This window comes from Achromobacter sp. UMC71, assembly GCF_014170305.1.
Classification (GTDB): Bacteria; Pseudomonadota; Gammaproteobacteria; order Burkholderiales; family Burkholderiaceae_B; genus Achromobacter.
Map to the genome: position 1 here is coordinate 1 of NZ_LZZT01000018.1, position 115,343 is coordinate 115,343.

95 protein-coding genes and 1 other RNA gene (1 of these 96 running past the window's edge) are annotated in these 115,343 nt (G+C 65.9%); 57 read left to right on the plus strand and 39 right to left on the minus strand.

Features of this window, described 5'->3' with window-relative positions; translation table 11 throughout:
• Positions 1-14: 14 nt before the first annotated feature.
• The 6 genes from A9974_RS09260 to A9974_RS09285 all read right to left on the minus strand — a co-directional run bounded on the left by A9974_RS09260 (position 15) and on the right by A9974_RS09285 (position 7,514).
• Positions 15-1,802, minus strand: a complete 1,788-nt coding sequence (locus A9974_RS09260) for a THUMP domain-containing protein (protein ID WP_183003815.1) — start codon at positions 1,800-1,802, stop codon at positions 15-17.
• A gap of 35 nt (positions 1,803-1,837) precedes the next feature.
• Entirely contained in the window at positions 1,838-2,266 is a 429-nt protein-coding gene (locus A9974_RS09265) for a CopD family protein (protein ID WP_183003816.1), read from the minus strand.
• 328 nt (positions 2,267-2,594) lie between these two features.
• Positions 2,595-4,046 (minus strand): bifunctional 2-methylcitrate dehydratase/aconitate hydratase, encoded by a 1,452-nt coding sequence (locus A9974_RS09270; protein WP_183003817.1) that lies wholly within the window; start codon positions 4,044-4,046, stop codon positions 2,595-2,597.
• A 79-nt stretch (positions 4,047-4,125) separates the two neighbouring features.
• Positions 4,126-5,346 (minus strand): 2-methylcitrate synthase, encoded by a 1,221-nt coding sequence (prpC, locus tag A9974_RS09275; protein ID WP_183003818.1) that lies wholly within the window; start codon positions 5,344-5,346, stop codon positions 4,126-4,128.
• 99 nt (positions 5,347-5,445) lie between these two features.
• Positions 5,446-6,336 (minus strand): methylisocitrate lyase, encoded by an 891-nt coding sequence (prpB, locus tag A9974_RS09280; protein ID WP_183003819.1) that lies wholly within the window; start codon positions 6,334-6,336, stop codon positions 5,446-5,448.
• A gap of 188 nt (positions 6,337-6,524) precedes the next feature.
• Entirely contained in the window at positions 6,525-7,514 is a 990-nt protein-coding gene (locus A9974_RS09285; RefSeq protein ID WP_025141299.1) for a malate dehydrogenase, read from the minus strand.
• A 354-nt stretch (positions 7,515-7,868) separates the two neighbouring features.
• On the opposite strand from A9974_RS09285, the gene A9974_RS09290 reads away from it, so the two are divergent.
• The 8 genes from A9974_RS09290 (at position 7,869) to A9974_RS09325 (ending at position 14,924) form a co-directional block, all read left to right on the plus strand.
• The gene (locus A9974_RS09290; protein ID WP_183003820.1) at positions 7,869-8,648 is read left to right on the plus strand and encodes a GntR family transcriptional regulator; all 780 of its coding nucleotides are present in this window, start codon (positions 7,869-7,871) and stop codon (positions 8,646-8,648) included.
• Positions 8,649-8,769: 121 nt separating this feature from the next.
• Positions 8,770-9,186: a succinate dehydrogenase, cytochrome b556 subunit gene (gene sdhC / locus A9974_RS09295; protein WP_025141297.1), complete on the plus strand. Its 417-nt coding sequence runs from the start codon at positions 8,770-8,772 to the stop codon at positions 9,184-9,186.
• Complete coding sequence (gene sdhD, locus A9974_RS09300) at positions 9,187-9,570, plus strand: succinate dehydrogenase, hydrophobic membrane anchor protein (protein WP_183003821.1); 384 nt, start codon at positions 9,187-9,189, stop codon at positions 9,568-9,570.
• Positions 9,571-9,585: 15 nt separating this feature from the next.
• Positions 9,586-11,352 (plus strand): succinate dehydrogenase flavoprotein subunit, encoded by a 1,767-nt coding sequence (gene sdhA / locus A9974_RS09305; RefSeq protein ID WP_220805901.1) that lies wholly within the window; start codon positions 9,586-9,588, stop codon positions 11,350-11,352.
• Between the two features lie 18 nt (positions 11,353-11,370).
• Positions 11,371-12,087: a succinate dehydrogenase iron-sulfur subunit gene (locus A9974_RS09310; RefSeq protein WP_183003823.1), complete on the plus strand. Its 717-nt coding sequence runs from the start codon at positions 11,371-11,373 to the stop codon at positions 12,085-12,087.
• 25 nt (positions 12,088-12,112) lie between these two features.
• Positions 12,113-12,373, plus strand: a complete 261-nt coding sequence (locus A9974_RS09315; protein WP_006218128.1) for a succinate dehydrogenase assembly factor 2 — start codon at positions 12,113-12,115, stop codon at positions 12,371-12,373.
• Positions 12,374-12,392: 19 nt separating this feature from the next.
• Positions 12,393-13,703, plus strand: coding sequence for a citrate synthase (gene gltA / locus A9974_RS09320; protein ID WP_183003824.1), 1,311 nt, complete (start codon positions 12,393-12,395; stop codon positions 13,701-13,703).
• A 108-nt stretch (positions 13,704-13,811) separates the two neighbouring features.
• On the plus strand, positions 13,812-14,924 hold the full coding sequence (locus A9974_RS09325; protein ID WP_183003825.1) for a hypothetical protein: 1,113 nt from the start codon (positions 13,812-13,814) through the stop codon (positions 14,922-14,924).
• A 25-nt stretch (positions 14,925-14,949) separates the two neighbouring features.
• Here the strand turns inward: A9974_RS09325 and A9974_RS09330 are convergent, their stop codons facing one another.
• The 3 genes from A9974_RS09330 to mdeB form a co-directional block, all read right to left on the minus strand.
• Positions 14,950-15,402, minus strand: a complete 453-nt coding sequence (locus A9974_RS09330) for a DUF2214 family protein (RefSeq protein ID WP_183003826.1) — start codon at positions 15,400-15,402, stop codon at positions 14,950-14,952.
• A 135-nt stretch (positions 15,403-15,537) separates the two neighbouring features.
• On the minus strand, positions 15,538-17,835 hold the full coding sequence (locus A9974_RS09335) for an NADP-dependent malic enzyme (protein ID WP_183003827.1): 2,298 nt from the start codon (positions 17,833-17,835) through the stop codon (positions 15,538-15,540).
• A 243-nt stretch (positions 17,836-18,078) separates the two neighbouring features.
• Complete coding sequence (mdeB, locus tag A9974_RS09340) at positions 18,079-20,766, minus strand: alpha-ketoglutarate dehydrogenase (RefSeq protein ID WP_183003828.1); 2,688 nt, start codon at positions 20,764-20,766, stop codon at positions 18,079-18,081.
• Positions 20,767-21,059: 293 nt separating this feature from the next.
• On the opposite strand from mdeB, the gene A9974_RS09345 reads away from it, so the two are divergent.
• The gene (locus A9974_RS09345; RefSeq protein ID WP_183003829.1) at positions 21,060-23,111 is read left to right on the plus strand and encodes an OPT family oligopeptide transporter; all 2,052 of its coding nucleotides are present in this window, start codon (positions 21,060-21,062) and stop codon (positions 23,109-23,111) included.
• A gap of 78 nt (positions 23,112-23,189) precedes the next feature.
• Here A9974_RS09345 and A9974_RS09350 read toward each other — a convergent pair whose 3' ends face one another.
• The 4 genes from A9974_RS09350 to puuE form a co-directional block, all read right to left on the minus strand.
• Positions 23,190-24,683 (minus strand): nucleobase:cation symporter-2 family protein, encoded by a 1,494-nt coding sequence (locus tag A9974_RS09350; RefSeq protein WP_183003830.1) that lies wholly within the window; start codon positions 24,681-24,683, stop codon positions 23,190-23,192.
• A 288-nt stretch (positions 24,684-24,971) separates the two neighbouring features.
• Positions 24,972-26,201 carry a M20/M25/M40 family metallo-hydrolase gene (locus A9974_RS09355; protein WP_183003831.1) on the minus strand — a complete coding sequence of 410 codons (1,230 nt, stop codon included), beginning with the start codon at positions 26,199-26,201 and terminating at the stop codon, positions 24,972-24,974.
• Between the two features lie 7 nt (positions 26,202-26,208).
• Complete coding sequence (gene uraD, locus A9974_RS09360) at positions 26,209-27,990, minus strand: 2-oxo-4-hydroxy-4-carboxy-5-ureidoimidazoline decarboxylase (protein WP_183003832.1); 1,782 nt, start codon at positions 27,988-27,990, stop codon at positions 26,209-26,211.
• Positions 27,991-27,998: 8 nt separating this feature from the next.
• A complete protein-coding gene (gene puuE / locus A9974_RS09365) occupies positions 27,999-28,943 on the minus strand; it encodes an allantoinase PuuE (RefSeq protein ID WP_183004131.1) in 945 nt (314 codons plus the stop codon).
• A gap of 190 nt (positions 28,944-29,133) precedes the next feature.
• On the opposite strand from puuE, the gene uraH reads away from it, so the two are divergent.
• Positions 29,134-29,484 (plus strand): hydroxyisourate hydrolase, encoded by a 351-nt coding sequence (uraH, locus tag A9974_RS09370; RefSeq protein WP_183003833.1) that lies wholly within the window; start codon positions 29,134-29,136, stop codon positions 29,482-29,484.
• Positions 29,485-29,689: 205 nt separating this feature from the next.
• Entirely contained in the window at positions 29,690-30,895 is a 1,206-nt protein-coding gene (locus A9974_RS09375) for a urate hydroxylase PuuD (protein ID WP_183003834.1), read from the plus strand.
• Positions 30,896-31,026: 131 nt separating this feature from the next.
• Here A9974_RS09375 and A9974_RS09380 read toward each other — a convergent pair whose 3' ends face one another.
• Positions 31,027-32,043: a 1-aminocyclopropane-1-carboxylate deaminase gene (locus tag A9974_RS09380; RefSeq protein WP_183003835.1), complete on the minus strand. Its 1,017-nt coding sequence runs from the start codon at positions 32,041-32,043 to the stop codon at positions 31,027-31,029.
• Between the two features lie 190 nt (positions 32,044-32,233).
• Here A9974_RS09380 and A9974_RS09385 point away from each other — a divergent pair, with 190 nt between their 5' ends.
• The 13 genes from A9974_RS09385 to A9974_RS09445 all read left to right on the plus strand — a co-directional run bounded on the left by A9974_RS09385 (position 32,234) and on the right by A9974_RS09445 (position 48,745).
• Entirely contained in the window at positions 32,234-32,704 is a 471-nt protein-coding gene (locus A9974_RS09385) for an Lrp/AsnC family transcriptional regulator (RefSeq protein WP_183003836.1), read from the plus strand.
• Between the two features lie 327 nt (positions 32,705-33,031).
• Positions 33,032-35,899, plus strand: coding sequence for a 2-oxoglutarate dehydrogenase E1 component (locus A9974_RS09390; RefSeq protein ID WP_175191095.1), 2,868 nt, complete (start codon positions 33,032-33,034; stop codon positions 35,897-35,899).
• 102 nt (positions 35,900-36,001) lie between these two features.
• On the plus strand, positions 36,002-37,234 hold the full coding sequence (gene odhB / locus A9974_RS09395; RefSeq protein ID WP_183003837.1) for a 2-oxoglutarate dehydrogenase complex dihydrolipoyllysine-residue succinyltransferase: 1,233 nt from the start codon (positions 36,002-36,004) through the stop codon (positions 37,232-37,234).
• A gap of 120 nt (positions 37,235-37,354) precedes the next feature.
• Complete coding sequence (lpdA, locus tag A9974_RS09400) at positions 37,355-38,782, plus strand: dihydrolipoyl dehydrogenase (RefSeq protein WP_183003838.1); 1,428 nt, start codon at positions 37,355-37,357, stop codon at positions 38,780-38,782.
• Positions 38,783-38,863: 81 nt separating this feature from the next.
• On the plus strand, positions 38,864-39,955 hold the full coding sequence (gene zapE / locus A9974_RS09405) for a cell division protein ZapE (RefSeq protein ID WP_183003839.1): 1,092 nt from the start codon (positions 38,864-38,866) through the stop codon (positions 39,953-39,955).
• A 172-nt stretch (positions 39,956-40,127) separates the two neighbouring features.
• Positions 40,128-40,610 carry a sigma-70 family RNA polymerase sigma factor gene (locus A9974_RS09410; RefSeq protein ID WP_183004132.1) on the plus strand — a complete coding sequence of 161 codons (483 nt, stop codon included), beginning with the start codon at positions 40,128-40,130 and terminating at the stop codon, positions 40,608-40,610.
• Entirely contained in the window at positions 40,603-41,559 is a 957-nt protein-coding gene (locus tag A9974_RS09415) for a FecR domain-containing protein (protein WP_183003840.1), read from the plus strand. The genes A9974_RS09410 and A9974_RS09415 overlap by 8 nt, the downstream gene beginning before the upstream one ends.
• Before the next feature lie 140 nt (positions 41,560-41,699).
• The gene (locus A9974_RS09420; protein ID WP_183004133.1) at positions 41,700-44,159 is read left to right on the plus strand and encodes a TonB-dependent siderophore receptor; all 2,460 of its coding nucleotides are present in this window, start codon (positions 41,700-41,702) and stop codon (positions 44,157-44,159) included.
• Between the two features lie 159 nt (positions 44,160-44,318).
• Complete coding sequence (locus A9974_RS09425; RefSeq protein WP_183003841.1) at positions 44,319-44,951, plus strand: DUF4198 domain-containing protein; 633 nt, start codon at positions 44,319-44,321, stop codon at positions 44,949-44,951.
• A 23-nt stretch (positions 44,952-44,974) separates the two neighbouring features.
• Positions 44,975-45,256 (plus strand): DUF3649 domain-containing protein, encoded by a 282-nt coding sequence (locus tag A9974_RS09430; protein ID WP_183003842.1) that lies wholly within the window; start codon positions 44,975-44,977, stop codon positions 45,254-45,256.
• Positions 45,253-46,944, plus strand: a complete 1,692-nt coding sequence (locus A9974_RS09435; protein WP_183003843.1) for a PepSY domain-containing protein — start codon at positions 45,253-45,255, stop codon at positions 46,942-46,944. Before A9974_RS09430 ends, A9974_RS09435 begins: the two co-directional genes overlap by 4 nt.
• 6 nt (positions 46,945-46,950) lie before the next feature.
• The gene (locus A9974_RS09440; RefSeq protein WP_183003844.1) at positions 46,951-47,274 is read left to right on the plus strand and encodes a DUF3325 domain-containing protein; all 324 of its coding nucleotides are present in this window, start codon (positions 46,951-46,953) and stop codon (positions 47,272-47,274) included.
• Positions 47,275-47,392: 118 nt separating this feature from the next.
• Positions 47,393-48,745 carry a tryptophan--tRNA ligase gene (locus A9974_RS09445; protein WP_183003845.1) on the plus strand — a complete coding sequence of 451 codons (1,353 nt, stop codon included), beginning with the start codon at positions 47,393-47,395 and terminating at the stop codon, positions 48,743-48,745.
• Positions 48,746-48,864: 119 nt separating this feature from the next.
• Here the strand turns inward: A9974_RS09445 and A9974_RS09450 are convergent, their stop codons facing one another.
• Entirely contained in the window at positions 48,865-49,368 is a 504-nt protein-coding gene (locus A9974_RS09450) for a hypothetical protein (RefSeq protein WP_183003846.1), read from the minus strand.
• A 311-nt stretch (positions 49,369-49,679) separates the two neighbouring features.
• A complete protein-coding gene (tex, locus tag A9974_RS09455) occupies positions 49,680-52,055 on the minus strand; it encodes an RNA-binding transcriptional accessory protein Tex (protein ID WP_183003847.1) in 2,376 nt (791 codons plus the stop codon).
• 225 nt (positions 52,056-52,280) lie between these two features.
• On the opposite strand from tex, the gene A9974_RS09460 reads away from it, so the two are divergent.
• Positions 52,281-54,377: an ATP-dependent DNA helicase gene (locus tag A9974_RS09460; protein ID WP_183003848.1), complete on the plus strand. Its 2,097-nt coding sequence runs from the start codon at positions 52,281-52,283 to the stop codon at positions 54,375-54,377.
• 51 nt (positions 54,378-54,428) lie between these two features.
• Here the strand turns inward: A9974_RS09460 and A9974_RS09465 are convergent, their stop codons facing one another.
• Positions 54,429-55,217: an outer membrane protein assembly factor BamD gene (locus tag A9974_RS09465; RefSeq protein WP_025140122.1), complete on the minus strand. Its 789-nt coding sequence runs from the start codon at positions 55,215-55,217 to the stop codon at positions 54,429-54,431.
• A 107-nt stretch (positions 55,218-55,324) separates the two neighbouring features.
• Here A9974_RS09465 and A9974_RS09470 point away from each other — a divergent pair, with 107 nt between their 5' ends.
• The 10 genes from A9974_RS09470 (at position 55,325) to A9974_RS09515 (ending at position 64,714) form a co-directional block, all read left to right on the plus strand.
• Positions 55,325-56,335, plus strand: coding sequence for an RluA family pseudouridine synthase (locus tag A9974_RS09470; protein WP_183003849.1), 1,011 nt, complete (start codon positions 55,325-55,327; stop codon positions 56,333-56,335).
• Complete coding sequence (gene pgeF / locus A9974_RS09475) at positions 56,323-57,087, plus strand: peptidoglycan editing factor PgeF (protein WP_183003850.1); 765 nt, start codon at positions 56,323-56,325, stop codon at positions 57,085-57,087. Before A9974_RS09470 ends, pgeF begins: the two co-directional genes overlap by 13 nt.
• A 131-nt stretch (positions 57,088-57,218) precedes the next feature.
• A complete protein-coding gene (phaC, locus tag A9974_RS09480; protein WP_183003851.1) occupies positions 57,219-58,856 on the plus strand; it encodes a class I poly(R)-hydroxyalkanoic acid synthase in 1,638 nt (545 codons plus the stop codon).
• A gap of 75 nt (positions 58,857-58,931) precedes the next feature.
• Complete coding sequence (gene phbB / locus A9974_RS09485) at positions 58,932-59,669, plus strand: acetoacetyl-CoA reductase (RefSeq protein ID WP_183003852.1); 738 nt, start codon at positions 58,932-58,934, stop codon at positions 59,667-59,669.
• A 119-nt stretch (positions 59,670-59,788) separates the two neighbouring features.
• Positions 59,789-60,358 (plus strand): polyhydroxyalkanoate synthesis repressor PhaR, encoded by a 570-nt coding sequence (gene phaR, locus A9974_RS09490; RefSeq protein WP_183003853.1) that lies wholly within the window; start codon positions 59,789-59,791, stop codon positions 60,356-60,358.
• Between the two features lie 220 nt (positions 60,359-60,578).
• Entirely contained in the window at positions 60,579-61,115 is a 537-nt protein-coding gene (locus A9974_RS09495; protein ID WP_183003854.1) for an iron transporter, read from the plus strand.
• A gap of 20 nt (positions 61,116-61,135) precedes the next feature.
• On the plus strand, positions 61,136-61,471 hold the full coding sequence (locus A9974_RS09500; protein WP_183004134.1) for a cupredoxin domain-containing protein: 336 nt from the start codon (positions 61,136-61,138) through the stop codon (positions 61,469-61,471).
• Positions 61,472-61,485: 14 nt separating this feature from the next.
• Entirely contained in the window at positions 61,486-62,334 is an 849-nt protein-coding gene (locus A9974_RS09505; protein ID WP_183003855.1) for an FTR1 family protein, read from the plus strand.
• Between the two features lie 41 nt (positions 62,335-62,375).
• Entirely contained in the window at positions 62,376-63,773 is a 1,398-nt protein-coding gene (locus tag A9974_RS09510) for a 4Fe-4S binding protein (RefSeq protein ID WP_183003856.1), read from the plus strand.
• Positions 63,774-63,841: 68 nt separating this feature from the next.
• The gene (locus tag A9974_RS09515) at positions 63,842-64,714 is read left to right on the plus strand and encodes a PhzF family phenazine biosynthesis protein (RefSeq protein ID WP_183003857.1); all 873 of its coding nucleotides are present in this window, start codon (positions 63,842-63,844) and stop codon (positions 64,712-64,714) included.
• A gap of 68 nt (positions 64,715-64,782) precedes the next feature.
• On the opposite strand, the gene A9974_RS09520 is transcribed toward A9974_RS09515, so the two are convergent.
• From A9974_RS09520 to A9974_RS09530, 3 genes are all read right to left on the minus strand, one after another.
• Complete coding sequence (locus tag A9974_RS09520; RefSeq protein ID WP_183003858.1) at positions 64,783-65,121, minus strand: BON domain-containing protein; 339 nt, start codon at positions 65,119-65,121, stop codon at positions 64,783-64,785.
• A gap of 76 nt (positions 65,122-65,197) precedes the next feature.
• A complete protein-coding gene (locus A9974_RS09525; RefSeq protein ID WP_006389411.1) occupies positions 65,198-65,362 on the minus strand; it encodes a DUF1328 domain-containing protein in 165 nt (54 codons plus the stop codon).
• Positions 65,363-65,389: 27 nt separating this feature from the next.
• Positions 65,390-65,590 carry a CsbD family protein gene (locus A9974_RS09530; RefSeq protein WP_025140133.1) on the minus strand — a complete coding sequence of 67 codons (201 nt, stop codon included), beginning with the start codon at positions 65,588-65,590 and terminating at the stop codon, positions 65,390-65,392.
• 388 nt (positions 65,591-65,978) lie between these two features.
• Between A9974_RS09530 and A9974_RS29445 the strand changes: the two genes are divergently transcribed.
• On the plus strand, positions 65,979-66,104 hold the full coding sequence (locus A9974_RS29445) for a hypothetical protein (RefSeq protein WP_255468110.1): 126 nt from the start codon (positions 65,979-65,981) through the stop codon (positions 66,102-66,104).
• A gap of 104 nt (positions 66,105-66,208) precedes the next feature.
• Here A9974_RS29445 and cphA (A9974_RS09535) read toward each other — a convergent pair whose 3' ends face one another.
• Entirely contained in the window at positions 66,209-68,779 is a 2,571-nt protein-coding gene (gene cphA, locus A9974_RS09535) for a cyanophycin synthetase (protein ID WP_183003859.1), read from the minus strand.
• A 62-nt stretch (positions 68,780-68,841) separates the two neighbouring features.
• Positions 68,842-71,457 carry a cyanophycin synthetase gene (gene cphA / locus A9974_RS09540; protein WP_183003860.1) on the minus strand — a complete coding sequence of 872 codons (2,616 nt, stop codon included), beginning with the start codon at positions 71,455-71,457 and terminating at the stop codon, positions 68,842-68,844.
• A 259-nt stretch (positions 71,458-71,716) separates the two neighbouring features.
• On the opposite strand from cphA (A9974_RS09540), the gene A9974_RS09545 reads away from it, so the two are divergent.
• Together A9974_RS09545 and A9974_RS09550 are read left to right on the plus strand one after the other, a co-directional pair.
• On the plus strand, positions 71,717-74,002 hold the full coding sequence (locus tag A9974_RS09545) for an ABC transporter ATP-binding protein (protein ID WP_183003861.1): 2,286 nt from the start codon (positions 71,717-71,719) through the stop codon (positions 74,000-74,002).
• Positions 74,003-74,023: 21 nt separating this feature from the next.
• Positions 74,024-74,494 (plus strand): DUF1854 domain-containing protein, encoded by a 471-nt coding sequence (locus A9974_RS09550; protein ID WP_183003862.1) that lies wholly within the window; start codon positions 74,024-74,026, stop codon positions 74,492-74,494.
• Between the two features lie 52 nt (positions 74,495-74,546).
• Here the strand turns inward: A9974_RS09550 and A9974_RS09555 are convergent, their stop codons facing one another.
• The gene (locus tag A9974_RS09555; RefSeq protein WP_183003863.1) at positions 74,547-75,686 is read right to left on the minus strand and encodes a GNAT family N-acetyltransferase; all 1,140 of its coding nucleotides are present in this window, start codon (positions 75,684-75,686) and stop codon (positions 74,547-74,549) included.
• A gap of 86 nt (positions 75,687-75,772) precedes the next feature.
• Here A9974_RS09555 and A9974_RS09560 point away from each other — a divergent pair, with 86 nt between their 5' ends.
• The 5 genes from A9974_RS09560 to A9974_RS09580 all read left to right on the plus strand — a co-directional run bounded on the left by A9974_RS09560 (position 75,773) and on the right by A9974_RS09580 (position 80,059).
• Positions 75,773-76,609 carry a ferritin-like domain-containing protein gene (locus A9974_RS09560; RefSeq protein WP_183003864.1) on the plus strand — a complete coding sequence of 279 codons (837 nt, stop codon included), beginning with the start codon at positions 75,773-75,775 and terminating at the stop codon, positions 76,607-76,609.
• A gap of 5 nt (positions 76,610-76,614) precedes the next feature.
• Positions 76,615-77,331 carry an MOSC domain-containing protein gene (locus A9974_RS09565; protein WP_183003865.1) on the plus strand — a complete coding sequence of 239 codons (717 nt, stop codon included), beginning with the start codon at positions 76,615-76,617 and terminating at the stop codon, positions 77,329-77,331.
• Positions 77,328-78,524, plus strand: a complete 1,197-nt coding sequence (locus A9974_RS09570) for a lytic murein transglycosylase (protein ID WP_183003866.1) — start codon at positions 77,328-77,330, stop codon at positions 78,522-78,524. Before A9974_RS09565 ends, A9974_RS09570 begins: the two co-directional genes overlap by 4 nt.
• Before the next feature lie 111 nt (positions 78,525-78,635).
• Positions 78,636-79,049, plus strand: a complete 414-nt coding sequence (locus tag A9974_RS09575; RefSeq protein ID WP_183003867.1) for a YidB family protein — start codon at positions 78,636-78,638, stop codon at positions 79,047-79,049.
• Positions 79,050-79,081: 32 nt separating this feature from the next.
• Positions 79,082-80,059: a DUF4434 domain-containing protein gene (locus tag A9974_RS09580; RefSeq protein ID WP_255468111.1), complete on the plus strand. Its 978-nt coding sequence runs from the start codon at positions 79,082-79,084 to the stop codon at positions 80,057-80,059.
• A 19-nt stretch (positions 80,060-80,078) separates the two neighbouring features.
• On the opposite strand, the gene A9974_RS09585 is transcribed toward A9974_RS09580, so the two are convergent.
• Genes A9974_RS09585 through wecB form a run of 11 tightly spaced genes read right to left on the minus strand, consistent with a single transcriptional unit; the run spans position 80,079 to position 95,291 of the window.
• Positions 80,079-81,209, minus strand: coding sequence for an acyl-CoA dehydrogenase family protein (locus tag A9974_RS09585; protein WP_183003868.1), 1,131 nt, complete (start codon positions 81,207-81,209; stop codon positions 80,079-80,081).
• A 9-nt stretch (positions 81,210-81,218) separates the two neighbouring features.
• A complete protein-coding gene (locus A9974_RS09590) occupies positions 81,219-81,905 on the minus strand; it encodes an alginate O-acetyltransferase AlgF (RefSeq protein ID WP_183003869.1) in 687 nt (228 codons plus the stop codon).
• The gene (locus A9974_RS09595) at positions 81,902-83,377 is read right to left on the minus strand and encodes an AMP-binding protein (RefSeq protein ID WP_183003870.1); all 1,476 of its coding nucleotides are present in this window, start codon (positions 83,375-83,377) and stop codon (positions 81,902-81,904) included. Before A9974_RS09595 ends, A9974_RS09590 begins: the two co-directional genes overlap by 4 nt.
• Before the next feature lie 22 nt (positions 83,378-83,399).
• Complete coding sequence (locus A9974_RS09600; RefSeq protein ID WP_183003871.1) at positions 83,400-83,639, minus strand: acyl carrier protein; 240 nt, start codon at positions 83,637-83,639, stop codon at positions 83,400-83,402.
• Positions 83,640-83,664: 25 nt separating this feature from the next.
• On the minus strand, positions 83,665-85,245 hold the full coding sequence (locus A9974_RS09605; protein WP_183003872.1) for an MBOAT family protein: 1,581 nt from the start codon (positions 85,243-85,245) through the stop codon (positions 83,665-83,667).
• A gap of 6 nt (positions 85,246-85,251) precedes the next feature.
• Positions 85,252-86,358, minus strand: a complete 1,107-nt coding sequence (locus A9974_RS09610; RefSeq protein WP_183003873.1) for a cell division protein FtsQ — start codon at positions 86,356-86,358, stop codon at positions 85,252-85,254.
• A gap of 4 nt (positions 86,359-86,362) precedes the next feature.
• Positions 86,363-87,364: a twin-arginine translocation pathway signal gene (locus A9974_RS09615; RefSeq protein WP_183003874.1), complete on the minus strand. Its 1,002-nt coding sequence runs from the start codon at positions 87,362-87,364 to the stop codon at positions 86,363-86,365.
• Between the two features lie 33 nt (positions 87,365-87,397).
• Positions 87,398-90,139, minus strand: coding sequence for a hypothetical protein (locus A9974_RS09620; RefSeq protein ID WP_183003875.1), 2,742 nt, complete (start codon positions 90,137-90,139; stop codon positions 87,398-87,400).
• Positions 90,136-91,863, minus strand: coding sequence for a glycosyl transferase family protein (locus A9974_RS09625; protein WP_255468112.1), 1,728 nt, complete (start codon positions 91,861-91,863; stop codon positions 90,136-90,138). Before A9974_RS09625 ends, A9974_RS09620 begins: the two co-directional genes overlap by 4 nt.
• An 18-nt stretch (positions 91,864-91,881) precedes the next feature.
• Complete coding sequence (locus A9974_RS09630) at positions 91,882-94,095, minus strand: cellulose biosynthesis cyclic di-GMP-binding regulatory protein BcsB (protein ID WP_183003876.1); 2,214 nt, start codon at positions 94,093-94,095, stop codon at positions 91,882-91,884.
• Between the two features lie 35 nt (positions 94,096-94,130).
• Positions 94,131-95,291: a non-hydrolyzing UDP-N-acetylglucosamine 2-epimerase gene (wecB, locus tag A9974_RS09635; RefSeq protein WP_183003877.1), complete on the minus strand. Its 1,161-nt coding sequence runs from the start codon at positions 95,289-95,291 to the stop codon at positions 94,131-94,133.
• A 450-nt stretch (positions 95,292-95,741) separates the two neighbouring features.
• Between wecB and A9974_RS09640 the strand changes: the two genes are divergently transcribed.
• A complete protein-coding gene (locus A9974_RS09640; RefSeq protein ID WP_183003878.1) occupies positions 95,742-96,635 on the plus strand; it encodes a cation diffusion facilitator family transporter in 894 nt (297 codons plus the stop codon).
• Positions 96,636-96,696: 61 nt separating this feature from the next.
• Here A9974_RS09640 and ssrA read toward each other — a convergent pair.
• The 5 genes from ssrA to ompA form a co-directional block, all read right to left on the minus strand.
• Positions 96,697-97,086: a transfer-messenger RNA gene (ssrA, locus tag A9974_RS09645) on the minus strand.
• Positions 97,087-97,169: 83 nt separating this feature from the next.
• Entirely contained in the window at positions 97,170-98,348 is a 1,179-nt protein-coding gene (locus A9974_RS09650; protein ID WP_183003879.1) for an MFS transporter, read from the minus strand.
• Between the two features lie 336 nt (positions 98,349-98,684).
• Positions 98,685-99,359, minus strand: coding sequence for an HAD-IA family hydrolase (locus A9974_RS09655; protein ID WP_183003880.1), 675 nt, complete (start codon positions 99,357-99,359; stop codon positions 98,685-98,687).
• Positions 99,356-100,084 carry a bifunctional 2-polyprenyl-6-hydroxyphenol methylase/3-demethylubiquinol 3-O-methyltransferase UbiG gene (ubiG, locus tag A9974_RS09660; protein ID WP_183003881.1) on the minus strand — a complete coding sequence of 243 codons (729 nt, stop codon included), beginning with the start codon at positions 100,082-100,084 and terminating at the stop codon, positions 99,356-99,358. Before ubiG ends, A9974_RS09655 begins: the two co-directional genes overlap by 4 nt.
• Positions 100,085-100,236: 152 nt before the next feature.
• Complete coding sequence (gene ompA / locus A9974_RS09665) at positions 100,237-100,830, minus strand: outer membrane protein OmpA (RefSeq protein WP_183003882.1); 594 nt, start codon at positions 100,828-100,830, stop codon at positions 100,237-100,239.
• A gap of 414 nt (positions 100,831-101,244) precedes the next feature.
• Here ompA and gyrA point away from each other — a divergent pair, with 414 nt between their 5' ends.
• From gyrA to rfaD, 13 genes are all read left to right on the plus strand, one after another.
• On the plus strand, positions 101,245-103,902 hold the full coding sequence (gyrA, locus tag A9974_RS09670; protein ID WP_183003883.1) for a DNA gyrase subunit A: 2,658 nt from the start codon (positions 101,245-101,247) through the stop codon (positions 103,900-103,902).
• The gene (gene serC, locus A9974_RS09675; protein ID WP_183003884.1) at positions 103,902-105,032 is read left to right on the plus strand and encodes a 3-phosphoserine/phosphohydroxythreonine transaminase; all 1,131 of its coding nucleotides are present in this window, start codon (positions 103,902-103,904) and stop codon (positions 105,030-105,032) included. The genes gyrA and serC overlap by 1 nt, the downstream gene beginning before the upstream one ends.
• Positions 105,025-106,110 carry a prephenate dehydratase gene (pheA, locus tag A9974_RS09680; RefSeq protein WP_183003885.1) on the plus strand — a complete coding sequence of 362 codons (1,086 nt, stop codon included), beginning with the start codon at positions 105,025-105,027 and terminating at the stop codon, positions 106,108-106,110. Before serC ends, pheA begins: the two co-directional genes overlap by 8 nt.
• A 7-nt stretch (positions 106,111-106,117) precedes the next feature.
• Complete coding sequence (gene hisC / locus A9974_RS09685; protein ID WP_183003886.1) at positions 106,118-107,239, plus strand: histidinol-phosphate transaminase; 1,122 nt, start codon at positions 106,118-106,120, stop codon at positions 107,237-107,239.
• Positions 107,236-108,138, plus strand: coding sequence for a prephenate dehydrogenase/arogenate dehydrogenase family protein (locus A9974_RS09690; protein ID WP_183003887.1), 903 nt, complete (start codon positions 107,236-107,238; stop codon positions 108,136-108,138). Before hisC ends, A9974_RS09690 begins: the two co-directional genes overlap by 4 nt.
• A gap of 5 nt (positions 108,139-108,143) precedes the next feature.
• The gene (aroA, locus tag A9974_RS09695; protein ID WP_183003888.1) at positions 108,144-109,466 is read left to right on the plus strand and encodes a 3-phosphoshikimate 1-carboxyvinyltransferase; all 1,323 of its coding nucleotides are present in this window, start codon (positions 108,144-108,146) and stop codon (positions 109,464-109,466) included.
• A 42-nt stretch (positions 109,467-109,508) separates the two neighbouring features.
• Positions 109,509-110,189 (plus strand): (d)CMP kinase, encoded by a 681-nt coding sequence (gene cmk / locus A9974_RS09700; protein ID WP_183004136.1) that lies wholly within the window; start codon positions 109,509-109,511, stop codon positions 110,187-110,189.
• 257 nt (positions 110,190-110,446) lie between these two features.
• The gene (gene rpsA, locus A9974_RS09705; protein ID WP_025140166.1) at positions 110,447-112,159 is read left to right on the plus strand and encodes a 30S ribosomal protein S1; all 1,713 of its coding nucleotides are present in this window, start codon (positions 110,447-110,449) and stop codon (positions 112,157-112,159) included.
• A gap of 3 nt (positions 112,160-112,162) precedes the next feature.
• A complete protein-coding gene (locus tag A9974_RS09710) occupies positions 112,163-112,522 on the plus strand; it encodes an integration host factor subunit beta (RefSeq protein WP_049072346.1) in 360 nt (119 codons plus the stop codon).
• A gap of 146 nt (positions 112,523-112,668) precedes the next feature.
• Positions 112,669-112,983 (plus strand): lipopolysaccharide assembly protein LapA domain-containing protein, encoded by a 315-nt coding sequence (locus A9974_RS09715; RefSeq protein ID WP_183003889.1) that lies wholly within the window; start codon positions 112,669-112,671, stop codon positions 112,981-112,983.
• A 60-nt stretch (positions 112,984-113,043) separates the two neighbouring features.
• The gene (lapB, locus tag A9974_RS09720) at positions 113,044-114,261 is read left to right on the plus strand and encodes a lipopolysaccharide assembly protein LapB (RefSeq protein WP_183003890.1); all 1,218 of its coding nucleotides are present in this window, start codon (positions 113,044-113,046) and stop codon (positions 114,259-114,261) included.
• On the plus strand, positions 114,258-115,199 hold the full coding sequence (gene rfaE1, locus A9974_RS09725) for a D-glycero-beta-D-manno-heptose-7-phosphate kinase (protein WP_183003891.1): 942 nt from the start codon (positions 114,258-114,260) through the stop codon (positions 115,197-115,199). Before lapB ends, rfaE1 begins: the two co-directional genes overlap by 4 nt.
• Positions 115,196-115,343: the start of an ADP-glyceromanno-heptose 6-epimerase gene (gene rfaD / locus A9974_RS09730; protein ID WP_183003892.1), read on the plus strand. It continues 842 nt past the right edge of the window; 148 of the gene's 990 nt are visible here — the first part of the coding sequence; the start codon lies at positions 115,196-115,198; its stop codon lies beyond the right edge, outside the window. The genes rfaE1 and rfaD overlap by 4 nt, the downstream gene beginning before the upstream one ends.

Below are 115,343 nucleotides of genomic sequence, written 5' to 3' on the forward strand. Positions count from 1 at the left end.
GGGGGGGGGGGCGGTCAGGCGTCGCGGTAGCCGGCGGCGACCAGTTCAAAGCCGAACAGGCGGCAGTCCAGCGCGCCGTTGTGCAGGGGCACGCGGCGTTTGGGCTTCAGGCGCATCTGGTTGGGCAGGGTCATGTCGCTGGTGATGACATGCAGCTGCCAGCCCGCGAAATTGCGCTTCAGGCAGGCGGCCCAGTCGCGCCACAGGTCGGCGTCCGGCTCGGTCAGCATGCGCTCGCCATAGGGCGGGTTGGTGACGATCCAGCCGTGGTCGGCCGGGGCCTCCACCTGGCGGGCGTCGCCGACTTCGAAACGGATGGAATCGGCGGTCAGCCAGGCGCGTTCGGCGTTGTTGCGGGCGAATTCGATGGCCTGGGGATCCAGGTCATAGCCGACCAGCGGCGCGTCCAGCTGCGGCAGGATGCGCGAGCGGGCGTCTTCCTTCAGGTCGCGCCAGCGGTAGGCATCGTGGTCGCGCAGGCGTTCAAAGCCGAACGGACGCGAGATGCCGGGAGGCACGCCCAGGGCGATCCAGGCCGCTTCGATCAGGATGGTGCCAGAACCGCAGAAGGGGTCCAGCAGCGGCGCGGCCGGGTCCCAGCCCGCCAGCGCCAGCATGCCGGCGGCCAGGTTCTCGCGCAGCGGCGCTTCGCCCTTGTCCAGGCGCCAGCCGCGCTTGAACAGCGATTCGCCGGAGGTGTCCAGGTACAGGGTGGCAGTGTGGCCGGTCAGGAACAGGTGCACTCGTGCGTCGGGGCGTACCGTGTCGATGCTGGGGCGCTCGCCTTCCAGTTCGCGCAGGCGGTCGCAGATGCCGTCCTTGGCGCGCAGGTTGCAGTATTGCAGGCTTTGCACCGGGCTCTTGATGGCCGAGGTGTCGACCCGCAAGGTCTGCTCGGCGCCGAACCAGCGTTCCCAGGGGGTGTCGCGGGCCAGGTCCAGGATGTCGTCTTCGTGTGAGATCTCGGCATGGGCGACCTGCACCAGGATGCGGGTGGCCAGGCGCGAGTACAGGTTGGCGCGCTGCACGCCCGACCAGTCAGTGGTAAACGAACAGCCGGCGCGGCCGGCCTGGGCGTCTTCGTAGCCCAGCGCCTGCATTTCGGCGGTCAGGGCTTCTTCCAGTCCCTGGGGGCAGGGCGCGAATACTTTGAAGACTTCCGCCTGGCGGGTTTCGCGGGGGCGGCGGCTGCGCACTTCGACAACAGGTTCGCGCTCGCGGTGGTCGTGAGTGTCCTGGTGACGGCCGGCCGGGGCGTGGCCCGCGTCAGAGGCGTCATCGTAGTCGGGTTCGGGCGCGAATTCGGGCGCCGGGCCGTCGTCTTCGAAGGGATCGTAGAAGCGGCCGGCCGGGGTGGCCGGCGCGATGTACTGGTCATCCAGACGCGGCGCGCGCTGCGGCGGGCGGCCGGAGCGCGTGCCAGGGGCGGCGTCGCGGCGCGGGCTGTCGCCTCGGTTGCGGTCGGATGAGGGCGCGCGGCTGCCGGGGCCTCGCGCATCCTGACCGCGCGACGCCTGGCCGCGGGCGGACGGATTGCGGTCCGGGGCGCTGCGGTCCGCAGCACCGCGGCCGCCGGCAGCGGGCTTGCGCGCGTAGCGCGCGGCCTCTTCTGCCTGGCGGCGTTGATAGCCTTCCGGGTCTTTCTGGCGCTCAACGCTGTCCTTGGTGCGCTCGTTCTGCGCGACCAGGCGGGCCCGGGCGCCGGTGCGCACGCGCTTGGGTGCGGCTTCGGCGTGGGCGTCGCGAGCGGTTTTCTTGATCGTCAGCGTCTTGCGCGGGCGGTCCTGGTCATCAGCGGACATACGAATCCTGGCGAATGTGCAAAAGGTAGGGGGAATCAGAAGGGTTTGACGACGACCAGCGCCACCACCACCAAGAGCAGCAAGACGGGAACTTCGTTGAACCAGCGATAGAACTTGTGCGAACGGGTGTTCTTGCCCTGTTCGAATTTTCGCAGCATGACGCCACAGGCGTGATGGTAGCCGATGACGAGCAGGACGAAAAAGAGTTTGGCGTGCATCCAGCCGTTGCCGGGGCCGACGCCGATGCCGTAGCCGAGATAGAGCCACATGCCCAGAACGACGGCGACGATGGCAAGGATGGTGGTGAAGCGGTACAGGCGGCGGGCCATGCCCAGCAGGGTGACCTGGACGGCGGAATCCGATTGCTGGGCCAGGTTGACGAAGATTCTGGGCAGGTAGAACAGGCCGGCGAACCAGGACGCGATGAAGACGATGTGGAAAGTCTTTACCCAGAGCATTGCCATGGTTGGGGTCCGGTGTGGGTTTTTTGGGGGGAGTTGGCATTGTAATGCTGGGGGGATGTGTCAGTTCTTCGTAGGTCGCCCCTCGGGGCGGCGGCTTGCGGAGCGGGCGCCCCGAGGGGCTACGGGTTTCGATGATTGGGGCGCTGCTGCACCCGTTGGGGTGGGAGAGGTTTGCGGGGCCCGCCCAAAACGGCCGCGCGGGCGGCCTTTTTTGGTCTACGCGTTGTGGTGCGTCGGGAGGTGGCCGCTGCGCGCGGGTGGTGGGGTGTTGCTTGGGGCGCGCAGCGTGTGGGGACGGTTTGCTGGCTTTCTTTGAGAGTCAGTCAGCTTAGATCACGTAGAGGTCGACGTACTCGTTTACTGGCATCGCCTCCAGCTTGGCCTGATCCAGGGACACTTCCAGGATTTTGGCTTGTTGGCGGGCCGGGAACATGCGGGCCAGGTTGGTCTTGAACTTGGCTTCCAGCAGGGGGATGCCGTCGGCGCGGCGGCGTTTGTGGCCGATGGGGTATTCGCAGACGATTTCGTCCAGGGTCGAGCCGTCGGTGAATTCGACGGTCAGGGCGTTGGCGATGGAGCGTTTGTCGGGGTCGTGGTAGTCGCGGGTGTAGGCGGGGTCTTCGACGCAGATGATCTTGTCGCGCAGGGTGTCGATGCGCGGGTCTTGGGCGATGCTGTCTTCGTAGTCAGAGGCGGTCAGGCGGCCGAACAGGAGGGGGACAGCGACCATGTACTGGATGCAGTGGTCGCGGTCGGCCGGGTTGTTCAGGGGGCCTTTCTTGTCGATGATGCGGATGCACGCCTCGTGGGTGCGGATGGTGATCTTTGCGATGTCGTCCGGGGTCTTACCCAGGGTCTTCAGGCGGTCGTGGATCTGCATGGCGCATTCGACGGCGGTCTGCGAGTGGAACTCGGCCGGGAACGAGATCTTGAACAGCACGTTTTCCATGACGTAGCTGCCGTAGGGGCGCTGGAACTTGAAGGGCTGGCCCTTGAAGAGCACGTCGTAGAAGCCCCAGGTCTTGGCGGTCAGTACCGACGGGTACCCCATTTCGCCGGTGCGGGCGATCAGGGCCAGGCGCACGGCGCGGCTGGTGGCGTCGCCGGCGGCCCAGCTCTTGCGGCTGCCGGTGTTGGGGGCGTGGCGGTAGGTGCGCAGGCTCTGGCCGTCGACCCAGGCCAGCGACACGGCATTGATGACTTCGTCGCGGTCCAGGCCCAGCATCTGCGCGACGACGGCGGTCGAGGCCACCTTGACCAGCACCACGTGGTCCAGGCCGACCTTGTTGAAGGAGTTTTCCAGCGCGATGCAGCCCTGGATCTCATGCGCCTTGATCATGCCGGTGAGCACGTCGCGCATGGTCAGGGGCGGCTTGCCGGCGGCGATGGCGGTGCGCGAGAGCCAGTCGGCGGTGGCCAGGATGCCACCCAGGTTGTCGGACGGATGGCCCCATTCGGCGGCGAGCCAGGTGTCGTTGAAGTCCAGCCAGCGGATCATCGCGCCGATGTTGAAGGCAGCCTGCACGGGATCGAGCTGGAACTGGGTGCCGGGGACCTTGGCGCCATGGGGGACGATGGTGCCTGGCACGACCGGCCCCAGCAGCTTTCGGCATGCGGGGTATTCCAGCGCTTCCAGGCCGCAGCCCAGGGTGTCGATCAGGCAGTTGCGGGCGGTCTCGTAGGCCAGGCCGCTCTGGATTTCATAATTCAGTACGTAGTCGGCGATATCGACCAGGACCTGGTCGGGCTCGGGACGGACGTTGGAGATCGGGGCAGACATATCGGTACCTCTCCTGAGTGTGTACAGGCGGCCCGGGGCCTGCGCGGCGCGGGAAAAGGCGTCGGCAGGCCCATGGTCTTTACTTGCGCTTGTCGAGCGGCACGAACTTCTGGTCTTCCGGACCCACGTAGTTGGCGGTGGGGCGGATGATCTTGTTGTCGATGCGTTGCTCGATGATGTGGGCCGACCAGCCCGCGGTGCGCGCGATGACGAACAGCGGGGTGAACATGGCGGTGGGCACGCCCATCATGTGATAGCTGACGGCCGAGAACCAGTCCAGGTTGGGGAACATCTTCTTGATGTCCCACATGACCGTCTCAAGGCGTTCGGCGATATCGAACATCTTGGTGCTGCCGGCCTTCTTGGACAGCTTCTTGGCGACTTCCTTGATGACCTTGTTGCGCGGGTCGGACACGGTGTAGACCGGGTGGCCGAAGCCGATGATGACTTCCTTGGCTTCCACGCGCCGGCGGATGTCGGCCTCGGCTTCGTCAGGCGTTTCGTAGCGCTTTTGCACGTCGAACGCGACTTCGTTGGCGCCGCCGTGCTTGGGGCCGCGCAGCGCGCCGATGGCGCCGGTGATGGACGAGTACATGTCCGAACCGGTGCCGGCGATGACGCGGGCGGTGAAGGTGGACGCGTTGAATTCATGCTCGGCGTACAGGTTCAGCGAGATGTGCATCGCCTTGACCCAGTCTTCGCTGGGCTTTTCGCCGTGCAGCAGGTGCAGGAAGTGGCCGCCGATGCTGTCGTCGTCGGTTTGCACGTCGATGACGCGGCCGTTGTGGCTGTAGTGGTACCAGTACAGCAGGGCCGAACCCAGGTTGGCCATCAGGCGGTCGGCGATGTCGCGCGCGCCCGGGGTGTTGTGGTCGTCTTTTTCAGGCAGCACGCAGCCCAGCACCGAGACGGCCGTGCGCATGACGTCCATCGGGTGGCTGGCGGCGGGCAGCGCTTCCAGCGCGTCCTGCAGCGTGACGGGCAGGCCGCGCAGGCTGCGCAGCTTTTCCTTGTAAGCCTTCAGTTCGGCTTTGTTGGGCAGCTTGCCATGGACCAGCAAGTGGGCGATTTCCTCGAATTCGCTGGTGTGAGCGATGTCGAGGATGTCGTAGCCGCGGTAGTGCAGGTCGTTGCCGCTGCGGCCGACCGTGCACAGGGCGGTATTGCCCGCGACCACGCCGGACAGCGCGACCGACTTCTTGGGCTTGAAACCGGCCTTTTCTTCCGGCGCGGCCTGCGGCTTGGCTTCCTGCTTGGGGGCGTCCTGCTTGGCTGCTTGCTTCTTGGGAGCCGTGCTCATGTCTCTACTCCTTTCCTTTCGCGGTGGTCGATGCAATGGGGGGAAGCTGGGCGCCGTGGGATCGCCGTGGCGCCGGATACGGTGGCCTGGCGGCGCGATTTACGCCTTGCCCTTCTGGAAGAGGGCGTCCAGTTTCGATTCGAACTCGTGGTAGCCGATGCGTTCGTACAGTTCTTCGCGGGTCTGCATCAGGTCGACCACGTTTTTCTGGTGGCCGTCGCGGCGGATCGCGGTGTAGACGGCTTCGGCGGCCTTGTTCATGGCGCGGAAGGCCGACAGCGGGTAGAGCACCATGCCCACGCCCACGCTTTTCAGTTCTTCGACCGAGAACAGCGGCGTCTTGCCGAATTCGGTGATATTGGCGAGCACCGGCACCTTGACGGCCTGGGCGAAGCGGTCGTAGGTGGGCAGGTCGTAGGCGGCTTCGGCGAAGATGGCGTCGGCGCCGGCTTCGACGCAGGCCAGCGCGCGCTCGATGGCGGCGTCCACGCCGTGCGAGGCGATGGCGTCGGTGCGGGCGATCAGGTAGAAGTCGCTGTCGGTGCGGGCGTCAGCCGCGGCCTTGACGCGGTCGGCCATTTCCTCGGTGCTGACGATTTCCTTGCCCGGACGATGGCCGCAGCGCTTGGCGCCGACCTGGTCTTCGATGTGGCAGGCGGCGGCGCCGAACTTGATCAGGCTCTTGACCGTGCGGGCGATGTTGAAGGCCGACGGGCCGAAGCCGGTATCGATGTCCACCAGCAGCGGCACGTCGCACACGTCGGTGATGCGGCGCACGTCGGTCAGGACGTCGTCCATGGTGTTGATGCCCAGGTCGGGCAGCCCCAGCGAACCCGCCGCCACGCCGCCACCGGACAGGTAGATGGCGCGGTAGCCGGCGCGCTTGGCCAGCAGGGCATGGTTGGCGTTGATGGCGCCAATGATCTGCAGCGGGCTTTCTTCGGCAAGGGCACGGCGGAACAGGGCGCCGGCGGATTCGGGTCTGGACATGGAGGTCTCCGTTCTTTCTTGTGGTTAGCCCACGACCTTAGCGCGGGTCCGGAACATAAATCTGTCCCCTTCGCGACAATCGCCGGCGGCGGGGCAAAGGGACACGTGTATGTCTCGGTCTTGCAAAAGCAGTCTTGCTTAAGGATTGGGCCCGCATCAACGGGCCCAATCCTTTACTCAAGCGCTGCTTACTTCAGCAGGTCCTTGACGCCGTCGCGCTCTTCCAGGAGCTCTTTCAGCGTGAAGTCCAGGCGTTCGCGCGAGAAGGCGTCGATTTCCAGGCCTTCGACACGCTTGTATTCGCCGTTTTCGGTCGTGACCGGCACGCCGTAGATGATGCCTTCCGGGATGCCGTAGGAGCCGTCCGACGGGATGCCCATCGTGACCCACTTGCCGTTGCTGCCCAGGACCCAGTCACGGACGTGGTCGATGGCGGCGTTGGCGGCCGAAGCGGCCGAGGACAGGCCACGGGCTTCGATGATGGCGGCGCCGCGCTTGCCCACGGTGGGGATGAAGGTGTCGCGGTTCCAGGCGTCGTCGTTGATCAGCTTGGTCAGCGATTGGCCGTCGACAGTGGCGAAGCGGAAGTCGGGGTACATCGTGGGCGAGTGATTGCCCCAGACGACCAGCTTCTCGATCGCGGCGACCGGCTTGCCCGACTTGGCCGACAGCTGCGACAGGGCGCGGTTGTGGTCCAGGCGCAGCATGGCGGTGAAGTTCTTGGCGGGCAGGTCCGGCGCCGACTTCATGGCGATGTAGGCGTTGGTGTTGGCCGGGTTGCCGACGACCAGGACCTTGACGTTGCGGCTGGCGACGTCGTTCAGGGCCTTGCCCTGAGCCGTGAAGATCTGAGCGTTGACCGACAGCAGATCCTTGCGTTCCATGCCGGGGCCGCGCGGGCGGGCGCCAACCAGCAGGGCCACGTCCGCATCCTTGAATGCCGTGCGCGGATCGCTGTGGGCGGTGACTTCCTGCAGCAGCGGGAAGGCGCAGTCATCCAGTTCCATGATGACGCCCTTCAGGGCCTTTTGCGCTTTTTCGTCAGGGATTTCAAGCAGTTGCAGAATGACGGGCTGATCTTTGCCCAGCATTTCGCCGGAGGCGATGCGGAACAGCAGTGCGTAACCGATTTGGCCGGCGGCGCCGGTGACGGCGACACGCAAGGCAGGCTTAGACATGGACGTTCTCCGTAATGGTGTGGCGAGAAAAATCTCACCAATCAGTGTAATCCGTTGAGCGGCAAAGACAGCGCGGGCGCAAGGGGCGGGCGCGTCGCCGGACAGCCAGGAATCCTAGATCGAATTTACGTGTCCGTCAATTGATCTTATATCTTATATAAGACATAAGACGTTGGACAGCGCCGCGCCCGATATGCCACAATAGAGCGTTTGTTCGAATGCGCCGCAGCACCGCCGGCTGCGCGCCTGTATCAGGCCAGAACACCGGCACCGCAGCAGCGCATTGTGGATGGAACCGCATCCTTTGCGCTGCCTACCATTCTCCGGATGAACATGACACTTCCAAGACGATCCATGGCAGACCCCCGGCCCGAAACCTCCTTACGCACACGCGCCGCCCGTCCAACGGGCGAGGGGGCCGCTTTCAGTCCGCTGTATCGCCAGATCAAGGACCTGCTTGTCCAGAGCCTGGACCGCGGCGAATGGAAACCCGGCGAACTCATCCCCAGCGAAATCGATCTGGCTGCCCGCTTTCAGGTCAGCCAGGGCACGGTACGCAAGGCGGTCGATGAGCTAGCCGCCGAACACCTGCTGCTGCGCCGCCAGGGCAAGGGCACCTTCGTCGCCACCCACCACGAAGCCCGCGTGCGCTACCGCTTCCTGCGCCTGGCCCCCGACGAAGAGGGCGAGCCCGGCCGCGCGGAAAGCCGCATCCTCGAATGCCGCCGCCTGCGGGCGCCCGCCGAGATCGCGCGCGCGCTCGACCTGCGCGCTGGCGAAACCGTGGTTTCCATCCGCCGGCTGCTGTCCATGGGGCAGACACCCACCGTGCTGGACGACATCTGGCTGCCGGGGTCCATCTTCCGCGGCCTTACCCTCGAGCTGCTGACCGCCAACAAGGCGCCGCTCTATGGCCTGTTTGAATCCGAGTTCGGCGTCAGCATGGTGCGCGCGGACGAGAAGCTGCGCGCGGTCGCCGCGCCGGCCGAAGTCTGTACGCTGCTTAATGTTGCCGTCGGCGCGCCGTTGTTGCAGGTGGATCGCGTGTCTTACACGTATGGTGACCGCCCCATGGAAATTCGGCGCGGCTTGTACTTGACCGATCGATACCACTACCGCAATAGTCTGAATTGATGAGCTTTTTACCTACGATTTGATACCAACCCGATCTCTGGGCGAAAATACCGTGTTTGCCCGCAAGGGCCACGGCATTAGCGCCGTCACGATTCCCTAGTTCCGAAACACCGAGGCCGTCATGTCCGACACCGCTGCCAAGCCACGTCCGCAGTTTCGCAATATTGGGCTTGCCCAAGTTGCGTTCTCCTACCGCCTGCCCCTGGCCGGCAAGCTGTCCATCCTGCACCGCATCAGCGGCATTTTGCTGTTCCTCTGTTTGCCCTTGGTCATCGTGCCGCTGTTCGCAGCGAGCGTGGCCGCACCGCAATCGTTCGCCTGGATCGCGTCCTTCGCGGCCAACCCGATCGTCAAGCTCGTCTTCCTGGTCCTGATCTGGGGCTACCTGCACCACTTCTGTGCCGGCATCCGCTACCTGCTGCTGGACCTGCACATCGGTATCGACAAGCTGTCGGCCAAGAAAAGCGCCGGCGTGGTCTTCGGTGTCAGCCTGGCGCTGACGCTGGTGTTCGGTCTCAAACTGTTCGGAGTGCTGTAAATGGCCGCCGCTAAAAACTACGGACCCAAGCGCCTGGTCGTCGGCGCTCACTATGGCGTCATGGACTTCATCATCCAGCGCATCACCGCCGTCATCATGGCCGTGTACACGCTGGTGCTGCTTGTCGGCATCCTGCTGATGCCTGCCTTCACGTACGAACACTGGGTCAAGCTGTTCAATTTCTACGTGGGCTTCATTCCGGTTGGCCAGATCCTGGCCTCCCTTGCATTCTTTGCGTTGGCCTGGCACGCCTGGATCGGCGTGCGCGACATCTGGATGGACTACGTCAAGCCGGTGGGCCTGCGCCTGCTGCTGCAAGTGCTGACGATCCTCTGGTTGATCGGTACGGTCATTTACTTTGCGCAAATCCTCTGGAGCATCTAAGCCGTGGTCTCTGTCATGAAATCCTTGCCGCGCCGCCAGTTTGATGTGGTGGTCGTTGGCGCCGGTGGAGCCGGCATGCGTTGTTCGCTGCAACTGTCCCAAGCGGGCCTGTCGGTTGCCGTGCTGTCCAAAGTGTTCCCCACCCGTTCGCACACCGTTGCGGCGCAGGGCGGCGTGAGCGCCTCGCTGGGCAATATGAGCGAAGACAACTGGTACTGGCACATGTACGACACCGTCAAGGGGTCGGATTGGCTGGGCGACCAGGACGCCATCGAATTCATGTGCCGCGAAGCCCCGAACGCCGTGTACGAGCTCGAGCACTTCGGCATGCCCTTCGACCGCAACCCGGACGGCACCATCTACCAGCGTCCGTTCGGCGGCCACACCGCAAACTTCGGTGAAAAGCCGGTCCAGCGCGCCTGTGCCGCCGCGGACCGCACCGGCCACGCGCTGCTGCATACCCTCTACCAGCGCAACGTTGCCGCGCGCACCCAGTTCTTCGTCGAATGGATGGCGCTGGACCTGCTGCGCAACGAAGCCGGCGACGTCGTGGGCGTGACCGCCCTCGAAATGGAAACGGGCGAAATCTACATCCTGGAAGCCAAGACCACGGTGCTGGCCACCGGCGGCGCCGGCCGTATCTGGGCCGCTTCCACCAACGCCTTCATCAACACCGGTGACGGCCTGGGCATGGCCGCCCGCGCGGGCATCCCGCTGCAGGACATGGAATTCTGGCAATTCCACCCGACCGGCGTGGCCGGCGCCGGCGTGCTGATCACGGAAGGCGTGCGCGGCGAAGGCGGCATCCTGCTGAACAAGGATGGCGAACGCTTCATGGAGCGCTATGCGCCCACGCTGAAGGATCTGGCTCCGCGCGACTTCGTGTCCCGCTCGATGGACCAGGAAATCAAGGAAGGCCGCGGTTGCGGTCCGGATGGCAGCTACGTCGTGCTCAAGCTCGACCACCTGGGCGCCGACGTCATCAACAAGCGCCTGCCCTCGATCCGCGAAATCGCCATCAAGTTCGGCAACGTCGACCCGATCAAGGAACCGATCCCCGTCGTTCCGACCATCCACTACCAGATGGGCGGCATTCCGGCCAACTACCACGGCCAGGTGCTGTCGCGCGAAAACGGCGAGAACAAGATCGTCAACGGCCTGTACGCCATCGGCGAATGCGCCGCGGTGTCGGTGCACGGCGCCAACCGCCTGGGCACGAACTCGCTGCTGGACCTGATCGTGTTCGGCCGGGCCACCGGCAACCACATCGTCAATTCGCACCCGGAACGCCAGCACGCCCACCAGGATGTGCCCAAGCAAGCCGTCGAATTCTCGCTGGACCGCGTGAACAAGCTGGAAGCGCGCACCTCGGGTGAAAAAACGCAAGATATCGGCAACGCCATTCGCTTCTCGATGCAGCGCCACTGCGGCGTGTTCCGCACGCTGGAACTGCTGAACGAAGGCGTGACCCAGATCGAAGACCTGGCCAAGCAAGCCGACAACATCTATTTCAAGGACAAGTCCAAGGTGTTCAACACCGCGCGCGTCGAAGCGCTGGAACTGGCCAACATGACCGAAGTGGCCCGCGCCACGATCAAGTCGGCCGCCAACCGCACGGAAAGCCGCGGCGCGCATGCGCTGGACGACCACCCGACCCGCGACGACGAAAACTGGCTCAAGCACACGCTGTGGTACTCCGAAGGCAGCCGCCTGGATTACAAGCCCGTGCAGATGAAGCCGTTGACGGTCGAGTCCTTCCCGCCCAAGGCGCGTACCTTCTAAGTCCGGATAGAGCCTACTATGAGCACCAAGAGAATCGTCAAGTTCGAAATCTACCGCTACGATCCGGACAAGGACGAGCGCCCGTACATGCAGAAGCTGGAAGTCGAACTCCAGCCGACCGACAAGATGCTGCTTGATGCGCTGGTGCGCATCAAGAACGACGTCGACGACAGCCTGGCGCTGCGCCGCTCGTGCCGCGAAGGCGTGTGCGGTTCCGACGCCATGAACATCAACGGCAAGAACGGCCTTGCCTGCACGACCAACCTTCGCGAACTGAAGGAACCCATCGTGCTGCGCCCGCTGCCGGGCCTGCCCGTGATCCGCGACCTGATCGTGGACATGACGCACTTCTTCAACCAGTACCACTCGGTTCGTCCGTACCTCATCAACGACACGCCGCCGCCCGAAAAAGAGCGCCTGCAGTCGCCCGAGGCCCGCGAAGAGCTGGACGGCCTGTACGAGTGCATCCTGTGCGCGTGCTGTTCCACTTCCTGCCCGTCGTTCTGGTGGAATCCGGACAAGTTCGTCGGCCCGGCCGGCCTGCTGCAAGCCTACCGTTTCATCGCGGACAGCCGCGACGAAGCCACCGGCGAGCGTCTGGACAACCTGAATGACCCGTTCCGCCTGTTCCGTTGCCACACCATCATGAATTGCGTCGACGTCTGTCCCAAGGGACTGAACCCGACCAAGGCGATTGGCAAGATCAAGGAACTGATGGTCCGTCGCACGGTCTAGTCTTGAATGTATTGGTGGTGTAAAGATGAGCAGGCTTACTGAACTGGAACGGGCGCGTCTGCGTTGGCGGGCGCGCCGCGGCCTGCTCGAAAACGACTTGATCATTACCCGGTATCTGGACGCTTACGAGGCCGAACTTACCGACGATGATGTGGCCGCATTGACCCAGCTGTTCGAGATGGGAGACAACGACCTTCTCGACCTGCTGCTGGCCCGCAAGGAACTCGAAGGCGATCTGGACACCCCCAGGCTTCGGGGCATTATTGGCCAGATGCGCGCACTGTGATTAATTGAGAGGAAAAAACATGAACCTGTCTGACAAAAAAGCCACTCTATCCTTCTCGGATGGCAGCGCACCCATTGAGTTCCCTGTCTACAAGGGCACGGTCGGTCCGGATGTGATCGACATCCGCAAGCTGTACGGCCAGACGGGCATGTTTACGTTTGACCCCGGCTTCATGTCGACGGCCGCCTGCGAATCGGGCATCACGTACATCGACGGCGATAAGGGCGAATTGCTGTATCGCGGCTTCCCCATCGAGCAATTGGCCATCAACTGCGACTTCATGGACATCTGCTACCTGATCCTGAACGGCGAACTGCCGAACCAGGAACAGAAGGCCGACTTCGATTCGCAAGTGACCCATCACACGATGGTCAACGAGCAGCTGCATTTCTTCCTGCGTGGTTTCCGCCGCGACGCCCACCCGATGGCCGTCCTGACGGGCCTGGTGGGCGCGCTGTCCGCGTTCTACCACGACTCGACCGACATCACGAACCCGCAGCATCGCCACATCTCGGCCATCCGCCTGATCGCCAAGATGCCGACGCTGGTCGCGATGGCGTACAAGTACTCGCAAGGCCAACCGTTCATCTACCCGCAGAACGACCTGTCCTACACGGGCAACTTCCTGCGCATGATGTTCGCCACGCCGTGCGAAGACTACAAGGTCAACGAAGTCGTCGAACGCGCGCTCGACCGCATCTTCATCCTGCACGCCGACCACGAACAGAACGCATCGACCTCGACCGTCCGCCTGTGCGGTTCGTCGGGCACCAACCCGTTCGCCGCCATCTCGGCTGGCGTGGCTTGCCTGTGGGGCCCGGCTCACGGCGGCGCCAACGAAGCTTGCCTGCAGATGCTCGAAGAACTGCAAGCCAACGGCGGCATCGCCAAGGTTGGCGAGTTCATGGAGAAGGTCAAGGACAAGAACTCGGGCGTGCGCCTGATGGGCTTTGGCCACCGCGTCTACAAGAATTACGACCCGCGCGCCAAGCTGATGCAGGAAACGTGCAAGGAAGTGCTCTCGGCCCTGGGCCTGGAAAACGACCCGCTGTTCAAGCTGGCCATGGAACTGGAACGTATCGCCCTGTCGGATCCGTACTTCGTGCAGCGCAAGCTGTACCCGAACGTGGACTTCTACTCGGGTATCGTCCAACGCGCCATCGGCATCCCGACCTCGCTGTTCACGGCCATCTTCGCGCTGGCCCGCACGGTCGGCTGGATCGCCCAGTGGAATGAAATGCTGTCGGATCCCGATTACAAGATCGGCCGTCCGCGTCAGCTGTTCACCGGTTCGGTCACGCGCGACGTGCCCCCGATGGACAAGCGTTGATTCGCTGCCGGGCATGAACCAGAAACCGCCTTCGGGCGGTTTTTTGTTGCCTGGCAATACGCCAGGGCGGCGCGGTGGGCGGGCGGATTTGGCGATATCATCCTGGCCATGATTCCGATAGCCCTCCCTTCTGCGGGTTTCTACATCCTGCTTTCCTGCGGCTTCCTGGCCGGCCTGCTGCTGTTGGGCTGGCTGCTGGTCGTGGCCACCAGCGCCGGGGCGCGCCGGGCGGTCCGCAAGTACTGGAAAACTTCGACTTTGCTGTTCGTGGTGCTGCTGGTGCCCTTTGCGTTCTATGCCTGGGTCCAGACCGTGTTCTGGCAGATCGGGCGCGAAAGCGACCGCCGCGAGGCCGCGCGCAATGTCACCTTGGCGCAGCCGACCACGGTCGGCGGCATCGTCATGCCCGCCGGCACGCGCTTGAAGCTGCAGGACGAAGGCGAACTTGAGACCTACGTCGACGCGCAGTTCCCCGAGCCCGTGTCCCTGTACGGCGTGCAGGCGACCAGCGCCATCCGCTACCTGGATGCCGACTACGACAAAGACACCTACGCCTTGCTGGGCCGCCATCCGCGCACGGTGCTGCTACGCGGCACGGGCAGCCAGGCGGTGCTGGGATGGCAGTGCGACGCCACCCAGGACATCGAAATCGACGTGGCCCGCGACGGCGCCATGACGGGATTGAGCAAATGCGTGCTGGGCGCGGGCAATCGGGTGGCGGATCTGGAGATCGCCGCGGGTTCCATCGCCTATGGGTCGTCCGGCACGGTCTATACCGACGGCTCGCGCGACCCGGATCGCTGGCGTATCGAGGTCAAGGACCCCGTGGCGGTCAAGGTGTTCGGGCTGCCGCTGAGCAATCCCAGGATCTATCTGGACGAGGCACGGCGCCTGCTGCGGGTCAGCGATGCCGAATTGGCCTGCCCGGTGTCGCTCGGCGATGTCAGCTATGCCGCCGGCACCCAGGTCCGCTCAGTGCGCCGCGGCCGCGGCGACGATCGTGAGCCGTATCCGGGTGTGTTGCTCATGAGCCCGTGGAATGGCCAGGCGGCCAAGCGGGCTGGCCACGAGGACGTGCCCGAAGGGATGTCCGTGATGCAGACGCTGCAGGGCAAGGTGCTGGATGTCGTCAAGAACGACACCGTCGGGGTGTTTCACTTCGCCACGATCATCGTGGGTGACGAGGCGCCGTCAGGGCCGGCCCGCGCGCGTTGCCCTTGAGCCGCGCGCGGGGCCCTTGCGGGCGTCAGACGCCGATGCCGCGCGCCATCAACACCGCGAACAGCGGCAGGAAGATGAACAGGTGCGATTCGATGATGACCCAGCGCCGGGCGCGCTTGATTTCGGGCGCGCCGGGCACGAATCCCGGCTGCTGACGCGCTTGCTTTGCCCACCGCAGGAAGGCCAGCGTGGGCGGGGCCGAACAGAGGCCGATGATCACGAACAGCGTGATCTTGGCGTGGAACCACGGATTGCCCATGTAGAAGGCGGCGCCCTTGACGCCCAGGGTCAAGCGCAGCACGCCGGTAGCCAGCACGGCGATCGCGCTGAACATATACAGGCGGTCGTAGACGACCAGGCGCTTTAGCGCGGCGGGCGTGAGGTCGGGGCGCAGCAACACGGCTTCGGCGGTCAGCACCACCACCAGCACGAAGATCGCCAGGTAGTGAAACCAGGCAAGGAAAGCGTCGAGCAACATAGGGGACTCCGCAGAAGAAGGGGTAGCCCGCTTTTTACCATCCGTATCGGACGCGGGCCATCCTGTTGCCGGCCCGAGGGGCAAAAAAAGGCGCCCCTCGCGGGGCGCCCGTTGAGCGCTATCGCCGGCGGGCGATCAACGGCGCTTCTTGGCGGCTTCGGCGGCTTCCTGCTGCGCATCCACCACGGCCAGGGCCGTCATGTTGACGATGCGGCGCACGGTGGCGCTGGTCGTCAGGATGTGCACGGGGCGCGCGGCGCCCAGCAGGATGGGGCCCATGGCGACGCCATTGCTGCCAGTCATCTTCAGCATGTTGTAGGTGATGTTGCCGGTGTCCAGCGTGGGCATGACGAGCAGGTTGGCCGGACCCTTCAGGGTGCTGTCCGGGTAGGCCAGCACGCGGATCTTTTCCGACAGGGCGGCGTCGGCGTGCATTTCGCCGTCGACTTCCAGGTCGGGAGCGCGCTCTTGTACCATCTGGCGGGCGGCGGCCATCTTGCGCGACGATTCCGTGACGCGGCTGCCGAAGTTCGAGTGTGACAGCAGGGCGATCTTGGGCACCACGCCGAAACGCAGCATTTCGTCAGCGGCCTGGATGGTGATGCTGGCGACTTCCTCGGCCGACGGGTTCTCGTTGACGTGGGTGTCGGTGATGAACAGCGTCTGGTCGGGCAGCATCAGCACGTTCAGGGCGGCGTAGGTCTGGCCTTCCTTCTTGCCGATGATTTCGTCGATGTACTTGAGCTGGTTGTCGTACTTGCTGGCCACGCCGCACAGCAGCGCGTCGGCGTCGCCGCGACGCAGCAGCATCGCGCCGATCAGCGTGTTGTGCTTGCGGATCATCGCCTTGGCGATGGCCGGGGTCACGCCTTCGCGGCCCTTGAGCTGGTAGTACGCGTTCCAGGTTTCGTTGAAGCGGCTGTCGTCTTCGGGATCGACGATCTCGAAATGCTGGCCGGCAATCAGGCGCAGGCCGAACTTCTTGATGCGCATCTCGATGACCGACGGGCGGCCGATCAGGATCGGGAATGCCAGCTTTTCATCGGCCACGGTCTGCACAGCGCGCAGGACGCGCTCGTCTTCGCCGTCGGCGTAGATGACGCGCTTGGGCGCCTTCTTGGCCTGGGCGAACAGCGGACGCATCAGCTGGCCGGAGTGGTACACGAAGCCCATCAGCTTTTGACGGTAGGCTTCGATGTCCTCGATGGGGCGGGCGGCCACGCCGGAGTCGGCGGCGGCCTGGGCCACGGCCGGGGCGATCTGGACGATCAGGCGCGGATCGAACGGCTTCGGAATGATGTAGTCCGGGCCGAACGCCAGCTCCTGGCCGGCATAAGCGCGGGCCACTTCGTCGTTCTGCTCGGCTTGCGCCAGTTCGGCGATGGCCTTCACGCACGCCAGCTTCATTTCCTCGGTGATGCGCGAGGCGCCGGCATCCATGGCGCCGCGGAAAATGAAGGGGAAGCACAGCACGTTGTTGACCTGGTTCGGGTAGTCCGAACGGCCGGTGGCGATGATGCAGTCGGGGCGGGCGGCCTTGGCGACTTCCGGGCGGATTTCCGGTTCCGGGTTGGCCAGCGCCAGGATCAGCGGGCGGTCGGCCATGGTCTTGACCATGTCGGCGGTCAGCACGCCGGCGGTCGAGCAACCCAGGAACACGTCGGCGCCGTTGACCACGTCGGCGAGCGTGCGTGCGTCGGTCTTTTGCGCGTAGCGCTTCTTGTTGGGCTCCATGTTTTCATCACGGCCTTCCCAGATGACGCCGCGGGAATCCACTACGTAGATGTTCTCGCGCTTGACGCCCAGGTGCACCAGCAGGTCCAGGCAGGCGATGGCGGCGGCGCCGGCGCCCGAGCAAGCCAGCTTGACCGAGCCGATGTCCTTGTTCACGACCTTCAGGCCGTTCAGGATGGCGGCCGACGAGATGATGGCAGTGCCGTGCTGGTCGTCGTGGAAGACGGGGATCTTCATGCGCTCGCGCAGCTTCTTCTCGATGTAGAAGCACTCGGGCGCCTTGATGTCTTCGAGGTTGACGCCGCCCAGCGTGGGCTCCAGCGCCGCGATGATGTCGACCAGCTTGTCGGGATCGTTCTCGGCCAGTTCGATGTCGAACACATCGATGCCGGCGAACTTCTTGAACAGGCAGCCCTTGCCTTCCATGACGGGCTTGGCGGCCAAGGGGCCGATGTTGCCCAGGCCCAGCACGGCGGTGCCGTTGGTGATCACGCCCACCAGGTTGCCGCGCGAGGTGTACTTGGACGCGGCGTCATCGCCCTGGTCGAAGATGGCCATGCAAGCGGCGGCCACGCCAGGCGAATACGCCAGCGACAGGTCGTCCTGGTTGGCCAGGGGCTTGGTCGGGGTGACCGAGATTTTGCCGGGGGTGGGATAGGCGTGGTAATCCAACGCCATTTTGGTGAGGGTTTCGTCCATGGGATACAGCCTTTTCGGCGCTAACTTGGAAGGTAAAAACGGAAAGCAAAAAGCGGGCTCGCGGCCCGCCGTATTCTTTGGAAAATGCTTAGGGAACACCCGTATTTCAACAGAAAGCGGCGCGAATTGGTTGCTGCACCGCAGCGATCCGGCGATTTTGGTCAAGCCGCGCCGGATTCGACGCCGTGCGCCGGATGAGAAAAAAGCCCCGCTGGGGGCTTTTTTCCTTTGCCTTTCAGGGGCTTATTGGGCCCAAGGCGGATTGGTCCGAGATTCTGCATTGAGCTTGCGGCGTAGCGCGTCCGCCTGCTCCCGGCGGCCCAGGCTGTCCAGCGCATACAGCACGATCCAGTCGGCGCTGACCTCGAAGAAGTCGCGCAACTGCGCGCGCGTGTCGCTGCGGCCGAAGCCGTCGGTGCCCAGCGTGCGAAAGGGCGCCGGCACCCAGGCGCGGATCTGCTCCGGCACGGCGCGCACATAGTCGGTGGCGGCCACCACCGGGGCGTCGCTGCCGCCCAGGCAGGTGCGCACCCAATCCACGGACTGCCCGGCATCCAGCCCCAGCACGCGGGCGCGTTCGGCTTCGCGGCCGTCGCGCGCCAGCTCGGAAAAGCTGGTGACGCTCCAGACTTCGGCATCCACGCCGTAGTCGTCGCGCAAGCGGTCGGCGGCCATTTCCGCTTCGCGCAACATCGGGCCGGCGCCTAGCAGCCGCACCTGCGCCTGCTGGCGGGCAGGGCGCAGCCGGTACATGCCGCGCAGGATGCCTTCGGCGGCGGCGCCGTCCTGCGGCATGTCGGGTTGGGCCAGGTTCTCGTTGGTGACGGTCAGGTAGAAGAATTCGTCGCGTTGTTCGTCCAGCATGCGGCGCATGCCGTATTCGACGATCACGGCCACTTCGTAGGCGTAGGCCGGATCGTAGGCGCGGCAGTTGGGCACGGCCGCCGCCATGATGTGGCTCGACCCGTCCTGGTGCTGCAGGCCTTCACCGCCCAGCGTGGTGCGGCCCGAGGTGGCGCCGATGAGAAAGCCGCGGGTGCGCTGGTCGGCCGCCGCCCAGATCAGGTCGCCGATGCGCTGGAAGCCGAACATCGAGTAATAGATATAGAAGGGCAGCATCGGCAGGCCGTTGACCGAATAGCTGGTGCCGGCCGCGGTCCACGACGAGATGGCGCCGGCCTCGGTAATGCCTTCTTCCAGGATCTGGCCGTCGCGCGCTTCGCGGTAGTACAGCACCGAGCCGATGTCCTCGGGCTCGTACAGCTGGCCTTGCGCCGAATAGATGCCGATCTGGCGGAACAGGTTGGCCATGCCGAAGGTGCGTGCCTCGTCCGCCACGATGGGCACGATGCGCGCGCCGATCTGCGGGTCTTTCAGCAGGGCCGTCAGCATCCGCACGATGGCCATGGTGGACGACATTTCTTTGCCGTCGGCGGCCAGCGCGAAGCGGGCCCATTGCTCGGCCGCAGGCGGCGCCAGGCGCGGGGCCTCGGTATTGCGGCGGGGAATGTGGCCGCCCAGCGCGTCGCGGCGCGCCTGCAGGTGACGCAGCTCGGCGCTGTCTTCAGCCGGACGGTAGAACTTCAGCGCCAGGCAGTCGGCATCGGAAATGGGCAGCGCGAAACGGTCGCGGAATGCCAGCAGCGCTTCGTCGTCCAGTTTTTTCTGCTGATGCGTGGTCATCTTGCCCTGGCCCGCGGTGCCCATGCCGAAACCCTTCTTGGTCTGCGCCAGGATCACGGTGGGCTGTCCGCGATGACGCGACGCGCGGTGGTAGGCGGCATGGATCTTGACCATGTCGTGGCCGCCGCGGTGCAGGCGGTCGATGGCCTCGTCGGTCCAGTCGGCGACCAGCGCTGCCAGTTCGGGGTTCTGGTTGAAGAAGTGGGCGCGGTTGAAGGCGCCGTCGTTGGCGGCGAAGGTCTGGAACTGGCCGTCCACCGTGTTGGCGAAGGCGCGCGCCAGCGCGCCATTGGTGTCACGGCGCAGCAGGGCGTCCCAGTCGCTGCCCCACACCAGCTTGATGACGTTCCAGCCGGCGCCGGCGTACAGCGTTTCCAGCTCGTCGATGATGCGGCCATTGCCGCGCACCGGGCCGTCCAGGCGCTGCAGATTGCAGTTGACGACGAACACCAGGTTGTCGAGCTTTTCACGCGCGGCCAGCGTCAGGGCGGCGATGGATTCGGGCTCGTCCATTTCGCCATCGCCAAAAATACCCCAGACCTTGCGGTCGCCGCCGGGCACCAGCGAACGGTGCTCCAGGTAGCGCATGAAGCGGGCCTGGTAGATGGCGTTGATCGGGCCGATGCCCATGGAGCCGGTGGGGAACTGCCAGAAGTCTGGCATCAGCCACGGGTGCGGATACGACGACAGGCCGCGCAGGCCGCGCGCCGTGGCGGTGATTTCCTGACGGAAGTGCGCCAGATCGTCTTCCTTCAGGAAACCTTCCAGGTAGGCGCGGGCGTAGACGCCGGGCGCCGAGTGCGGCTGCATGTAGACCAGGTCGCCCGGGCCTTCGGGCGTGGAGGCGCGAAAAAAGTGATTGAAGCCGACCTCGAACAGGTCGGCTGCCGAGGCATAGCTGGCGATGTGGCCGCCCAGTTCGCCGTGGGCCTGGTTGGCGCGCACGACCATGGCCAGCGCGTTCCAACGGTTGATGCGGGCAATGCGTTCTTCCACCGCCAGGTTGCCGGGAAAGGGCGGTTCCTGGTCAGCAGGAATGGTATTCAGGTAGGCGGTGCGCGTCTGGCTGTTGGCGCGCAGGCCCAGTGTGGCGGCGTGGCCCAGCAGGTTGTCCAGCACATAGCCCGCACGGTCGGGGCCCGAGGTCTCGACCAGGGATTGCAGGCCGTCGCGCCATTCGGCGGTCTCCGCGGGGTCGGCGTCTTGCCGGAGGTCTTGTCCGGCGGCGGAATGGCTGGCGTCACACATAATGGTTTTGTCTCCTTGTACCGCCCATGCTAGACCTGTCCCTGGGGCATGGGATATCAAAACCTGGGGGAGAAACCCTGGCTTTCAGCATAATCGTTTGCCAATGTTCATATGGGCGGCAGGATCTGCTGCCGGATGTCGCTTACGGCTCGTGACCACTAGGTGGACGATGAAGCGCTAGAATTCGCGCTTCACAAAAAATAAACCGGCAACCAACAGGGCGGATACGCCCTGATAGCCGCGGTGCGTCCGCTTCCTGGGTGGCGTGCCGCGGCCAGTATAGGGAGACTTCAATGACTCAACCCACTCGCGTCCCGGCGGAAGTCACGCTGCCGGAACTGACGTTCCGCGGCATCTTGCTGGGCGCGTTGATCACCATCATCTTCACCGCCTCCAATGTGTTCCTGGGGCTCAAGGTCGGCCTGACGTTCTCGTCGGCCATTCCCGCGGCGGTGATATCCATGTCGGTGCTGCGCCTGTTCAAGGATGCCAACATCCTTGAAAACAACATGGTGCAGACGCAGGCCTCGGCGGCCGGCACGCTATCCTCCATCATCTTTATCCTGCCCGCTCTGGTCATGATGGGCCACTGGCAAGGCTTTCCGTTCTGGCAGACCCTGGGCATCTGCGCAGCCGGCGGCATGTTGGGCGTGATGTTCACGATTCCGCTGCGCCACGTGATGGTGGTGCAAAGCGACCTGCCCTATCCGGAAGGCGTGGCGGCTGCCGAAATCCTGCGGGTGGGCAGCGCCGAGCGCGCCCAGGATGCGGCGGAAGAGGCCGGCCGGGCGCCGGCCAAGCCGGCCGCCACTGGCATGGGCGATATCGTCAGCGGCGGCGCAGTGGCCGCGGTGGTCAGCTTCGCGGCCAGCGGCCTGCGGGTGCTGGGCGACGGCGTCAGCGGCTGGTTCTCGCTGGGCGGCGCGGTCTTCCGCCTGCCGATGGGCTTTTCGCTGGCACTGTTGGGCGCCGGCTACCTGATCGGCATCGTCGCGGGCCTGGCGATGCTGGTCGGGCTGGTGATCTCGTGGGGCATCGCGGTGCCGATCCTGACCGCCATGGCCGACATTCCCGCCAACATGTCGCTGGAAAAGTTCGCCACCGGCCTGTGGGCCTCGCAGGTGCGCTTCATCGGCGCGGGCGTGATCGGGGTGGGCGCCATCTGGACGCTGGCCACGCTGTTCGTGCCGATGGCGCGCGGCGTCAAGGCGTCGTTTTCGGCTTTGACCCGCGCGGGCGCCGCCCGGGCCGGCCAGGCGCCGCGCACCGAGCGCGATCTGTCGGCCGGCTGGATCTCGGTCGTGACGCTGATCCTGGTGGCGGTGCTGGTGATCACGTTCCAGGTGTTCCTGGGCGGCGCGCCGCTGTCGGCGGCGGCGGTCTGGAAACTGGTGGCCTACGCGGTGCTGTTCGCCTTCGTGTTCGGCTTCCTGGTGGCGGCCGCCTGCGGCTACATGGCCGGCCTGGTGGGCTCGTCGACCAGCCCGATCTCGGGTGTGGGCATCGTGGCCATCGTGCTGGTGTCCTTGCTGATGCTGGCCTTGGGCGGTGAATTGCTGGCGGTGCAGAACGGCGTGCAGATGGCGATCGCGCTGGCGATCTTCAGCACCTCGGCCGTGGTGGCGGTGGCCTCGATCTCGAACGATAACCTGCAGGACCTGAAGACCGGCTGGCTGGTGGGCGCAACGCCGTGGCGCCAGCAGGTGGCGCTGCTGATCGGTTGCGTGGTCGGCGCGGCGGTGATCTCGCCGGTGCTGGAGCTGCTGTACAACGCCTACGGTTTTGCCGACGCCATGCCGCGCGAAGGCATGGACGCCAGCCAGGCGCTGTCGGCGCCGCAGGCGACGCTGATGCTGGCGATCGCGCGCGGTATTTTCACGCACCAGCTGAACTGGACCATGATCTTGATCGGCATGGCGGTGGGCGTGGGCCTGATCGTGGTGGACGAGATCCTCAAGCGCACCTGCAAGGTGGCCCGCATTCCGGTGCTGGCGGTGGGCATCGGCATCTACCTGCCGCCCACGGTGGCGGCGCCCATCGTCGCCGGCGCGCTGTTGGCCTGGCTGCTCGAGCGTGCGCTGCGCCGTCGCGCCCAGGCTGCGGGCAAGCCGTACGAGCAGTTCGCCGACGCGGCCAACCGCCGCGGCGTGCTGATCGCTTCGGGGCTGATCGTGGGGGAAAGCCTGGTGGGCGTCGTGATGGCCGCCATCATCGGCGCTGCCGGCACCGATGCGCCGCTGGCGATTGCGGGCGAGGACTTTGCCCGTACGGCCTCGTTCCTGGGGCTGGCGGTGTTTGTGGCGGTCGCGGTGCTGTTCTGGCGCCGCGTGATGCGCTTGGCGTAGGGCGTCAGAAGGCAAGCACGGATCGCCAGGGCGGGCTCGCATCGCTCGTGCGATCCCGGCGGCGAGGGCGGCCGCCGTTCAGTGCTTCTCGGCTTGCAGCGCCGCCGCAATGACGGCGCGCTCGTCGCAGGCGGTGCCGTTCAGAAAGGCATTGAGCAGCACCGCCGATATCGACGCCAGCAAGATGCCGGATTCCAGCAGCGTATGCAGCGAATGCGGCAGCCATTGCTTGAAGTCCGGTGCGATCAACGGGACCATGCCGATGCCGATCGACACTGCCACGATCATGGCGTTGTGGCGGTTGCCCTTGAAATCCACGCCGGAAAGAATGCGGATGCCGGTGGCGGCGACCATGCCGAACATGACGATGCCGGCGCCGCCCAGCACCACGGTGGGCAGCGATTCCACCAGCGCGGCCATCTTGGGCAGCAGGCCCAGCACTACCAGAATCACGCCGCCGGCCACGCAGACAAAGCGGCTCTTCACGCCGGTCACCGCGACCAGCCCGACGTTCTGTGAAAAGCTGGTGTACGGAAAGGTGTTGAACACGCCGCCGATCACGGTGCCCAGCCCGTCGGTGCGCAGGCCGCGCGCCAGATCCTGCTGGTCGACCTTACGGCCGGTCATTTCCCCCAACGCCAGGAACATGCCGGTGGATTCGATCATGACCACCACCATGATCAGCGACATGCTCAGGATCAGCATCGGGTCGAACCGGGGCATGCCAAAGTGGAACGGCAGCACGATGTCGACCCACTCGGCCCGGCCGATTTTCTCGAAGGTCATGATGCCTAGCGCGGATGCGGCTACCGCGCCGATCACGATGCCCAGCAGCACGGAGATGTTGGCGACGAAGCCGCGCGCGTATTTGACGATAAGCAGGATGGACGCCAGCACCAGCGCGGCCACGGCCAGGCCGGCGGGATCCGCATAGCGCGGATTCAGCATCGATGGCCGGATGGCGAAGCCTTGCGGTACGGGCGGAATCGGGCTGCCGGGCGAGGTGACCTGCGCCAGCCACTGCGTGTAGACCGGGTCGACGATGACCGGCGCGGTGGGACCGGCGGGATTGCCGAAGATCCAGTTGATGCCCACGCGCATCAAGGTGATGCCGATCAGGGTGATGATGGTGCCCGTCACAACAGGCGGGAAGAATCGCAGCATCTTGCTGATCAGCGGCGCGATCAGTATCGATACGATGCCCGCTCCGATGATGGTGCCGAACAGGGTCTGCGCGCCAGCGGCGCCCGGATGGGCATTGGCCATGGCCACCATGGGCGCCACCGACGCGAAGGTGACGCCCATCATCACCGGCAGCTTGATGCCGAACCACTGCGTGGCGCCCAGGGCCTGGATCAAGGTCACCAAGCCGCAACAGAACAGGTCGGCCGAGATCAGCATGGCGACTTCGGCCGGCGTCAGGTTCAGGGCGCGGCCCACGATCAGTGGCACCGCCACCGCGCCGGCGTACATCACCAGCACGTGTTGCAAACCCAACGCCGCGAGCTTGCCGGCGGGCAGGCGCTGGTCGACGGGATGAACCTCGGGGGACAAGCTGGGTGCTGCCTGCATAGCGGAAGTCTCCTGCCGGAGTAGGGATTCGGTCGGGTAAGGGTCCTGAGATACTTTTGTGTGTACTGAAAATGTATACAAAGCGAGGCGCGGGCTGAATAGAGGAAAACCCGTGCCGGGCATAGGGATACGGCTATCTGGGCGAGGAGACTGCTCTGGGAGAGCGGGGGAGTGCTGTGCGGGGAAGGGCCGCATCACGCCGCAGCGCCAGGCAGGTCGTCGCAGGCCCGTCTTTGGCCGCCTGACCGCTGGCCCGGTCCGCGTTCGCGGTCAGGGCCAGGCGGCTCGTCAGGCCGGTTGCAGCAGGTCCGCCAGCGTGCGCGCGATGACTTTGGTGGCGCGCCGCAGGTCTTCGAGCGCGACGCGTTCGTCGTTGCGCTTGGCGTGCGACTCAAGCACCGTGCGCGGGCCGGCGCCGTAGATCACACCGGGGATGCCGGCTTCGGCATACAGGCGCACGTCGGTGTAGAGCGGCGTGCCCATGGCCGGTATCGGTTCGCCGAAGACGGCTTCGCCGTGCTTCTGGATGGCGCTGACCAGTGGCTGGTTGCCCGGCAGGGGGCGCATGGAATTGGCCAGCAGCAAGCGCTTGATCTCGACCTGGATGCCGGGGGACTGCGCGGCGGCTTCCTGGATGATGCGGCGGATATCGGCTTCGACCTCGACGGCGTTTTCTTCGGGGATCATGCGGCGGTCGAGCTTGAAGCTGACCTTGCCGGGCACCACGTTGGTGTTGGTGCCGCCTTCAATGCGTCCGATATTCAGGTAGGGGTGCGAGATGCCGGGCACCGCGGAAGTCACCTGCTGGTAAAGCGTGTTCTGCGCATACAGCGCGTTCAGGATCTTGACCGCGCCTTGCAGCGCATCGACGCCGCTGGCGGGAATGGCGGCATGCGCCATCTTGCCGTGCACCGTCACTTCCATTTGCAGGCAGCCGTTGTGCGCCGTGACGACTTCGTAGCTGAAGCCGGCTGCGATCAGCAGGTCGGGCTTGGTCAGGCCCTGGCGCAGCAGCCAGCCGGGGCCGAGCAGCCCGCCGAATTCCTCGTCGTAGGTGAAGTGCAGTTCGACCGAGCCATGGCTGGGCCGGGCCACGGCCTCCAGGGCACGCACGGCGAAGGTGAAGCTGGCGAAGTCGCTCTTGCTGACCGCGGCGGCACGGCCGTACAGGCTGCCGTTGTCGATCTCGGCGCCGTAGGGATCGTGCTGCCAGCCGTCGCCGGGCGGCACCACGTCGCCGTGCGCATTGAGCGCCACGCGCAGGCCCGGGCCGTATTCGCGCCGCACGATCAGGTTGGTGATGGATTGCAGGCCGTAATCCTGGACTTCCTGGGCCGGCACGGCATGCGCTTCGGCATCGAAGCCGAAGTCCTGCAGCAGTTCGGCGGTGCGCAGGGCGTGCGGGGCATTGTTGCCCGGCGGCGTGTCGGTGGGCACGCGCACCAGGGATTGCAGGAAGCGGACTTCTTCGTCGAAGTGGGCGTCGACCCAGGCGTCGAGGCGGGCGTAGTCGGTCATGGTGTGTCTAGCGAGGGGAGATGTCGTGGGCAAGATCGTCCAGCAGGCCTTGCATGGCAAGCGCGGCCAGCTGCATGTCGTCTCGGGTGGTGGATTCGCGGGGGTTGTGGCTGATGCCGCCATTCTGGCCGCGCACAAACAGCATGGCTTGCGGCATGACTTCGTGCAGCTTCATGGCGTCGTGGCCGGCGCCGCTGGGCATGCGGTGCACGGGCACGCCCAGGGCGTCGACCGCGCGCTCCCAGCGTTGCTGCCAGTCGGGCGCGCTGGGCGCGGCCGAGGCGCGCATGGTTTCCTCGAGGGTGTAGCGCACGCCGCGCCGTTCGCAGATGGCTGCCAGTTCGGCCAGCACGTCATTGACCAGGGCGTCGCGCTGCGGGTCGCTGGGCGCGCGCAGGTCGAGGCTGAAGCGGCATTCGCCGGGCACCACGTTGATCGAACCGCTGGGCACTTCGAGCATGCCGATGGTGCCGACCGAATCGCCGTCGCGAGCCGCGCGCTGTTCCAGATACAGCGCCAGTTCGGCGGTGGCCGCGGCGGCGTCGCGGCGCCGGTTCATGGGCGTGGTGCCGGCGTGGCAGGCCACGCCTAGCACCTGCACCTGGTAGCGCACGCTGCCATTGATGGACGTGACGATACCCAGCGGCAAGCCCATTTCGTACAGGACGGGGCCCTGTTCGATGTGGACTTCGATGAAGCCCAGGTAGCGGCTGGCGTCGCGGCGCAGTTTAGGGATGTCGTCGATGCACAGGCCGGCGTGCTGCATGGCCTCGCGCATGGTGATGCCCTGGGCGTCCTTCTGGTCCAGCCAATGCGGCTTGAAGTCGCCGATCAGGGCGCCGGAACCCAGGAAGGTGGCGCGGTAGCGCTGGCCTTCTTCTTCGGCGAAACCGATGACCTCGAGCTGGTAGGGCAGGCGCCGGCCCTTGCGGTGCAGTTCGCGCACGCAGGCCATGGGCACGAAGATGCCCAGCCGGCCGTCGTACTTGCCGCCGTTGCGCACGGTGTCGTAGTGGCTGCCGGTCATCAGCGTGGGGGCGTCCGGCCGATCGCCGTGGTAGCGGCCGACCACGTTGCCGACGGCGTCGATCTCGACTTCGTCGAAGCCGCAATCGCGCATCCAGTGCGAAATGCGCTGCGCGCAGGCGCGGTGTGCGTCGGTCAGGTAGGTGACGGTGAGCTGGCCCTTTTCGGCATAGCCGGAATCGCTGTGCGTCGCCAGGCGTTCCTGCCAGTCCCAGATGTCGTTGCCCAGCGCCAGGTCCTGGCCGAACTTGTCGGCCAGGCGCAACTGGGCGATGCGGTGGATGTTGCGCAGGGCTTCATCGCGCTCGATGTCCGGCGGGTTGTCCAGGCGGCGCGCGAATTCATCGATGATCTGCGCGCGGGTCAGGCCGAGGCCGCGCGCGCCGCGCACCGCCAGGATGAACGGGAAGCCGAAGCGGGCGTTGTAATCCGCGTTCAGCTGCTGCAGGCGTTCGAATTCCTCGGGCGAGCAATGCGTCAGGCCCGCCTGGGATTGTTCGTGGGTGGATTCGGCCGTCAGGTCCTGGCGCAGCATGGCGCGGCCGGCCAGTTCCGGGTGGGCGCGGATCAGTGCCAGGCGCGCGTCCAGCGGGGCGGCATCCACGGCGCGTTGCAACTGGTCCTGCAGATGCGCCAACGACCGGAACGGCCGGGCGTCCAGCGCCTGGCGGGCGATCCAGGGCGAATGCTCGTAGACGCCGTCGAGCATCGCGCAGGCGGCGTCGGGCGTGGCGGTATTGAGGTGTTCCAGGGTGTGGGCCATGGCGGGGCTCAACGGTTGGGAGTGTAGGGATGGGTGGCCTTCCAGTGCCGGGCGATGTCCAGCCGGCGGCACACCCAGACGCGGTCGTGGCGCGCGATATGGTCCAGGAAGCGCTGCAGCGCCATGATGCGGCCGGGGCGGCCCAGCAGGCGGCAGTGCATGCCGATGCTGAGCATCTTGGGCGCCTCGTCGCCTTCGGCATAGAGCGCGTCGAAACTGTCCTTGAGGTATTGGAAGAACGGGTCGGCGTGCGAGTACCCCTGCGGCAGTGCAAAGCGCATGTCGTTGCAATCCAGCGTGTAGGGCACGATCAGTTGCGGCACGACGCTGCCGTCGGTCTTTTGCACCTGCATCCAGAAGGGCAGGTCGTCGCCGTAGTAGTCGCTGTCGTAGTCGAAGCCGCCGTAGTCGGCCACCAGCCGGCGCGTGCGCGGGCTGTCGCGTCCGGTATACCAGCCCAGCGGGCGCTGGCCGGTGAGCTGGGTGATGGCGTCCATGCCCAGGCGCATGTGTTCGCGCTCGGTGGCCTCGTTGATGTTCTGGTAATGAATCCAGCGCCAGCCATGGCAGGCGATCTCGTGGCCGAGCTCGACGAAGGCGGCGGTCAGTTCGGGGTGGCGCTGCAACGCCATGCCGACGCCGAACACGGTCAGCGGCAACTGGCGCTTTTCGAATTCACGCAGGATGCGCCACACGCCGGCCCGCGAGCCATACTCGTAGATGCCGTCCATGCTGACATGGCGTTCGGGGTAGCTGGCCGGATTGAACATCTCGGACAGGAACTGTTCGGACCCAGCGTCGCCATGCAGGACGTGGTTTTCGCCGCCTTCTTCGTAGTTCAGCACGAACTGGACAGCGATGCGGGCCCGGCCCGGCCACTGCGCGTGCGGCGGGTTGCGGCCGTAGCCGACCAGGTCACGGGGGTAGGGCAGCGTGGAATCGTAGATGGCCATGACGGTGGGGCGTAAGGCCGGCAAGCGCCGGCTGCGGTTGATTTGGAGGGGCTTGCCTGGGGGCGGCGGGCCGCGTCATTCATGATGGGTTAAACAATAGCTGGAAAGCAATAATCTGTATACAATTTCTGTGCACTATCCAGGATAACCATGAGACGCCCGGGCGCCGTCCCGGGCACACGGAGGCGCCATGGGCTTGACCACGCACGTACTCGACACCATGCACGGTTGTCCCGCCGCCGGCATGTCGGTGGCGCTGTATGCGACTGACGGCGACGCGGCCACGCCGCTCAGCCGCTTCACCCTGAACGCCGATGGCCGCAGCGCCGGGCCGCTGTTCGCCGATGGCGACCTGAAGGTCGGCACCTATCGCCTGGTGTTCGACGTGGCGGGATACTTCAAGGCGCGCGGCGTGGTCTTGCCGGAACCCAACTTCCTGAACCGCGTCAGCCTGGACTTCGGCGTGGCGCGCACTGACCAGCACTATCACGTGCCGCTGCTCGTCAGCCCCTGGAGCTACTCTACCTACCGCGGCTCCTGAGTCTCGCGCATCAGGGTATTCCTGATGTGCCGCCGTGCCCGCCGGCATGGTTTCGTAAACAAAATCTGCATACAATTCTTCGATCTCGATCGCAGCGGTGCGGGGCCTGCCGGCCTTGTGCGCGATCCGTCTTCTGCTTACAGCGCCCGCGGTGGTAGGCAGTGTGGCGGTGCCCTATACGGCCCGCCCGCTGCGAGGGGCATGCATGGAAAGCTACTACCTGGATTGGGTCAACCTGCTGCTGCGCTGGGCCCACATCATCACAGGCATCGCCTGGATCGGCACGTCGTTCTACTTCGTCATGCTGGACAACAGCCTGGAGAAACCGCGCGATGCCGACTCCCTGGAAAAAGGCGTAGGCGGCGAGCAGTGGGCGCTGCACGGCGGCGGCTTCTACAACATGCAGAAGTACGCGGTGCAACCCAAGAAACTGCCGGAACACCTGCACTGGTCGTTCCTCGAAAGCTACAGCACCTGGGTCACCGGCTTCCTGCTGTTCTCCATGTCCTATTTGTGGAATGCCAGCACCTACCTGATCGACCGCTCCAAAATGGATTGGTCGCCGTCGACCGCGGTGATGGTGGCGTTGGCGTTCTTCGTGGCGTTCTGGTTCGTGTACGACGGCATCTGCCGTCTGTTCGGCCGCGGCAAGCATGGCGACCGCATCGTCGGCGTGCTGGTGGCGCTGTTCATCGTGCTGGCGTCGTGGCTGGCCTGCCACTGGTTCGCGGGGCGCGCCGCCTTCCTGCTGGTGGGCGCCATGATGGCCACTACCATGAGCGCCAACGTCTGTTTCTGGATCATCCCGGGGCAGCGCCGCAACGTGGCCGCGATGCGCGCGGGCAAGCCCGTGGATCCGGCCAATGGCCAGCGCGGCAAGCAGCGCAGCGTACACAACACCTATTTCACGCTGCCGGTGCTGTTCGCCATGATGAGCAACCACTACAGCTTCACCTACACGCATGCCTACAACTGGATCGTGCTGCTGCTGATCATGCTGGGCGGCGCCGCGATCCGGCAGTTCTTCGTGGTGCGCCACCGCTTCAAGCTGGGCAATGCGAGCAACCCCTGGCCCTATGCTTTGCTGGGCGTGGCGGTGCTGGGCCTGACCATCGTCTGGATGCAGCCGGCGCCGGTGGCGGCCGCCGTTGCCGCGTCCGCGCCGGTCGAGGTGCCGTATGCGCAGGTGCGGCAGGTGTTCGAGCAGCGCTGCCTGCTGTGCCACGGCGCGCAGGTGCAGATGAAGGGCGTGCGGCTGGATTCGCCCGAGCAGGTCGCCACGCACGCCCAGGCGGTCTACCAGCAGGCGGTGGTGTCCAGGATCATGCCGATGGGCAATTCCACCGGCATGACCGATGACGAGCGGGCTCTGATTGGCGCCTGGTTCCAGGCGGGCGCCAAAACGCAGTAGGGGGTGGCCGGCCAGGGGGGGGGCGGCCAGTTGCGGCTGGCCAGGCTTGACCCGTCAGGGACGGCCGACGCCCCGGGCTTGCGGGTCAGCGCAGGTCGCCGGCGGGCCAGCCCATCGCCCCGAAGCCGCCGTCAGCCGTTGCGGTAGAGAAAGCTATAGGCGTTGATCGCCGGTACCCCCCCTAGATGCGCGTACAGCACCCGGGAGCCCGCGGGAATTTCCCCGCGGCGTACGATGTCCATCATGCCCTGCATGGATTTTCCTTCGTAGACGGGGTCGGTCATCATCCCTTCGAGCCGGGCGCACAGGCGGATGGCCTCGTTGGTCTCGGCCGACGGCAGGCCGTAGGCGGGATAGGCGTAGCGTGTGTCCAGCACCACGTCGTTGTCCGTGATGGCGCGTTCCAGGCTCACCAGGTCGGCGGTGCGGCGCGCGATGCGCAGGATCTGCGCGCGGGTCTGGTCGGGCGTGGCCGAGGCGTCGATGCCGATGACGCGGTCGGCGCGGCCGTCGGCCGCAAAGCCCACCACCATGCCGGCTTGCGTGCTGCCGGTGACCGCGCAGACCACGATGTAATCGAACTTGAACCCCAGCTCGGCCTCCTGCCGCCGCACCTCTTCGGCAAAGCCGACATAGCCCAGGCCGCCCAGCTCGTGGTCCGACGCCCCGGCCGGGATGGCGTAGGGTTTGCCGCCGCGTTTTTTCACGTCTTCCAGCGCCTCTTCCCAGCTGCGGCGAAAGCCGATGTCAAAGCCCTGGTCCACCAGGCGCACGTCGGCACCCATCAGGCGGCTCATCATGATGTTGCCGACCCGGTCGTAAACCGCGTCCGAATAGTCCACCCAGTTTTCCTGCACCAGCACGCAGGCCAGGCCGAGCTTGGCGGCGACGGCGGCCACCATGCGGGTGTGGTTGGACTGGATGCCGCCGATGGTGACCAGGGTGTCGCAGCCTTGTTCCAGCGCCTGGGGGATCAGGTATTCCAGCTTGCGCAGCTTGTTGCCGCCGAACGCCAGGCCGCTGTTGCAGTCTTCACGCTTGGCGTAGATCTCGACCTTGCCGCCCAGGTGGGCCGACAGGCGGTCGAGTTTTTCGATGGGGGTGTCGCCGAAGGTCAGGCGGTGGCGGGGAAAGCGTTGCAGATCCATGCGGGCTCCTGGGAGTGGCGGTCCGGGCGAGGCTGCCGCGGATAGAAAAATCATAGGAATTGCAGGGGTTTGCAGTCAATTGCGTATTTTTTTAATTTCTGCGATTTAAATTTTTTACTCTTATTATTTTTGGATTTAATATTTATAGAATTCAAAAAATATAGAAATTAAATTTTCAGGGACGTATTAAATGGCCGCCATCTCCGAGCTGGATCGCATCGACCGCCAGATCCTGCGTCTGTTGCAACAGGACGCGCAGATCACCAACCTGGACCTGAGCGCGCGGGTGCACCTGAGCCCCGCGGCTTGCCTGCGGCGGGTCGAGAAGCTGAAGGCCGAAGGCATCATCAGGAAGACCGTGGCGCTGCTCGAGCCCGCCGAGGTCGAGATGGCCACCCTGGTCATCGTGGGCGTGGTGCTGGACCGCTCCACGCCCGAGTCCTTCACCGACTTCGAGGCCGCCGCGCGCGGCATCAGCGGCTGCCTGGAATGCCACCTGGTGGCGGGCGAATTCGACTACTTCCTGATGCTGCGCATCCGCGACCTGGAGCGCTTCAACAAGCTGCACGCGGGCGAGATCATCAAGTTGCCCGGCGTGCGCCAGATCCGTACTTTTTTCGTCTTGAAAGAGATACTGTCGACCACCGAACTGCCGGTGTGACGAGGCAAATGCGCAACACCCTGTCCGCAAGCCCCCAAAAATGCCGCAATGCGGCATTTTTGGTTAACGGAATTTGGTGGTGCGTAGACGGCGTATTTGCAGGGGTTCGACGGACATTCCAACTCCGCATGAAGCCATTCCGCGCACGCTTTTGCGTCACGCAAACGCAAGAAGACGCCCTTAAACTCAAAGGGTTATACTTTCATTCATACGGCTTTTAAGGCTTGTACGCGCCTTCTGCCCCTGCTATCCGCTCAACGGGAAGCCCGTGCCGCGGAAGGTTTTCCTGCATCGTGTCGAGTGAAGCACTCGTAAAGGTGAAGCGATATGTCTTCGGAAATAGAATCTCTATCCACGTCTTATCTCTTTGGGGGTAACGCCCCTTATGTTGAGGAGCTTTACGAAGCCTACCTCGACAATCCCGGTTCGGTACCTGACAACTGGCGCGAATATTTCGACCAGCTGCAACATGCTCCCGCCACCGACGGCCAGGAATCCACCCGCGACCAGGCCCACGCTCCCATCGTCGAATCGTTTGCCCAGCGCGCCAAGGCCAATGCCTTCGTGCAACGCGCCGCCGAACCCGACCTGAGCGTCGCCACCAAGCAGGTATCGGTGCAATCGCTGATTGCCGCCTACCGCTCGCTGGGTTCGCGCTGGGCCGACCTGGATCCGCTCAAGCGCCAGGAGCGTCCCCCGATCCCCGAACTCGATCCGGCCTTCTACGGCCTGACCGAAGCCGATCTGGACCAGACCTACTCGGCCACCAACACCTACTTCACGACCGCCAGCACCATGACGCTGCGCGACATCCTGAAGGCGCTGCGCGACACCTATTGCCGCAGCATCGGTGCTGAATTCACGCACATCTCCGACCCCGCCGCCAAGCGCTGGATCCAGGAACGCCTGGAAACCACCCTGGGCGCGCCTGCCTATTCGGTCGAAGAAAAGCGCCACATCCTGCAGCAGCTGACCGAGTCCGAAGGCCTCGAGCGCTTCCTGCACACCAAGTACGTCGGCCAGAAGCGCTTCTCGCTGGAAGGCGGCGAAAGCTTCATCGCCTCGATGGACGAAGTGGTGAACCACGCCGGTGAAAATGGCGTCCAGGAAATCGTGGTCGGCATGGCCCACCGCGGCCGCCTGAACCTGCTCGTGAACATCATGGGCAAGATGCCCGGCGACCTGTTCGCCGAGTTCGAAGGCAAGCACGCCGAAGGCCTGACCGACGGCGACGTGAAGTACCACAACGGCTTCTCGAGCGACCTGTCCACCCGTGGCGGTCCGGTCCACCTGTCGCTGGCGTTCAACCCGTCCCACCTTGAAATCGTCAACCCCGTGGTCGAAGGCAGCGCGCGCGCTCGCCAGGAACGCCGGGGCGATGCCGAAGGCAAGCAAGTGCTGCCGGTGCTGGTGCACGGCGACGCGGCTTTCGCCGGCCAAGGCGTGGTGATGGAAACCCTGAACCTGGCCCAGACCCGCGGCTACGGCACGGGCGGCACGCTGCACATCGTCATCAACAACCAGATCGGCTTCACCACGTCCGACCCGCGTGACTCGCGTTCGACGCTGTATTGCACCGACGTGGTCAAGATGATCGAAGCCCCGGTGTTCCACGTCAACGGCGACGATCCCGAAGCCGTGGTGTTCGTCACCAAGCTGGCGCTGGACTACCGCCTACAGTTCCGCCACGACATCGTCGTGGACATCGTCTGCTTCCGCAAGCTGGGCCACAACGAGCAAGACACCCCGTCGCTGACGCAGCCCCTGATGTACAAGCGCATCGGCCATCACCCCGGCACGCGCAAGCTGTACGCCGACAAGCTGACCACGCAAGGCGTACTGGCTGAAGGCGAAGCCGACCAGCTGGTCAAGGACTACCGCCAGCTGATGGAAGACGGCCAGCGCACCATCGAACCGGTGCTGACCGACTACAAGAGCAAGTACGCCATCGACTGGTCGCCGTTCCTGGGCGCCAAGTGGACCGACCAGGCCGACACCGCCGTGCCGCTGGCTGAACTGAAGCGCATCGGCGAACGCATCACCACCGTGCCGGAAGGCTTCACGGTGCACCCGCTGGTCGCCAAGCTGCTGAACGACCGCCGCACCATGGCCAAGGGCGAAATGAACCTGGACTGGGGCATGGGCGAACACCTCGCCTTCGCCACCCTGGTGTCGTCGGGCTACGCCATCCGCATCACCGGCCAGGACTCGGGCCGCGGCACGTTCACGCACCGCCACGCCGTGCTGCACGACCAGAACCGCGAACGCTGGAACGACGGCACCTACATCCCGCTGCAGAACGTCTCGGAAGGCCAGGCGCCGTTCACCGTGATCGACTCCGTGCTGTCCGAAGAGGCGGTGCTGGGCTTTGAATACGGCTACTCCAGCGCCGAACCGAACACGCTGACCATCTGGGAAGGCCAGTTCGGCGACTTCGTCAACGGCGCCCAGGTCGTGATCGACCAGTTCATCAGTTCCGGCGAAGCCAAGTGGGGCCGCCAGTCGGGCCTGACCCTGATGCTGCCGCACGGCTACGAAGGCCAAGGCCCCGAGCACTCGTCGGGCCGCATCGAGCGCTTCCTGCAACTGTGCGCCGACAACAACATGCAAGTGGTGCAGCCGACCTCGGCTTCGCAGATCTTCCATGTGCTGCGCCGCCAGATGATCCGCCCGTTCCGCAAGCCGCTGGTGCTGTTCACGCCGAAGTCGCTGCTGCGCAACAAGGACGCGGGTTCGCCTCTGACCGATCTGGCCGGCGGCAGCTTCCGCCCGGTCATCGGCGAGGTCGACGAAGCCATCGACGCCAGCAAGGTCAAGCGCGTGCTGGCTTGCTCGGGCAAGGTCTACTATGACTTGGTCAATGCCCGCCGCGAACGTGGCGCCGACAACGTCGCCATCGTCCGCGTCGAGCAGCTGTACCCGTTTGCGCACAAGTCGTTCGAGACCGAACTGCGCAAGTACCCCAAGGCGACGGAAGTCATCTGGGTGCAGGACGAACCGCAGAACCAAGGTGCGTGGTTCTACGTGCAGCATCACGTGTACGAGAACATGGTCGAAGGCCAAAAGCTGGGTTACGCAGGCCGCGCCGCTTCGGCGTCGCCGGCAGTGGGTTACCTGGCCAAGCACCAGGAGCAACAGAAGGCGCTGATCGAAACGGCCTTCGCTCCGAAGTTCAAGGTCATGTTGACGAAGTAACGCTCACTGGATGCGCGCGCCGCGCGGCCAGGTTTCAGGAACCCCGTTTCGAACCTGGCCGCGCCGCGCCACAAGAACACACACATTTACGGAATAAACAAAATGGCTATTACCGACGTCGTCGTTCCCCAACTCTCCGAATCCGTTTCCGAAGCGACCCTGCTGACCTGGAAGAAGCAGCCCGGCGCCGCCGTTGAAGCGGACGAAATCCTGATCGAAGTCGAAACCGACAAGGTCGTGCTGGAAGTGCCGGCCCCCGCCTCGGGCGTGCTGGCTGAAATCGTCAAGGGCGATGGCAGCACCGTCACCTCGGGCGAAGTGCTGGCCCGCATCGACACCGCCGGCAAGGCCGCCGCCGCCGCGACCGCTCCCGCCGCCGAAGCGCCCAAGGCTGCCCAAGCCGCCGCTGCGCCGGCCGCTGCCGCGCCGGCCTCGACCGCCGCCGCTGGCGTGGCTTCGCCTGCTGCCGCCAAGATCCTGGCAGAAAAGGGCGTGGACGCCGCCAACGTGGCCGGCACCGGCCGTGACGGCCGTGTCACCAAGGGCGACGCCCTGAACGCCAGCGCTCCCGCCGCCAAGGCTGCTCCGGCCAAGGCCCCGGCCGCTCCCGCCCCGACCACGCTGTCGCTGGACGGCCGTCCGGAACAGCGCGTGCCGATGAGCCGCCTGCGCGCCCGCATCGCCGAGCGCCTGCTGCAATCGCAGCAAGAGAACGCGATCCTGACCACGTTCAACGAAGTGAACATGCAAGCGGTCATCGATCTGCGCAGCAAGTACAAGGACAAGTTCGAGAAAGAGCACGGCATCAAGCTGGGCTTCATGTCGTTCTTCGTCAAGGCCGCCGTTGCCGCCCTGAAGAAGTACCCGCTGATCAATGCCTCGATCGACGGCAAGGACATCATCTATCACGGCTACTTCGACATCGGCATCGCCGTGGGCAGCCCGCGCGGCCTGGTCGTGCCGATCCTGCGCAACGCCGACCAGCTGTCGATCGCTGAAATCGAAAAGACCATCGCCGACTTCGGCCGCCGCGCGGCCGACGGCAAGCTGGGCATTGAAGAAATGACCGGCGGCACCTTCTCGATCTCCAACGGCGGCGTGTTCGGTTCGATGCTGTCGACCCCGATCATCAACCCGCCGCAATCGGCCATCCTGGGCGTGCACGCCACCAAGGATCGTGCCGTGGTGGAAAACGGCCAGATCGTCATCCGCCCGATGAACTACCTGGCCCTGTCCTACGACCACCGCATCATCGACGGCCGCGAAGCCGTGCTGGGCCTGGTCGCCATGAAGGACGCCCTGGAAGATCCGCAGCGTCTGTTGCTGGACCTGTAATCTCGACGCCCCGGCCCCGGCGTCGCCGCGACCCTGCCGGTCCGCGGCGCCCCAGCCGGCCCAGAGCCGGCCCGGCGCGGGCGGGGCGGTCTTTCTCCAAATCTCATTCGCGAGAACACTATGTCCAAACAATTTGACGTCGTCGTCATTGGCGCGGGCCCCGGCGGCTACATCGCCGCCATCCGCGCCGCGCAGCTCGGCATGTCGGTCGCTTGCATCGACGCCTGGCAAAACGGCCAAGGCGGCCCGGCTCCCGGCGGCACGTGCACCAACGTCGGTTGCATCCCGTCCAAGGCGCTGCTGCAATCGTCCGAACACTTTGAACAAGCCAATCACCACTTCGCCGAGCACGGCATCGAAGTCAAGGGCGTCAGCCTGAAGCTCGACACGCTGATCGGCCGCAAGAACTCGGTGGTCAAGCAGAACAACGACGGCATCCTGTACCTGTTCAAGAAGAACAAGGTCACCTTCTTCCACGGCAAGGGCGCGTTCAGCGGCCAGGTCGACGGCGGCTGGGCCATCAAGGTCACCGGCACCACCGAAGAAGACCTGGTTGCCAAGCACGTCGTGGTCGCCACCGGTTCGTCGGCGCGCGAGCTGCCCGGCCTGCCGTTCGACGAAAAGGTCGTGCTGTCCAACGACGGCGCGCTGAACATCGGCGCCGTGCCCAAGACGCTGGGCGTGATCGGCGCCGGCGTGATCGGCCTGGAAATGGGCAGCGTGTGGCGCCGCCTGGGTTCCGAAGTCACCATCCTGGAAGCAATGCCTGAATTCCTGGCCGCCGCTGATGGTCAAGTGGCCAAGGAAGCCCTGAAGGCCTTCACCAAGCAAGGCCTGAACATCCAGATGGGCGTCAAGATCGGCGAGATCAAGGCGACCGCCAAGTCCGTGACCGTACCCTACGTCGATGCCAAGGGCGCCGAGCAGAAGCTGGTGGTGGACAAGCTGATCGTCTCGATCGGCCGCGTGCCCTACACCGGCGGCCTGAACGCCGACGTGGTGGGCCTGAAGCTGGACGAACGCGGCTTCGTGGCCGTGGACGGCGACTGCAAGACCAACCTGCCCAACGTCTGGGCGGTGGGCGACGTGGTGCGCGGCCCGATGCTGGCGCACAAGGCCGAGGAAGAAGGCGTGGCGGTTGCCGAGCGCATCGCCGGCCAGCACGGCCATGTCAACTTCGACACCGTGCCGTGGGTCATCTACACCTCGCCGGAAATTGCCTGGGTCGGCAAGACCGAGCAGCAACTCAAGGCCGAAGGCCGCGAGTACAAGGCCGGCAGCTTCCCGTTCCTGGCCAACGGCCGTGCCCGCGCCCTGGGTGACACCACCGGTTTTGCCAAGGTGATCGCCGACGCCAAGACCGATGAGGTCCTGGGCGTGCACATCGTGGGCCCGATGGCCTCGGAGCTGATCTCGGAAGCTGTGACCATCATGGAATTCCGCGGCGCCGCCGAAGACATCGCCCGCATCTGCCACGCGCACCCGACCCTGTCGGAAGCCGTGAAGGAAGCGGCGCTGGCCGTCGACAAGCGCGCGCTGAACTTCTGATCCTGCGCCGCGCGGCCGCATAGCCAAGGGGGCGGGTTCTCGGACCCGCCCTTTTTTTCATCCGCTTGACCTGCTCCTTCCATGAACGTCCGCGAATACTACGAACATGCCCTGGCCGAACGCGGCTACAAGCCTGACGACGCCCAGAAGAAGGCGATCGACCGGCTGCAGCGCTATTACGACGAATGGGTCAAGTTCAAGGCGATGCGCTCGAACGCGCTCAAGAAGCTGCTGAACCGCCCGGACGTGCCGCGCGGTGTGTATCTGTGGGGCGGGGTGGGGCGGGGCAAGAGCTTCCTGATGGACGCGTTCTATGCCACCGTGCCGGTGGTGCGCAAGACGCGGCTGCACTTTCACGAGTTCATGCGTGGCGTGCATCGCGAGCTGGAAGAAGTGAAGGGCATGCAAGACCCGCTGGACGAAGTGGCTAAGCGCGTGGCCAAGCGCTACCGTCTGATCTGTTTCGACGAATTCCACGTGTCCGACGTGGCCGACGCGATGATCCTGCACCGCCTGCTGTTCAAGCTGTTCGAATACGGCACGTCGTTCGTGATGACGTCCAACTACGAGCCGTCCACGCTGTACCCGGACGGCCTGCACCGCGACCGCGTGATGCCCGCGATCGAACTGATCCAGGCGCGCATGGACGTGATGAACGTGGACGCCGGGGTCGACTACCGCCGCCGTTCGCTCGAGCAGGTGCAGTGCTATCACTCGCCGCTGGACGAACATGCGCAACAGGCGCTGCAAGAGGCCTTCAACAGCTTGGCCGACACGCCGCCGCAAGAACCGCTGCTGCACATCGAACACCGGGAAATCCGTGCGCTGGCGCTGGCCGGTTCGGTGGTGTGGTTCGATTTCGCCACGCTTTGCGGCGGTCCGCGTTCGCAGAACGACTACCTGGAACTGGCCAACCGTTTTCATGCCGTGATCCTGTCGGGCGTGCCGCGCATGGGGCCGCGCCAGGCCTCGGAAGCGCGCCGCTTCACCTGGCTGATCGACGTGTTCTACGATCACAAGGTCAAGCTGATCATGTCGGCCGAGTGCGAACCCGAAGAGATCTATACCGAAGGCGCATTGGCCAACGAATTCCATCGCACCGTCTCGCGCATCCTGGAGATGCAGTCGCGCGAATACCTGGAAGCCGAACGCCGCCTCACGGTAACGTTGTAGTTATGCCGCAAGCCCACGTCCCGCAAGCCGGGGCGGCGCCGTTTGCGTACATAAAATTAGTAATGCAAGTCATTATCAATTAACATTTGAAGACTTCAGGTCCCCGCGCCGCAGTCTTCAAGTGCCTTCCTCCTTCCTCTCGTCTCCGGCTTCCCACGCCGACGCCTCCGCCATGCCCGTCGACGGTCTGTACCGCGACCATCGGCCGTGGCTGTTCGGCTGGCTGCGGCGCAAGCTGGGCTGTGCGCACCGCGCCGAAGACCTGACGCAAGACGTCTTCGTGCGAGTGATACAGGGGCGCAAGCGCGTGCGTGCCGACGACGCGCGGGCGCTGCTCACCACGATCGCCAAGGGGCTGGTGGTGGACCACCAGCGCCATGCGGCCCTGGAGCACGCCTACCTGGCCTATCTGGCCGCCATGCCCGAAGCCTATGCGCCGTCACCGGAGACGCAGGCCGAGCAGATGCAGGCGCTGGTACAGCTGGATCGCCTGCTGGACAGCCTGCCGCCCAAGGCGCGCTCGGCGTTCCTGTTGTCGCAGCTGGACGGGCTGACCTATCCCGAGATCGCACAGCGGCTGGGCGTGTCGCTCAGCTCGGTGCAGCAGTACATGGTGCGCGCGATGTCCGCCTGCTATGCGGCGTTCTATGACTAGCCGCGCCGGCCCGCCGTCCGATCCTGTCGTGCGCCAGGCCATAGCCTGGTGGGCTCGCCTGCAATCGGGCGTGGCCATCGCCGCCGATCGCGACGCCTGCACGGCCTGGCTGGCGCAGGACCCCGCGCATCGTCAGGCCTGGGACCGGCTGGAAGCCATCGGCCGGGACGCGCGCCGGGTGCCGGCGGCGCTGGCGCATGCGGCGTTGGACACCCCGTCGCCATCCGGCCGCCGCGCCGTGCTGCGCGCCACGTTGTCGTTGGCCGGTGTGGGCATCGCTGCATGGGCCGGCTATCGGCATACGCCCTGGCAGCGGCTGGCGGCGGACCTGAGCACCGGCGTGGGTGAGCGCCGCTCGGTCGCCGTCGCCGACGGCCTGAACGTTACGTTGAATAGCGACAGCGCATTGCGGCTGCGCCTGGCGGGCGGCGAACGCGGCCTGCATCTGCTGCGCGGGGAAATCCTGGTCAGCGCGCAATCGCGCCCCGGCGCGGCCGCGCTGCGGGTGGACACCGGCTATGGCGCGCTGCTGGCCGAGAACGCGCGCTTCGATGTGCGCCGCACCGATAGCGGCGCGCGCCTGGGCGTCTATGAAGGCAGTGTGTCGCTGCTGCGCGATGGCCGGACGGCGCAGGCCGATGCCGGCGAACGGCTGCACTATGCCGCCGAAGGGGGCGTCGAGCGGCGCGCCGCCGACCCGGACCGCCTCGCCTGGGTCGACGGCCTGGTGGTGGCCAAGGATTGGCGGCTGGATTATTTCGCGCAATACCTGGCGCGTCAGCGGGTCGGCATGATCCGGGTGGATCCTGCGGTGGCGGGGTTGCGCTTGTCCGGCGTGTTCCCGCTGGACGACGCTGAGCGGGCGTTGAAGGCGCTTGAGCCCGCCTTGCCCATCGTGGTCACGCGCCACACCCAGTACTGGCTGCAGGTCGGTCCACGCGAGGCGTGACCGTTACAACTTTTTTTCACAATGGCCTGCAGGTTTTGGATGCCCGTACGGAAAGGCAGAGATAGAGACCTACGTACTGGGAGTATTTCGTGTCTGCTTCATCTTGCTCGCGCCTGGGCGCCACCTTGACCGCCGGCCGCATGGCGGTACTTGCCGCTACTTGCGCCGGTGCCTGGCTGGCCGCCGCGCCCGCCGCCTGGGCCCAAGCGGCGCCCGCCGAGGCGCAATCGCCCCGCACCTACAAGATCGCCCCCGGGCCGCTCGCCGACGCGCTGACGCAGTTCGCGCGCAGCGCCGGCGTGGTCCTGTCGTTCGACCCGGCGCAGGTGCGTGGATTGCGCTCGGACGGCCTGGACGGGGCCTATTCGGTCGGCGCCGGCTTCGCCCGCATCCTGGCGGGCAGCGGCCTGCAGGCGCGCGGGCAGGCGGGCAATACCTGGACGCTGGTGGCCGCGCCGTCCGCGCCCCCGGGCGGCACGCACACGCTGGCGCCCGTGATGGTATCCGGCAACGCGATCAGCGCCCTGGCGCCCACCGTGGGCTACGTGGCCGGCGCCAGCGTCAGCGCCACCAAGACCGATACGCCGTTGATCGAGACCCCGCAGTCGGTGTCGGTGGTCACGCGGGAGCAGATCACCGAGCAGGGCGCGCAGACGCTCAACCAGGTGCTGCGCTATACCCCGGGCGTGGCCACCGAATCGCGCGGCGCCACCGCCACGCGCCTGGACCAGTTCAGCGTGCGCGGTTTCTCGGCCTCGACCTACCTGGACGGGCTGCGGGTGTTCGGCGGCCGCGATGCGCTACCGCAGGTCGACGCCTATCGCCTGGAGCGCGTGGATGTGCTCAAGGGACCGGCGTCGGTGATGTACGGGCAGGGCGGCCCGGGCGGCGTGGTGAACCAGGTGAGCAAGCGACCCCTGGAAGAAGCGCAGCGCGAAGTCGAACTGCAGGTCGGCAATTACGACTACCGGCGCGCCAACTTCGATTTCGGCGGTCCGGTCGATGAGGAAGGCAAGTACCTGTACCGTCTGGTGGGCTCGGGCTATATGTCTGATGGCCAGGTCAAGGACACCAAGGAGCGCCGCTATTTCGTGTCGCCTGCCTTCACCTGGAAACCCAACGGCGATACCTCGCTGACCGTACTGACGAATTTCCAGCGCGACCCCGACATGGGTTCTTATGGCAGCGTGTCGCCGATGCGCACGCTGTTCTCGGCGCCCGATGGCAAACGCCTGGGGCCGGACTATTACGACGGCGACGCCAACTTCGAAAAGAGCGACCGCAAGAGCTATTCGCTTGGCTATGTGCTGGACCACCGGTTCAACGATACGTTCAAGGCCTCGCAGAGCCTGCGCTGGACGCGTTCCGAAGCCCAGTACCGCAGCATCTATGGTGCATCCACGGCCAACTACGGCTACACCGACAAGCGCTACCTGTACCAGCAGCGCGCGTCGATCGCCACCGACGTGGACGTCGGCGCGCTGACCATCGACAACAACCTGCAGGCGCGTTTCGATACGGGCAAGTTCGGCCACACCGTGCTGCTGGGCTTTGACTATCAGCACGTCAAGACCGACACCCTGTCGGGCTTTGGCAGCGCGCCCGCGCTGAACGTGCTCAATCCGGACAACCACCAGAACATTCCGGTGCCGGCGTTCTCCACCGACGCCACCAGCAAGCAGTACCAGACCGGCCTGTACTTCCAGGACCAGATCAAGATCGACCGCCTCTCGGTGCTGCTGGGCGGGCGCTACGACTGGTCGCGCAACGTCGGCGAGACCACCACTATCGCCACCGGCCGGGTCGCGCCCTCGTCGCTGAGCGCCGAGGCCTTCACCGGCCGTTTCGGCGTGATCTACAACTTCGATAACGGCGTGGCGCCGTACTTCAGCTATTCGGAGTCGTTCGAGCCGCAGTCGGGCACGGGCTGGAACAACGCGCCGTTCAAGCCGATCGAGGGCAACCAGTACGAAGTCGGCATCAAGTACCAGCCGCCGGGCAGCGCCACCATGCTGTCGGTGGCGGCGTTCGATATCCGCCGCGAAAACATGACCACCACCGATCCGGACCCGACGCACCTGTGCGGCACGTCCAACGCCCGCTGCCAGATCCAGGCGGGCGAACTGCGCACGCAGGGCATCGAGCTGGAAGCCAAGACCGAGCCGATGCGCGGCCTGACCCTGCTGGCCGGCTATTCGCTGCTGGACAACGCCTATTCCAAGGCCAATCCCAACCTGACCGGCTTCAACCTGAAGGGCAAGTCGCCCGTGGGCGTGCCGTCGCAGCAGGCTTCGGCGTGGGCCCGCTACCAGTTGCAGGGCGGTCCGCTGGCCGGCCTGGGCATAGGCGGCGGCGTGCGCTATATCGGCTCGTCGTACGTGGATGACGCCAACACCATCAAGGTGCCGTCGGTCACGCTGTTCGATCTGATGCTGGACTACGACCTGGGCCGCGCGTCGCCGTCGCTCAAGGGCATGCAGGTGGCGCTGAACGTGCAGAACCTGTTCGACAAGGAATACATCGCCTCGTGCTCGGGCGATTCCTGGTGCTGGTACGGCTACCAGCGTTCGATCAAGGCCAGCCTGCGCTACCGCTGGTAATGCGATCCGGGGCGCCCGGCGGCATGACCGCGGGCGCCTTGAGACAGGGCCGCAAGGCGGCACTGTTTCGTAGTGAGAATGGTTATAATTTAGAACCTGCCGACAGGGAATCCGCCGCGGGGCGGCCCCGGATCGGCGTACACAACAGGAAAATCGACAATGAAATTCGCAAGGACTTTGGCGGCGATCGCGCTGCTGGGCAGCGCCGGCGCGGCGCAGGCGCACTTCGTCTGGCTGGAGCGGGCCGATCAGGGCCCGGCTAAAGCCTATTTCGGCGAATGGGCGGATGACCTGCGCGAAAAACGCGACGGCCTGCTGGGCAAGGTTCTGGTGGCGCCGGTGGTGACCGGCGCGGACGGCAAGGCGCTCAAGGCGTCGGCCGAAGGCGCGGATTTCGTTGAATTCGCCGCCAGCGGCAAGGGCGATGTGCGCCTGTCGCAGCCGATCCAGTTCAAGGAAACCTTGATGCAGTACGGCGCCAAGGCGGGCCGCGAAGACACCCAGGGCAAGCTTGACCTTGAGCTGGTGCCGGCCGCCGCGGGCAGCAACACCTTCGTGCTGCAGTTCAAGGGCAAGCCGCTGGCCAAGACCGAAGTCACCGTGTTCGGTCCGCCCAAGTGGGAAAAGCGTTTCCATAGCGACGAGAACGGCCGTATCGAAATCACGACCCCGTGGCCCGGCCAGTACGTGCTGGAAGCGGCCCACGTCGTGGACGAAGCCGGCCAGACGGACGGCAAGGCCTATACCAAGATCCGCTACGTTTCGACCCTGACCTTCAACGTGAACAAGTGAAAGCTCCCGCAGCCGGCGCAGGCATGATGCGCTACCGTTTGGCCGTGACCTCCCGGGCGGCGGCCGCCATCCTGGGCGGCTACGGCCTGGCCTCGGCGGCTGCGGCCTGCCTGGCGGTCTGGCTGCCCCTGCAGCGCGCCGACGCCGTCGTGACGGCGCAGATGCTGTCCTTCGTGGTCTACACCTGCGGCGTGCTGTGGGTCTTTGCCACGCGCAACGCCTGGCGCGCCTGGGCTGGCATCCTGGTGCCGGCGGCGGTGTTCGGCGGTCTGTTCCTGGCCCATGGCCTGGTGGGGGCCGCATGAAACCCAGCAACGGAAAAGCGCAAGGCGAAGAAGGCCTGCGCCAATCCATGTCGTGGCTGCACACCTGGTCGGGGCTGATCTTCGGCTGGGTGCTGTTCGCGATGTTCCTGACGGGAACGCTGTCGTTCTTCCGGCCCGAGATCACCCGCTGGATGCAGCCGGAAATCCAGGCGCAGGCTGCGCCCGTGCTCGAATCCGTGACACTCGGCCAGCGCTACCTGGCCGAGCATGCCCCCGACGCCAAGCGCTGGTTCATCACGCCGCCGTCCGATCGCGAACCCGTGATCTCCATGCTGTACCAGGTGCCCAAGCCCAAACCGGGCGAGCGCGGCTTCGTGCGCGTCAAGCTCGACCCGCACACGGGCCAGGCGGTGCAAGGACGCGAAACGCGCGGCGGCGACTTTTTCTATCGCTTCCACTTCGAATTGGAAACGGCGTTCCCGTGGGGACGCTGGCTGGCCAGCATCGCGGGCATGTTCATGCTGGTGGCCATCATCAGCGGCATCATCACGCACAAGAAGATCTTCGCCGACTTCTTTACGTTCCGGCCCAAGAAGGGCGGGCAGCGCGCCTGGATGGACGGCCACAACGCGCTGTCGGTGCTGGGGCTGCCGTTTCACCTGATGATCACCTTCAGCGGCCTGGTGCTGTTCATGACCATGCTGATGCCCGCCGGCATCCTGGCGGTGTATGAAAACCCGCGCCAATATACCGACGACGTGTTCGCGTCGTTCAAGGTCACCCCGCCGCGCAACGAGCCGGCGCCGCTGGTCGACATCGCGCCGCTGGTGGACCAGGCGCAGCAACGCTGGCACGGCCGCGTGGGCCGCGTCACGGTCAACAACCCCGGCGATGCGGGCGCCACGATCACCGTCACCCGCGACGCGGCCGACGGCGTGTCCTATGGCCGGCTTTCGCCCTATCTGCGTTTTGACGGCGTAAGCGGCGCGGTGCTGGAAGGGCAGGACGAATTGAGCCCGACCGTGCGCACGGCCGGCGTGATCGTCGGGCTGCACCTGGGCCTGTTCGCCGAGCCGCTGCTGCGCTGGTTCTATTTCCTGGTCAGCCTGGCCGGCACCGCCATGGTGGGCTCGGGCCTGGTGCTGTGGATCGCCAAGCGGCGCCAGAAGGCGCGGCCAGGTGCGCGCGAGGCCTTCTCGCTGCGCCTGGTGGACGGTCTTAACGCCGGCACCATCGCCGGGCTGTTCATCGCGGTGGCGGCGTTCTTCTGGGCCAATCGCCTGGTGCCCGCCGACCTGCCGGGCCGCCAGCTGTGGGAAGTGCGCGCGTTCTTTGCCGCCTGGGGCCTGTCGCTGGTCTACGCGTTCCTGTTCCAGAAGCGCAAGTGGCAGGACCTGCTGTGGGCGGCCGCCGCCTCGCTGGCCCTGGTGCCGGTGATCAACGCCCTGACCACGTCGCGGCACCTGGGCGTGTCGCTACAGGCCGGTGACTGGGTCATGGCCGGGTTCGACCTGACCTGCCTGGCCGGTGCGCTGTTGCTGGGCTGGATGGCGCGCAAGGCCGCCCGCGCCCGCAAGGCGCCGGCCAAGATGTCCGCCAAGGTTGCCGCCAAACCAGCCGCCCAGGCGCCGGTCCAGACCGCTGCACCCAGCCCGGCCGCGGTTCGCGCGCCGGCTGCCGCCACGCTCTCGCATTCTTCTTCCGAAGCCGCCTATGAACCGAGGTGATACGCCATGACGCTAGCCGCCTTCTGCCTGGCCTACGCGGGGTTTTCCGCCCTGTGCCTGGGCATGGACCGTCATTACGAAGACCTGTTCGACCGTGCCTTGCCGCGCCGCCACCGCCTGCCGTTGCGGGCTTTCGGCTGGCTGGCGCTGGGCTTGTCGTTGTGCGCATCCGCGGCGGTCTGGGGCTGGAGCTACGGCACGGTCGAATGGATCGGCATTCTCAGCATCGCCGGCCTGCTGCTGATCTGGTTCCTGACCTTCCGGCCGCGCGCCGCCTTGACGGCCGGCGGCCTGTGCGCGCTGGCCGCGCCGGTGCTGGCGGTGCTGTAGAGCGTGTGGCTGGGCCTGCGCGCAGGGTTGCGCAGGCATTGGCGGGCAGGGCCGGCCAGCGGCTCGCGCGCCCGGCACGTTACACTGGGCTTTTCTCCAAGCACACGCCTCTTCACCCATGAATACCCGCGTCCTCACTGGCATCACCACCTCCGGAACCCCCCACCTTGGCAACTACGCCGGCGCGATCCGCCCCGCCGTTCAAGCCAGTACGCAACCGGGTGTCGACGCGTTTTTCTTCCTGGCCGACTACCACGCGCTGATCAAGTGCGATGACCCGGCCCGCGTCGCCCGCTCGCGGCTCGAGATCGCCGCCACCTGGCTGGCGGTCGGGCTGGACCCCGAGCGCGTCACGTTCTACCGCCAGTCCGACATCCCCGAAATCCCCGAACTAAGCTGGCTGCTGACCTGCGTCACCGCCAAGGGCCTGATGAACCGCGCGCACGCCTACAAGGCATCGGTGGACCAGAACGTGGCCAAGGGCGTGGACCCCGACGACGGTGTGACGATGGGGCTGTTTTCGTACCCGGTGCTGATGGCCGCCGACATCGTGATGTTCAACGCCAACAAGGTGCCGGTGGGCCGCGACCAGATCCAGCATCTGGAAATGGCGCGCGATATCGCCCAGCGCTTCAACCACCTGTATGGCCGCGACTACTTCACGCTGCCCGAGGTCGCCATCGAGGAAGACGTGGCCACCTTGCCGGGGCTGGACGGCCGCAAGATGTCCAAGAGCTACAACAACACGATCCCGCTGTTCGAAGGCGGCGCCAAGGCGCTGCGCGCCTCGATCATGCGCATCGTGACCGACTCGCGCGAACCCGGCGAACCCAAGGACGCCGAAGGCTCGCATCTCTACACCATCTATCGCGCCTTCGCGACGCCGGCCCAGGCCGCCGCGTTCCGCAAGCAGCTCGAGGAAGGCCTGGGCTGGGGCGAGGCCAAGCAGGCGTTGTACGACCACCTGGAAAACCTGCTGGCGCCGATGCGCGAGCGCTACTTCGACCTGATGGCCAACCCCGGCCGCATCGAAGACGTGTTGCAGGCTGGCGCGGCCAAGGCCCGCCAGCTGGCTGTGCCGATGATGCGCGAACTGCGCGAGGCCGTGGGCTTGCGCAACCTGAACGCGCAGGCACCGGGCAAGAATGCGCCGGCCAAGAAGGAAAAGGGCAAGGGCGCGCGTTTCGTCAGCTTCCGCGACGAAGACGGTGGTTTCCGCTTCCGCCTGCTGGCCGCCGACGGCGAAGAATTGCTGCTGTCGCAGCGTTTCGCGGACCCCAAGGAAGCCGGCGCGCTGATGCGCCGCCTGCAGGCTGAATCGCCCGAGACCTTGCTGCAGTCCTCCGCTGCGGGCCTGGCGGCCGTGCTCGACGGCGTGACCGTGGCCACGGCGCCCACCGGCGCGCAGGGCGATGCCCAGGCCCTGCTGCTCAAGGCGCGCGAGGCCCTGACGTCGATGTCGCAGGAGTGAAACGGGCCAGGCGGCGCTTGCGCGATCCAGTCCAGCGGCTGCAAGCCGCGCCAGCCGCCGCCATCGGGCACGGCGGCTTCGCCGCCTGGCCGTTTACATGCGGATAAGGCCGCGCTCGTTCAGCGCGCCACGCTGCTGACGATACGGCCGTCGCGCACCTGGAAGCGCTGCGCGCTGCCCTGGCCGGCGATCTCCAGCATGTCGCCCGTCGAATAGCCCGTGACGTTCGGGCAGTCCAGCCATTCCGGGTTGATGAACGGAAAGTACTTCAACGTGCCGCTGCCCTGGCTGGCGAAATCGAAGGTGGTGTTGGCTACCACTTCCGGGTCCCATTGGCTGGCGTCGAAGATCAGCGCGCAGCCGGCGCCGATGCGGTAGACGATGCTGGCGCCCATGCTGGCAAAGCCCAGCGCGCCCACATGCAATTGCGCGCCGTTGACCAGTTCGATGACACGGCTGCCCAGGCGTTCCAGCGTGATGTGCTTGAAGGTGACTTCGGCGCCATCCACCGTCAGGTGGGAATACTGCCCCAGCGTGACTTCGTTGTAGGCGCCGCTCAGGCTGGCTTCTTTTTCGGTAATGGTTGCCGTTTCATTGGCGGCAAGCGTAATGGTATTGCGCATGGCGGACGGATCTCCGGTCTTTCTCAGGGTATGGCGCTCTTTTTCTTGTGCTTCTACCCGATAGACGCTTGCGCCGCAGCTCGCCTGATCATGGGTTTGCATCTGCCGTGCGTGTCCCGCTCACCCGGCTTTTTATTATTTGGACACAATTCGATATTTTCCCTTATTTTTGTTGAGTCAGGCTTGAGGGAACGCAAGGAAATGGCCGTTTGCGGGAAAGTCCTAGGTTGAATGACAACCGGCGCCTAAGCGCCGGTTGGAGACCTGCTGGAGCCGCCTGGCCGCGCCATGCGAGGGCGGCCAGGGGATGATCAGCGTTTGAGCTTGGCGAAGGCGTCGGCCATGGCGCTGTTCACCGCGCCGCCGCTATTGCCGCGGCCGCTGTCGCCCTGCGGGCGGCGGCCGGGGCGGTCGCCGCCCTTGGCCGGAGCGTCCGAGCCGCGCCGCGCGGGCACGGCGGCGTCGTTCATGCGCATGGTCAGGGCGACGCGCTTGCGTGCCACGTCCACTTCCAGCACCTTGACGCTGACCGTCTGGCCCACGCGCACCACGTCGCGCGGGTCCTTGACGAACTTCTCGGCCAGGGCTGAGATGTGGACCAGGCCGTCCTGGTGCACGCCAATGTCGACAAACGCGCCGAAGTTGGCCACGTTGGTGACCACGCCTTCGAGCACCATGCCGGGGAACAGGTCGTTCAGCGTTTCGACGCCTTCCTTGAACTGGGCGGTCTTGAATTCCGGACGCGGATCGCGGCCCGGTTTTTCCAGTTCGGAGAAGATGTCGCGCACCGTGGGCAGGCCGAAGCGCTCGTCCGTGAAGTCGGACGGCGAGACGCCCTTCAGGGCATCGCGCTGGCCGATGATCTGCTTCACTTCGGCCTTGATCTTGGCGACGATACGCTCGACCACCGGGTAGGCTTCCGGGTGGACCGAGGACGCGTCCAGCGGATTGTCGCCGTTGGGGATGCGCAAAAAGCCCGCGGCCTGTTCAAAGGCCTTGTCGCCAAAGCGCGGCACCTTGCGCAGAATGTCGCGGGTGGGGAAGGCGCCGTTCTCGTCGCGCCAGGCGACGATGTTCTTGGCCAGCGAGGAATTCAGGCCCGACACGCGCGCCAGCAGGGCGGCGGAGGCGGTGTTCACGTCTACGCCGACCGCGTTCACGCAGTCTTCGACCACGGCGTCCAGCGAGCGCGCCAGCTCGCGCTGGTTGACGTCGTGCTGGTACTGGCCCACGCCGATGGCCTTGGGATCGATCTTGACCAGCTCGGCCAGGGGATCCTGCAGGCGGCGCGCGATGGACACGGCGCCGCGCAGCGTCACGTCCAGGTCGGGGAATTCCTGGGCAGCCATTTCAGAAGCCGAGTACACGGACGCGCCGGCCTCGGACACGACCACGCGCGTCACCTTCAGGTCGGGGAAGCGTTCCATCATGTCGCCCACCAGCTTCTCGCTTTCGCGCGAGGCGGTGCCGTTGCCGATGGCGATCAGGTCCACCTTGTGGCGGGCGACCAGCGCGGCCAGCGTATTGATGGTGCCCTCGCGGTCGCGGCGCGGCTCGAACGGGTAGACGGTGGTGGTGTCGACGACCTTGCCGGTCTGGTCGATCACGGCGACCTTGCAGCCGGTGCGGATGCCCGGGTCCAGGCCCAGTACGGCCTTGGGGCCGGCCGGCGCGGCCAGCAGCAGGTCTTTCAGGTTGGCGGCGAACACGCGGATCGCTTCGGCTTCGGCGGTTTCGCGCAGGCGGCCGATCAGTTCGCTTTCAAACGCCGTGACCAGCTTGACGCGCCAGGTCCAGCGGCAGACTTCGCCCAGCCAGCGGGCGCGCGGCGAGGCGTCCAGCGCGAACAGGCCGTTGCCCAGCTTCAGGAAGCTGGCCACGCGCGCCACGCAGGGGTGGGGCAACTGGGCTTCGAGCTCGGCCTCCAGGCCCAGGCGGATTTCCAGCACGCCTTGCTGGCGGCCGCGCAGCAGCGCCAGGATGCGGTGCGAAGGCAGCGTGCGCAGCGGTTCGTTGAAGTCGAACCAGTCGCGGAAGTTGGCGCCTTCGGTTTCCTTGCCGTCGACCATCTTGGAATACAGCAGGCCGGTGGACCAGAGATGCTCGCGCATGTCGGCCAGCAGGTCCGCGTTTTCGGCGTAGCGCTCGGCCAGGATGTCGCGCGCGCCGTCCAGCGCCGTCTTGGCGTCGTTGATTGCGGCTTCGGGATTCAGGTATTGCGCGGCCAGCACGGCCGGATCGCAGGCCGGATCGGCCAGGATGCCGTCGGCCAGGGGCTCAAGGCCGGCTTCGCGCGCGATCTGGGCGCGGGTGCGGCGCTTGGGCTTGTAGGGCGCGTACAAGTCTTCCAGGCGTTGCTTGGTATCGGCCGTGGAGATCTCTTGCTGCAGTTCGGCGGTGAGCTTGCCCTGCTGCGAGATGGACTCGAGGATGGCGCCGCGGCGCTCTTCGAGTTCGCGCAGATAGCCCAGGCGCACTTCCAGGTTGCGCAGGACGGTGTCGTCCAGGCCGCCGGTGGCTTCCTTGCGGTAGCGCGCGATGAAGGGCACCGTGGCGCCGTCATCGAGCAGTTCCACCGCCGAGGCGATCTGGGAGGCACGCGCCCCGAGCTCGGTGGCGAGCTGGGCAACGATACGGGCATTGTCGACGCCGGCGGCGACGTTCGTGATAACGGAAGTTTCAGACATCTCGATACGACGGCAAAAAGGAAAAACAAGGGGCGGATTGTGCCATAAGCCGTTGTTACAGAACGTGCCAGGGGTGACCGATCCGTCCCTGCGGGTTGGGCTCGCGGACAGGCCGCAAGCAGAAAAGGGCGGCGGCAGCGGGTATCATTTGGTCCTTTCCCACCATCAGTGTCTGGCGCCTCGACCGTCGACCGGCACGGTTGATTTCGACACTAGGCTGTTTCAATGCTGGACCTGGACATATCCGAATTCTTCGCCGAGGACGGGCCGCTTGCCTCGGCCATGCCCGGCTACAAGCCACGCCCGTCGCAAGTGGAACTGGCCCAAGCCATTGGCCAGGCCATTTCCGACCGCGCCACGCTGGTTGCCGAGGCCGGCACCGGCATCGGCAAGACCTGGGCCTATCTTGTACCCGCGTTCATCCAGGGCGGCAAGGTGCTGATTTCCACCGGCACCCGCACCCTGCAGGACCAGCTTTTCGCCCGCGACCTGCCGCGCGTGCGCGCCGCCCTGGCGGCGCCCGTCACAGCCGCGTTGCTCAAGGGCCGCGGCAACTACGTCTGCCATTACCACCTGGACCGCCTGCAGGGCGACGACCGTGCGCTGAAGTCACGCTCCGAGATCCAGCAACTGCGCCAGATCCAGGTGTTTGCCGGCATTTCCAAGACCGGCGACCGCGGCGATCTCGCGCAGGTGCCCGAAGACGCCGACATCTGGCAGCGGGTCACCTCCACCCGCGAAAACTGCCTGGGCCAGGAATGCCCGCGCATCCGCGACTGTTTCGTGGTCAAGGCTCGCCGCCAGGCCCAGGAGGCCGACGTGGTAGTGGTCAACCATGCCCTGTTCATGGCCGACCTGGTGCTGCGCGAAGAGGGCGTCACCGATCTGCTACCCGAAGCCGACACCGTCATTTTCGACGAAGCGCACCAGTTGCCCGACACCGCCACCCGCTTCTTGGGCAGCAGCGTGTCCACCCACCAGCTGATGGATTTCGGCCGAGCGCTTGAAGTCGCCGGCCTGGCGTATGCGCGCGAGGCGACCAAATGGAGCGACGTGTCGCGCCACCTGGAAACCGCCGCGCGCGAACTGCGGCTGGCCTGTGCGCCGCTGGAACGCCTGCCGGGCCGCAAGGCCACGTTCGAGGCCATTCCCAACGCCGACGAATTCGACACCGCGCTGGCGGTGCTGCGCGAGGCCGTGGATACCGCCACCAACGCGCTGGGCTCGGTCGCCGAGCGCCATCCCGACCTGGTGGCCGCCGCGCGCACCGGCGCCGAGATCTCCGTGCGCCTGAAGCGCTGGGCCACGCCGGGCCGTGGCGGCTCGGGGGCCGGGTTCGACGAAGAAGGCTGGGGGCGCGACGACCAGGCGCCGGAACCGCCAGCGGCTTCGGCCCTGGGCGACGGCCTGTCCACGCCTGCCGCCATTCTTGAAGGCGCGGCGGCCGCTGTGGAATGGACCGGCCCGGCGGTGCGCTGGGTCGAGCACGGCCTGCACCATGTGCGCCTGCATTCCGCGCCCTTGTCGGTGGCGCAGGCTTTTTCCAAGTACCGCAAGCCGGGCCAGGCCTGGATCATGACGTCCGCCACGCTGTCGGTGAACGGCGAGTTCAACCATTTCACCAGCCAGCTGGGCCTGGAGCGCGCGCGTACCGGCAAATGGGAATCGCCCTTCGATTACCCGCAGCAGGCGTTGCTGTTCGTGCCGCGTGGCATGCCCGAGCCGCAATCGCCGCAGTTCCTGGACCGCTTCGTGCAGACGCTGCTGCCGCTGCTGGAGGCCAGCCCCGGCGGCACGCTGGTGCTGTGCACCACCTTGCGCGCGGTGGACAAGGTCGCCAATCTGCTCGCCGACGCTTTCGACGACGCCGGCCACGATTGGCCGCTGCTCAAGCAGGGCGAGGGCACGCGCCGCGACCTGCTCGACCGTTTCTGCAAGCTGACCCATCCGGTGCTGGTGGGCAGCGCCAGCTTCTGGGAAGGCATTGACCTGCCCGGCGATGTGCTGACGCTGGTCGCGATCGACAAGCTCCCGTTCGCGCCGCCCGATGACCCTGTGATCGAGGCGCGCCTGCGGGCCTGCCGCGCCCACGGCGGCAACCCGTTCTCGGAATACCAGCTGCCCGAAGCCGCCATCTCGCTCAAGCAGGGCGCCGGCCGCCTGATCCGCACCGAGGCCGATTGGGGCGTGCTGATGGTGGGCGACGCCCGCCTGGTCGAAAAGCCCTATGGCAAGCAGCTGTGGCGCGGCCTGCCGCCATTCGCGCGAACGCGCGAACTGGAAGAGGTCCTGGCTTTCTACAAGAGAAAGCAGGCGGAATAAAAAAAGCCCCTCGATGTATCGAGAGGCTTTTTCCCATGCGGCGGCGGTGATTCAGTTGAACGGATTCCACCAGCTCTTGTCGGCCTTCAGGCCCTTGTCCTTGAACGAGCTGTTGGGGAAGTTCTTGTCGAACACGCGCTGCGAGTCGTTCTTCAGTTCGGTCATGCCGAGCTTGTCGTAGGACTGCACCATCAGGTAGAGCGCTTCTTCGGTGGCGGGGGCGCCTTCGAAGTCGGTGATGACCGTCTGCGCGCGGTTGGCCGCCGCGATGTAGGCGCCGCGCTCGTAGTAGTAGCGGGCCACGTGCACTTCGTTCATGGCGATGGTGTTCACCAGCCAGGCGACGCGCTTTTCGGCGTCCGGGGTGTACTTGCTGTCCGGATAGCGCTTGATCAGCTCGTTGAAGGCGTCGTAGGACGCGCGCAGACCCTTGGGGTCGCGCTCGGCGGGGTCCTGGCCGGTGAGGCTGCTCATGAACGCGCTGGCCGGCGTGAAGTTGATCAGGCCTTTCAGGTAGAGGGCGTAGTCGGTGCCGGGATGGTTGGGGTAGAGCTGCTGGAAGCGGTCGATCGCGGCCAGGGCTTGTTCGTTTTCGCCATCCTTCCAGTTGACGTAGGCCAGTTCAAGCAGGGCTTGCTGGGCGTACACGCCAAAGGGGTAGCGGCTTTCAATGGCGGTCAGGCGCTCGCGGGCTTCTTTCCAGCCCCCCGACGAGATTTCCGCCTTGGCGTCGGCGTACAGCTGTTCGGCGCTCCAGTTGGTGGTCTTGTCGTACTTGCTGTTGGTCGAGCCGCAACCGGCGATGGCGATAACGGCAAATAGCGCGATAACCACGCGCAAAACCGACCCGCTTCGGGAGGCGGGGTTCAAGGGAGCTGCGGAGTGGTGAATCACGAGAATCGTATCCTTGGTGTTAGCATGGCAGGCTGATTATATGATTTGTCTCCATGTCTGATATAGCCATCAGCGCAGATCTCGTTTCTGACGATGAACTCCTGGGTCTTCCCGGCGAAAACCCGAGCGAAAACCCACGGGGTGAACCGCAACTTGTAACGGTGCCATCGGCCACTCGCGCCGACCGTCTGGACAAGGTGCTGGCTGGGCTGTTGCCCGATCATTCCCGCAGCCGCCTGCAGGGCTGGATCGAAGCCGGCAACGTCCACGTCAATGGCGCCCCCGGCAAGATCCGCCAGACCGTCGGCCCTGGCGACGAGATCACTGTCTGGGCCCAGCCCGCGCCCGAAGCCCTGGCGTTCGCCCCCGAGGCCATTGATTTCCCCGTGGTCGACGAAAGCGCCGACTGGATCGTCGTGAACAAGCCGGCCGGCCTGGTGGTGCATCCCGGCGCCGGCAACTGGAGCGGCACGCTGCTCAACGGCCTGCTGCACCGCTACCCCGAATTGGCCCAGGTGGCCCGCGCCGGCATCGTTCACCGGCTGGACAAGGACACCTCCGGCCTCATGGTCGTGGCGCGCAACGAAATCGCGCAAACTCACTTGGTGCGCCAATTGCAGGCGCGCAGTATGGGCCGCGAATACGTGGCCTTGGCGCACGGCTGGGTGGCGGCCGCCGGCAAGGTCGACCGTCCGATCGGCCGCGATCCGCGCGTGCCGGTACGCATGAGCGTCGAACGCCCGGTGGCGCCCAAGCCCGCCGTGACGCATTATTCTCCCGCCCGCCGCGGCCAGGTCGATCCTGGCGGCCGCGTCACCGAAGTGGTGTGCCGCCTGGAAACCGGTCGCACCCACCAGATCCGGGTGCACATGGCCAGCCTGGGGCATCCGCTGCTGGCGGACACGATCTACGGCGGCAAGAACATCGCGGGCGCCGCGCGGCAGATGCTGCATGCGCGCGCCTTGCATTTCGATGATCCGGGCGGCCGTGGCGAAGTTCAATTCGCCGCGCCCGTGCCGGCGGACATGACCCTGGTCCAGGAAGCGATCGCATGGAACGCGTGATTCAAGGCTTGCCCGTGGTGACCGGCCCCGCATGGGGCGGCGTCAACTACTTCTGCACCACGCGGGCAGGGGGCGTGGGCGTCGCGCCGCACGACACCCTGAACCTGGGGCTGCGCGCCGGCGACAACCCGGACGCCGTCACGGAAAACCGCCGGCGGCTGCGCGCCGCGGTGCCGTCCGAGCCCCTGTGGCTGCGCCAGGTGCACAGCAGCGACGTCGTCGACGCGGACCAAGCCGATCTGCCGGACGAGCCGGCGCTGGACGCCAGCGTCACGTCGCAGCCGGGCCGGGTGCTGGCCGTCATGGTGGCCGACTGCCTGCCGGTGGTCATTGCGGATGCGGACGGGCGCGTCCTGGGCGCGGCCCACGCCGGCTGGCGCGGCCTGGCCGGCGGTGTGCTGGAAAATACGCTGGCCGCGATGCGGGCCAAGGTGCCGCAGGCCACGGCCTGGCGCGCCTGGGTCGGCCCCGGCATCGGCCCGCAGGCGTTCGAGGTTGGCCGCGACGTGCTGGACGCCTTCAGGGCGGACGACCCGGCGACAGAGTCCTATTTCCGGCCGCGGCCGGGCGTGCCCGGCAAATGGCTGGCGGACCTCGCCGGTCTGGCTGATTTCCGCCTGCGCCGCGCCGGGGTACAACAGGTCAGCCTGAGCGGCCTGTGCACCGTGACGGACGCCCAGCGCTTTTTCTCGTACCGCCGCGACAGCGAGACGGGGCGGATGGCGTTGCTGGCCTGGCTCGATCCGGTTTGATCCCGCGCAAGGCGGCCGCGCGGGCGGCTTGCTAGGCTGGCCGGCCGTGTTGAATACCTGAATACCCGCATTGACAGCGCTTAACCCGACATGCAACATCAATCGGGAAGTCTCGATAACAAGGTGTCGAAGTGAATGCCAATCTCTCCGCCTCAGGGCCTCTTCCGGTGAGCGTGGCTCCGGACGTCCTGGCCGACATTCAGGCTGAATTCTCCCGCGAGTGGCAGCGCCTGTGCGACGACGCCCGCCGCGGCGCGCTGGCCCCTCTGGCCGATCGCCGCTTTTCCGGCGACGCCTGGGCCGCCAATGGTTCGCATCTGTTGATGGCGCACACCTACCTGCTGTCCGCCCGCGCCATGTCGCGCATGGTGGATGCCGCCCAGGTCAGCGAACCGATGCGCGATCGCCTGCGCTTTTCCATCATGCAGTGGGTCGACGCGCTGTCGCCGTCGAACTTCCTGGCCTTGAATCCCGACGCCCAGCAGTCCATCGTCGAAAGCGCCGGCCGCGCTTTGAACGAAGGCCTGGCCAATCTGCTCGGCGACGTCAAGAAAGGCCGCATCACCCAAACCGACGAAACCCAGTTCGAGATCGGCCGCAACGTCGCGATCACGCCGGGCGACGTGGTGTTCGAAAACACGCTGTTCCAGCTGATCCAGTACGCGCCGGCCACTGCCACGGTGCACGAGCGCCCGCTGGTCATCGTGCCGCCGAACATCAACAAGTTCTACATCCTGGACCTGCAGCCGGACAACTCGTTCGTGCGCCACGCGGTCGAGCAGGGCTTCACGGTATTCCTGATTTCCTGGCGCAACCCGCTGGCCAGCGACACGGACGGCGTGGACCGCGCCACCTGGTCCGACTACCTGGACAACGCGGTGCTGCAGGCGCTGCGCGTGGCCAGCGACATCACCGGCCAGCCGCAGGTCAACGCGCTGGGCTTCTGCGTGGGCGGCACCATGCTGGCGTCCGCGCTGGCGCTGGCCGAAGCGCGCGGCGAGCATCCCGTCGCGGCCCTCACGCTGCTGACCTCGTTGCTCGACTTCCACGACACCGGCATCCTGAACGTCTTCGTCGACGAGGCCCATGCGCTGCTGCGCGACCATCAACTGGGCGCGGGCGGGCTGATGCCCGGGCGCGACCTGGCCACCACCTTCTCGTTCCTGCGTCCCAACGAACTGGTCTGGAACTACGTGGTCGGCAACTACCTGAAAGGCCAGAAGCCGCCGGCTTTCGACCTGCTCTTCTGGAACGGCGACAGCACCAACCTGCCGGGTCCGTTCTTCTCCTGGTATTTTCGCAATACCTACCTCGAGAACAACCTGAAGGTGCCGGGCCGGGCGCAGGCCGCCGGCTTGCCGCTGGACCTGACGCGCCTGACGATGCCGGCGTATATTTTCGGTTCGCGCGAAGACCATATCGTGCCATGGGTCTCGGCCTATGCCTCGACCCAGGTGCTGCGCGGCCCGCAACGGTTCGTGCTGGGAGCGTCGGGCCATATCGCCGGCGTGGTCAATCCGCCCGCCAAGAAGCGCCGCAGCTACTGGGTGGCGGACAATACCGGGAACGCGGGTCACCCCTTGCCGGGCGACCCCAATGCCTGGCTGGCGCAGGCCCAGGAAAAACCGGGCAGCTGGTGGCCCGACTGGGCCAGTTGGCTGGCCGGCCATTCTGGCAAGCAGGTCAAGGCGCGTACAAAATCAGGCAATGCCCGGCATAGGCCGATCGAGCCGGCGCCGGGCAGGTATGTGAAAGTCAGGGCCGCCTGAGGCCGCGCACGCGGTGGGCCCAGGCTAATAAGAAGTTAATCAACGAGGCGTCCGTCGCACACAGGAGGAAGTCCAATGAGCGGAAAACTGGCTTACGTTACAGGCGGGATGGGCGGTATCGGCACCTCTATTTGCCAGCGCTTGGCCAAGGATGGCTTTCGCGTCGTGGCAGGTTGCGGCCCCAGCCGCAACTACCAGCAATGGCTGGACGAACAGGCGGCGCAGGGCTACACGTTCTATGCGTCCGTCGGCAATGTCTCGGACTGGGAGTCCACGGTGGTCGCGTTCGAGCGCGTCACGGCGGATCTGGGTCCGGTGGACGTGCTGGTCAACAACGCGGGCATCACGCGCGACGGCTTGTTCCGCAAAATGACCGCCGACGATTGGCGCGCGGTCATCGACACCAATCTGAACAGCCTGTTCAACGTCACCAAGCAGGTCATCGACGGCATGGTCGAGCGCCAATGGGGCCGCATCATCAACATCAGTTCGGTGAACGGTCAGAAGGGGCAGTTCGGCCAGACCAACTATTCCACGGCCAAGGCTGGCATCCATGGCTTCACCATGGCGCTGGCCCAGGAAGTGGCGAGCAAGGGTGTCACCGTCAACACCATTTCGCCCGGCTACATCGGCACCGACATGGTTCGCGCCATTCGTCCCGACGTGCTGGAAAAGATCGTCGCCACCATTCCGGTGCGCCGTCTGGGTACGCCGGAGGAAATCGCGTCCATGACGTCGTGGTTGGCTTCGGACGAGTCTGGTTTTTCGACGGGAGCGGATTTCTCGCTCAATGGCGGCCTGCACATGGGCTGATGCACCGCGGGCCGCCCGGTGGGCGGCCCTTTCGCGCCGTAGAGCTTCGGGGAGAAGGCTCCCGGCATTACACTCCACCCTATTCGAAGTCTTAGAGATCGCCCGATCCGGGGACAAACATGACGCAAGCACAAACCGGCGCCAGCCTGCGCCTGATTAAAAAATACCCCAACCGTCGCCTATACGACACCCGGACCAGCACCTACATCACCCTGGCCGATGTGAAGCAACTGGTTCTGGCCAACGAGGAATTCCAGGTCATCGACGCCAAGAGCGCCGAAGACCTCACGCGCAGCATTCTTCTGCAAATCATCCTGGAAGAAGAAAGTGGTGGTATGCCCATGTTCTCGTCGAACATGCTGTCGCAGATCATCCGTTTCTACGGCCACGCCATGCAGGGCATCATGGGTTCGTACCTGGAAAAGAACATCCAGGCCTTCATGGAAATCCAGCAGCGCATGGCCGAACAGTCCAAGGGCCTGTACGGCAGCCAGTTCGGTCCCGAGGCCTGGACGCAATTCATGAACGTGCAGACCCCCATGCTGCAGAACATGATGAACAACTACATCGACCAGAGTAAGAACCTGTTCGTGCAGATGCAGGACCAGATGCAGGATCAGACCCGCGCGATGTTCTCGACCTTCCCCTTCACGCCGGGCGGCACGCCCCCGGGTGGCGGGCGTAAGTAAAGCAGGGCGCCAGGCCCCGGCGTTGCCGTGGGCCCGGTCTGGAAACGCCGGCGCGCATCTGCCCGCCGGCTTTTCTTTTGCTTGATGGGACGCAACAATCGGACGTTTTACGGGGCTCTTGGTTCAGGGATCTGTCAGTTTTTTTCGTTACATTAATGCAAACGGTTCTTGTTTATATTCTTTGGAACCGCCGTTTCATTCGTGTCTTGAGGAATACCCCATGATCAAGAAAGCCTTGGCGCTGGCCATTGTCGGTTTGAGCGTGTCCGTCGCCCACGCGGCTGAATACCCCATCGGCAAGCCGGTAGAAAAGGGCGGCATGGAAATCGGTGCGGTCTATCTGCAGCCGATTGAAATGGATCCGCCCGGAATGATGCGTCCCGCCAAGGATTCCGACGTGCACCTCGAGGCCGACATCCACGCCACCGCCGGCAACAAGACCGGCTTCCCGGAAGGCGAGTGGGTGCCCTACCTGGTCGTGAACTACGAAATCCAGAAGGTCGGCAGCCAGAACGTGCAGAAAGGCACCTTCATGCCGATGGTCGCCAACGACGGCCCGCACTACGGCGAAAACATCAAGCTGGAAGGCCCGGGCAAGTACAAGCTGAAGTACACGATCCTGCCGCCGACGGCCAACAAGATGAGCCACTTCGGCCGCCACATCGACAAGGAAACCGGGGTGGGCGACTGGTTCGAGCCGATCGCGCTGGACTATGAGTTCGTCTACGCCGGCACCGGCAAGAAGGGCGGTTACTGATCGTGCGCCGCCTGCTTCGCATGGTTGCCGCGCTGTTGATCAGCGTGGCCGGCTTGGCGGGCATGTCGCCCGCGCAGGCGGACGAACTGCCCACCTTCACGCTGACGTTCAAGCCCGACGGCACCTTCGAGCCCGCGCGGCTGGAAGTCCCGGCGGGCCGGTTCAAGATCGAGCTCATCAACGAGAGCAACGAGCCGGTGGAATTCGAAAGCATTCCGCTGCGCAAGGAAAAAGTGCTGGGTCCTGGGGTGAAGTCTTTCGTGGTCATCACCATCTCGCGCCCCGGCGAGTACCCCTTCTTCGATGACTTTCACCAGTCGGTGAAAGGCACCCTGGTCGTCAAGGCCAAGGAATAGGCAGGCTGCATCACATGGAACAGGTCCTCTTTATCGTCTGGCGCGAAAGCGTCGAAGCCATGCTGGTGGTGGGCATCCTGTACACCTGGCTGCGCTCGACGCCGGAAGGCGCGCGCGGGCTGAAGTATCTGTGGGGCGGCGTGGCCGCCGGGCTGGCGTTGGCCATCGCACTGGCGCTGGTGTTGCTGGGCGTGTCGTCCTGGCTCAGCGACGAGGGGCAGGAATGGTTCCAGGCTGTCATGTCGCTGGCGGCGTGCGCGCTGGTGGTGCAGATGGTCGTCTGGATGAAAAAGCACGGCCGCACGCTGAAAGGCGAACTTGAAAGCGGCGCGCGCTCTTCTGTGGCCAGCGACAACTGGTGGGGCCTGTTCGTGCTGGTGGCTATCGCGGTGGCCCGCGAGGGCAGCGAAACCGTGGTGTTCCTGTACGGCACCGTGGCGGCGGGCGAAGACGGCAACAACATGCTGATGCTGGCCCTGGCCGGCGTGGCCGGTTTCGTCGTGGCGCTCCTGACCTTCTGGCTGCTGCAGCTGGGCGGCAAGCTCATCACCTGGCGCCGCTTTTTCCGCGTCACCGAAATCCTGCTGTTGCTGCTGGCCGGCTCGCTGCTGGTGGGCGGCCTGGATCACCTGATTTCCCTGGACGTGCTGCCGACGATCATCGATCCGGTCTGGGACAGCTCGTGGTTGCTCAGCGACAGCACGGGTTTCGGCAAGATTCTGGCCGATTTTGCGGGGTACCGCGCCCTGCCTGCCCTGATTTCGGTATTGCTGTGGGTCGCTTACTGGATCGTGGTATGGGCGCTGTTGCGCTGGGTGGGCGGCAAGCCCGCGCCGGTCGCCGCGGCCCGCGCAGCTTCCTGATTCCGACGCCTTTGCCGGACTGAATTAATGAAGGTTTAACCATGGCAGCTGCACTCGGGAGGGCAACCTCCCGTATCGCCGACTTTCTTCGAGACCATGCCCCTCTGCTGCGCAAGCTGCAGTGGGGCATTGTTGCGATATACGCGTTCCTCCTGATCGTCCCGGCCATCATGCCTTTGCCGGGCAATTCGGCATCGGTTTTCAACAATCTCACCATCGTCGCGCAGTTCGCCTTCTGGGGCGTCTGGTGGCCGTTCGTGCTGATTTCCATGCCGATCCTGGGACGGGCATGGTGTGGTTGGTTCTGTCCGGAGGGCATGCTCACCGAGTGGGCCAGCGAACGTGGCCAGGGGCGTGCCATCCCGAAATGGATGCGCTGGGGCGGCTGGCCGTTCGTGGCGTTCGCACTGACGACGGTGTACGGCCAGCTCGTCAGCGTGTACCAGTATCCACTGGCGGTGCTGGCGGTGCTGGGCGGGTCCACGGTGGCGGCCATGATCGTCGGCTGGCGCTATGGCCGCAGCAAGCGCGTATGGTGCAAGTACCTGTGCCCGGTCAACGGCGTGTTCAACGTGCTGGCCAAGCTGGCGCCCTGGCACTTCAAGGTGGACGAAGAAAAGTGGCGTCATCCGGTCATCCGGATCGAGCCCATCAACTGTGCGCCGCTGGTGCCCCTGCGGCACATGAAGGGCGCCGGCGATTGCCACATGTGCGGCCGCTGCAGCGACTACCGCGGCGCCATCGCGCTGACGCCGCGCTCGCCCGAAGAAGAAATCGTCAACGTCACCGAGGGCGAGGGCTGGCAGACCGTCCTGCTGTGCTTCGGTCTGATGGGCATCGCCATGGGCGCGTTCCTCTGGAGCGCCAGCCCCTGGTACGTGGCAGCCAAGCAATGGGCCGCCACCTGGTTGGTCGAACGCGACATCCTCTGGCCGCTGATGGACAACGCGCCCTGGTTCATCTTGACGCACTATCCGGAAGTGAACGACAGCTTCTCCTGGCTGGACGGCGCGGGCATCCTGATGTTCGTGGTCGGCGCCACGGTGTGCGTGGGCGGCGCCAGCTTCCTGTCGCTCTGGATCGCCGACCGCCTGGTGCCTGCCGCGCCCTCGGCCGGGCAAGCCTCTGGCGGCTGGTTCCGCCCTGGCCTGCACAAGCTGGCCCAGGCGCTGATTCCGTCGGCCGGCATTGGCGTGTTCCTGGGGCTGTCGGCCACCACGGTCAACCTGCTCAAACACGAAGGCGTGCGCGCCGCGTGGGCGGCGCCGGTGCGTTTTACGCTGCTGGCGCTGGCTGTGCTGTGGACTCTGCGGCTATTCGCCCGCTTGCTGAACCAGCGTCCGGCAAGCCGCGTGAAAAAGGGGCTGGCATGGTTGGTGCTACTGGCCGGCCTGGCGCCGTTCTGCTGGGCCTGGGTGCTGTTCTTCGCCATCTGGTAGCGCCTGTCGCCCTGCGATAAAGTGGAGGGCTCCGCCGCCTGGCGCGGCTCTTCCTCTTTCATCGCATCATGGCTACCTACGCGTTCCGTCTCATCAACGTCTTCGCTTCCAGCACGTTCAGCGGCAATCAGTTGTGCGTGTTCGAAGACGCGCGCGGCATGGATGACGCCACCATGCTGAACCTGGCGGCGCAATTCAATTTATCCGAAACCACCTTCATCCTGCCGTCAGAGCACGCGGATGCGCGCGTGCGCATCTTCACGCCCGGCTACGAGATGAAGTTCGCCGGCCATCCCACCATCGGCACGTCGCAGGTGCTGCGCGATCTGCTCAAGTCGGGCGATGCGCTGACGCTGGAATTCAAGGCGGGCATCGTGCCCGTGACAGCGCGGGGCGACGCCTGGACCTTCACCGCGCCATGTCCGGATGGCGTGCGCACCGCGCCCCCCGAAATGTCCGCTGTGGAAATCGCCGGGCTGGTCGGATTGCAGGCCGACGATCTGCAGGGTGAACCGATCTGGGTCGACACGGGCGCGGACCAATTGCTGCTGCCCATCAAGAGCGTGGAAGCGGTGCGCCGCGCGCGTCCCGATGCCACGCAGCTGCATCGTTGGCAGGCCAGCAGCCTGGGCCGCAAGACCTGCTATCTGTTCGCCTTCGATGAAGGCCGCCGGCAGGGCGATCGCGACGTCGTGGTGGCGCGCTACTTTTTCGCCAAGGCGGGCGGCGGCGTGGACGAAGATGCGGGCACGGGGTCGGCCTGCGCCAACCTGGGCGGTTGGCTGCGTCATCAGGGCCGGGTGCTGCCCGCCAGCTATCTGGTCGAGCAGGGCGACCAGATGGGCCGCCCCTGCCGCCTGCTGCTGGACGTGCAGGCCGATGGCCGCATCCAGGTCGGCGGGCGTGCGCTTGAGATCGGCCGCGGCACGGTCAACGTCTAATGAACAAAAAACGGCGCCTCGCGTTTTCACGCAAGGCGCCGTGGTGGTCGCGGCAAGGGCGACGGCGTTTACTTCTTGTTCTTGGCCGGGTCGACCTTGATGTTGTTCATGACCTGCTTGACCCCTTCGACCCCGCGGGCCACGGTGGCGGCGTGATCGGCTTCGGCGGCGGTGCCCACCGTACCGGTCAGCTTGGCCACGCCATCGGTGGTTTCCACGGCGATTTCCAGGGCGCTCAATTGCTTGTCGGCGACAAAGGCTGCCTTGACCTTCGTGGTCAGGGTCGCGTCGGACGCGTATTCGCCCACGGATTGCTTGGGCTTGCCGTCATTGGCGGCAAAGGCCATGGAAGTGAAGACAGCGCCCGTGCCCAGTGCGGCGGCGGCGATCAGCTTGCGGAATTCCATAGTTATGCTCCTTGTGTTGGGGGTTCAGCGCGTTCAGTACGCAACGGCTAAGCGGATGAATCTTGGGTGCGATGTTCTATTTCTTTCGGAATGCGCCGCCCAGAATGGACAGCAGCGCCAATACCAGGAAGACGAAGAACAGGATCTTGGCGATCCCTGCGGCGCCGGCGGCGATGCCGCCGAAGCCCAGGACGGCCGCGATTATCGCAATCACGAAGAAAACAACGGCGTAGTGCAACATGTCAGCTTCTCCTGGGTGGCTTGGAAATTAACGATTGCGATCGAAGAAATCGCGCACATCCTTTTCGGCCTGTTCCTTGGTCTTGCCGTAGCGCTCCTGGATCAGGCCAGCCAAGCGTTCGGCGTTGCCTTCGGTGCGGGTCAACTCGTCGTCGGTGAGTTCACCCCAAGCCGCCTTGGCCTTGCCGGACAGTTGCTTCCACTTGCCAGCGATGATGTCGTTATTCATGGTGACCTCTCTTCGTTGTGGCGGCTGCCTGGGCTTATGGCCGATAAACCTGGCAGTCGCGGGTGAGTTGGACACTGATCAGCTTGGGTTCAAGGTACAGGTGCCTCGCAAACGCTGTCAAAGAACGCTGTGGGTAAATGTAACGGCGGGGGACGGGGCAAATCGCGCGTCTCGCGACGGGGTTTGAACCGGCCATGCGCAGTGTGGGAGTTACATCTGAGCAACGTCTTGTCCTGTTTTGACGGAGGCAGGTAACGGGAAATACGCGATTTTGCGGTGTTTTATCGCGTGGCTGGCCGTGACCGCGAGGCCTCGGTATAGTCGGTCCACGCCGCTGGCGCGGGCCAGTCCGCGCCGGTGACGGCATCCAACTCAGGAGGAAACACGCATGACGCAAAGATTCTGCCGCGCGATGTTGTTGGCGCTGGCCGCGATGGCGGCGCTGGGATGCACGCACGTCACGGACAGGTATCAGGCCGAGGCGCCCAGGGTTCAGGCCGGGGCCGCCAGTTAGCGCGGCGTCGCGCGCAACTCTCGTCCAGCTCAATAAGAATGGGGCGCCCATGGGCGCCCCGTTGCTTGTCCGGGCCGCCGTTGCCGGCGGCCTGGCGCAGCCGGTCAGGCTTCCTTGATGCGGCCGGCGATGTGGTCCAGCGCCGCTTCGACCTGGTCCACCAGGATCAGGCACAGGTCGCCGGCGCCCAGGCGCGCCAGCGCCGTGTCGATCGCCAGGAACTCGCCGTGGATCTCTTCGATGTGGCGGGTGCGGCTGGCATTGACCAGGCCTTGCTGCAGCAGGGCCAGCACTTCGCCATCCTCGCGGCCACGCTGGCACTGGTCCTGGTAGAGCAGCACGTCGTCGAACGCTTCGCCCAGGATCTCGGTCTGCATGCGGATGTCTTCGTCGCGGCGGTCGCCGGCGCCGCTGATCACCACCGAGCGGCGTTTGGCGGGCATGGCGTCCACCGCGCGCACCAGCGCCAGGATCGCGTCGGGGTTGTGGCCGTAGTCGGCGATCACGGTGGCGCCGCGATAGTCGAACACGTTGAACCGGCCGGGCGCGGTCTGGGCGTCGTTGACGAAGGTGGCCAGGCCGCGGCGGATGATGTCCCAGCTCAGGTTCAGCGCCCAGGCGGCGGCGATCGAGGCCATGGTGTTCTCGACCTGGAAGGTGATGGTGCCGTTGCGGGTCAGGGGAATTTCGGCCAGCGGGAAGCGGGTTTCGTCGCTGCCTTGGGCGGCCACGATCGCATCACCGTCGCGGTAGACGACGCGTAGCCCTTGTGCGCGGTGCGTCGCCATCACCGGGTGGTTGCGGTCTTCGGCGAAGTAGGTCACCGACCCGGGGCAACTGGCGGCCATGTCGGCCACGATGGGGTCGGCGGCGTTGAGCACCGCGGTGCCGCCGGGATGCACGTGCTGCACGATCACGCGCTTGACCACGGCCAGGTCCTCGACGGTGCTGATGTAGCCCAGCCCGAGGTGGTCGCCCATGCCGATGTTGGTGACGATGGAGACATTGCAGCGGTCGAAGGCCAGGCCTTCGCGCAGGATGCCGCCGCGCGCCGTTTCGAACACGGCAGCGTCGACGTCCGGGTGCATCAGCACGCTGCGGGCGCTGCGCGGGCCGCTGCAGTCGCCGGTGTCGATGCGCAGGTTGTCGACGTACACGCCGTCCGAGTTGGTCATGCCCACGCGGTTGCCGGCCACGCCCAGAATGTGGGCGGTCAGGCGCACGGTGGTGGTCTTGCCGTTGGTGCCGGCCACCGCCACCACCGGAATGCGGCCGTCGTCGCCGTCCGCGTACATGTTGGCGATGATGGCTTCACCCACCGCGCGGCCCTTGCCGAACGAGGGGTTCAGGTGCATGCGCAGGCCGGGGGCCGCGTTGACTTCGACCACGCCGCCGTTCTGTTCTTCGAGCGGGTACTGCACGCTTTCGGCCACCACGTCCACGCCGCAGATGTCCAGGCCGATCATGCGGGCCGCGGAGACCGCGCGCGCCGCCATTTCGGGGTGCACTTCGTCGGTGACGTCGGTGGCCGAGCCGCCGGTGCTGAGGTTGGCGTTGTTGCGCAGGAAGATCAGGGTGCCGGGGGACGGCACCGAATCCGCGTCGAAGCCCTGCTTTTTCAGCGTGGCCAAGGCGATGTCGTCAAAGCGGATCTTGGTCAGCGAAGTCGCGTGGCCGTCGCCGCGCAAGGGGTCGGCGTTGACCTGGTCCACCAGTTGGCGGATGGTCTGCACGCCGTCGCCGGTGACCTGCGGCGGATCGCGGCGCGAGGCCGCCACCAGCGCGCCGCCCACCACCAGCAGACGGAAGTCGTGGCCGGGGATGTAGCGTTCGACGATGACTTCCGAGCTGACCTCGGCGGCCACTTCAAAGGCCTGGATCACGCGTTCGCGCGTTTCGATATTGACCGCGACGCCGCGGCCCTGGCTGCCGTCGCGCGGCTTGACCACGACCGGGCCGCCCAGCTCCTGGGCGGCGGTCCAGGCGTCTTCGGCGGTCGTGACCGAGCGGCCCAGCGGCACCGGCACACCGGCGGCGTCCAGCAGCATCTTGGTCAGGTCCTTGTCCTGCGCGATGGATTCGGAAATCGCGCTGGTCAGGTCGGTTTCGGCGGCCTGGATGCGGCGTTGCTTGCTGCCCCAGCCGAACTGCACCATGCTGCCCTGGGTCAGGCGGCGGAACGGAATGTTGCGGACCGTGGCGGCGTTGACGATGGAGCCGGTGCTGGGCCCCAGGCGCACGTCTTCGTCCAGTTCGCGCAGGCGCTTCAGGGCGTCGGCCAGGTCGAACGGCGTGTCGTCCAGCGCGGCGCGCACCAGCGCTTGCGCCAGCTCCATGGCCAGCCGGCCGACTTCTTCTTCGCTGTATTCCACCACGACCTGGAACACGCCGGGTTCGATGGTGGATGAGGTGCGGCCGAAGGTGACGGGGCAGCCAGCATAGGCCTGCAGCGTCAGGGCGACGATCTGCAGCACGTGCGCGATCGACACCGCGCCCTGGTGGCCCTCGGGGCGCAGCAGGCCGGTTTGCGGCAACCGCGCGCGCAGGCGGGCTTCGAAGTCGGGCAGGTTATCGATGGAGCATTCGGCGTCGGCGCAGGAAACGATGGCCTCGATCGCGGTGTTCTTGCTCCACAGGTTCGGGCCGCGCAGTGCTCGGATACGGGAAACTTCCATGGCAGGTATTCCTGTCTAGCTTACGCGCGCCCGCGGCCAGGGCCGGGGCGCGCACAGTGATGTCAGTGTTGCTGGATCCAGCGGCGGACGAGATCGATGGTGGGGCCGGAGAACGCCTCGTCGGATTGCAGCAGGACGAAGTCCCCCGCGGCGATGCCGGCGAGCTGGCTTTCGATGGCGCGGCCGTGGTCCGGCTCGTCCAGGATCTGCTTGACGCGGCTGCCTTGCTCCAGGCCCTGGCGCAGCAGCGCGCGGGCCTGGCCGGCCGGACGCTTGCTGGCGACCGTGGCGTCGTCGTAGAGCACCACGCGGTCGAACGCGTCGCCCAGCAGGCGGCCTTGTTCGATCAGGTCGGCGTCGCGGCGGTCGGCGCCGGCCGAATAGACGGCGGCGCGGTTGGTCGACGGGAACTGGTCGATGGCCGTGATCAGCGGACGCAGGGCGGAGGCGTTATGGACGTCGTCCACGACGACCGTGCTGCCGTTGCGCTCGAACAGGGTGAATTGCCAGGGCGCGTCGGCCTGGTCGATATCGAAGGTCTCGATGCCGGCGCGGATGAGTTCCACCGGGATGTCCAGCGCCCAGGCGGCGCCCACGGCGGCCAGCACGTTCTCGACCTGGAACGCCACCCGGCCGCCATGGGTCAGGGGAATCGCGGCGACGGCGGCCAGGCGCTCTTCGCGGGCGCCATGCGCCAGTACGATGGCGCCGTCGCGCACGTACACCGCGCGGCCATCCTGTTGCAGATGAGCGGCGATGGCGGGCAGGGCGGGATCGATGCCGAAGAAGATCACGGCGCCGTCGCACAACTCGGCCATCTCCACCACGCGCGGATCGCGCGCGTTCAGCACGGCCGTGCCGGTCGGCAGCACCACGTCGACCTGGGTGCGGAACACATTGAACATGCGTTCCGTTTCATTGATGTCGAAGTCGCCGAGATGATCGGCGTCGTCGATGTTGGTGACCACGCCCACCTGGCAGCGATCGTAGGCCAGGCCCTGGCCCAGGATCACGCCGCTGTCGTTTTCGATGACGGCGGCATCCACGTTGCGGTTCATCAGGAGGCGCGTGCCGGAAGCGAAATCGGCGCGGTCGCCCTTTTGCACCAGGCGGCGGTCCAGGTAGAGGCCTTCGCTGCAGGCCAGGCCGGTGCGTTTGCCCGACAGGTGCAGCAGGCGCGACACCAGGCGCGCGACGACGGTCTTGCCGTTGGTGCCGGTGACGCCCACGATGGGGATGCGGCCGGCGTCGCCTTCCGGGAACAGATGGTCGACGATGGCGCGGCCCACCGGTCGCGGCGTGCCGTCGGCCGGCTTCAGGTGCATCAGCAGCCCGGGGCCGGCATTGACTTCGACGATGGCGCCGCGCTGTTCGGCCAGCGGGCGCGAGATGTCTTCGGCGACCAGGTCGACGCCGGCGATGTCCAGGCCCACGATGCGGGCGGCCAGGGTGACGGTGGCGGCGATGCTGGGGTGCACGCGGTCGGTCACGTCGAAGGCGACGTTGCCGCTGCGCTGCACCAGCACGCGCTGGCCGTCGGCCGGCACGCTGTCTTCGGACAGGCCCTGGCGGGCGATTTCGAGACGCGCGGCCGAATCCAGCCGCACCGGATTGAGCGGGTGGTTCTCGGTGCGGCCGCGGCGCGGGTCGGTGTTGATCTGGTTGTCGATCAGTTCGGTGATGGTGGACTTGCCGTCGCCCGTGACCCAGGCCGGCTCGCCGGCGGCCGCGGCCACCATGCGGTTGCCCACCACCAGCAGGCGGTGTTCGTTGCCCAGCACGAAGCGTTCGACGATGACGCCGCTGCCTTCATCCACCGCCACGCGGTAGGCGGAGACGACGTCTTCGCGGGTGGTCAGGTTGGTGAACACGCCGCGGCCGTGGTTGCCGTCGTAGGGCTTGACCACCACGGGCAGGCCGATGTCTTCGGCGGCCGACCAGGCGTCGTCTTCGCTGTCGACCAGGCGGCCTTCAGGTACTGGTACACCGCAGGTCGACAGCAGTTCCTTGGTCAGGTCCTTGTCGCGCGAGATGCCTTCGGCGATGGCGCTGGTGCGGTCGGTTTCGGCCGTCCAGATGCGGCGCTGGCGCGCGCCATAGCCGAATTGGACCAGGTTGCCCTCGAACAGGCGGATATAGGGAATGTCGCGGTCGTCGGCGGCGTCCACGATGCAGGCGGTGCTGGGGCCCAGGCAGTGACGGTCGACCAGCCGGCGCAGGCGCGACACGGTGGCGTCGACGTCGAACGGGCGGTCTTCGATGGCGGCCATGACCAGGTCGCGGGCTTCGTTCAGGGCGGTGCGGGTGACTTGTTCCTGCCAGGCGCGCACGACGACCTTGTAGACGCCGCGGGTGGAGGTTTCACGGGCCTTGCCGAAACCGCCGCGCAAGCCGGCCAGGTTCTGCAATTCCAGGGTGACATGTTCAAGAATGTGGCCGGGCCAGGTGCCTTCTTTCAGGCGGGCCAGGAATCCGCCGCGCACGCCCGGGCTGCAGCGGTGCTCGATCAGGGTCGGCAGCCATTCGGTCAGGCGCTCGTAGAAGCCGGGGATCGTGTTGGAGGGGTAGTCCTCCAGTTCGCCGATATCCACCCACGCTTCAAGGACCGGACGGTACGTCCAAATGTTCGGGCCGCGCAAAGCCACGACATCGAGAAATTCAATGTCTTTCTTTTTCATGTTTTAATTTACTTGAGAAGCAGGTTGGCACGCGCGGACGCCCCTATGCAAGACCGCGAATTTATTGGGGTTGCGCCTTTAGAATAATGCCAACGAGTGGGGGATCCCAGATATTCCTAATTAGAAAAATCGGCTGATACTATACGACGCCTTCAAAGGCGTGAACTCGTTGTGTTGTAAGGAAGGGACACGTTTTCAGCCTGGGGTTGGGAACGGTCGCCGCCTTGTAGGGCAGAGTCCTGGCCCGGTATGCGTTCTAATGAAAAAACCACACCTGCTTTCCGGCCATGCCGAAGCCTTTCCTGCCCGCTGGCGGGACGAAATCCGCGCTGAACTGGCGGAGGGCGAAACCTTGCTGGCCTCGGTTGAAATAGACCTGGATCAGCGCCTGAAGTTCCAGCCGGGCTGGCTTGCGGTCACCGACCGCCGCCTGATCGCCCGCAATCCCGCTGATACCGGCTGGGAATCGTGGGCCTTCGGTCCCCAACTGTCCCTGAATCTTTCCGACCATGCCGGCGCCGCCGTGCTCGAGCTGCACGACGATACCGCGCGGCTGGGCATCTGGCGTTTCACGCTGGCCCGCAACCCGGCGGCGCTGCGGCTGCTGGGCCAATTCGAGGCGCAGCAGGCCATCCGCCTGTCCGGCGATCAATCGAACGCGCTGGCCGAACGCCAGTGCACCATCTGTAATAACGTCATTCCGTCCGGGCAGGACGAATGCCCGACCTGCAGCCAGGAGCAGGCGGCGCCGTCCTCGACCTGGGCGCTGCTGCGCCTGTGGCGTTTCGCCCGGCCGTACCGCTTGCCCCTGTTGGCCGGCTTCCTGCTGACGCTGCTGGGCACCGCCGCGACGCTGGTGCCGCCGTACCTGACCATGCCGCTGATGGACGACGTGCTGATTCCGTTCCAGAACGGCGCGCCCATCGATTACGGCAAAGTTCGCCTGTACCTGGGCGGCCTGCTGGGGTCGGCTTTCCTGGCCTGGGGGCTGGGCTGGGCCCGTACCTACATCCTGGCCTGGGTCAGCGAGCGCATCGGCGCCGACCTGCGCACCACGACCTACGAGCATCTGCAGCAGCTGTCGCTGGAGTACTTCGGCGGCAAGCGCACGGGCGACCTGATCTCGCGCATCGGTAGCGAAACCGACCGCATCTGCGTGTTCCTGTCGCTGCACCTGCTGGATTTCGCGAACGACATCCTGATGATCATCATGACCGCGGTGATCCTGTTCTCGATCAATCCGTGGCTGGCGCTGGTCACGCTGGTGCCGTTGCCGTTCATCATCTGGATGATCCACGCGGTCCGCGACCGCCTGCGCCACGGCTTTGAAAAGGTCGATCGTATCTGGTCCGAAATCACCAACGTGCTGGCCGACACCATTCCGGGCATCCGCGTGGTCAAGGCGTTTGCCCAGGAAAAGCGCGAAGTGGCGCGTTTCCGCGAAGCCAATAACCGCAACCTGGAAGTCAACGACCGCGTCAATACCACCTGGTCGCTGTTTTCTCCCACCGTGACGCTGCTGACCGAAGTCGGGCTGCTGGTGGTCTGGATCTTCGGCATCTGGCAGGTGTCGCAAAAGCAGATCACGGTCGGCGTGCTGGCCGCGTTCCTGGCCTACATCGGGCGCTTCTATACGCGCCTGGATTCGATGAGCCGGATCGTCTCGGTGACGCAAAAGGCCGCTGCCGGCGCCAAGCGCATCTTCGACATCCTGGACCACGTGTCCAGTGTGCCCGAACCGCAGAACCCGGCCAAGCTGCCGCAGATCAATGGCCGCATCGAACTGCGCGACGTGGGCTTTCGCTACGGCAACCGCCAGGTCATCCGCGGCCTGGACCTGACCATCGCACCAGGCGAGATGATCGGCCTGGTGGGCCACAGCGGCTCGGGCAAGAGCACGCTGATCAACCTGATCTGCCGCTTCTACGACGTGTCCGAAGGCGCCATCCTGGTCGATGGCGCGGACATCCGCTCGGTGCGCGTGTCCGACTACCGCCGCAATATCGGCCTGGTGCTGCAAGAGCCGTTCCTGTTCTTCGGCACCATCGCCGAGAACATCGCCTACGGCAAGCCGAATGCTACGCGCGACGAGATCGTCGCTGCGGCCCGCGCGGCGCACGCCCACGAGTTCATCCTGCGCCTGCCGCACGGCTACGACTCGCTGGTGGGCGAACGCGGCCAGGCCCTGTCGGGCGGCGAGCGCCAGCGCATCTCGATCGCTCGCGCGTTGCTGATCGATCCGCGCATCCTGATCCTGGACGAAGCCACGTCCTCGGTGGACACCACCACCGAAAAGGAAATCCAGAAAGCGCTGGACAACCTGGTGCGCGGCCGCACCACCATCGCCATCGCCCACCGCCTGAGCACCTTGCGCAAGGCGGACCGGCTGGTCGTGCTGGACCGTGGCCAGATCGTGGAGCAGGGCCCGCACGAGGAACTGATGGCGCGCGAAGGCGCTTACTACCGCCTCTACCAGGCGCAGGCGCGCCAGGCCGAGGCCGACGCCCAGGCCTCCGGCAGCGACGACATGGCCGCCGTGGCCTGACACGGAATCGAGATAACCGTCATGACGCTTCCCGTTTTTCAGCTGCGACGCAATGCGTTCGGGCGTTTGGTGTACCAGGGCGCCGACGGCGCTATGCACGAAGGGGTCATCCCGGTGCGCGCCTTTCCGATCAGTGAAAGTGATCGCGGCCTGTCGCTGGTGACCAGCGATGGCCGCGAGCTGCTGTGGATCGAGCACCTGTCCGATGTGCCAGCCGCCGAGCGCGCGCTGATGGAAGAAGAACTCGCCGGCCGCGAGTTCATGCCTGAAATCCGCAAGCTGATCAGCGTGTCGACCTTTGCCACGCCCAGCACGTGGAAAGTGGACACCGATCGCGGGCCCACCTCGTTCACGCTGCGCGGCGAGGAAGACATCCGCCGCCTGACCCAACACACCTTGCTGATCGCCGACAGCCACGGCATCTTCTATCTGGTGCGCGACGTGCTGTCGCTGGACAAGCACAGCCGCAAGCTGCTGGACCGCTTCCTCTGATTGCCCGTGCATAGGCTCGGACCGTTGCGCCTCGCGGCGCAGGTCCGGCGCGTCAGTCCGCCGCCGGCCGCTTGAACGGCGTGTGCGCTTCCAGCTCACCCAGGTAGTCGCCCACCGCGGCGGTTTCCTCGTCCAGGAACGCCTGGATCGCGGCCGCGAAGCGCGGGTCGGCCACCCAATGCGCCGACCATGTTGGCGTGGGCAGCAGCCCGCGCGCCATCTTGTGTTCCCCTTGCGCGCCGCCCTCGAAGCGCGTCAGGCCGTGGGCGATGCAGTAGGCAATGGCCTGCAGGTAGCACGTCTCGAAATGCAGCCCCGGCACGTATTCCGTCGCGCCCCAATAGCGGCCGTACAGCGCGCCGCCACCGGCCAGGTTCAAGGCCGAGGCTACCGGCTGGCCGTCGCGTTCGGCCAGGATCAGCACGAAGGCGTCAGGCTGGTCGCGATGGGCGCGGCGGAAGAATTCGCGGTTCAGGTAAGGCGGATTGCCGTGGTTGAAATAGGTGTGGCAATAGCACTGGTAGAAGAAATCCAGGTCTTCGGGGCGTATCTGTGCGCCGCTGGTCCAGCGGAATGCCAGCCCGGCCTGCGCGACTTTCTTGCGGTCCTGGCGGATCTTCTTGCGCTTGTCGTGGCTCATCGTGGCCAGGAACGCGTCGAAGTCCGCATAGCCGGCGTTGGTCCAATGAAACTGCACGCTTTCCCGGATCATGAAGCCGGCCTCGCGCAGGGCACGCATGTCGGCCTCGGCGGGAAATAGCAGGTGCAGCGACGACACCTGGATTTCCTCGGCGAACGCGACCAGGCCGCGCATCAGCGTGTCGCGGTCTTCGTCGGTGGCGGCCAGCAGGCGCGGGCCCGTGACGGGCGTGAACGGAATCGCCGACAGCAGCTTGGGGTAATAGCGCAGGCCATGACGCTGGAAAGCGTCGGCCCAGGCGTAGTCGAACACGTACTCGCCGCGCGAATGCGATTTCAGGTAGAGGGGCGCGGCGCCGGCCAATTCGTCACCGCGCCATAGCGCCAGGTAGTGCGGCGCCCAGCCGGTGTCCGGCGCGGCGCAGCCCGTGTCGTGCAGGGCGCACAGGAACGCATGGCGCAGGAAGGGCTGGTCGCCGGCCAGGGCGTCCCATTGCCGTGCGTCGATGCGGGACAGGTCGGTCTCGATGGTCAGGCGTAGCGGTGAATCCATGGGCGAATGATAAAGTCTTCGTCAGCGCGTGGCGCATTGTCATTGTTTTTCGGGCGGCCGCGGGCCGCCCGGTACCGGGAATCATCATGGACAGCAATTCGATCCCTCCCGCCGACGGGAAGGGTCCGGACGGGCACGGCGCGGCCTGCCTGCGCGCCCAGGCGTTGCACGCGCTGGCGGCCACGGCCTGGCCGGACAAGCTGGCGCGGGTGCGCGCCATCGGCTGCGACGCCCCGCTGGACCGTGTCCGGCAATACACGGCGCATGCCGAGCTGCCCGGCCGCCCCGCCGCCCCCGAACGAGTGCCGCCGGCCCAGGTGCCGCATCGCTCCATGGCCACCCTGGAAGGCCGCGCGGCGCTGCTGCATGCCCTGGCCCATATCGAATTCAATGCGGTGAACCTGGCGCTGGACATCATCTGGCGTTTCGCGGGGATGCCCGATGCGTTCTATCGCGACTGGCTACGCGTGGCCCACGAAGAGGCCAGCCACTTCGATCTGCTGAACCAGCGCCTGGCCAGCCTGGGCTATGCGTATGGGGATTTCCCTGCGCACGACGGCCTGTGGGACATGGCCGAGCGCACGCAGGACGACCTGCTGGCGCGGCTGGCGCTGGTGCCGCGCACACTGGAAGCGCGCGGACTGGATGCCTCGCCGCTGATCCGCAACAAGCTGGCCGGCGCGGGCGACGCGCAAAGCGCAGCCATCGTCGACATCATCCTGCGCGACGAAATCGGCCACGTGGCCATCGGCAACACCTGGTACAAGCAGTTGTGCGCAGAGCAGGGCCGCGAACCCGTGGCCTGCTATGCCGAGCTGGCTGCCCGCTACGGCGCGCCGCGGCTGCGCGGCCCCTTCAATCTCGAGGCGCGCCGCGCCGCCGGCTTTGACGAAGCCGAATTGACCGCGCTGCAGGCGGATTGAACATCATGCGCATCGCTATCGACACCCTGCTGACCGGCGCCGTGCGCCCGCTGGGCAACTCCGGCCGCGACAGCGGCATCGACAAGCAACCGGTCCCGGGCCGCCTGTGGCTGGGGCCGGAAGGACTGCAGGGTGATGAACAAGCTGATCGCCGATTTCACGGCGGGCCCGAAAAAGCGCTGCACCACTACGCCCGTGAACACTATCCCGCCTGGCGCGAAGAACTGGGCCCGCGTGCCGTGCTGGATGCGCCGGGCGCCTTCGGCGAAAACCTGTCCACCACGGGCATGACGGAAAGCGATGTGTGCGTGGGCGACGTGTTCGCCGCCGGCGATGCGCTGATCCAGGTATCGCAGGCGCGCCAGCCGTGCTGGAAGCTGAACCACCGCTTCGATGCGCCCGGCATGTCGGCGCGTGTGCAGGCCAGCGGCAAGACGGGCTGGTACTACCGGGTGCTGCGCGAAGGCTGGCTGGCGCAGGGCGACACGCTGTCGCTGCAAGACCGGCCGCATCCGCAATGGACGCTGGCGCGGGTGCAGGACATTCTCAACCGCCGCGTGTTGGACGCCGCCTTGCTCGGCAAGCTGGCCACGCTGCCCGAACTGTCGCCCAACTGGCGCGCCCTGTTCGAAAAGCGCGCCCGCCTGGGCGAAATCGAAGACTGGAAGCGCCGCCTGGAAGGCGACGCGGCCGAACCCTCTGGAGCATCCCCCCGTTCATGAAAACGTCTTTCGCCGCCGCCTTGACCGCCACCGCGCTGGCCCTGCCGTTTGCCCCGGTGCAGGCCGCCGATGCCTTCGCGTCGTGCCTGGCGCAGTTGCGCGCCCCCGCTGCCAAGGCAGGTGTGTCCGGCGCCACCTTCGATACCCACACCGCGGGCCTGGCGCCCGACATGGCGGTGATCGGCCTGCTGGACGCACAGCCTGAATTCAAGACGCCGATCTGGGACTACATGGCGGCGCTGGTCGATGACGAACGCGTGGCCGATGGCCGGGCCGGCATGGACCGTTGGCGCGCCGACCTGGACCGGGCCGCATCCCGCTATGGCGTGGACCCGGCCACCATTGCGGCGGTGTGGGGCGTGGAAAGCAATTACGGCCGCACGCTGGGCGGACGGCCGCTGCTCACGTCGCTGTCGACGTTGTCGTGCTTTGGCAGGCGGCAGGCGTATTTCCGCGGGGAATTCTTCGCCGCGCTCAAGATCGTGCAGGACGAGCACATCGCGCCCGAAAAACTGACCGGTTCTTGGGCGGGCGCCTTCGGCCAGACCCAGTTCATGCCCTCGACCTACCTGCGGCTGGCGGTGGATTTCGACGGCGACGGCCGCCGCGACCTGATCGACAGCGTGCCCGACGCCTTGGCGTCCACCGCCAATTTCCTCAAACGCGCAGGCTGGAACAGCAACCTGGATTGGGGCTACGAGGTCAAGCTGCCGGCGGGGCTGAACACAGCCGGGGCGGGGCGCAAGAACAAGCGCCCGCTGTCATCCTGGGCGGGCCAGGGCGTGACCCGCGCCGACGGCAAGCCGCTGCCGCCCGGCGACACGCCGGCCGGGTTGTTGCTGCCGGCCGGCCGCCAGGGGCCGGCGTTCCTGGTGACCCGTAATTTCGATGCACTGTATTCCTACAATGCGGCGGAAAGCTATGGGCTGGCGATTGCGCATCTGTCCGACCGTCTGCGGGGCGGCGGCCCGCTGGTGCAGGCCTGGCCGACAGACGACCCGGGCCTGTCGCGGGCCGAGCGGCGCGAGTTGCAGCGCCTGCTGATTGCCCGGGGCTATGAACTCGGAGAACCCGATGGCATGATCGGCGCCCGCACCCGCGAAGCCTTGCAGGCGGCGCAGCGCCAGCTGGGCCTGCCGGCGGACGGCCGGGCCGGGCAGAAGGCGCTCAAGGCGCTGCGTGGCGGGGGCTGAGCGCGCCGCGAAAGACAAGTTTTGCAAAGTTCGGTGACCGGGCCGGCGGGATGACAGGATTTGCGCCGGCGTGGGCCTATACTGGATTTCCGATTTTCCTGGAGCACGGCGATGAGTCTATTGGATACCTTGGCCTCGATGGCCGGCGGCGGTCAGCAAGGGGGCTCGGCCTCGTTGCTGCCTGCCCTGATCGAACAACTGAACAAGTACCCCGGCGGCCTGTCCGGCCTGATCGCCAGCTTCCAGCAGGGCGGCCTGGGCGAGATCGTCTCGTCGTGGGTGGGCAAGGGGCAGAACCTGCCCGTCAGCGCCGACCAGCTCGGCCAGGTGCTGGACCCGGGCGTGGTCAGTGAACTGGCCGCCAAGACCGGCCAGGACACCAACTCGGTGCTGGGCTCCCTGTCCTCGCTGTTGCCGCAATTGGTCGACAAGGCCACGCCCGACGGCGCCGTCCAGCCGGGCCACACCTTCAATCCGACCGACCTGCTGGCCTCGCTGTCCGGCCTGTTCGGCAACCGCGGCTGAATGCGGTCAGGAACACGCTCCTGACGCGCCCGTTGCCCCAGTCCGTATTACGCCGGCGCCTGTTGCAGGCGCTGGCGGTCGGCGCGCTTGCGCCCCTGGCAGCCTGCGCGCCGCCGATCTCGCTGAACGCGACCTTCCTGCAGTTGTGGCTCAGCCACCTGGACCTGACTGCCGATGATTGGCGCCGCCGCATCACGGCCTATCGGCGCCTGGGCTGCCGCGAAATCTTCCTGCAATGGACCGGCCTGGAAGGCGGGCGGCCGGACGACTGGATGGCGCCCAAGGCCATGCTGGACGCGATTTTCGACGAGGCCGAGCGCAGCGGCCTGGGCGTGCACGTGGGGCTGCCCTACGACCAGCGCTGGTGGAACATCCTGGCCTCGCCCGATGACACGGCGCTGGCCGCCTACCTGGACCACACCCGCGACCGCGGCGTGGCCTACATGCAAAGCGCGGCGTGGTCCAAGCGCCGCAATTTCCGCGGCTGGTACCTGCCGTACGAATTAGAGCAGTACAACTGGTCGAGCCCCGAGCGCCAGGCCTTGCTGGTGTCCTGGCTGGACGCGTTCAGCCGCGCCGCGCTGGCCACCAGCTACCGCGTGCCGACCATCTCCACCTATTTCAGCCGCCTGGGCGGCGACGGCTCGCTGACCAAGTTATGGGCGCGGGTGCTGGACCACGTGCGTATCCACCCCATGATCCAGGACGGCGTGGGCGTGGCAGGCCTGGCAAACTACCAGTCGCTGGAACCGCTGCATGACATGCTGCTCAAGCGCCGGGCGCCGTTCGACCTGGTCATGGAACTGTTCGAGGAATTGCCTTCGGGCAGCACCGACGGCACTACCTTCAAGGCACGCTCGGCCGACTTCGACCGGGTCAAGCAGCAGTGGGCGGTCGCGCGCGGTTACGGCGCCAAGCGCGTGGTGGCGTTCACGGTGGATCCGTGGGTCATCGGCGATACGCCCGAAGCCCAGGCGCTGATGCGCGCCTGGATGGCGGCGCGTGTCTGACACGGCCGCCTGCGGGCGTTCAGACGAAGCCGCGGCCGATGATTTCCCGCATGATTTCGCTGCTGCCGCCGAAGATGCGCAGTGCGCGCGCATCCACCCAGGCGCGGCCGATGCCGTATTCCGCCATATAGCCATAGCCGCCGTACAGCTGCAACAGGTCATCCAGCACCGTACCCTGCATTTCGGTGGCGTTGAGCTTGGCGATGGCGGCGGTGGTGGAGTCCAGTTCGCCAGCCATTTGGCGGGCCAGGCAGTCGTCCAGGAACACCCGTAGCATGGTGCTCTGGGCGCGCGCGCTGGCCAGCTTGAAGCGCGAGTTCTGGTAGTCGATGACGCGGCGGCCGAAGACCTTGCGGTTGCGGGCGTATTCAGCGGCTTCATCCAGCATGCCTTCCAGCGATGCCCCGGCGCGTAGTGCGATTGCCAGGCGTTCGCGCGCCAGTTCCCGTGTCATGTATTCGAAGGCGGCGTGCTCCTGGCCCAGCAGGCAGTCGGCGGGCAGGCGCAGGTCATCGAAATACAGCTCGCAGGTGTCCTGGCAGTGCTGGCCGATCTTGCTCAGCGCCGGGCCCTTGGTGAAGCCCGGCAGGCCTTCTTCGACGCAGAACAGCGACAGGCCGCGCGCGCCCAGGTCGGGATCGGTGCTGGCCAGCACGACGCAGAGGCCGGCATTGACGCCATTGGTGATGAAGGTCTTCTGGCCATTCAACACGTAATGGTCGCCGTCGCGCCGTGCGCGGGTGCGCACGGCTTTCAGGTCGCTGCCCGCGCCGGGTTCGGTCAACGCGATGGCGCCGATCAGTTCGCCCCGGGTCATGGCGGGCAGCCAGCGTTCTTTCTGGGCGGTCGTTCCGAGGGTGTCCAGGTAGGGCGACACCATGTCGGAGTGAATCGAAAAGCCGATGCCCAGGTAGTTCGAACGCGCCAGCTCTTCGATGACGACGGCGGCGTGGCCGAAATCGCCGCCCAGCCCATAGGGGTCGGGCAAGGCGCAGTTGAGCAGGCCCTCTTCGCCCGCGCGGCGCCAGAGCGTACGCGGCACGATGCCGGCCCTTTCCCATTCGGCGTAATGAGGGGCGATCTCTTCGGCGATAAAGCGCCGGACCTGGTCGCGGAAAAGCTCGTGGTCATCCCTGAATACGCGGCGCATGCGGCCTCCTTACTTGCTATAGGGATCCGTGGCGCTGACTTGCCCGCTCAAGGTGGGGGCGGTGGGGCCGCCAGTGAGAAACAAGCTGTAGTGGTCGCCGGGCTGCAGCGCGGGCAACGGCAAGGATGGCGAAAGCACCGTGCCGCAGCCGGCCGCCAGCGATGCGCTGACGGGGTTGATGGCCCGTGCCGCCGAGGCGCCGGGTTTCACTTCCTGGAACAGGGTCGGGCCGCTCGGGCTGACCGCCAGCGTGGCGCCGGGGCAATCAGCCGCCAGGTTGTAGAAACGCAGTTCGGCCTTGAGCGCGTCCTGCGCGCCGTTGCTGTCGTCCACCAGCGCGTAGGTGACTTTGACGCCGTCGCGGTGCATCACCAGTGTGCTGAAGGTATCGGGCGCCACCTGCAGGCTGGCGACCGGCTTGCCGTCGACCAGCACATTGAACGCCTGGTTGCCCTTGACGATGGCATAGGTGCTGGCCGGCTTGGTCGGCCCGATTTCCTGCGCCGGGCCGTTGGCGATCTGTACGCGGAACGGACCCACCTCCGGGTTGACCACCCGAACGAACGACGATCCGGCGGGCGGCCGCGCGGCGTAGAGTTGAGCGAATGCGCCCTCGGCATGCGCGGCGCCGCCGCCGGTGGCCAAGCCCAGCGACAATGCCACTGCCAGGGTACGGAAACGAACGTAACGGGTCATGCTTGGGGCTCCGGTCTTTTGCTCAGGCGGACCTCCAGGTACAAGCGTTCAAGTTGCTTGCGGTCCGCCTTGTCGGTGCTGGTTGTCGGGAACCGGTGGCACGCCAGCAGTTCGGACGGAATCATGTAGGGCGGCAGCCGGCGGCCCAGGGCGGTCTTCCAGTCCTGCAGCGCCGCGGGCAGCGGTTGCAGGCCTGCGGGGCCGGCCTCGGCGGGTTCGACGAACCCGATCAATCGGATGATAGCGCCATCGGGCCTGCGCAGCGCAACGGTCGCGCCGGCCCGCGCGCCCGGCAGGGCGGCGATGGCGGCGTCGATCTCGGCCAGTTCGATGCGGTAGCCGTGCATCTTGATCTGGTCGTCGACCCGGCCCCGAAAAGTGACCAGATCCTGCGCATCGATCTCGCCCAGGTCGCCACTGCGGTAGCCGCGTTTGCCGTTGCGGGTGAACATGCGCTGCGCGTTCAGGTCGGGGCGGTTCAGGTAGCCCCGCATGACGTGGTCGCCGGCGATGCTGATTTCGCCGTTCTCGATGAACACCTCGGCATATGGCTTGGCGCGGCCGATGGGGAAGGGATTGGGCGCGCGGGCCCGCAGGTCGGCGTCGATCTCGACCCAGGTGGTCGAGCAGGTCGCCTCGGTGGGGCCGTAGGAGTTGATGATGCGCACATCGGGAAAGCGCCGCCAGAGTTCTTCGGCCAGCGTCGGCGTCAGCGACTCGGCGCCGAACACGAAGACGCGCAGCTGCGGCAGGTGGGCGCGGTCGAAGTCCGGGTTGAACAGCTGTTGGCGCACGAACGACGGCGTGGAGGCCCAGACGTTGATGCCGGTCGTGGCCAGGTAGTTCACGAAGGTGTCGCGCTGCGCGATGGTCTCGCGCGGGCACAGCACGCAGGCGCCGCCCAGTTCCAGGGCGCCGACCCAGTTGAACAGCGAGAAGTCGAAGCTGAACAGCATCTGGTCCATGAACGCGGGGGCCGGCCCCAGGCCCAGGCAGTCGCGGATCCAGCCCGCGAACAGCGAGACGCTTTCGCGTCCAATCTGCACACCCTTGGGGTCGCCGGTGCTGCCCGACGTGAACATGATGTAGGCCAGGCCAGCCTCGTCCAACGGCGCGGGCACCGCGCTGCCGGGGGCGAAGGCGCGGGCCTGGGCGTCGTAGCGCAGCCCGGCGTGCACCAGTTCGCCGATCCGGGCGATGCGTTCGGGCGGATTGATGACATCCACCGGCACGAACGGCACGCGCAGGCGCAGGCAGCCCAGGATCGCCACCAGGAAGGCCGCTTCCTTGTGGCCGGAGATCACCAGCGGCACACCGGCGGTGACGCCAGCTTTCCGCGCGGCCCGTTCCCAGGCTTGGGTCGCCGTCTGCAGTTCGGCCCAGGTCAATGCGCCCTGGGCATCCACCACCGCCACGGCGTCGCCGCCGGCAGCGGTATCCGCGAAATCGTAGGCGTTGAAATCGAAACGCATCGTCCAGCCCTCCCAGGAGATGTCAGGCGCGCGGGTGCTCCGCGATGAAGGCCGCCAGCGTATGCACCGACTCGAGGTGCACGTCGATCTCGGTCGGGGGGATCTTGCAGCCGAACTGACGTTCCACCGCCAGCGCCACATCCACCGCCGACAGCGAGTCGACCAGTCCGGATTCGATCAGCAGGGTATCGGGGTCGACCTTGGTGAGGATGATGCCTTCGATCAGGTCAGCCACCTTGGCTTCGATCTCGTTGATGTCCATAGCGTGCTCCGCGACCGCGCCGCGGTCAGAATTGGAAATAGAGGAACCGGGTTTCCTTGTGCAGGTTCACCAGGCAGAAAAAGAGCAGGACCAGCATGACGGTCAGCCACGCCAGGTTGGGACGCCAGCGCATCCAGGGGGTGGGCGCTTCCTGGGGCTTGAACAGCGCCGGCGAATAGCGGCCCAGGATCTGGTGCGCGTTCGGCGTGAACCAGGCGATGCCCAGCAGCACCACAGCATAGATCAGTTGCAGATGATGCCCGACGAGCACGCGCCAGGCGTCGCCCCAGGCCAGGCCGCCGACGTGCGCCGCCAGGTCCAGCGTTTCCATGCCGCGCAGGCCGATCATGCCTTGCATCAGCAGCATCGCGTCGCCTACGCCATGGGCGCGGAAGAACGCCTGCGCCACCAGCACGGCCACGAAGGTCAGCAGCACGCAGGCGGCGCGCTTGAACATATTGAGGTTGCGCGCGGCCGCGGGCTTTCTGCCCACCACGAAAATCCGCCAGGCGTGGTTCACCGACAGGTACATGGCGTGCAGCAGACCGAACACCAGGAACTGGAAGCCGGCGCCGTGCCACACGCCGGCCAGCGCCATCGTGAACAGCGTGGGGCTGACGATACTGCCGACGAAGCCGCCCAGCGTGCGCACGCCTTCGGCGCCCACGGGCAGGTTGCGGTTGGTGCGCCACTTGGACACGGCCATGGCCACCGGGTAGTACAGATAGGCCGTCAGGTAGCGCGTCAGCGTCATGTGCCAGCGCGCCCAGAATTCAATGATGCTGCCCGCCTTGTAGGGCGAATTGAAATTCAGCGGGAAGCTGATGCCGAACATCTTGGCCAGCCCCAGCGCCATGTCCGAATAGCCCGAAAAGTCGAAGTACAGCTGCAGCGCGTAGCAGAGACTGGCGCCCCACGCCCCCCAGAACTGCAGGTCGCCCGGCGCGGCAAAGCCCGCATCGGCATAGGGCGCGATGCCGTCGGCCAGCAGCACTTTCTTGGCCAGGCCGATGACGAACAGCATGCCGCCCACGGACAGGTTCTCGGCCTTGAAGCGGTAGTTCTCGGGCTGTGCGAACTGCGGCATCATCTCTTTGTGATGCAGGATGGGGCCGGCGATCAAGTGCGGAAAGAACGTCACGAACAGCACGTAGCTGAGCAGGCTGCGTTCCTTGACGACACCGGCGCGGCAGTCCAGCAGGTAGCCGATCTGGGTGAACGTGAAAAAAGAGATGCCCAGCGGCAGGATGATCGAATCCATGGTCGAGCTGGTCATGCCCAGGTCGGTCAGGAAGTTCAGGAGCGTCGCAAAGTACTTGTAATGAAACAGCAGCGCCAGGTCGGCGCCCACGCCCAGGCCCACGATCAGCCCTTGCAGCCGCGGTTTGGCGGCCGTGTGCAGGATCAGCAGGCTGACCAGGTAATTGAAAGCGATCGACCCGGCCAGCAGCACCACGAACTGCGGATTCCACCAACCATAGAACACGAAGGACGTCAGGCACAGCCACAGGGCAGCCAGCCGCAGATTCAACCGCCCGGCGCCGTAATACACGGCCAGCGTGACAGGCAGGAAGACCAGCAGGAACAGGTAGGAATTGAATAGCATCTCGGGTCAGGGCAGTCGGGCCAGCACGGATTTCTCGTCGTCGGTCAACGGCAGCGACAGCGCCATTTCCGAAAACTCCCAGATCACCAATTTCAGGCTCTTGGGCCATTGCTCGCGCTGCTTGAGCGCAACCAGCAGGGCGCCGGAGAACTGCCCGCCGTCCAGGCTCAGGTTCCAGACCTCGCGGCCCAGTCCCTGACCCAGGCGTTCGGCGAAATTGCTGCGGCGGCCATTCGAGCTGCCTGCCAACAGGACTTCCACCGGCGGTGTCTCGTCCAGCAGGCCGCCGCCGCGGATCGGTTCGATCTTCTGTGGCGATGCCATATCCAGTTCGGGGCGCCAGCCCGGCCGCGCCTGTTCCAGTCCGGCCAGCACGATCAGGTCGCCCATGCGCGGTTGTGGCGGACCGGCTTTCTCCACATTGAAGGCCTGCGTGCCCGGGCCGTGCAGCAAGGGCAGGGCGGCGTGCGCCACCGCCGCGGCCGCGGCCTGGGCGCCGGTCGCGTTCATGTGCACGTCGGTGCGGAAAAAGCGCGGCGCCTCCGCCGCTTCCAGGGGCTGGCGCAGATCCACGAAGGGCACGCCTTGCACGCGCAGCGCGTCCTGCCAGGCGTCGACGGTGCGCCGCATGGGCAGCGACACGGTCTGGCCGCACAGATGGTCGGCTTCGATGCGCGACTTGTCGGGCACCGCCACGACCAGCACCTGCACCTGTTGCTGGCGCAGTGTTTCGACCCAATGGCGCATCAGTCGCAGGCGTTGGTCGAACACGTGCACGCCCGGCTGAGGCCGCAGGCCATCGCGGTAGAACAGCCATTGCGGGCAGCCCATCGCGACCTGGTCGCCCAGATGGCCCAGCACGCGGTAGCGCACCGAGGAATTCCAGGTATCCAGGTCAGCCTGTCCGGGCAGGCGCAGCGATTTGTTCAGCGCCGTGCCCGCAGTGCCGTTCATCCAGGCGGACGGCGCGACGTCCGCGGCGGTGAGCTTGGCCTGCAACAGGCACCAGGCGCCCCAGCCCAGGCCAAGCGCGAGCAGTATGCCCAAAACGATGGCGTGCAGCCGGTGTCCGGGAACGGCGACGGGCAGTGCCGCCTTGTCCGCTTGCGCCACGGTGTTATTGCCCCACCGCCGCTTTCATGCGGCTGCGCCAGCTGTCGGCGGTCATGATGGAGGCGTTGTCCCACAGCCCCTTGGCGTCCGGGCCTTGCGCGAAGGTGGGTTCGAACATCTGCCACACCAGCACTTGCGGCTTGTTCTGCTTGAAGGCGGGCGATTCCAGGTATTCCAGCAGCATGATCCATTGGCCGACGTTGCCCGGCTTCCAGTTCACGGAAACGGGGCGGTCCAGCACATTGGACAGCTTTTGCGGAAAGCCGAAGTATGGCTGCACCATGCTGTGGCCCGTCACGTGCACCGGCGCCGGCGCGTCGTCGATCAGGCTCTGGTTGTCGGCCTGGCGGCGCACGGTAAAGGTCTCGCGCCCGGCTTGCTTGCGTTGGTCGGGAGTCAGGAACAGTTCGGCCAGGTCGCCGTAGCGGCGTTCGTTGACCACGCTGCCCAGCGGCATGCCCGTGCCCGATTTGCCGGCCAGCGTCTTCACGTCCTGCTTGATGCGCTGGGCCAGCGCTTCGGCGGTGGCGTCGGCGGCGGCCTGGGTCCAGTGCTGATCGGTGCGGTAGAACACGTCCTGGCCGGCGTCCTTGAGGCGGCGCAGTACCGCCTCGTCGTCGATGGTCGCGATGCCAGCGGCCTTGAGCTTGTCCTGGATGGTCTGGTAGCGCTTCTTCACTTCGGCGCTCAATGCCGTGCCGTCGGGCAGTTTGTCCTGGTAAAACAGGGTCTTGTCAGGCAGGACCAGTACTTCCAGCTGAACGCCCTTGGCGGCCAGCGCATCGCGGGTTTCGCGCACCAACTGGGCCGAGGCGTCGATGCCGCGGGTATCCACCTGGGTCAGGCTGCCCCAGCCGGGAAACAGCCAGTTGTCCTTGCCCTGGATGACGATGGACGAGGCTTGCTGCGCCTGGACGCCGGCGGCGGCCAGCGCCAGCAGCGCGCCGCACAGCGTCGAGGCGAACCGGCGCGGGGGGCGCGGCGAAGGGAAAATAGCGGTGCTCATGCTTGGCGGACTCCTTGTTTGGGGGTGGCGTGCCTAGTAGGAGAGGGTCAGGTTGATGAACAAGCCCTTGGCCCGATCGGCTTGGCCGCCGCCGATATTGAATCGATATTGGGTGGTCAGGTCCAGGTACGAACGCGGCGCGTTGTAGTGGTCTTCGCGGAACCAGTAACGGATATTGAAGCCGGGGCCGGCGCCCATGGACCACGACGAGCCGTCGCCCAGCTGGTTGTACGAATCGGTGCCGTCGATATCCAGGCCGCTCAGGCGGTTCTTGTTCCAGAGCCAGTCGACGCCCACTACTGCGTAGGGGAAAAACACCAGGCGCTCGCTGATCGGATCGACCCGGTAGCTGCGGCCCACGCGCAATTCACCGGCGCCGAAGGCCTGGTCGCGCTTGAGCTTGCCCGAAGTCTGGTCGGTGTCGGCGCCGGTGCTGTTGTTGCGTTTCCAGAGGCGGGCCGACATGTCCTGCCACGAATAGCCGGCCTGCACATAGCCTTCCATCGTGAACCAGCTGGGCCGGTCGATGCGCAGCGTCGTGCCTTCGTACATGCCGTAGGTCACATAGGCCAGCCAGCCGCCGCTGCCGGCGTCCGTCTTGTAGTGGGCCGTCTGGTTGCTGCGGTTCAGGCTGCAACGCAGGTCGTCGGGCTTGGGGCTGAAGGTGCCCTTGCGCGTCGCCGTGCCCAGGTTGAACTGGCGCTCCAGGCCGAAAGTCAGCCCCACTTCGGTGGACGGCGTGAAGCGCATGCCCAGCGAGCCGACCGTGGTGGGGATGCCGGAAATGCCCTGGTTGCGGGTCTCATCCACATTGATCGAGCCGCCGGTGCAAGGGTCCGAGACGGTCTGGCTGGCGGTCTTGCCGCCCTTGTTGTAGAGCGTATTGGACAGGCGCCCGTACAGCTCGAAGGTCTGCGTCGATGAATTCAGGAAGTCCGAAGGCCGCCAGAAGATTTCCGCGGTACTGAAGACAGCGTCGCCCGGCACGGTAATGGCCGCGCCGCCCAGCCCGGACGACGCAGGCCGCGCGCCGCGATAGCCGGCGGACACGTAGCCGCCCCATTCGCGCGACAGCCCGGCGATGCCGCTGCGAGTGTCGAAGCGCTGCTGCGGGGTGAGTTCAAGCCGGCCGGCGTCGGCCTCGTCGATGGCTTGCTTGAGCTTGTCCACCGCGCCGCGCTTGTCGCCCACGCCGGACAGCGCGTAGCCTTCGTCCAGAATGACCGTGGGCGGGGCCTTTCCGGTGGCGCGGGCGGCCTGGAAGTCCTGCAGCGCCAGCTTGGGTTTGCCCATGCGCTGATGCAGGTAGCCGCGCTGCATCAGCAGTGCGGGGTCGTCGGGCTGCGCGGCCAGCGCTTCGCTCATGCGCTTGTCGGCCTCGGCCAGTTGCGCGGCGTTGCCGGCGGCCAGCGTGGTGGTCAAGAGGCGTTGCAATTCCTTGTTGGCGGGATCCTGCTCTGCCGCCTTGCGTGCCTGTGTGATGGCTTCCTGGTAGTCCTCGCGCGCATAGGCCGCGTAAGCCAGCGACGCCGGGCCGCCGCTGCCCGCGGCGTCGGACGGCAGCAGCTCGCAGGAGGTGCCGTAGGGCGTGTCGCGGCAATCCTGTACCGGGGCGGGATAGTTGGCCAGCGTCAGCGTGGCCGGCACCGCCGGGGCCGAGCGGGCCCGCTTGATGCGGGCGGCTGCGGCTTCGTCCTTGGCGTCCAAGGGCTGCAGCAAGGTCAACGCGCGGGCGGTCTCGCCGCCGGCCAGGGACGCGTCGGCGGCGATCAGGCGCACGTTGCGGCGCTGGTCTTCGTCCAGCCAATCCTGCTTGAGCGCGGCGTCGAAGTCGGCGTTGGCCAGGTCCGTCTTGCCCTGGCGCTGGCGCAAGTAGGCGCGCATCACCAGGGCGACCGTGTTCTCGTCATCCTGCTTCAGGGCGTCGGTTGCCGCGTCCTCGGCGGCGGCCAGCTGGTTGTCCAGCATCAGCGCGGTCATCAGCAGCAGGCGATGGCTGGCGGTATCCGGCGCCAGTGCCACGGCCTCGCGCGCCAGCGGCACGGCATCGCCTGGCCGGTTGGCGATCAGCGCCTGGTAGCCCTGTTCGGCCGGCTTGATCGCCAGCCGCCGCTTCATGGTGGTGCGGCGCGCGGTCAGGTCGTTTTTGTTGGGCGCGCCCAGCGCGATCGCCTTGTCGGCGGCGGCTTCGGCCTCGGCGTACTTGCCCTGGGCCTCCAGCGCGTCCAGCCACAGCATGGCCCACGCGCCTTGCTTGGGATCGATGCGGAAGGCCTGCTCGGCGCCACGCTGCGCGGCCGGAAAGTCGCCGCGGTTGTAATCGGCGTAGGCGCGGGTGGCGATGGGAAAGCCGCGGCGGTAGGCCGCCGTGGTGGCGGGTGCGCTGGCAGCGGCCTTGCCTGCCGGTTGCGCGGCGCGGGGCCGCAGGTTGGCGCGGGCCTGGCGCAGCCCGGGGGTATCCAGCCCGCTCTTGATCGCGTCCGCCGCGGCCTTGTCGGCCTCTTGCAGCTTGCCCTGCTTTTGCAGCGAATAGATCAAAAGAAGGCGCAGCCGCTCGACGTCGGGCCGCAGCGCGATGGCCGACTCGGCCTGCTGCTGGGCCAGCGCATAGTTGCCGGCGTCATAGCTCTTGTAGCCTTCGTCGGCGAACTGGTAGGCCGCGCCTTCCAGCGGCGCCTCGGCGGCGCGCGGCGCCGACTGGGCCGAGGCGGGGCCGGCGTTCCCGGCACAAGCCAGCGCGGCGGACAGCAAAAACGAACGGGTCAGTGGCTTCATGGGGTCGCGGGTTTGTCGTCGGGGTGCGCCACCGCGGCAACGGCCGCCGCGGCATCGGCCGCCGCGGCATCCTTCTGGCCGCCTTGCTGGAAGTGGATGGCTTCTTTCAGCGTGCCCTCGTCCAGCCAACCCTGTTCCATCAGGATCTCGCCCAGCGGTTTCTTGTCGCGCGACTGGATTTCCAGCGCGCGCGCCAGTTTATCCTCGTCGATCGCCTGCCAGGACAACAACAGCTCGCCCAGGCGCTGGCGCTGCTGGGCCAACTGGTCGGTGGACGGGAAGTCGTGCATGGTCTTGTCCCAGGCCAGGCGCTTGCCGGTGATCAGGTGGCCGATGAACAGCTTCCAGGCGCGGGCCGCCGCCATGGCGTTGATGAAGTTGCCCACGATCATGCGCGGGATCGACAGGATCGCGTGCTCCCAGCCATACATGCGGCCGACGAAATAGGCTCGCTGCACCACCCGCAGCAGCAGCGCCACGGCGTTGATCCACATCAGCGTCACCAGCCAGCCGCCCGGCTTGAAGTAGGACGGGTAATACACCTTCCACCAGCCGAACAGGTCCGCCAGGTAGAAGAGGAAGAAGTTAGCCAGCAGCACGTACGCCAGGATCGCGATGAACGACGTCACCAGGCCCTTGCGGTCGCGGAACAGCAGGTACTTGGTGGCCAGCGATCCGGTCCAGCCCACCTGCTGCCAGCCCTGCAAGCCGATCCCCAGCGTCCAGCGTGCCTTTTGCCGATAGGCGGTGCGGAAGGTGTTGGGGAAGTACTCGCGCACCCCCAGGGGCATGTGCACGCTCGAGATCTTCTCGCGGCCCAGACCGAACCATGAGCGCCGGCGGGTCACGTATTCGACGCCGAATTTGCCGAAAATCTGGCGCATGCCGCGCTGCGCCAGCCGCGCGCCGATGTCGTAGTCTTCAGTCAGCGTATCGGTATTGAACGGCTGGTTATTGGTTTCCGCCGCCAGTTCCACCAGGGCGCGGCGCGAAAAGCAGGTGCCCACGCCGGCCGACGGCACCATCTTGGACAGGCTCTCGCGCACCACCAGGTCCTTGGTGTGCCATTCCGCGAACTCGTCCATGTAGGTGCCTGCCACCAGTTCGTACCAGTGGCGCTCCAGCGAGGTCACAGGCAGCTGGATGAAGTCGATGCGCGGCAGCAGGTAGTTGTAGTACTTGAGCTCTAGCGGGTGCAGCACGTCTTCGCTATCGTGCAGGATGACGCCGGCGAACGGCACCGGCTGCTTGGCGTCCTGCGCGAAGATCGCCTGCACGATCCAGTTCAGACAGTCCGCCTTGCAGGTCGGCCCGTCGTGCGGCACCTCCACCCGGATCAATTGGCGGTAGCGCCGCCGCATCCGTTCGACTTCCTTGATCGTCCGCTCGTCGTTCTGATACGTGCCGGCGAAGATCATGTAGTTCTTGTATTCCAGCGTCGACACCATGGTCTCGAGCATCGACGCGATCACGTCGTACTCCAGCCATGCGGGCACCATGATCGCCAGGGGCTGCTCTTCTTTCTCGCGCAGTTGGGATGCCGCCAGCGGCGCATAGCGGCGCTTGATGGTGACCGACCGCCATGCCTCGCGCACCCAGAACCATGCGTCGATGAACAGGTCATCCAGGCTTGAAAGCAGGATGATCACGCCAACGATGGCGGTCACGATCTCCAGGCCGCGGTAGTAATCGGCGATGAGATAGGGCCAGTAAAGCGAAGACATGGGCGGGCGTGTCCTGGATTACTTGCTGTCCTTGTTCTTCCTGCGGCCGGCGCGCATGGCCAGGATCAGGATCAACAGCAGCACCAGCAGGCTGATGCTGATGGCCGGCACGCTCCAGGAGATATAACGGCGCCATTCAAAGAAGGCGCTTTCGCCGGCGCCGGGCGGGTGGCTGGCATCCGGGTTGGCGCTATCGATCCAGGCCACCGGGCCGGTTGCGCCGATGATCGCGACGTTGCCGCGGTTCAGCACGAAGGGTGCATCCAGCATGCCCGCGCGCTGGCCCAGGGTGTGCCACAGCACGCCGTCCTGGCCGCTGGCGCTGACGACCTCGGCCGTGCTCAGGTGATCCAGTCCGGAAATGTCCAGCCAGGTCGCGTTCCTGCCGTCCACGCGCAATTGCTTGCGGTCGTTGTTGCTGACCATGGGCTTGGCGCCGTCCACCGCCACTTCCATCGCCAGGAAGGGGCGGCCGGGCTTGACGGCCTGGCCGCCTGCCGCCACGGTCAGTTCGGCCCGCGAGGTGGAAATGCCGCTGGCCGAGGCGATGCCGATCAGGCGCTTCAGGTTGTCGGGAGCATCGGCCAGATAGGTATCGGGAATGATGACTTGCGGGGTGCCGGCAAGCAGCGGCAGCAGGCCGACGAACGTGCCGTCCGGCTCGGCCCGATCCGGCTTCACATAGCTGGTCGGCAGCACGTTCACCGGATAGCCCTGCGGGATCTCGTTGCAGTCGACCGACACGGGTTGGCGCTGGAAGGTCACGCGCACCGCGTTGGTGACGCCCAGCGCGTAGCCGGGCACACGCGCGGTCAGGCGTTCCGGCCGTCCGTTGGCGTCCAGCTGCTTGGCGGCCAGCAAGATGCCATTCCAGAACACCGATGCCACCGGCCGCGTCGACGAGGCGCCGGGCGCCGCGGACAGGTCCATGACCAGTTCACCGGGCATGCGGCCGTCGGACGACACCGCGGCCAGCGGGAAGGTCGTGGTCCAGTCGCCGCTGGCCACCACGTTGAAGCTGTTGGGCGAGCCGCCCAGTGCCGTCAGGCGCAGGCCGCCGTCCTTGAAGGTCTCGGGCGGCGTGGCGGTCTTGACCTGCACCTGGCGCGTCACCAGGATGCGGCGCCAGGCGGTGTCGAACGCGCCCGCGCCCTGGGCGCCGGCATCCGCCGCCACCGCGATCACGGCCTCCCGGCCCATCGCGGCCAGCCGGATTTCCTTGGATTGCAGGTCCGCGGCGGCCAGCGGCACGCGTTGGGTGCGCCAGGCCTTGAAGGCGTCGGTTGCGTCGGCGTCGGCTGCCAATTGCGATTGCAGGGCGTCCAGCGCCTCGTTCAGCTTGGCGCGCAGCGCGGCATCGGCGATGACGACATCGCCGGCGACGTCCTGCGCCCCCAAGACCAGCAACGCGCCGATCTCGGCGGTGTTGGCCACCTTGTGTTTTTCGTTGCCCGTCAGCGTGGCGAACGCCGGGATCTGCGCCAGTCCGGCCGGGACCTGCAGGCCGCGGGTATCGACCACGTCGCCCACGGACGGAAACGCCCGCACCGCCACGCGCTTGCCGGCGCGCTCCAACGCCACGCCGATGCGCCAGGCGCTGTCGAAGGCCTGCTGGTCCAGCTTGGCGCCGGCAACGATCAGGGTCGGCTTGCCGGGCAGGGTGCCCCAGGCGTCATCCAGATTGCCGATGGCCGAGGCGTCGTAGCGGTAGGTCAGGCGCGTTTGCGGTGAGATCGTCAGCGCGTTGGCCGTGGCGCGGTTGCTTTCACAGTGGCGCAGCGCGATCTCGGACTGCCAGTCCACGCCCACCCGCAGGAAGCCGCTTTCGCGGCGGCGCGGATCGACCGCGAAGCCGCGCGTCACCGTGCCGTCGCCGTCAGCGATGCGCTGGGCGTTCAGCGGCACGCCGTCAGCCCACAGCACCAGGCTGGTGCGGCCCGGCTCGCCCTTGGTGTACTTGGCGTCGAAATTCAGCGTCGCGTCGGCTATCGGCACACCGCGCGGCACCGGGACATAGAACTCCTGGCGCGCATCGCTGTTGCTCAGGACCACCGGCTCGCCGATACCCAGATCGGCCAGTGTGGTGTTGCGCGTCACCCAGTCGTCGCCCTGCAATTGACGCAGGGCGTCTCCGGCGGGGCTGGCCATCGCGCCCAGGGGCAGCAACAGGCCGGCGGCCATCAGCGCGCGGCAAAGCGTCAGGGCGGCGGGAAAGGGAGTGGACTTTGACATGGGGGCTCCAGGCGGGAGATACAGGGCTGAAGACATCAGGCCGGCGTACCGGCGTTGGACCCGTAGGGATCGAATTCAGCGACGGGACGGCCGCAAAGCGCATCGACGATGCGTTCGCTGGCCCGGCCGTCGCCATAGGGGTTGATGCGGCGTGAGAAAGACGCGTGCAGCGCGGGATCGTCCAGCAGCCGGGTGACCTCGGCGACGATGCGCCGCGTGTCGGTGCCCACCAGGGCCACCGTGCCTGCCTGCACGGCTTCGGGCCGTTCCGTGACTTCCCGCATCACCAGCACCGGCTTGCCCAGGTAGGGCGCTTCTTCCTGCACGCCGCCGGAATCGGTCAGGATGAGATAGGCGCGCTGCATGAACCAGACAAAGTCCAGATAATCCAGCGGGTCGATCAGGTGCACGTGGTCCAGGCCGGCCAGGTCCGTCATGACGACGTTGCGCACTTGCGGGTTCAGATGCACCGGGTAGACGATCTGCAGGTCTTCACGGCGCGCCAGTTCGGCCAGCGCGGCGCAGATGTTCTTGAAGCCATCGCCGAAGCTCTCGCGCCGGTGGCCGGTGACCAGCATCAGGCGGCGCTTGGGATCGAGCCAGTGGTAACGCGCTTGCAGTCCGCGCGCCAGTTCGCCGTCGGGGGCGAGCTTGTCACAGGTCATGGCCAGCGCGTCGATGACGGTATTGCCAGTCACGGTGATGCGGCCGGCCAGATGCTCGCGCAGCAGGTTGCCACGCGATTCGGCGGTCGGCGCGAACAGCCAGTCGCCAATCGCGTCGACCACGCGGCGGTTCATTTCTTCGGGGAAGGGCATGGCCAGGTTGCCGGTGCGCAGTCCGGCTTCGACGTGGCCGATACGGATCCGGCGATGGAACGCGGCCAGCGCGCAGGCCGACGCAGTGCTCGTGTCGCCGTGCACCAGCACGTAGTCAGGCTGTTCTTTCTCCAGCACCTCGTCGACACGGCTGATCAAGCGCGCATACAGGCCGTTCAAGGTCTGGTTGGGCACCATGATGTCCAGGTCGTGCTGTGCGTGCAGGTCGAACAGCGCCAGTACCTGGTCCAGCATCTGACGATGCTGACCGGTCACGCAGACCACGCTGTCGATCAGCGGCTCGTTTTGCAGCGCGGCCACCAGCGGCGCCATCTTGATGGCTTCAGGACGCGTTCCGAATATGGAAAGTATCTTCATCGCATTTGAGCCGTCCCGGCCGGTGGCATTTTCTTGCGTTTATTATGTCTTGAAAGCATTAGTAATATGTGACGGAGTATTTCCCGACATTCCGAATGGCTGGCAACAGTTGGCTAACTTGTTAGGGAACGGGTCAAAGGGCTTGTCTCCAGAGGGGCATTAAATGGGGCCGTATGGCATTCGGACAGTTCGCGCCGTCGTATCGCGGTGTTTCCAAATTTGTTTCTTTTGGTTGCAAAGCCTCGCTGCCATCTCCGCCAAAGATAATGGCGAGAAATAATCGACGATCGTTTTCGGTAGCGGCGATTTGTTTTGAATGGTGGCCGAATTCCCGATTGTGATCGGCATGAGGCACCCGGGAGCAACAAGCTTGACTCTGTAGCTGCTTCAGGCTTTTTGATGCGGTCAGGGCGTCGCGGCCGCGCCGCCCACATGTCAGTAAGGACAAGCATGAGCGATAGTCACCAACACGGCGAAATGCGCGCCTTGCCCGAATCCCGCCTATGGATCGCGTTCGGGTTGACCAGCACCTTCATGATCGTGGAAGTCACCGGCGGCCTCTGGACGGGCAGCCTGGCGCTCATCTCCGACGCCATGCACATGATGACCGATGCCATTGCCTTGTTGCTGGCGCTGATCGCGATCCGTGCGGGCCGCAAGGCGGCGGACCTGATGCGCACCTACGGCTACGCGCGCTTCGAGATCCTGGCTGCCGCCGTCAACGCGCTGGTGCTGCTGGGCGTGGCTTTCTACATCCTCTACGAGGCCTATCGCCGGTTGGACGCGCCGCCCGATATCCAGTCCGGCGGCATGCTGGTTGTAGCGATCGCCGGCCTGGTGATCAACTTGGTGTCGATGCGCCTGTTGGCCAGCGCCAAGGACGAAAGCCTGAATGTGAAAGGGGCCTATCTCGAAGTCTGGGCCGACATGCTGGGCTCGGTCGCCGTCATTGCCGGCGCGATCATCATCTGGCTGACGGGCTGGCAATGGGTCGATTCCGCCCTGGCCGTGGCCATCGGCTTCATGGTTTTCCCGCGCACATGGGTGCTGTTGCGGGAATGCATCAACCTGCTCCTGGAAGGGGTGCCGCCCGGCATGAGCCTGACCGCCGTGCGCGACACGATTGCAAGCACCTCGGGCGTGGCCAGCGTGCACGACATCCATCTGTGGGCCATCACCCAAAAGCAGCCCCTCCTGACCGGCCACGTGGTCCTGGCAGCCGGCGCCGACGGTGAAAGCGTCAGGCTGGACATCGAACGCCGCCTGCAGGAAGGCTTCGACCTGCATCACACGACGCTGCAGCTGGAACGCACGGACCGCTCCGGCGAAGAGCATATCCACTGAGCATCGCGCAAAAAAATGGCCAACCGGTAAAGGTTGGCCATTTTGGCGACATCGCAGTATTTGGTGGAGCCGGGGGGAATTGAACCCCCGTCCGCAAGCCCTCTGCAATCAGTTCTACATGCGTAGTCGATTTATTTAGTTTTAACCTTGGACTTAGCCAACCGACAGGCCGGACCAAAGCGATTCACGTAATTTAAATCTGAGCCGTGTGACCCCAGCGCAGACCGATTCCTTGTGAATGTCGCTGCTGTGGTTCGAGGGTTACCCCCCTAGGAAGTTGCCTTCCTCCACCTGACCCAAGGACAGATCAGTGCAGCGGCTCACCGCTTAAGCGGCGAGAGCGAAACGCTCGTCGTTGGCGTTTGTAGTGTTTCCAGTGGTTTAACGAGCGAACTGGTGCTCGGCATGCCCTGAGTTGTTTCGCGACCCACGTCGAATCCGGATCGGCCCCAAGAAGTCTATTGTACTGGTAATTGCAATAGCCTGCTGCCTATCCGCGCCCCGTCTTGCTTGCCGGGGCGCGCCAGGCCGGAATCAGGTGACGTTGGCGCAGGCCGGCTTGCTGGCGGCGCGTGGACGCGAGGCCGCCATCAGCAGGAACGCCAGGGCCACGGACAGCGCCACGATGGCCGCGGCCGCCCAGCCCAGCGAAGCCAGGCCGTAGTGGTCGATCACGTTGCCGCCGACGACGGCGCCCAGGCCGATGCCGATGTTGGCGCCCGAGATGTTCAGCGACGCGGCAAAGGCGGGCGCCTCGGGCGCCGACTTCATCAGGCGCACGTGGCAGACGATGAACAGCGCGGCCTGGGCGACGCCCCAGATCGTCAATGCCACGGCCAGCAAGCCATGCGACTGCATGACCGGGCCAACGAAAGCCAGGCCGGCGGCCATCAGCGCCGAGAACAGCGCCGTCGCGCCCAGGGGGCTGCGGTCCACCATGCGGCCGCCCAGCGTGTTGCCAATCAGGCCCACCGCGCCGAAGGCCATCATGGTCCAGCCGACGATCTGGCCGTTGAAGCCGGCCAGGCGTTCCAGCATGTCCGCCAGGTAGGTGTAGGCGGTGAACATGCCGGTGAATACCAGCAGCGACAGCACGACATGGCCGACGACGATCGGGTTGCGCAGGATGCGCAATTGCGTCACCAGCTTGACGCTCTCGGCGCGGATGCGGGTGCTGGGGAAGGCCAGCAACAGGAGCAGCGCCTTGGCGAACGCCACGCCCGACAACACCCAGAACGCCGCGCGCCAGCCGAAAGCGTCCGAGATCAGCACGCCGATGGGGATGCCGAATACCGTGGCGGCCACGATGCCGAAGGCCACCATCGAAATGGCCCGGCCGGCGCGGGCCGGGCCCACCAGTTCCACCGCGGTGGCGCTGGCCAGAGACCAGAACACCGGCAGGGCCAGGGCGGGCACGAAGCGGGCGATCGCCATGACCCAGATATTGGGCGCCAGCGCGGCCAGGGCATTGGACAGGCCGAACAGCACCAGCACGCTGATGAACAGGCGTTTGCGTTCGATGTTGGCCATCAACGCCGTCAACAGGGGGCCGGTGGCCGCCACCGTGAAGGCGAACAACGACACCAGCAGGCCGGCCTGGGACACGGTGACGTTCAGGTCGCGGGCCAGGCTGGGCAGCAGGCCGACGATCAGGAATTCCGTGGTCAGGATGGTGAAACCGGCGGCTGAAAGTAGCAGGATGGGCAAAAGCATAGGCAATTCCTAGTGCGCGCGATGCCGTCGGCAACGCGCGGATAGTGCGGAGTGGGCGTTCTAAAAGGTCTGGGTTGCGCACCGCAGGCAGGTCGGTGTGCAAGTGCCCGAGGGCTGCGAGCCGTCGGTGCGTAGAGCGGAATCGCTGCGCGGGCGTTGCCGCGCGGCGCCGGCGTTTGCCGGGAAAGGCAATCGGGAAGCGCCCGGATTGCCTTGCATGGAAGCTACTTTAATTCAACAGCAGGCCCGGATAAAGCCACGGCATCGGGATAAATTGTTCGCTCAGATCAACTAATGTGACCGAACGATTGTCACGCGCCGTGGCGCAATCCCAGGTCAGCGCAGATCGCGGGGCAGCAGCGGCTGAATCGCCGCCCACAGATCGGCCGGCGTATTGGCGCAGGCGTCGGCGTCCCAGGTGCCGAGGTTGTCTTCCTCGCCCACGTAGCCGTAGGCGGCTGCGACCGCCGGCATGCCGGCGGCGTGTGCAGCCTGGATGTCGCGCAGGTCGTCGCCGACGTAGACGCAGCGGTCGACGGCAAAACCGGCTTCACGCGCGGCGTGCTGCAACGGCAGCGGGTGCGGCTTGGCGTGGGCGGTGGTGTCGCCGCAGACCAGCACGGCGCTGTCGCGCGTCAGGTCCAGGAACTCGACGATCGGCAGCGTCAGGTACGTGACCTTGTTGGTCACGATGCCCCACGACAGGCCGCGTTGGCGGATATCGGCCAGCAGCGCTTCGATGCCGGGGAACAGCTTGCTGTGGACCGTGGAGCTGGCCGCGTAATCTTCCAGGAACTGCAGGCGGGTCGGCTCGTAGTCGGTGTCGCCCGGCTTCAGGCCAAGGGCCACGCGCAACAGGCCGCGCGCGCCTTGCGAAGCGACCGGACGCAGGGTTTCGTAGGGCAGGGGATCGAGCCCGCGACGGGTGCGCTGCCGGTTGGCGGCAGCGGCCAGGTCGGGGGCGGTGTCGGCCAGCGTGCCGTCGAAATCAAACAGGATCAGGGCGCTCATTTACGGGTAGCCATCAGGTAGTTGACCGAGGTGTCGGCCGTCAGCGAGTAGATCTGGGTGATCGGGTTGTATTCCATGCCGCGCATGCCGACCGGCTCCAGGCCTGCGCCGCGGGCCGCCGCAGCTAATTCGCTGGGCTTGATGAACATGTCGTAGCTATGGGTGCCGCGCGGCAGCAGGCGCAGCATGTATTCGGCGCCTACGATGGCGAACAGGAATGCCTTGGCATTGCGGTTGAGGGTGGAAAAGAACACCCAGCCGCCCGGTTTGGTCAGTGCCGAGCAGGCGCGCACGATGGACGCCGGATCCGGCACGTGTTCCAGCATTTCCATGCAGGTCACCACGTCGTATTGGCCAGGCTGTTCGGCGGCCAGCTGTTCCACCGGAACCTTGCGGTAGTCGACCTTCACGCCCGATTCCAGGCCATGCAGCCGGGCCACCTTCAGCGACTTGTCGGCCAGATCGATGCCGGTAACATCCGCGCCCGCGCGGGCCATGGATTCAGACAGGATGCCGCCGCCGCAGCCGACGTCCAGCACCTTCTTGCCGCTGAGATTGCCCGCGGACTCCTGGATCCATTCCAGGCGCAGCGGGTTGATGGCGTGCAGGGGCTTGAACTCGCTTTCGGGGTCCCACCAGCGGCTGGCCAGGGCGCCGAACTTATCCAGTTCGGCCTGATCGGCGTTGATGGTGGCTTGGGCGGTATCGGAGGTATGGATGGTCATGGGCGGTCCAGCATAAGGCGGCTCTCTATATATAGAGGGGCTGCGGCGCCTGGGGTGCGGCAGCGGCCGGGACGTTTGCACCGTATTGGTGCAAGCCGGGCGAAAAAAAGGGCCTCGCTATGCGAGGCCCCTTATTGTAGCTAGTCCGGCAATTACTTGCGGCTACCCACGATTTCGATTTCAACGCGACGGTTCTGGGCGCGGCCTTCCTTCGTCTTGTTGGAAGCGATCGGGTTCTTCTTACCCTTGCCTTCCGTATAGATACGGTTGGGATCGATGCCCTTGCTGACCAGGTAAGCCTTGACCGAAGCGGCGCGGCGCTCGGACAGCTTCTGGTTGTAGGCGTCCGTACCGATCGAGTCGGTGTGGCCCACAGCAATGATGGTTTCGAGGTCGATGCCACGAGCTTGCTGGGCGACTTGGTCCAGCAGCTGACGGCCTTCCGGCTTCAGCGTCGACTTGTCGAAGTCGAAGAACGTGTCAGCGTTGAAGACGACCTTGGCCGCCATCGGGGCCGGCTTCGCCTTCGCTTGTGCAACCGGAACGCCGTCGCAGCCGGGGATGCCGGTGGCCGGGGTCCAGAACGCATCGCGCCAGCACAGTTCGTTCGTACCGTTCTTCCAAACGTTACCGAACGGATTGCGCCAGTTGTCCACCGTCTGCGGATAGGACTGGGCCGAGGCTACACCCGAGGCCGTGACGGCAGCGAAGGCGAGCGCCAGAGCGAATTTGGAGGGTTTGTTCATGTTTCTCCTCGTTGAGCTTGAAGCTGGATAAGTGACTCGCAGCGAACCCCCGCCGCATATCAGGAAAACGGGGCCAGTATAGCAACGCCAAGAGCTGGTTCAAAGGAATAGCTACTGGGTTTCCTGCGTGCTGGAAACAATCTTAAGGCATTTGGGGGGCTTTGGCTTCCCTGGAGAGGCGCATTGACGCTGGATATGACGTTTTCGGCGCTCCATCGGTTTTGCCTGTTGGTTTTTGGCAACAGGGTGCCCGGGCGTTGGCGGGCGTGCCGCCGCCGCCCGCCGCCGACATCCGGTCCGAGGTCCGCGCGGGCCATGGGGGCAGCGCCCTTCGGGCCGTGATCCAAATCGAATGATAGAATTTCCTGTTTACCCGGCCCGGGTTCCTCCTTACACGATTCTGTCGTTATATATATGGATTCCTTTGCCAAGGAGACGCTTCCGGTATCGCTGGAAGAAGAGATGCGCCGCAGTTACCTCGATTACGCGATGAGCGTGATCGTTGGGCGGGCGCTACCGGATGTGCGGGACGGGCTCAAGCCTGTCCACCGGCGCGTGCTCTACGCGATGCACGAGTTGAACAACGACTGGAACCGCGCCTATAAAAAGTCCGCGCGTATCGTCGGGGACGTCATCGGTAAGTACCACCCCCACGGCGACCAGTCCGTCTACGACACCATCGTCCGCATGGCGCAGGATTTCTCCATGCGCTACATGCTGGTCGACGGCCAGGGCAACTTCGGCTCCATCGACGGCGACAACGCTGCGGCGATGCGGTATACCGAAATCCGCCTGGCCAAGATCGCCCACGAACTGCTGGCCGACATCGACCAGGAGACGGTGGACTTCGGCCCCAACTACGACGGCAGCGAGCAAGAACCGCTGCTGCTGCCTTCGCGCCTGCCCAATCTGCTGGTCAACGGCAGCTCGGGCATTGCCGTGGGCATGGCCACCAACATTCCGCCCCACAACCTCCAGGAAGTGGTCGACGGCTGCCTTTACTGCCTGCGCAATCCGGCTTGCACGGTCGATGAACTCATGGAGATCATCCCGGCGCCTGACTTCCCCACGGGCGGCATCATCTACGGCATGTCCGGCGTGCGCGAAGGCTATCGCACGGGCCGCGGCCGCGTCATCATGCGCGCCAAGACCCACTTCGAGGACATGGAAAAGGGCAACCGCCAGGCCATCGTGGTCGACGCGATTCCCTACCAGGTCAACAAGAAGACGTTGCAGGAACGCATCGCCGAGCTGGTCAACGACAAGAAGATCGAAGGCATCTCCGACATCCGCGACGAATCGGACAAGGACGGCATGCGCCTGGTCATCGAGCTCAAGCGCGGCGAGGTGCCCGAGGTTGTCCTGAACAACCTCTACAAGAATACGCAGCTGCAGGACACCTTCGGGATGAACCTGGTGGCGCTGGTCGACGGCCAGCCCCGCCTGCTCAACCTGAAGCAGATGATCGATTACTTCCTGCAGCATCGCCGCGAAGTGGTGACGCGCCGTACGGTGTTCCAGCTGCGCAAGGCCCGCGAACGCGGCCATGTGCTGGAAGGCCTGGCCGTGGCGCTGGCCAATATCGACGACTTCATCGCCATCATCAAAGCGGCGCCGACGCCCCCCGTCGCGCGCCAGGAACTGATGGCCAAGTCGTGGGATTCGTCGCTGGTGCGCGAAATGCTGTCGCGCGCCGACGGCGACACGCCGGGAGGCCGTGCTGCCTTCCGTCCCGAGGACCTGGGCGTGGAATTCGGCCTGCAAGGCGACGGCATGTACCGCCTGAGCGACACGCAGGCTCAGGAAATCCTGAATATGCGCCTGCAGCGCCTGACCGGCCTGGAGCAGGACAAGATCGTCGGCGAATACAAGGACGTCATGTCCACCATCGCCGACCTGCTGGACATCCTGGCCCGTCCCGAGCGCATCACGACGATCATCGGCGAAGAACTGCAGGCCATCAAGGCCGAATTCTCGACCAGCGCCAAAGATTCGCGCCGCTCGGACATCGAGCTGAACGCGACTGAACTCGACACCGAAGACCTGATCACGCCCACCGACATGGTCGTGACGCTGTCGCATGGCGGCTACATCAAGAGCCAGCCCTTGTCCGAATACCGCTCGCAAAAGCGCGGCGGCCGCGGCAAGCAGGCGACCGCGATGAAGGAAAACGACTGGATCGACCAGCTGTTCATCGCTAACACGCACGACTTCCTGCTGTGCTTCTCCAACCGCGGCCGCGTCTACTGGCTGAAGGTCTGGGAAGTGCCGCAAGGCACGCGCAATTCGCGTGGCAAGCCGATCGTCAACATGTTCCCGCTGGCTGACGGCGAGAAGATCACGGTGGTGCTGCCGGTCAAGGAATTCAGCGAAGACCACTACGTCTTCATGGCGACCTCGCGTGGCACGGTCAAGAAGACCCCGTTGTCCGACTTCTCCAACCCGCGCAAGGCCGGCATCATCGCTGTCGACCTGGACGACGGCGACTACCTGATCGGCGCCGACCTCACCGACGGCAAGCACGACGTCATGCTGTTCTCGGACTCCGGCAAGGCCGTGCGTTTCGACGAAAACGACGTGCGTCCGATGGGCCGCAATGCCCGCGGCGTACGCGGCATGATGCTCGAAGACACGCAGAACGTCATCGCGCTGCTGGTTGCTGGCGACGAAACCCAGACCGTGCTGACCGCCACCGAAAATGGTTATGGCAAGCGCACCCCGATTGGCGAGTACACGCGCCATGGCCGTGGCACCAAGGGCATGATCGCCATCCAGACCAGCTCGCGCAACGGCAAGGTCGTCGGCGCCGTGCTGGTCATGCCTTCGGATGAAATCATGCTGATCACCACGGGCGGCGTGCTGGTTCGCACCCGGGTCGCGGAAATCCGCGAAATGGGCCGTGCCACCCAGGGCGTCACCCTCATCAACGTCGACGACGGCAGCACGCTGTCCGGCGTGCGCCGTGTCGTGGAAAGCGATGCGGACGACGATGGCGAGGACCTGGAAGATGGCCAGGAAGACGGCGGCGACGACGCCGGTGCAGCAGATTCGACGGAACCTACGGAGCAATAATGGCCCGCCCCTGGAACTTCTCGGCTGGCCCCTCGGCCTTGCCCGAGGTGGTGCTGCAGCAAGCCGCTGCAGAAATGCTGGACTGGCACGGCAGCGGCATGTCCGTGATGGAAATGAGCCATCGCGGCAAGCACTTCGTGCAGATCTGCGACGAGGCCGAAAATGATCTGCGCGATCTGCTCGGCCTGTCGCCGGACTATGCCGTGATGTTCATGCAGGGCGGCGGTTCCGGTGAAAACGCCATTGTTCCGATGAATCTCATGGGCCGGCGCGGCGCACCCAAGGCCGACTTCGTCGTGACGGGCCATTGGTCCTCGCGTTCGTACAAGGAAGCCGGCCGCTACGGCGACACCCACGTCGCCGCCACCAGCGGCCAGGCCACCCAGCTGGACGGACGCGAACAAGCGCCGTTCAGCTGGGTGCCGCCGGTCGACACCTGGAAGGTGCGTCCCGAATCGGCCTACCTGCACCTGTGCAGCAACGAGACCATCGGCGGCGTCGAGTTCATGGACTGGCCCGACACGGCCGCGCTTGGCGCGCCCGATGTGCCGCTGGTCGTCGACGCGTCGTCGCATTTCCTATCGCGTCCTATGGACGTGAGCCGCTGCGGCATGATGTACGCGGGCGCCCAGAAAAACGCGGGTCCGGCCGGCGTCACCATGGTCATCGCCCGCCGCGACCTGATCGGCCACGCGCTGCCGATCTGCCCGTCGGCGTTCGATTACGCCAACGTCGCCGCGGATCACTCGCGCTACAACACGCCCCCCACCTTCGCGATCTACATCGCCGGATTGGTGTTCAAGTGGGTCAAGGCCAACGGCGGCGTCGCGGGCATGGAAGCGGCCAATCGGGCCAAGGCTGACTTGCTGTACGGCTACCTGGACAGCACCAGTTTCTACCGCAACCCGATCCACGCGCCGGTGCGTTCGCGCATGAACGTGCCGTTCGTGCTGCGCGACGAGTCGCTCAACGACGCCTTCCTGCAAGGCGCCGACGCGGCCGGCCTGACCCAGCTCAAGGGCCACAAGAGCGTGGGCGGCATGCGCGCCTCGATCTATAACGCGGTGCCGCTGGCTGGCGTGGCCGCGCTGGTTGAATACCTGAAGGAATTCGAGCGCCGTTATGGATGACGATCTGCAGCGCAAGCTGCGCCCCTTGCGCGACCGCATCGACGCGCTCGATGCTCAAATCCTGGATCTCCTGTCGCAGCGCGCCCGCGCCGCGCAGGAAGTGGGCGAAGCCAAGCACGCGGCGCATGCCGACGGCCCGGTGCTGCGTCCCGAGCGCGAAGCCGAAGTGATCCGGCGCTTGCAGCAACTGAACCCCGGCCCGTTTCCGGCCGCGGGCGTGGCTTCCGTCTGGACTGAAATCATCTCGGCCTGTCGTGGCCTCGAGCGCGGCATGACCGTCGCCTACCTGGGGCCGCAAGGCTCGTTTTCCGAGCAGGCCGCGCTGGAGCATTTCGGCCACGCGGTGCAGAAGCTGCCGTGCGTGTCGTTCGATGAAGTCTTCCGCGCTGTCGAGGCCGGGCAGGCTGACGTCGGCATGGTGCCGGTCGAGAACTCCACCGAAGGCGCGGTCAACCGCAGCCTGGACCTGCTGCTCAACACCCCGCTGCGGATCCTGGGCGAGCGTTCGCTGGTGATCCGCCATTGCCTGATGTCGCAGTCGGGCAATATGGACGGCATCAAGACGATTTCCGCGCACCCGCAGGCGCTGGCGCAGTGCCAGGGCTGGCTGACGCGCAATTATCCCGACCTGGAACGCGTGGCCGCGGCCAGCAATTCCGAAGCCGCGCGCGTCGCGGCAGCCGATCCGACCATTGCCGCGATCGCCGGTGAAGTGGCCGCGCCAGCCTGGAACCTGCAGGTTGTCAGCGCCGGCATCCAGGACGATCCGCACAACCGCACGCGTTTCCTGGCTATCGGCAACATCGAGCCGCTGGTCAGCGGCAAGGACAAGACCAGCCTGATTCTGGCCGTGCCCAACCGTGCTGGCGCGGTCTACGAAATGCTGGCGCCGCTGGCAGCCAACGGCGTGTCCATGACGCGCTTCGAGTCGCGGCCGGCACGTACCGGCGAGTGGGAATATTATTTCTACGTCGATGTCCTCGGGCATCGCAATGATCCGAATGTCGCGCTCGCGCTGGATACCCTGCGGGCGCAGGTTGCCTACCTGAAAGTGCTGGGTTCCTACCCGGCGCCGTGAGCCTTCCATGACCAACACCACCAAGCCCCTCGCCGCTCCCGCGCACGTCAGCGCCATCGCGCCTTACCAGGCGGGCAAGCCCATCGAAGAACTGGCCCGTGAGTTCGGGCTGGATCCGGCCGGCATCGTCAAGCTGGCGTCCAACGAAAACCCGCTGGGCATGCCCCAGTCGGCGCGCGCGGCCATGCTGGCCGCGGCCGAATCGCTGGCTCGCTACCCGGATCCCAACGGCTTCGACCTGAAGGCCGCGCTGGCCAAGCGCTACGACGTGCCGATGAACTGGATCACGTTGGGCAACGGCTCCAACGACATCCTGGAAATCGCCGCGCTGGCGCTGCTGGAGCCGGGCGCTTCGGCGGTCTACGCGCAGCATTCGTTCGCCGTCTACCGCCTGGCGACCCAGGCCCGCGGCGCGCGCCACATCGTGGTGCCCGCGCAAGACTACGGCCATGACCTGGACGCCATGTTCGAGGCCATCGCCGACGACACGCGCCTGCTGTTCATCGCCAATCCGAACAACCCCACCGGCACTTTCGTGCCGGGCGACAAGGTGGCGGCGTTCCTGGAGCGCGTCCACGCCGTGCACGGCGACCGCGTCACGGTGGTGCTGGACGAGGCCTACAACGAATACCTGGATCCGGAGCACCGCTTCGACAGTACCGCGCTGGTGCGCCGCTATCCCAACCTGATCGTTTCGCGCACGTTCTCCAAGGCCTACGGCCTGGCGGGCCTGCGAGTGGGCTTCGCGGTGGCGCAGCCAGCCCTGACCGACCTGCTCAATCGCGTGCGCCAGCCGTTCAACGTCAACACCTTGGCGCAAGCCGCCGCCGTGGCCGCATTGAGTGATGCCGCCTATCTGGAAGAGGCCTACACGTCCAACAAGGCCGGCAAGGCGCAGCTGTGCGCGGCGTTCGACCAGCTCAAGCTGCGCTATGTGCCTAGCTACGGCAACTTCGTGCTGGTGCATGTGGGCGATGCCCCGCGTATCAACCTGGCGCTGCTCAAGCGCGGCGTCATCGTGCGCCCGGTGGCCGGCGACGGCCTGCCCGAATGGCTGCGCGTGTCTATCGGCCTGCCGCAAGAGAACGCCCGCTTCATCGATGCGCTGACCGCTATCCTGTCCGAATGAACGGCGCTTCCTCTACGCCAGATCAGGGGGCCGCTGGCCCCCTGATTCCTGTGCTGGCCGTGGTGGGCGTCGGGCTGATCGGCGGATCCTTCGCCGCGGCCTTGCGCCGGGCTGGGCAGGTGGGGCGGGTGCTGGGAGTAGGGCGCAATGCGCAATCCCTGGCACGCGCCGTTGAACTCGGCCTGATCGACGAAGCCGTCAGCGCCGAAACGGCCGCCGCCCGCGCCGACCTGATTTTCCTGGCCACGCCGGTGGGCGGCCTGCAGGACGTGCTGGCGCGCATGCTGCCGCATCTGCCGGACACCACGGTGCTGACCGACGGCGGCAGCACCAAGGCCGAAGTCGTGGCGGCTGCAAGGACGGCGCTGGGGGATCGCATCGGTCAGTTCGTACCCGGCCATCCCATCGCCGGCGCCGAACGCACCGGGCCAGAGGCGGCCGACTCCGCGCTGTACCGCGGCCGTTGCGTCATTCTCACGCCGCAAGCCGAAAATGCCGCTTCGGCCGTCGCGCTCGTGCGCGCTGCCTGGCAGGCCTGCGGCGCCGAGGTGATCGACATGGACGCCGGCGCGCACGACCGTGTGCTGGCGTCGGTCAGCCACTTGCCGCATTTGCTGTCGGCCGTCTATATGGAGCAGGTGGCGACCGCCGCCGATGCCGCGACGCGGCTGGCGCTGGCAGGCAGCGGCTTTCGTGATTTCACCCGCATCGCGGCAGGCTCGCCCGAGATGTGGCGCGATATTTTTCTGTCCAACCGCGACGCCATGCTGACCGAACTGGCGGCCGTGCGCGCGGTGCTGGATCGCGCCGAGCGCGCGATTGGCGAGGGTGATGGCGCGGCCTTGCTGGCGCTGTTGGATACCGCGGCGCAGGCGCGTCGCAATTGGCGCAAGGAGTAGCTGAAATGGGCGCGTTGCCTTTCCTGGATCTGCCGCGCGTGCGGCGTGCGCAGGGCGTCATGGCCCTGCCTGGTTCCAAGAGCATTTCCAACCGGGTGTTGCTGCTGGCGGCGATTGCCGACGGCGGCACCACGATCACCGGCTTGCTGGATTCCGACGATACCCGCGTGATGCTGGCCGCGCTGCGCCAGTTGGGCGTGCAAGTGTCCGAGCTGAACGAAGGGCAGGTCACCGTGCAGGGCGTCAGCCGCTTTCCGGTGGACGCTGCGGACCTGTTCATGGGCAACGCCGGCACCGCGATCCGGCCGCTGACGGCCGCGCTGGCGCTGATGGGCGGCGATTATCGCCTGTCGGGCGTGGCGCGCATGCACGAGCGTCCCATCGGCGACCTGGTGGATGCGCTGACGGCGCTGGGCGCGCGCATTGATTACCTGGGGCAGCCCGGCTATCCGCCGTTGCGCATCGGCCGCGGCCAGATCGCCGCGCCGGCGGTGACCCAGGTGCAGGGCTCCGTCTCCAGCCAGTTCCTGACTGCCTTGCTGCTGGCCGCGCCGCTGCAGGCGGGCCAGAGCGGCCAGCCCGTCGTCATCGAAGTGACCGGCGAGCTGATCTCCAAGCCCTATATCGAGATCACCCTGAACCTGATGGCGCGCTTCGGCGTAACGGTGCGGCGTGACGGCTGGAGCCGCTTCACTGTCGAAGGCGGCGCACGCTACCGCAGCCCGGGCAAGATTGCCGTGGAAGGCGATGCGTCGACGGCTTCGTATTTCCTGGCGCTGGGCGCGATCGGCGGCGGTCCGCTGCGGGTGACGGGTGTGGACGCCGACAGCATCCAGGGCGATGTGAGGTTCGCCGACACACTGGCGGCCATGGGGGCCTCGGTGACCTATGGCGACGGCTGGATCGAGGTGACCGGCGTGCAGGTGGCCGAGGGCGGGCGCCTGAAGGCCTTCGACACCGACTTCAACCTGATCCCCGACGCGGCGATGACTGCGGCGGCGCTGGCCCTGTACGCCGACGGCCCGTGCCGCCTGCGCAACATCGGCAGCTGGCGCGTCAAGGAAACCGACCGTATCCACGCCATGCAGACCGAGCTGGAAAAGCTGGGTGCGCAAGTGGAATCGGGGCCGGATTGGCTGCGCGTGACGCCGCCGGCGCAAGGCGCCTGGCGCGACGCCCATATCGGCACCTGGGACGACCACCGCATGGCAATGTGCTTTTCACTGGCCGCTTTCGGCCCGGCGGCGGTGCGTATTCTGGATCCAGGGTGCGTCAGCAAGACTTTCCCGGGTTACTTTGATATTTATGCGAACCTGGTGTCGGCGTAACGCACCCGGGTTTGCTCATGGGCCGCGGCCCCTTTCTTGTACATGACTTCGACAGATTCAACCGTGACCTCCACCGCTCCGGTCATCACCATTGACGGCCCCACTGCGTCGGGCAAGGGCACCGTCGCCCACCGTGTCGCCAAAGCGTTGGGCTGGGCGGTGCTGGACAGCGGTGCGCTCTACCGGCTGACGGCCCTGGCCGCGCTCAAGCGCGGTGTGGACGCCGCCGACGAGCCTGCGGTGGCGCGCGTGGCCGAGACGCTGGACGTGCGTTTTGACGGCCCTCATGTCTACCTCCAGGGTGCCGATGTCGGCCACGAGATCCGGCGCGAGGAAGTCGGCAATTTCGCTTCCCGCGTGGCCGCTTTCCCTGGCGTGCGCCAGGCCTTGCTCGAGCGTCAACGCGCGTTTCGCCTGCCGCCGGGGCTGGTGGCCGACGGCCGCGACATGGGTACGGTGGTGTTCCCCGATGCGTCCCTGAAAGTGTTCCTGGTGGCCGACGTGGTCGCCCGGGCCGAGCGGCGGCGTAAGCAGTTGATCGAAAAGGGAATTTCTGCTAATCTTGATGACCTTCTGCGAGACATGCGTGAGCGGGATGCCCGAGACACGCAGCGCGCCACGGCGCCTTTGGCTCCTGCAGCAGATGCGCGAGTGCTGGATTCGTCAGATCTGACGATTGCGGAAACCGTGCAAGCAATACTGGATTTCTGGCAAAGCGCTTAGTTTTTTAAAGCCCGAGCTTTTAAAGCCCGTTTATTTTCAAAGCCCGTTTCTTAGGAACCCCGTTCTTGAAAATGGTGCTTGGCGCCCCGTCCGAGATCTTCTGATTTTTTCTTATAGGCCCTGCGCTCGCCAGGCGACACCCCCACGGGACACCCCGCAAGGGCAAACCGGCAGGCAGGTATTTTGACTCCACTGTGGCGGGCAATCCGCTGCGGTGTGTTCTTAACGGCCATTTCGGCCCAATGGATTTCAACCCCATGTCTTCCGTTTCCACTACCGCCGCCGGCGGCGAAAGCTTCGCCGACCTTTTCGCACAAAGCCTCAAGAGCCAGGACATGAAGTCCGGCGAGGTCATCAGCGCCGAAGTCGTGCGCGTCGACCATAATTTCGTCGTCGTCAACGCCGGCCTGAAGTCCGAAGCGCTGATCCCCCTGGAAGAGTTCCTGAATGACCAGGGCGAGCTCGAAGTGCAACCCGGCGATTTCGTCTCGGTGGCCATCGATTCCCTGGAAAACGGCTACGGCGACACGATCCTGTCGCGTGACCGCGCCAAGCGCCTGTCGGCCTGGCTGCAACTGGAAAAGGCCCTGGAAAACGGCGAGCTGGTTACCGGCACCATCACCGGCAAGGTGAAGGGCGGCCTGACCGTCATGACCAACGGCATCCGCGCGTTCCTGCCGGGTTCGCTGGTGGATCTGCGTCCGGTCAAGGACACCACCCCGTACGAAGGCAAGACCCTCGAATTCAAGGTCATCAAGCTCGACCGCAAGCGCAACAACGTCGTGCTGTCGCGTCGCCAGGTGCTGGAAGCCAGCATGGGCGAAGAGCGTCAAAAGCTGCTCGAAACCCTGCACGAAGGTGCCGTGGTCAAGGGCGTGGTCAAGAACATCACCGACTACGGCGCGTTCGTGGACCTGGGCGGTATCGACGGCCTGCTGCACATCACCGACATGGCCTGGCGCCGTGTGCGTCACCCCTCCGAAGTCCTGCAAGTGGGTCAGGAAGTCGAAGCCAAGGTCCTCAAGTTCGACCAGGAAAAGAGCCGCGTCTCGCTGGGCGTCAAGCAACTGGGCGAAGATCCGTGGGTGGGTCTGGCTCGTCGCTACCCGCAAGGCACCCGCCTGTTCGGCAAGGTCACGAACCTCACCGACTACGGCGCGTTCGTTGAAGTCGAAGCCGGCATCGAAGGCCTGGTGCACGTCTCCGAAATGGACTGGACCAACAAGAACGTCGATCCGCGCAAGGTCGTGACCCTGGGCGAAGAAGTCGAAGTCATGGTCCTGGAAATCGACGAAGACCGTCGTCGTATCTCGCTGGGCATGAAGCAGTGCCGTCAGAACCCGTGGGAAGAGTTCGCCACCAACTTCAAGCGTGGTGACAAGGTCCGCGGCGCCATCAAGTCGATCACCGACTTCGGCGTGTTCGTCGGCCTGCCCGGCGGCATCGATGGCCTGGTTCACCTGTCCGACCTGTCGTGGACGGAAACCGGCGAAGAAGCCGTGCGCAACTTCAAGAAGGGCGACGAGATCGAAGCCGTGGTTCTGGGCATCGATACCGACAAGGAACGCATCTCGCTGGGCATCAAGCAGCTGGAAGGCGACCCCTTCAACAACTTCGTTGCCACGTTCGACAAGGGCGCCGTGGTTCCGGGCACCATCAAGTCGGTCGAAGCCAAGGGCGCCGTCGTGACGCTGTCCGTGGACGTCGAAGGCTACCTGCGCGCTTCCGAGATCTCCTCGGGCCGCGTCGAAGATGCCACCACCGTCCTGAACGCCGGCGAAAACATCGAAGCCATGATCGTCAACATCGACCGCAAGACGCGTTCGATCCAGCTGTCGATCAAGGCCCGTGACAACGCCGAAACCGCCGAAACGATCCAGCGCATGTCCGACGCCAGCGCTTCGTCCGGTACCACCAACCTCGGCGCGCTGCTGAAGGCCAAGCTGGACCAACAGCGCAACGACGGTTAATTCGTGACCAAGTCGGAGCTGATCGCCGCCTTGGCGGCCCGCTATCCTCAGCTGGCCGCCCGCGACACCGATTACGCGGTCAAGACCGTGCTCGACGCAATGACCCAGGCCCTGGCCTCGGGTCAGCGCATCGAGATCCGCGGTTTTGGCAGCTTCTCGCTGTCGCAGCGGTCTCCCCGCATTGGCCGCAATCCGAAGTCCGGCGAACAAGTGCTGGTGCCTGGTAAACAGGTGCCACACTTCAAGGCGGGCAAGGAATTGCGCGAGCGGGTGGACTTGGTCGGCGGCAATGACGAGGACGCTCAATCCTCTGGATCGAGTGAACCGATGCCGTCCATGGCGAGTCTTCACGCCATGCATTGACAGCACGGACAGCAAGGCTGCCTTCGGGCAGATCGGACCGCGAACAACGCCCCTTGAGCAATCAAGGGGCTTTGTTTTTTGGGGCCTCCCTTGAGTAGTGGAGGTCGCTTACAATTGACCCTCTTGAATACTTAGGAGCATGCGTCATGCGCTACCTTGTCTGGGCCCTGCGATTGCTCGTGTTCGTGGCGGTATTGATGTTCGCGCTGAAGAACACCGATCCCGTCGCCGTGAAGTTCTACGCCGATTATGTCGTGCAGGATGTGCCGCTGATCGTCGTCATGCTGGTGGTCTTCGTGGTGGGCGCCCTGTTCGGCTTGCTCCTGACCGTGCCCGCCGCCATGCGCCGCCGCCGCGAAGCGATTCGCCTGCGCCGCGAACTCGACCGCGTCCAGGCTGCCGTCAACGGCACCCCGCCGGTCGTGCCGCCGGAAGCCGTCGCCCCGATGTCGCCGCTGTAATGGCGCCGCGCCGTCGGCAAGCCCTTATTCCCGTATTGAATTACCGCAAGAGCCCGCACAGTGGATTTTGAACCTTGGTGGTTGATATTCGTGCCGGTGTTGTTCGCGCTTGGCTGGCTGGCCGCGCGCTTCGACATCCGGCAGATGCTCCGGGAAACCCGCAGCCTGCCCGATTCGTATTTCCGGGGCCTGAACTTCCTGCTTAACGAGCAGCCCGACCGCGCCATCGATGCGTTCGTCGAAGTGGCCAAGCTCGATCCCGAAACCACCGAGCTGCACTTCGCGCTCGGCAGCCTGTTCCGCCGCCGCGGCGAAATGGAACGCGCCATCCGGGTGCACCAGAGCCTGCTGAACCGTTCCGACCTGCCGGCGGCCGAACGCGAGCATGCCCAGCATGAATTGGCGCAGGATTTTCTCAAGGCCGGCATGCTGGACCGTGCCGAAAGCGGGTTCGAGCAGCTCAAGGACACCCGCTACGCCTTACCCGCGTTGCGCTCGCTGATCCGCATCTTCGAATCGGAACACGATTGGCCGCGCGCCATCGAGGCCGTCAAGACGCTGCATGGCCTGGTCGACGAGCCGGTGCCGCAGATCGTGCATTACTACTGCGAGCAGGCCGCTACGGCACTGGCGGCCAAGCCGCCCAATGTCGACGCCGCCCATACCGCGCTGGACGCCGCCGACCATGCCTTGTCGACCGCCGATGCCGGCATGTCGAGCAAGGGGGCGATGGTGCGCACCGCGATGCTGCGCGCACGCCTGGCCTTGCTTGAACAAGACCCCAAGCGCGAGCGGTTGTACCTGGAGTCGGTCATGACCGACGCGCCCGAGTACGCCGGACTGGTGGCCGAGCAGTTGCTCGCCAACTACCGCACCGCGGGCCAGGCCCAGGCCGGCCTGGAATTGCTGCAACGGCAGTACGCGCGGCATGCCTCGCTCGACCTGTTCAATGTCGTATTCCGTGAATTGCGCGTGCAGCAAGGATCCGCGCCGGCCTGGGCGTTTGCCCGCGGCGCCTTGCGCAGCCATCCTTCGCTGCTGGGCCTGGACCGCCTGCTCGAGGCCGAACTCGCCAATGGCGAAGGCGCCGCCGAGCAAGGCCCCGTGCCCGGCGCCGACCTCACGCTGCTGCGCAGCCTGATCCACAAGCATACGCAACGTCTGGACCGCTACGCGTGCCGGAGCTGCGGTTTTCAAGCGCGCCGCTTCTATTGGCAATGCCCCGGCTGCAATGCCTGGGAGACCTACGCGCCGCGCCGTCTGGAAGAACTTGAATGAAGCCATTTCCCGCCGAATCCATTTCACATAGCCGCGTGCTCGTGGTGGGCGACGTCATGCTGGACCGCTATTGGTTCGGCGAGGTGGAACGCATTTCGCCGGAAGCGCCGGTCCCGGTGGTGCGCGTGGCGCGCCGCGAAGACCGTCTGGGCGGCGCGGCCAACGTGGCGCGCAACGTCGCGGCGCTGGGCGGCCACGTCACCCTGGTGGGGGTGCTGGGCGAAGACGAAGCCGGCGATAGCGTGCGCCGCCTGTCGGCCGAAGCTGGCATCCAGGCCGACCTGCTCACCGACCGCAGCCTGCACACTACCCTGAAAATGCGCGTGCTGGGCCGCCAGCAGCAGCTGTTGCGGGTGGATTTCGAGCAGCACCCGGCCCAGGAAGCGCTGGACGGCATCGATGCCGCCCTGGCGCGCCATCTGGCCAACCACGACATCGTGGTGCTGTCGGATTACGCCAAGGGTGTGCTGGCGCGGGTCGAATCGCTGATCGGGCTGGCGCGCGGCGCCGGCATCCCGGTGCTGGTCGACCCCAAGGGCGACGACTACTCGCGCTACCGCGGTGCGACGCTGGTCACCCCCAATCGTTCCGAAATGCAGCAGGCCGTGGGCCGCTGGAATTCCGAAGCCGAACTTACCGGTCGGGCGCAGCGTTTGCGCGCCGATCTGGACCTGGAAGCCTTGCTCGTGACGCGTTCCGAGCAGGGCATGACTTTGTTTACCGACACGGGCCGCGAACATATCGACGCGCAGGCGCATGAGGTGTTCGACGTATCCGGCGCGGGCGATACCGTGCTGGCCACGCTGGCCGTCTCGCGCGCCATCGGCTTGCCCTGGGTGGATGCCATGGGCTGGGCCAACCGGGCCGGCGGCATCGCCGTGGGCAAGCTGGGCACGTCCGTCGTCACCGCCGCCGAATTGGCAGGAGAACTCTCATGATCGTCGTAACCGGAGCCGCGGGCTTCATTGGCAGCAACCTGGTGCGGGGCCTGAACCGCCGCGGCATCCAGGACATCATCGCGGTGGACGACCTGACCGAAGGCGACAAGTTCGTCAATCTGGTCGACTGCAAGATCGCCGACT

What these genes read in the sequence shown, in the direction of transcription:
- ubiG (WP_183003881.1), bottom strand. Translation starts at nt 100,084, where the DNA reads ATGACCATCCATACCTCCGATACCGCCCAAGCCACCATCAACGCCGAT.
- A9974_RS09415 (WP_183003840.1), top strand. Translation starts at nt 40,603, where the DNA reads ATGACTAGCCGCGCCGGCCCGCCGTCCGATCCTGTCGTGCGCCAGGCC.
- pgeF (WP_183003850.1), top strand. Translation starts at nt 56,323, where the DNA reads ATGGAACGCGTGATTCAAGGCTTGCCCGTGGTGACCGGCCCCGCATGG.
- A9974_RS29445 (WP_255468110.1), top strand. Translation starts at nt 65,979, where the DNA reads ATGACGCAAAGATTCTGCCGCGCGATGTTGTTGGCGCTGGCCGCGATG.
- puuE (WP_183004131.1), bottom strand. Translation starts at nt 28,943, where the DNA reads ATGGCCATCTACGATTCCACGCTGCCCTACCCCCGTGACCTGGTCGGC.
- A9974_RS09565 (WP_183003865.1), top strand. Translation starts at nt 76,615, where the DNA reads ATGCGCATCGCTATCGACACCCTGCTGACCGGCGCCGTGCGCCCGCTG.
- ompA (WP_183003882.1), bottom strand. Translation starts at nt 100,830, where the DNA reads ATGAACAAACCCTCCAAATTCGCTCTGGCGCTCGCCTTCGCTGCCGTC.
- A9974_RS09520 (WP_183003858.1), bottom strand. Translation starts at nt 65,121, where the DNA reads ATGGAATTCCGCAAGCTGATCGCCGCCGCCGCACTGGGCACGGGCGCT.
- A9974_RS09430 (WP_183003842.1), top strand. Translation starts at nt 44,975, where the DNA reads ATGATGCGCTACCGTTTGGCCGTGACCTCCCGGGCGGCGGCCGCCATC.
- cmk (WP_183004136.1), top strand. Translation starts at nt 109,509, where the DNA reads ATGACTTCGACAGATTCAACCGTGACCTCCACCGCTCCGGTCATCACC.
- A9974_RS09325 (WP_183003825.1), top strand. Translation starts at nt 13,812, where the DNA reads ATGATTCCGATAGCCCTCCCTTCTGCGGGTTTCTACATCCTGCTTTCC.
- uraH (WP_183003833.1), top strand. Translation starts at nt 29,134, where the DNA reads ATGGGCTTGACCACGCACGTACTCGACACCATGCACGGTTGTCCCGCC.
- A9974_RS09650 (WP_183003879.1), bottom strand. Translation starts at nt 98,348, where the DNA reads ATGCTTTTGCCCATCCTGCTACTTTCAGCCGCCGGTTTCACCATCCTG.
- uraD (WP_183003832.1), bottom strand. Translation starts at nt 27,990, where the DNA reads ATGGCCCACACCCTGGAACACCTCAATACCGCCACGCCCGACGCCGCC.
- tex (WP_183003847.1), bottom strand. Translation starts at nt 52,055, where the DNA reads ATGTCTGAAACTTCCGTTATCACGAACGTCGCCGCCGGCGTCGACAAT.
- A9974_RS09570 (WP_183003866.1), top strand. Translation starts at nt 77,328, where the DNA reads ATGAAAACGTCTTTCGCCGCCGCCTTGACCGCCACCGCGCTGGCCCTG.
- A9974_RS09425 (WP_183003841.1), top strand. Translation starts at nt 44,319, where the DNA reads ATGAAATTCGCAAGGACTTTGGCGGCGATCGCGCTGCTGGGCAGCGCC.
- A9974_RS09625 (WP_255468112.1), bottom strand. Translation starts at nt 91,863, where the DNA reads ATGTCTTCGCTTTACTGGCCCTATCTCATCGCCGATTACTACCGCGGC.
- prpC (WP_183003818.1), bottom strand. Translation starts at nt 5,346, where the DNA reads ATGAGCACGGCTCCCAAGAAGCAAGCAGCCAAGCAGGACGCCCCCAAG.
- A9974_RS09470 (WP_183003849.1), top strand. Translation starts at nt 55,325, where the DNA reads ATGTCTGATATAGCCATCAGCGCAGATCTCGTTTCTGACGATGAACTC.
- A9974_RS09285 (WP_025141299.1), bottom strand. Translation starts at nt 7,514, where the DNA reads ATGTCTAAGCCTGCCTTGCGTGTCGCCGTCACCGGCGCCGCCGGCCAA.
- mdeB (WP_183003828.1), bottom strand. Translation starts at nt 20,766, where the DNA reads ATGTGTGACGCCAGCCATTCCGCCGCCGGACAAGACCTCCGGCAAGAC.
- odhB (WP_183003837.1), top strand. Translation starts at nt 36,002, where the DNA reads ATGGCTATTACCGACGTCGTCGTTCCCCAACTCTCCGAATCCGTTTCC.
- A9974_RS09640 (WP_183003878.1), top strand. Translation starts at nt 95,742, where the DNA reads ATGAGCGATAGTCACCAACACGGCGAAATGCGCGCCTTGCCCGAATCC.
- gyrA (WP_183003883.1), top strand. Translation starts at nt 101,245, where the DNA reads ATGGATTCCTTTGCCAAGGAGACGCTTCCGGTATCGCTGGAAGAAGAG.
- A9974_RS09575 (WP_183003867.1), top strand. Translation starts at nt 78,636, where the DNA reads ATGAGTCTATTGGATACCTTGGCCTCGATGGCCGGCGGCGGTCAGCAA.
- zapE (WP_183003839.1), top strand. Translation starts at nt 38,864, where the DNA reads ATGAACGTCCGCGAATACTACGAACATGCCCTGGCCGAACGCGGCTAC.
- A9974_RS09310 (WP_183003823.1), top strand. Translation starts at nt 11,371, where the DNA reads ATGAGCACCAAGAGAATCGTCAAGTTCGAAATCTACCGCTACGATCCG.
- A9974_RS09435 (WP_183003843.1), top strand. Translation starts at nt 45,253, where the DNA reads ATGAAACCCAGCAACGGAAAAGCGCAAGGCGAAGAAGGCCTGCGCCAA.
- A9974_RS09410 (WP_183004132.1), top strand. Translation starts at nt 40,128, where the DNA reads ATGCCCGTCGACGGTCTGTACCGCGACCATCGGCCGTGGCTGTTCGGC.
- A9974_RS09290 (WP_183003820.1), top strand. Translation starts at nt 7,869, where the DNA reads ATGGCAGACCCCCGGCCCGAAACCTCCTTACGCACACGCGCCGCCCGT.
- phbB (WP_183003852.1), top strand. Translation starts at nt 58,932, where the DNA reads ATGAGCGGAAAACTGGCTTACGTTACAGGCGGGATGGGCGGTATCGGC.
- A9974_RS09655 (WP_183003880.1), bottom strand. Translation starts at nt 99,359, where the DNA reads ATGAGCGCCCTGATCCTGTTTGATTTCGACGGCACGCTGGCCGACACC.
- A9974_RS09355 (WP_183003831.1), bottom strand. Translation starts at nt 26,201, where the DNA reads ATGACCGACTACGCCCGCCTCGACGCCTGGGTCGACGCCCACTTCGAC.
- lpdA (WP_183003838.1), top strand. Translation starts at nt 37,355, where the DNA reads ATGTCCAAACAATTTGACGTCGTCGTCATTGGCGCGGGCCCCGGCGGC.
- cphA (WP_183003860.1), bottom strand. Translation starts at nt 71,457, where the DNA reads ATGAAAAAGAAAGACATTGAATTTCTCGATGTCGTGGCTTTGCGCGGC.
- A9974_RS09265 (WP_183003816.1), bottom strand. Translation starts at nt 2,266, where the DNA reads ATGGCAATGCTCTGGGTAAAGACTTTCCACATCGTCTTCATCGCGTCC.
- A9974_RS09690 (WP_183003887.1), top strand. Translation starts at nt 107,236, where the DNA reads ATGAACGGCGCTTCCTCTACGCCAGATCAGGGGGCCGCTGGCCCCCTG.
- hisC (WP_183003886.1), top strand. Translation starts at nt 106,118, where the DNA reads ATGACCAACACCACCAAGCCCCTCGCCGCTCCCGCGCACGTCAGCGCC.
- rfaE1 (WP_183003891.1), top strand. Translation starts at nt 114,258, where the DNA reads ATGAAGCCATTTCCCGCCGAATCCATTTCACATAGCCGCGTGCTCGTG.
- A9974_RS09315 (WP_006218128.1), top strand. Translation starts at nt 12,113, where the DNA reads ATGAGCAGGCTTACTGAACTGGAACGGGCGCGTCTGCGTTGGCGGGCG.
- A9974_RS09390 (WP_175191095.1), top strand. Translation starts at nt 33,032, where the DNA reads ATGTCTTCGGAAATAGAATCTCTATCCACGTCTTATCTCTTTGGGGGT.
- serC (WP_183003884.1), top strand. Translation starts at nt 103,902, where the DNA reads ATGGCCCGCCCCTGGAACTTCTCGGCTGGCCCCTCGGCCTTGCCCGAG.
- phaR (WP_183003853.1), top strand. Translation starts at nt 59,789, where the DNA reads ATGACGCAAGCACAAACCGGCGCCAGCCTGCGCCTGATTAAAAAATAC.
- rpsA (WP_025140166.1), top strand. Translation starts at nt 110,447, where the DNA reads ATGTCTTCCGTTTCCACTACCGCCGCCGGCGGCGAAAGCTTCGCCGAC.
- A9974_RS09330 (WP_183003826.1), bottom strand. Translation starts at nt 15,402, where the DNA reads ATGTTGCTCGACGCTTTCCTTGCCTGGTTTCACTACCTGGCGATCTTC.
- A9974_RS09345 (WP_183003829.1), top strand. Translation starts at nt 21,060, where the DNA reads ATGACTCAACCCACTCGCGTCCCGGCGGAAGTCACGCTGCCGGAACTG.
- A9974_RS09605 (WP_183003872.1), bottom strand. Translation starts at nt 85,245, where the DNA reads ATGCTATTCAATTCCTACCTGTTCCTGCTGGTCTTCCTGCCTGTCACG.
- A9974_RS09530 (WP_025140133.1), bottom strand. Translation starts at nt 65,590, where the DNA reads ATGAATAACGACATCATCGCTGGCAAGTGGAAGCAACTGTCCGGCAAG.
- aroA (WP_183003888.1), top strand. Translation starts at nt 108,144, where the DNA reads ATGGGCGCGTTGCCTTTCCTGGATCTGCCGCGCGTGCGGCGTGCGCAG.
- A9974_RS09560 (WP_183003864.1), top strand. Translation starts at nt 75,773, where the DNA reads ATGGACAGCAATTCGATCCCTCCCGCCGACGGGAAGGGTCCGGACGGG.
- prpB (WP_183003819.1), bottom strand. Translation starts at nt 6,336, where the DNA reads ATGTCCAGACCCGAATCCGCCGGCGCCCTGTTCCGCCGTGCCCTTGCC.
- A9974_RS09595 (WP_183003870.1), bottom strand. Translation starts at nt 83,377, where the DNA reads ATGCGTTTCGATTTCAACGCCTACGATTTCGCGGATACCGCTGCCGGC.
- pheA (WP_183003885.1), top strand. Translation starts at nt 105,025, where the DNA reads ATGGATGACGATCTGCAGCGCAAGCTGCGCCCCTTGCGCGACCGCATC.
- A9974_RS09510 (WP_183003856.1), top strand. Translation starts at nt 62,376, where the DNA reads ATGGCAGCTGCACTCGGGAGGGCAACCTCCCGTATCGCCGACTTTCTT.
- sdhD (WP_183003821.1), top strand. Translation starts at nt 9,187, where the DNA reads ATGGCCGCCGCTAAAAACTACGGACCCAAGCGCCTGGTCGTCGGCGCT.
- A9974_RS09385 (WP_183003836.1), top strand. Translation starts at nt 32,234, where the DNA reads ATGGCCGCCATCTCCGAGCTGGATCGCATCGACCGCCAGATCCTGCGT.
- A9974_RS09495 (WP_183003854.1), top strand. Translation starts at nt 60,579, where the DNA reads ATGATCAAGAAAGCCTTGGCGCTGGCCATTGTCGGTTTGAGCGTGTCC.
- gltA (WP_183003824.1), top strand. Translation starts at nt 12,393, where the DNA reads ATGAACCTGTCTGACAAAAAAGCCACTCTATCCTTCTCGGATGGCAGC.
- A9974_RS09375 (WP_183003834.1), top strand. Translation starts at nt 29,690, where the DNA reads ATGGAAAGCTACTACCTGGATTGGGTCAACCTGCTGCTGCGCTGGGCC.
- A9974_RS09525 (WP_006389411.1), bottom strand. Translation starts at nt 65,362, where the DNA reads ATGTTGCACTACGCCGTTGTTTTCTTCGTGATTGCGATAATCGCGGCC.
- A9974_RS09270 (WP_183003817.1), bottom strand. Translation starts at nt 4,046, where the DNA reads ATGTCTGCCCCGATCTCCAACGTCCGTCCCGAGCCCGACCAGGTCCTG.
- A9974_RS09550 (WP_183003862.1), top strand. Translation starts at nt 74,024, where the DNA reads ATGACGCTTCCCGTTTTTCAGCTGCGACGCAATGCGTTCGGGCGTTTG.
- A9974_RS09715 (WP_183003889.1), top strand. Translation starts at nt 112,669, where the DNA reads ATGCGCTACCTTGTCTGGGCCCTGCGATTGCTCGTGTTCGTGGCGGTA.
- A9974_RS09260 (WP_183003815.1), bottom strand. Translation starts at nt 1,802, where the DNA reads ATGTCCGCTGATGACCAGGACCGCCCGCGCAAGACGCTGACGATCAAG.
- A9974_RS09590 (WP_183003869.1), bottom strand. Translation starts at nt 81,905, where the DNA reads ATGACCCGTTACGTTCGTTTCCGTACCCTGGCAGTGGCATTGTCGCTG.
- A9974_RS09440 (WP_183003844.1), top strand. Translation starts at nt 46,951, where the DNA reads ATGACGCTAGCCGCCTTCTGCCTGGCCTACGCGGGGTTTTCCGCCCTG.
- A9974_RS09350 (WP_183003830.1), bottom strand. Translation starts at nt 24,683, where the DNA reads ATGCAGGCAGCACCCAGCTTGTCCCCCGAGGTTCATCCCGTCGACCAG.
- A9974_RS09445 (WP_183003845.1), top strand. Translation starts at nt 47,393, where the DNA reads ATGAATACCCGCGTCCTCACTGGCATCACCACCTCCGGAACCCCCCAC.
- A9974_RS09500 (WP_183004134.1), top strand. Translation starts at nt 61,136, where the DNA reads ATGGTTGCCGCGCTGTTGATCAGCGTGGCCGGCTTGGCGGGCATGTCG.
- A9974_RS09450 (WP_183003846.1), bottom strand. Translation starts at nt 49,368, where the DNA reads ATGCGCAATACCATTACGCTTGCCGCCAATGAAACGGCAACCATTACC.
- A9974_RS09545 (WP_183003861.1), top strand. Translation starts at nt 71,717, where the DNA reads ATGAAAAAACCACACCTGCTTTCCGGCCATGCCGAAGCCTTTCCTGCC.
- A9974_RS09615 (WP_183003874.1), bottom strand. Translation starts at nt 87,364, where the DNA reads ATGAGCACCGCTATTTTCCCTTCGCCGCGCCCCCCGCGCCGGTTCGCC.
- wecB (WP_183003877.1), bottom strand. Translation starts at nt 95,291, where the DNA reads ATGAAGATACTTTCCATATTCGGAACGCGTCCTGAAGCCATCAAGATG.
- cphA (WP_183003859.1), bottom strand. Translation starts at nt 68,779, where the DNA reads ATGGAAGTTTCCCGTATCCGAGCACTGCGCGGCCCGAACCTGTGGAGC.
- A9974_RS09585 (WP_183003868.1), bottom strand. Translation starts at nt 81,209, where the DNA reads ATGCGCCGCGTATTCAGGGATGACCACGAGCTTTTCCGCGACCAGGTC.
- A9974_RS09380 (WP_183003835.1), bottom strand. Translation starts at nt 32,043, where the DNA reads ATGGATCTGCAACGCTTTCCCCGCCACCGCCTGACCTTCGGCGACACC.
- sdhC (WP_025141297.1), top strand. Translation starts at nt 8,770, where the DNA reads ATGTCCGACACCGCTGCCAAGCCACGTCCGCAGTTTCGCAATATTGGG.
- A9974_RS09630 (WP_183003876.1), bottom strand. Translation starts at nt 94,095, where the DNA reads ATGTCAAAGTCCACTCCCTTTCCCGCCGCCCTGACGCTTTGCCGCGCG.
- A9974_RS09335 (WP_183003827.1), bottom strand. Translation starts at nt 17,835, where the DNA reads ATGGACGAAACCCTCACCAAAATGGCGTTGGATTACCACGCCTATCCC.
- sdhA (WP_220805901.1), top strand. Translation starts at nt 9,586, where the DNA reads ATGAAATCCTTGCCGCGCCGCCAGTTTGATGTGGTGGTCGTTGGCGCC.
- A9974_RS09600 (WP_183003871.1), bottom strand. Translation starts at nt 83,639, where the DNA reads ATGGACATCAACGAGATCGAAGCCAAGGTGGCTGACCTGATCGAAGGC.
- A9974_RS09620 (WP_183003875.1), bottom strand. Translation starts at nt 90,139, where the DNA reads ATGAAGCCACTGACCCGTTCGTTTTTGCTGTCCGCCGCGCTGGCTTGT.
- A9974_RS09515 (WP_183003857.1), top strand. Translation starts at nt 63,842, where the DNA reads ATGGCTACCTACGCGTTCCGTCTCATCAACGTCTTCGCTTCCAGCACG.
- A9974_RS09555 (WP_183003863.1), bottom strand. Translation starts at nt 75,686, where the DNA reads ATGGATTCACCGCTACGCCTGACCATCGAGACCGACCTGTCCCGCATC.
- A9974_RS09420 (WP_183004133.1), top strand. Translation starts at nt 41,700, where the DNA reads ATGGCGGTACTTGCCGCTACTTGCGCCGGTGCCTGGCTGGCCGCCGCG.
- A9974_RS09505 (WP_183003855.1), top strand. Translation starts at nt 61,486, where the DNA reads ATGGAACAGGTCCTCTTTATCGTCTGGCGCGAAAGCGTCGAAGCCATG.
- A9974_RS09460 (WP_183003848.1), top strand. Translation starts at nt 52,281, where the DNA reads ATGCTGGACCTGGACATATCCGAATTCTTCGCCGAGGACGGGCCGCTT.